We start from the raw sequence: 111,721 nt of genomic DNA, 5'->3' as shown, positions 1-111,721 counted from the left end.
TTCCTGTTCCTCGGCGTGGTGCGCACCAGCGACGCGCTGGGCGGCGAGCTCGGCATCTCGCAGATCCCCGAGACCGCGCTGGGCGACTTCTTCCCCTACTTCGTGGTGCTGTGCGCCGTGGCCGCGGCCCTGTTCTGCGCCTGGGTCAAGAAGAGCTGGCTGGGCTATGCCTTCGAGGCCGTGGCGGCCGACGAGATCGCCGCGCGTAGCCTGGGCATCGACACGCCGCGCTTCAAGCTGGCGGCCTTCGCGCTCGGCACCGCGCTGGCCGGCGTGGCCGGTTGCCTCTATGCCTACTACCTGGGCACGGTGGGCGCCGAGGCCTTCGGCTTCCCGGTGTCGGTGATGATCCTCGCGATGGTGGTGATCGGCGGCATGGGCTCGATCTGGGGTTGCGTGATCGCCGCCACCCTGCTGACGCTGATGCCCGAATGGTTCCGCTTCATCAACGACTACAAGCTGCTGGTCTTCGGCCTGCTGCTGTTCATGATGATGCGCTTCGTGCCCGGCGGCCTGTTCCCGCTGGTGCTGCGCCAGGCCGCGCGGTTGCGCGGAGGGAGGACGGCATGAGCGCAAAGCTGCAAGCCAAGGCCGGCGGCGAACTGCTGGTGATCGACGACGTGGGCGTGCGCTTCGGCGGCATCGTCGCGGTCGACGGCGTGTCCTTCGCGGTGCGCGACGGCGAACTGCTGGGCCTGCTCGGCCCCAACGGCGCGGGCAAGACCACGCTGCTGCGGCTGATCTCCGGCGTGGTCGATCCGACCGCGGGCGCGGTGCGCTTTCGCGGCGAGACGCTCAACGGCCTCAATGCCGCCAGGCGCGCGCAGCGCGGCATCGCGCTGTCGCACCAGATCGTGCGGCCCTTCCGCAGCATGACGCTGCTGGAGAACGTGGTGCTCGCGGCCGGTTCGGCCATCACCCGCACGCCCTGGCGCGCGCTGGCCACCGTGGACCGCCGCCCGCTGCGCGACGAAGCCATGCGCTGCCTGGAGATGGTGGGCATCGCCGCGCTGGCCGACAAGCTGCCCACGGCGCAGCCGCTGGGCGTGCTCAAGCGGCTCGAGGTGGCGCGCGCGCTGGCCACGCGGCCACAACTGCTGCTGCTGGACGAGCCGCTGGCCGGGCTGGGCCACGGCGAGGCGCTGCGCCTGGCCGACCTGATCCGCTCGCTCAACCAGGGCGGCGTGACCATCGTGCTGATCGAGCACAACCTGGCCGAGGTGATGCGGATCTGTCCGCGCATCGTGGTGCTGAACAACGGCCGGAAGATGGCCGACGGGCCCGCCGCCGAGGTCATGGCCGACCCGGCCGTGATCGAGGCCTACCTGGGCGAAGGAGCCGCACTTGCTGAACATTGACAACCTCTCCTGCGGCTACGGCTCGGCCGTGGTGCTGCACGGGCTGAACCTGCAGGTCAACGCGGCCGAGGTGGTCGCGCTGATCGGCCCCAACGGCGCGGGCAAGACCTCGACGCTGCAGTGCATCGCGGGCCATGTGCGCGCGCAGTCGGGCACGGTGCACTTCAACGGCAAGGACCTGGCGCCGCTGCCGCCGCAGAAGCGCGTGCTCGAAGGCATCGCGCTGTCGCCCGAGGGCCGCAAGCTGTTCGGCGACATGACGGTGCGCGAGAACCTGGTGGTGGGCGGCTACAGCCGGCCGCGCGAGGCCACGGCGCGCAACATCGAACGCGTGCTCGACCTGTTCCCCCGCCTGGCCGAGCGCTTCGACTCGCTGGGCCGCACGCTGTCGGGCGGCGAGCAGCAGATGGTGGCGATCGGCCGCGCGCTGATGGCCGAGCCCAGGCTGCTCTTGATCGACGAACTGTCGCTGGGCCTGATGCCCAAGAACGTCGACATCTGCTACCAGGCGCTGCAGAAGCTGCGCGGCGAGGGCATCGCGGTGCTGCTGGTCGAGCAGAACCTGTCGAAGGCGCTGGCCTTCTCCGACCGCGCCTATGTGCTGGATTCGGGCCGGCTGGTCTGGTCGGGCACCTCGGAGGCCGCGCGCGCGCGGCGCGACCTGGTCGAGTCCATCCTGGGCCACGCCGCCAGCGCGGACGCCGCCCCTGCATCCCACGAGGAACTGACTTCATGACGACCCACCACGCCATCGATGCGCTCTACGTGCGCTACCAGGTCCGCGACCTGGCCGTGATGGAAAGCTTCCTGCGCGACTTCGGCATGGTGCCGGCCACGGCCAGCGACGGCCATCGCCTGTTCATGCGCGGCACCGGCGAGGCGCCCTTCGTCTACGAGGCGGTGCGGGGAGACGACAACCGCTTCCTGGGCGCGGGCTTCAGCGTGGCCGATGCCGCCACGCTCGAGCGGCTCGCGGCCCTGCCGGGCTCGGGCCCGGTCGAGCCCGCGACCGGCGTGCCCGGCGGCGGCCAGCGGGTGCGCATGCGCATGCCCGACGGCTTCGAGATCGATGCGGTGCACGGCGCCGCGCCCGCCGCGCCGCTGCCGGTGCGCGACGCGATCCCGCTCAACACGGCGCAGGCCAAGCCGCGGGTCAACACCGCCGTGCGCATCGCGCGCCAGGCCTCGCCGGTCAAGCGCCTGGGGCACTTCGTGCTGCACGTGAGCGACCACCAGGCCTCGGTCGCCTGGCTGCAGCAGCGCTTCGGGCTGATCGCCTCGGACTACCTGGCGATTCCCGACGCCCCGACGCAACCCATCGGCACCTTCCTGCGCGTGGACCACGGCGACGCGCTGGTCGACCACCACTGCATGCTGGTGCTGGGCACCGACCGGCCCGGCGTGCACCACTGCTCCTTCGAAGTGAGCGACCTCGATGCGGTGATGTCCGCGCACGACTTCCTGCTGGAGCGCGGCCACACGCTGGACTGCGGCGTGGGCCGGCACCTGCTGGGCAGCCAGATCTTCGACTACTGGCGCGACCCCTTCGGTTTCCGCATCGAGCACTACACCGACGGCGACGTGGTCAACGGCACGCACGTGCCCACCATCTTCGCCGGCACCGCCGACCAGACCACGCAGTGGGGCGCCAAGCCGCCCGCCGATTTCTTCGAGTGATCCGCCCGGATCCTTTCGCAACCGAGCCACACACAACACACACATGGCCATTCAACACATCATCAGCCCCGAGGTCACGGAGCCCGCACCGGGCACCTGGTCGAACTGCCTGCGCGTGGGCGACACGGTCTACATCGCGGGCCTCACCGCGCGCGACAAGCAGCTCGCGCCCGCGGGCGGCGGCGAGTACGCGCAGGCCAGGCTGATCTTCGAACGCATCCAGCACCTGGTCACCGCCGCCGGCGGGTCCATGCAGGACGTGGTCAAGATCAACATGTACCTGACCCGCATCGAACACCGCGAAGAGGTCTGGCGCGCGCGCCGCGAGTTCTTCCAGGGCGCGTTCCCGGTCGCCACGCTGGTCGAGGTGAGTTCGCTGGCACAGCCCGAGATCCTGGTCGAGATCGAGGCGGTCGCGGTGCTCAATCAAGGCGGCCGCCCGGCCCAGCAGGTGGGAGGTGGCGCATGACCGGCTTCGTCCTGCCCGCACCCGCGGTCACCTCGGTGCCGGTGGCCGGCGGCCGCGGCGCCTTCCCGGTGCGGCGCGTCTACTGCGTCGGGCGCAACTACGCGGACCACGCGCTCGAGATGGGCGTGGACCCGCGCGCCGAGCCGCCCTTCTTCTTCTGCAAGCCGACCGACACGGTGGTGTCGAACCCCACGGGCGCGGTGCCCGTGCCGTACCCGCCCCAGACGCAGAACCTGCACCACGAGGTCGAGCTGGTGGTGGCCATCGGCAAGGGCGGCGCGAACATCGCCGTCGAGGATGCGGCCTCGCACATCTGCGGCCATGCGATCGGCATCGACATGACCCGGCGCGACCTGCAGCTGGCCATGCGCAAGAGCGGCAAGTCCTGGGAGATCGGCAAGACTTTCGAGCGCTGCGCGCCGGTCGGCCCGATCGTGCCGCTGGACCAGACCGGCGAGCTCACGCAGGGTGCGATCGCGCTCACCGTGAACGGCGCGCCGCGCCAGGCCAGCGACCTGTCGAAGCTGATCTGGTCGACGCGCGAGATCATCGCCGCGCTGTCGCGCTATTTCACGCTCGCGCCCGGCGACCTGATCTTCACCGGCACGCCCGAAGGCGTGGGTGCGGTGGTCGAGGGCGACCTGCTGGAAGCCAGCGTCGCGGGCCTGGGCACGCTGCAGGTGCGCATCACGCCGCCGTCCGAAGGGACGCAGCCATGAGCACGTCCGAGTACACCCTGAGCGCCGACACCCGGGCCAAGCTGGTGCAGGTCGGCAGCGCCAACGTGGCGAACGCTCTGCTCAAGCGGGGCTTTCGCAACGTCTACCTGCTGGGCCTGCAGCCGCTCTCGCCCGAGCAGCCGCAGCTGGTGGGCCCGGCCTACACGCTGCGCTTCATGCCGGCGCGCGAGGACATCGACACCATGGCCAACTACGGCCGCAACGACAACCTGCACCGGCGCGCGGTGGAGGAGTGCCCGGTCGACCATGTGCTGGTGATCGACACCGGCGGCTGCGTGCGCTCGGCCGCGGCCGGCGACCTGATGGCCGCGCGCATGCGCCAGCGCGGTGTGGCCGGCGTGGTCACCGACGGCGGCTACCGCGACACGCCCGCGATCCGCAAGACCGGCCTGCCGGCCTACCAACGCCAGTCGGCGCCGCCGGCCACGCCCATCGCGATGCACCCGGTCGAGCTCAACGGCCCGGTGGGCTGCGCGGGCGTGGCCATCTACCCCGGCGACGTGCTGGTGGGCGACGGCGAAGGCGTGGTGGTGATCCCGCAGCACCTGGTCGAGGAAGTCGCGGCCGAGGCGCTGGACGCGGTCGAGTACGAGGCCTTCGCCGAGCAGCAGATCGCCGGCGGCCGCTCGATCTTCGGACTGTTTCCGGCGACCCCGGAAAGCCGCAAGGAATACGACGGCTGGGTCGCGGCCGGCCGTCCCCCCCTGGAGCACACACCATGAACCCGGTCCCGAACGAAGCCCTGATGAAGACGCTGGAGGTGCTGATCCGCACGCAGGATCTGGACGCCGCGCAATGGATCGACTTCCCCGAGTACGGCTTTCGCCAGTACTTCCTGTGGAAGAACGCCGAGACCGGCGCCAGCATCGCGCTGCTCGAATACGAGAAGGGCGGGCGCATCCCGGTCAAGCACTCGCATGCTTCCAACCAGTTCATGTACTGCCTCGAAGGCCGCTACGAGTACACCGACAGCCAGCTCACGCTGACCGCGGGCTCCTTCTACATGAACCCCAAGGACCATCCCCATGGCCCGACGCTGGCGCACGAGCGCAGCGTGCTGATCGAGATCTACGACGGGCCGCACTACCACGAGAAGCCCGTGTTCCACACCGATGAAAGCATCGGCGGTTTCCTGTCCAAGTCCTGAGTCTTCGCATCCAGAGTCCTCCCATGTTCGACACCCAAGAAGTCCTTTCCGAATTTCACATCCAGCCGGTCCACGGCGGCGCCTGCACCGGCACCGGCGGCTGGAGCGCTACCGAGGGCCGCGCGGCCTTCGAGGCGGTCAACCCCGCCGACGGCACCGTCACGGCCCGCGTGGCCGGCGCCACCGCGCAGGACTACGAGGCCGTGATGGCCGCGGCCGTGGCCACGCACCAGCGCTGGCGCATGGTGCCGGCACCGCGGCGCGGCGAATTGGTCGCGCGCATCGGCGAACTCGCGGCCCAGCACCACGAGGGCCTGGCGGCGGTGGTGGCGCTCGACACCGGCAAGTCGCTGATGGAAGCCCGCAGCGAAGTGCGCGAACTGATCGACATGGCGGCGCTTGCGGCCGGCCAGTCGCGCATGCTCTACGGCTTCACGCAGCAGTCGCAGCGCGCCAAGCACCGCATGTACGACCAGTGGCTGCCGCTGGGCGTGGTGGGCGTGATCTCGGCCTACAACTTCCCGGCCGCGGTCTGGGCGCAGAACGGTTTCCTCGCGGCCATCGGCGGCAACACCGTGGTCTGGAAGCCCAGCCCCAAGGTGCCGCTGACCGCGCTGGCGCTGCAGCACCTCTCGAACCAGGCGATGCAGGAGCTGGGCTTCGAGGGCGTGTTCACGCTCTTCATCCCCGACGACAACGCCGTGGCCGAGCGCCTGGTGGCCGACCCGCGCGTGGCGCTGGTCTCCTTCACCGGCTCGAGCGGCGTGGGCCGCAAGGTGGCGAACATCGTGGGCGCGGCGCTGGGCCGGCGCTACATGCTCGAGTGCTCGGGCAACAACGGCTGCATCGTCGACGAGACAGCCGACCTCAAGCTGGCCGCGCGCAGCATCACCTTCGGCGCGGTCGGCACCACCGGCCAGCGCTGCACCAGCACGCGCCGCGTGATCGTGCAGCGCACGGTGGCCGACGCGCTGGTGCAGCTGCTCAAGCAGTCCTTCGCGCAGATCAAGGTCGGCGACCCGCGCGAGCCCGGCACCGTGATCGGCCCGCTGGTCGACGCACCGGCCATCGGCCACTACGAGGACGCCATCGCGCAGGCGGTGGCCCTGGGCGGCAAGGTGGTCTACGGCGGCAGGCGCATCGACCGGCCGGGCCACTACGTCGAGCCCACGCTGATCACGCAGACGCAGCCCGAGTGGCCCTGCGTGCAGCACGAGACCTTCGCGCCCATCGTCTACGTGATGACCTACGACACGCTCGAGGAAGCCATCGCGATCCACAACGGCGTGCCGCAGGGCCTGGCCTCGGGCATCCACAGCTCGAACCTGGGCAACATCGAGCTGTTCCTCTCCGCGCAGGGCAGCGACTGCGGCATCGCCAAGGTCAACATGGGCACCACCGGCGCCGACATCGGCGCGGCCTTCGGCGGCGAGAAGGAAACCGGCGGCGGCCGCACCGCGGGCTCCGACGCCTGGAAGGGCTACATGCGGCGCCAGAGCGTGTGCATCAACTGGGGCGGCGAATCGCCCTGGGACCAGCGCATCGCGCTGTAGCGGAAACCCACCCGGCGCGCGTCCATGCGCCGGGTGCGTCTCGCGGCATCCAAGGGTTTTCACTGAGTCTTGCCGTGTTGGACGATTGTTGACAATCGGGAATCGCCAATTGAATAATGGCGCATGGCCACACCGATTCCTCTTCGATCCCTCAACCGCCGCAGCCTGGAAGACCGCGCCGCGGACGAACTGCGGCAGGCGCTCGTCTCGCGCCAGTACCCGCCCGGCGCGCGGCTGACCGAGATGCGTCTTTCGGCCGAGATGGCGGTGTCGCGCGGCACGGTCCGCTCCGCGCTGCAGAAGCTGCTGACCGAGGGCCTGGTGGCCCAGCGCCCCTATGCCTCGTGGGAGGTGGTGGGCCTGACCGAGGAAGACGCCTGGGAGCTGTTCACGCTGCGCGCGGCGCTCGAGGGCCTGGGCGCCGAAGTCGTGACCACCGGCGTGATGGAGGGCCGCATCGACCCCGCGCCGATCCGGCAGGCCTTCTCCCTGCTCGACCAGGCCTGCGCGTCCGGCGCCGCGGACGAACAGGTCGACGCGGCCGACTTCCACTTCCACAAGGCCGTGATCGCCGCGGCCGGCCACCGTCGCCTGCTCACGCAGTACGAGCGCGTCGCTGCGCAGCTGCAGATGCTGATCGTGGCGGCCAACAACGAGCCGCGGGCCTCGACGCGCCTGGTCGAGGCGCACCGTCCCATGCTCGACGTGCTGCTCGCGGGTGAGCCCGAGCGCGCCGGCGCGCTGTTCCGCCGGCACGCGTGGGATGCCTACCTCGACGTCAAGGCGCAGGGCATCGACGGCGCCGGCGCCGCCGCCTCTCGCTGAGCGGGACCGCAGCCGGCAGAAGCACCCCTTCCACCCCCTTCATCGACATCCTTCGGGCGCGAAAGACCGCCCGCTGAAATCATGCACCCTGCGTTTTCCTCCTCTCCCCCGAAAGTCATCAGCTTCGACTGCTACGGCACCCTCGTGCAGTGGTATGAAGTGCTGAGCGCGCAGGTCGCCGACGTGCTGGCCCGCCGCGATGCGGCGCACCTCGAGCCGATGGAATTGCTGACGACCTTCTCGCGCCACTCGCGTCGGCTCGAGACGCAGAAGGACCACCTGCTCTACAAGTCGATCCTGCGCCAGGGCTTCGCCGCGGCCTTCCAGGAACATGGCGTGGCGGCCAGCGCCGACGACGTCGAGCAGGTGGCCGAGTCGATCAAGACCATGGGCCCCCATCCGGACACGGTGGCGGCGCTCACGCGGCTGAAGGCGCGCTATCGGCTCGCGATCTTCACCAACTCCGACAACGACCTGATCGCCCACAACCTGCGCCTGCTGGGCGTGCCCTTCGACCATGTGATCACGGCCGAACAGGCGCGCGCCTACAAGCCCAGCCATCGCCTGTTCGAGCACGCGTACCACGCGATGGGCGTGGACAGGAGCGAGACCGTGCACGTCGCGATGGGCATGGACCTGGACATGCAGGCCTGCCACGGCCTCGGCGTGCGCGCGGTGTGGATCAACCGGCGCGGCATGCAGGCCGTGGCCGCGTGGAAGCCCTACGAAGAGCTGCCCGACCTGCGTGCGCTGCCGGAGTTGCTGGGCGCATGAACCCGACGACGCTGCACATGCCGCCGTCGGCCTGGGCTGCCTCGGCGCCGCCTGCGCCCGTCGGCACGCCGCTGGACACGCAGGCGCAGGCCGACGTGGTGGTCGTCGGCGGCGGCTTCACCGGGCTGTCGACCGCGCTGCACGCGGCCGAGGCCGGCGCCCGCGTGGTGCTGCTGGAGGCGGCCGAGGTCGGCTGGGGCGCCTCGGGCCGCAACGGCGGCCAGGTCAACCCGGGCTTCGCCTTCGACCCGCCGCGCACGCGGCAGAAGTACCCGGCCGAGGTGGCCGATCGCATGATCCGCTTCGTCGGCAGCGCGCCCGACCTGGTGTTCGATCTGGTGCGCAAGCATGCGCTCGACTGCGAGGCCCTGCGGCCCGGCTGGCTGCAGCCCGCGCACCGCGACACCGCGCTGCCCGATCTGGAAGCCCGCTGCGACGCATGGCGCGCGCTGGGCGTGGACATGCGCATGCTCGACGGCGCGCAGACCCGCGCGCTGATCGGCTCGGCGCGCTACACCGGCGCGCTGCTCGATCCGCGCGGCGGCTCGGTGCATCCGCTGGCCTATGCGCGTGAACTGGCGCGCGTGGCCACGGCGCTGGGCGTGCGCATCCATGCGCGATCGCCCGCCACGGCGCTCGAGCGCGAAGGCGGCGGGTGGACCGTCCGCACGCCGGCGGGTGCCGTGCGTGCGCCGCGCGTCGTGATCGCCACCAACGGCTACACCGACGGGCTCATTCCGGACCTGAAGCAATCGGTGGTCGCGGCCAACAGCTTCCAGGTCGCGACCGCGCCGCTGTCGCCCGCGCTGTCGCAGCAGATCCTGCCGGGCCGGCATGCGGTGTCCGACACGCGCCGGCTGGTGCTGTATTACCGCAAGGATGCGCAGGACCGGCTGATCCTCGGCGGCCGCGGCCAGTTCGGTGAGCCCACGGCGGCGGCGGACTATGCGCACCTGCACAAGGCCGTGGCGGCGCTGTTCCCCGCGCTGGCGGCGCAGCCCATCGACTACCGCTGGAGCGGTCGCGTGGCGATGACGGTCGACCGCACGCCGCACCTGCACGAGCCCGCGTCCGGCCTGCTGGTCGCGCTGGGCTACAACGGCCGCGGCATCGCCATGGCCACCGCGATGGGGCGCGCGATCGCGGCCCACCTCGGCGGCGCGGCCGATGCCCTGCCGTTCCCCGTCACGTCCGTGAGGACGATTCCCTTTCATGGGCTGCGGCGCGCGTACGTCGGCGCAGCCACGGCCTGGTACATGCTCCGCGATGAACTCTGAAGCCCATTTCCTGCAGGTGCGGGACCCCGAAGACCGCAGCCTCATCGCCGAGCTGCCGGTGGCCGATGCCGACGCCGTCGAGCGCGCGCTGGCCGATGCGCACCGGGCCCGCGGCGATGCGCGCTCGATGACGCCGCACGCCCGGGCCGCGATCCTGCGCCGCGCGGCGCAGCTGGTGGCCGAGCGTACCGAGGCCTTCGCCCTGCGCATCGCGCGGGAAGGCATCAAGACCCTGCGCGAGGCGCGGCTGGAAGTCGCGCGCTGCGGCGCCACGCTGCTGCTGGCCGCCGAGGAGGCGCGGCGCCTGGGCATCGAGACCGTGCCGCTGGACGGCGAGGCCGGCGGTGCCGGCCGCATGGGCTGGTCGCGCCGCGTGCCGCTGGGCATCGTGGTCGCGATCACGCCCTACAACGATCCGCTGAACCTGGTGGCCCACAAGATCGCGCCCGCCATCGCGGCCGGCAACACCGTGCTGCTCAAGCCGCATCCGGCCACGCCGCTGTCGGCGCTGGCGCTGGCCGCCGTGCTCGAGGAGGCCGGCCTGCCGCCGCGGATCCTGCAGGTGCTGGTGGGCGGCACCGAGGTCGGCCGCGCGCTGGTGGCCGATGCGCGGGTGCAGATGGTGTCGCTGACCGGCGGGCGTGCCGCGGGCCAGGCGGTGGCGGCCGCGGCCGGCGTCAAGCGCCTGGCCATGGAGCTGGGCGGCAACTGCCCGACCATCGTGATGCCCGATGCCCACTTCGACGACGCCGTGCAGCGCTGCGCCTCCGGCGCGCTGTGGGCCGCGGGGCAGAACTGCCTGCACGTGCAGCGCGTGCTGGTGCACCGGGACATCTACCCGCGCTTTCGCGATGCCTTCGTGGCCGCGACCGAGTCGCTTCGACCCGGGCCGAAGCAGGACGAGGCCTCCGACTACGGCTGCATGATCCACGACGCGCATGCCGATGCGGTGATGGCGACCATCGCGCATGCCACGCGCGACGGCCGCCTGCTCGCGGGCGGGCAGCGCGACGGCCGGCAGATCCGCTCGGCCGTGTTCGAGGGCCTGGCGCCCGAGCACCCCGCGGTGGCCGAAGAGGTGTTCGGCCCCGTCAGCTTCCTGCTGCCCTTCGCCGACCTCGGCGAAGCGGTGGCCATCGCCAACGCGCAGCCCTACGGCCTGCAGGCCGCCATCTTCACGCAGGACATCGACGTCGCGCTGGACGCGGCCGATGCGCTCGAGGTGGGTGCGGTGCTGCTCAACGACGCCACCGACTGGCGCGTCGACAGCATGCCCTTCGGTGGCATCAAGGGCACCGGGATCGGCCGCGAAGGCGTGGGCGAATCCGTGCTGGCAATGACCGACATCAAGTTCACCGCCATCCGCCGCCGGGCCGTGCTGCCGGCGAGCGCCTGACCCGCATCGTTCCCACCCCGTTCCAACCTTCTTCCACAGGAGACAACCATGTTCCACGAATCGCTCAGAAAAAATGCGGCCGCGCTGGCCCTGCTCGGCCTGGCCACGCTCGCGTCGGTTCCGGCGCACGCGGGCAAGACCATCGACGCCATCAAGGCGCGCGGCCACCTCAACTGCGGCGTCGCGCCCAACGTGCCGGGCTTCGCCGCCGCCGACAGCCAGGGCGTCTGGGCCGGGATGGACGTCGACGTGTGCCGCTCGGTGGCCGCCGCGCTGCTGGGCGACGCCACCAAGGTCAAGTGGGTGCCGCTCAACGCCTCGCAGCGCTTCGCGGTGCTGCAGTCGGGCGAGATCGACGTGCTGTCGCGCAACACCACCTGGACGCTGGCGCGCGATGCCTCGCTGGGCATCACCTTCACCGGCATCACCTACTTCGACGGCCAGGGCTTCATGGTGCCGAAGAAGAGCAAGATCACCAGCGCCAAGCAGCTGAAGGGCGCCACCGTGTGCGTGCAGGGCGGCACCACCACCGAGAAGAACCTCAGCGACTACTCCAAGGCATCGGGCAGCGCGCTGAAGTCGGTGGTCTTCGACACGCGCGAGGCGGCGAACAAGGCCTATTTCTCCGGCCGATGCCAGGCCTACACGCACGAGATCTCCGGCCTGGCCGGCGTGCGCAACGGCGAGGCCAGCAACCCCGACGACCATGTGATCCTGCCGGAGCTGATCAGCAAGGAGCCGCTGGGCCCGGCCGTGCGGCGCGGCGACGAGGAGTTCGCGGCCATCGTCAAGTGGGTCGGCTTCGCGCTGATCGAAGCGGAAGAGGCGGGCATCACGCGCGCCAACGCGGCGCAGCTCAAGACCACCAGCGCCGAACCGGTGGTGCAGCGCATCCTCGGCACCTCCGAAGACACGGGCAAGCTGCTGGGCCTCGACAAGGAGTGGGCTCTTCGTGCGATCGAGGCCGTGGGCAACTACGGCGAGATGTACGAGCGCAACATGGGGCCGAACAGCGTGCTGAAGCTGCCGCGCGGCGCCAACAACCTGTGGAGCAAGGGCGGCCTGGTCTATGCGCCGCCGGTGCGCTGACTGACAGCCGATCGGGAATCGCTCCATGCGTCCACCTTCTCCTCCCTTCCGCTGGCGCTGGCGCAACCCGTCGTTCCGCGCGCTGGCCTACCAGCTGCTGACCCTGCTGGTGCTGCTCGCCGCCGGCGCCTACCTGCTGCACAACACGCTGGAGAACCTGCGCGCGCGCGGCGTGCAGAGTGGCTTCGACTTCATCCTGCAGCCGGCGGGCTTCGCGATCGGCGAAAGCATCCTGCCCTTCGACGCCGCCGACAGCTACGGCAGGGCCTACCTCGTGGGCCTGACCAATACGCTGCGCGTGGCCCTGGTCGGGATCGCCCTGGCGACCGTGATCGGCACGCTGGTCGGCATCGGGCGCCTGTCGCACAACCTGCTGGTGCGCGGCGCCTGCGCCAGCTACGTCGAGGTGATGCGCAGCGTGCCGGTGCTGCTGCAATTGTTGATGTGGTACTTCGCGCTGACCGAGTTCCTGCCCAGCATCGAGGGCGCGGTGAACCCGGTGGCCGGTTTCTTCCTGAGCAAGAACGGCCTGCAGTTCCCGCTGCCGGTGTGGCACGCCGGGCACCTGGGCACGCTGGCCGGCCTGGCGCTGGGCGCGCTCGCGGCACGGGCCTGGGCGCGCCGGGCGCGGCAACACCGCGAGGCGACCGGGCGCGCCTGGCCCGTGGCCTTGCCCTCGCTGCTGCTGATGGCCGGCCTGGCCGCGGCGGGCTGGCTGGCCGGTGGGTCGCCCGCGGGGCTCGATGTGCCCACGCGCACCGAGGTCAGCGTGATCGGCGGCGGCGCGGTGACGCCCGAGTACCTCACGATCCTGCTGGGCCTGAGCTTCTACACGGCGAGCTACATCGCGGAGATCGTGCGCGCCGGCATCCAGTCGGTGCCGCGCGGCCAGAGCGAGGCCAGCGCGGCCATCGGCCTGTCGCGCGGCAAGGCGCTGCGGCTGGTGCTGCTGCCGCAGGCCCTGCGCGTGGTCATCCCGCCGCTCACGAGCCAGTACCTGAACCTCACCAAGGCCTCCTCGCTGGGCGTCGCCGTGGGCTACCCGGACCTGGTGTCGATCAGCGCCACCTCGCTGAACCAGACCGGCCGCGCGATCGAATGCATCGCCTTGATGATGGCCTGCTTCCTCGCGATGTCGCTGCTGACCTCGGCCTTCATGAGCACCTACAACCGGCGTGCGAAGTTCAGGGGCGGCCATGACTGAGCGCGGCGTCTTCATCGCGGCGCGGCCCGCGCCGCGCTCGCAATCGGGTGCCGTGCACTGGCTGCGGCGCCACCTGTTCCGCAGCTGGCTCGGCGGCCTGATGACCCTGGCCCTGCTCGCGCTGCTGGTGCGGATCGTGCCGCCGCTCTTCGACTGGGCCGTGCTGCATGCGGTGTTCAAGGCCGACCTCGCGGCCTGCCGCGCCGCCGAGGGCGTGGGCGCGTGCTGGGGCGTGGTGGCGGAGAAGGGGCGGCTGATCCTCTTCGGCCGCTATCCCTTCGACGAGCAGTGGCGGCCGCTGGTGGCCTGCGCGCTGCTGGTGTCGCTGCTGGTGGCGAGCTGCCTGCGCGCCTGCTGGCGCCCGGCGCTGGTCGTGGTCTGGGTGCTGAGCCTGGCGGTGCTCTACGTGCTGATGCGCGGCGGCGTGCTGGGCCTGACATCGGTGGAGACCGCGCTGTGGGGCGGCCTGCCGCTCACGCTGCTGCTGTCCACCGTGAGCCTGGTGGTGGCCTTCCCGCTCGCCATCCTGCTGGCGCTGGGCCGGCAGTCGAAGCTGTCGGCCATCCGCACGCTGTGCGTGCTGTTCATCGAGATCGTGCGCGGCGTGCCGTTGATCAGCGTGCTCTTCATGGCCTCCTTCGTGCTGCCGCTGTTCATGCCGGGCGGCGGCACCATCGACGTGCTGCTGCGGGTGCTGGTGGGCATGACGCTGTTCACTGCGGCCTACCTGGCCGAAGTGATCCGCGGCGGCCTGCAGGCGCTGCCTGCCGGGCAGGTGGAGGCCGCGCATTCGCTGGGGCTGTCGTACTGGAAGACGCAACGCAAGATCGTCATGCCCCAGGCGTTGCGGCTGGTGGTGCCGGCCATCGTCAACACCTTCATCGGCGCCTTCAAGGACACCTCGCTGGTCACCATCGTGAGCCTCTACGACCTCACGGGCGCGGTGCAGCTGGCGCTGGGCGACCCGCAATGGCGCCGCTTCTTCCTCGAGGGTGAACTGTTCGTCGCGGCGATCTACCTGGTGGCCTGCCTGGCGATGTCCCACTACAGCCGTTGGATCGAACGGCACCTCAACGCCGGAGTGCAGAGAACATGAGCGAAACGAAACCCCTGATCGAGTTTGTGGCCGTCAACAAGTGGTACGGCGAATTCCATGTGCTGCGCGACATCGACCTGGCCGTGGCCAAGGGCGAGCGCATCGTGATCTGCGGGCCCTCGGGTTCCGGCAAGAGCACGCTGGTGCGCTGCATCAACAGCCTGGAGAAGCACCACCAGGGCCGGCTGGTGGTCGACGGCATCGAGCTCAGCGAGGACCTGAAGTCCATCGAGGCGGTGCGCCGCAACGTGGGCATGGTGTTCCAGCAGTTCAACCTGTTCCCGCACCTGAGCGTGCTGGAGAACCTCACGCTCGCGCCGATGTGGGTGGGCAAGGTGCCGAAGAAGGAGGCCGAGGAGCGCGCGATGCAGCAGCTGCAGCGCGTGCGCATCGCCGAGCAGGCGCACAAGTACCCGCTGCAGCTCTCGGGCGGCCAGCAGCAGCGCGTGGCCATCGCGCGCGCGCTGTGCCTGCGGCCCAAGATCATGCTGTTCGACGAGCCCACCTCGGCGCTCGACCCCGAGATGATCAACGAGGTGCTCGAGGTCATGACCGAACTCGCGGGCCAGGGCATCACCATGCTCTGCGTGACGCACGAGATGAGCTTCGCCAAGGCGGTGGCCGACCGCGTGATCTTCATGGACCAGGGGCAGATCGTCGAGATGAACACGCCGCAGGAGTTCTTCTGCCGCCCGAAGACCGACCGCGCCAAGGACTTCCTGTCGAAGATCCTGGTGCACTGACCCCTTTCATCCACTCCAGAGACGCTTCTTCATGCTTCAACGAATCAATCTCTCCGACCGCCCCGCGCCCGCCCAGTTCGCGGAGGCCACGCTCGTGCCTGCCGGTGCGGCGCTGCTCGTCACCGGCGGGCAGGTCGGCGTCGACCGCCACGGCGTGCTCGCGACGGACATCGAGACCCAGACCGCCGTCGTCTGGCAGAACATCCTGCTGCTGCTGGAGGCCGCCGGCACCACGGTCGAGCAGGTCGTGCAGGCCACGGCCTACCTGACCGACGCGGCCCACATCGCGGCCTACCGCAAGGTGCGGGCGCAACTGGTGCCGGGGCTGAGCGCGCCCTCGACGCTGCTCGTCGTGTCGGGCCTGGCCAACCCGGGCTACCTGGTCGAGGTCGAGGTCAGCGCGACGGTGCCGGCAGGCGCCTGATCCCGCCGGCGCCGGCTCAGGCCGCCGTGCGCGGCGCGCCCAGGATGGCCGAGACCTTGTCGGCGGCGCTCTTCAAGGCGTCGACCGTCGCAGGGTTGGCCTGGGCCGGCAGGAAATGGATCGAGCCCACGATGGCCAGCGCGCCGAAGAGCTCGCCGCCGCTGTGGAAGATCGGCGCCGCCAGCGCGTTCACGCCCATGAACACCTCCTCGGGTGCCTCGGCCCAGCGGCGCTTGCGCACGATGTCGATCTCGGCGCGCAGGCGGTCCGCGTCGACGATCGTGTGCGGCGTGGCGGCCGCCAGCGGATGGGTCAGCAGGCGCTCCAGCAGCGCCGGGGCGCCGAAGGCCAACACGATCTTGCCCTGCGCCACGGTGTGCAGCTTGTACTCGGTGCCCGAGCTCAGCAGGATCTCGAGCTGGCTGTGCCCGCGCACCAGGTCGAGCACGACCACGTGGTTGTCGGTGAAGGTGGTGATGACGATGGTCTGCCCCACCTGGTCGCGCAGCTCCTCCATGACCGGGCGTGCCAGGCTGACCACGTCGAACTGCCGCACCAGCTTCTGGCCCAGCAGGAACAGCCGCCAGCCCACGCTGTAGCGGCTGCTGCGGGCGTTCTGGATCACATAGCCCTCCTGGCGCAGCGAGCTCAGGTGCCGGTGCACCCGCGCCTTGGGCATGCCGAGCCGCTCGGCCAGCTGCGTCACGCCCAGTTCGGCATTGGCCTCGGCCATCACCTCGAGGATGCGCAGCGAGATGACGGAGGTCGACGAGCTGGTGTTGTCCTGCGGCCCTTCCTCCCGGGTCCCTTCGTCCGTTCCGGTGAGGGGGGCGGGGAGGGCGGCGGGCAGGGAAGAGGGGTTCGATGGCATAGGAGAGGTCAGTCGTGTCGTGGGGCGCCGGGGCGCTCGAGCCGCAGGAAGCGCTCTGCGTACACATGGTACTTCTGGGTGTTGGGCTGGACGGCGTCCTCCGGCCGCACGAAGCGGATCGAGCTGCGCCCGCGGCAGGCCTGCGGGAGGATAAAGCAGCGGATGAAGGTGGTCGCGCTGGCCCGGGTGGTGGGCGCCAGCACCGGGGCATGGCCCAGCTCGAACCAGGCGTCGCCTGGCCCGTGGACCTGCGTCGTGCCCTGGGTCTCGATGGTGATCTCGCCGTCGAGGCAGCAGCGGATGCCCGGCCCCTGGTGGACGTGGGTCAGCGCCACGCCGCCGGGCGGAAAGGCCACGCGGTCGCAGCGCATGAGCCAGTCGAAGCCGCTGTCCAGTTCGATCGCCTGCTCCAGCTTGCAGACCGAGCGCGTGGCCGGTGCGGAGCGCAGGGTGCCCGGCTGCGCCGTGTCGTGCGGCACCAGCTCCCAGCGCCAGAGCACCACCTCCGAATCGCCGGCCAGCAGCGCGAGCGCGTCGTCGCCGACCCAGGCCGTGTCGTGCACCACGTGCTGCGCGCCGGTGGCGAACTCGATGGCGAGCTGGCCCTCGACCACATAGATCGCCCGCGAGAGGGCGGGCAGGTAGACCGGGGCGTGGTGGGCGGGGATGCGGTCTTCCAGAAGGCGCAGCTTGAATCGATGCATGGGAACTCCAAGGTTTGAAGCTTGAAGTATCGATAAACGAGACACGTATGTCTATTAATGGTTAATACTGAGATGAAATCTCTTGGATCTTTCTAAGATTCGTTCTTCGATACGAATGTATCTTTCATGAAGACGCGTGGCTGCAGCGTTTGCGGCCCTCCAGGAGACTTCCCATGAGCATGGCGACCGCCGGTACCGACCCGGCAACGACGACAACCCCGAACGCGCGCTGGTACGTGGGGCGCAGCAAGGCGCAGTGGCAGACCTTCGGCTCCGCCTATGTGGGCTGGATGCTGGACATCATGGATCTGATGCTGTTCGCGATGATGATCAAGTACATCAGCGCCGACCTGGCCTTCGACAAGGGCGTGGCGGGGCTGATCGCCTCGATGACGCTGCTGGCGACCGCGGTCGGCGGCCTGGTCTTCGGCTTCCTGGCGGACCGCCTGGGCCGCACCCGCTCGATGGTGCTGAGCATCCTGTGCTATTCGCTCGGCACCGCGCTGTGCGGCTTCTCGCAGACCGTGACGCAGCTGCTGATCTTCCGTTTCATCCTCGGCCTGGGGGTGGGCGGCGAGTGGTCGGCGGGCGCGACGCTGATCACCGAGACCTGGCCGGCCGAGCACCGCGGCAAGGTGATGGCCTGGGTGCAGAGCGCGTTCGCGCTGGGCTACGCGCTGGCGGCGCTGGTCGCGGCGCTGGTGCTGCCGTACTTCGGCTGGCGCTGGGCCTTCGCGGTCGGCCTGCTGCCGGCGCTGTTCGCGTTCTGGGTGCGGCGCCACACGCCGGAATCCTCGATCTGGCTGGAGCAGAAGCGGCGCCTGTCGGTGGGCGAGACCTTCGCGGTGCTGTTCGGGAACCACCTGCGGCCCACGCTGGTGTGCCTGGCGTTCACCTCGGCGGCGATGTGCGGCTACTGGGGGCTGTTCACCTGGGTGCCGACCTACCTCGCGACGCCGGTGGCGCAGGGCGGGCCGGGCTTCGACCTGCTCAAGTCGACCACCTGGATCGTCGTGATGCAGGCCGGCGCGGCCCTGGGCTTCATCGTCTTCGGCTACTTCGCCGACGCCATCGGCCGCCGGCGCTCCTTCATCCTGTTCTTCCTGGCCTCGGCGGTGGCGGTGCCGCTCTACGTGGCGATCACCTCGCCGACGCTGCTGCTGCTGTTCGGCCCGGTCGTGGCCTTCTTCGGCACCGGCTTCTACAGCGGCTTCGCGCCGACCTTCGCCGAGCTGTTCCCGACGCAGGTCCGCGCCACGGCGCAGGGCTTCATCTACAACACCGGCCGTGCCACCAGCGCGCTGGCACCGGCCGCGGTCGGCTTCCTCTCGCAGGGCAACGGCGTGAGCAGCGCGCTGGCCGCCACCGCCGGCTTCTTCGCCCTCGCCGCGGTGATCGTGTTCTTCTTCGTGCCCGAGACGAAGAGCGAGGCGCTGCGCTGAGGCGCCGGCCCTGGACCGAAGGCCGGCGCGGTCTCAGGCCAGGGAGGCGAAGGTGGCCTCGATCGCCGTCAGCAGGCGGTCGGCATTCGCTTCGGAAAAAACCAGCGGCGGGCGGATCTTGAGCGTGTTCGCATGGAAGCCGGTGGCCGAGATCAGCACCCGGCGCTCGCGCAAGCCGTTCACCACCGCCGCCGCGGCCGCCGCATCGGGCGCCTTGGTCGCGCGGTCCTTCACCAGTTCCACGCCGATGTAGAGGCCCGCGCCGCGCACGTCGCCGATCACTTCAAAGCGCTGCGCCAGTTCGCGCAGGCCCGACTGGATCAGCTGGCCGACCTGGCGCGCGTTCTCGACCAGCCGCTCGTCGCGAATCACGTCCAGCGTCGCCTGCGCGGCGGCGATGGCCACGGTGTTGCCGCCGAAGGTGTTGAAGTAGCGCATGTCGCTGCCGAAGCCCTGCACCACCTCGGGCGCGACCGCGATGCCCGCCACCGGGAAGCCGTTGCCCATGGGCTTGCCCATGGTCACGATGTCGGGGTCGATGCCGTGGCGCTGGTAGCCCCAGAGCGAATCGCCCATGCGGCCGAAGCCCGACTGCACCTCGTCGGCGATGAACAGGCCGCCGGCCTTTCGAACCACTTCCGCGACGGGGGCCAGCAGGTCGGTCGGGTGCGCATAGATGCCGTCGGAGGAGAAGGCCGAGTCGACGATGAAGGCGGCCACGCCGTCGCCATGGCGTTCCAGGTCCTTGATCTGCAGCGCCACCTGGTCGGCGAACCAGCGGCCCATGTTCTCGTGCGGGATGCGGTAGGAGTCGGGTGCGGGCACCTGGCGCACCCACGTGCCCAGCGGCGAGTTGTCGCCCAGCGAGGGCGAGAAGCCGGCCGTGAGGTGCGAATTGCCGTGGTAGGCCTCGGCCGTGATGATGATGCCGCGCTTGCCGGTGTGGTGCTGCGCGATGCGCAGCGCGAGGTCGTTGGCCTCGGAGCCGGTGCAGGTGAACATCGCATGGCCTTCGCTGCCGAGCCGGCCGCCGAAGGTGCCGAGCAGCTGGTCGGCGTAGTCGAGGATGCCTTCCTGGATGTAGCGTGTGTGGGTGCAGAGCGTCTGCGACTGGCGATGGATGGCGTCGACCACGCGCGGGTGGCAATGGCCGACCGACACCACGTTGTTGTAGGCGTCGAGGTATTCGTTGCCGTCGCGGTCGTAGAGCAGCACGCCCTGGCCGCGCGCGATCTGCACCGGGTTGCGATAGAACAGGCGGTAGGCCGGGCCCAGCAGGCGGATCCGGCGTTCGACCAGGCCGCGCGTGGAGGCGTCGAGTTCGGCCAGGCTCGAGGGATTGAAGGCGTTGACCATCTTGCCGCCGGGCGAGGCGGTACGGGCGTTGGGTGATGTCATGGCGGGCTCTCTGGAGGGGATGGAAGGACGTTGCACGCTTCAGCGCAGCGCGGCGGGCAGCGTGTCGGAAAGGTCGGCCTCGGTGCGCGCGAGGAACCAGTCGAGCTGGGCCCAGCCGGGTTCGGTGTTGCGCAGCAGGTAGGTGGCGTTCTCGGGGAAGCGCTTGGCGCGCCACAGGCTGAGCAGGGCGCGCGCCACGGCCCGGGCCATCGTCAGGTGGGGGATGAGCGCCAGTTCCTCCGGCGTCAGGTCCGCCACGGCGAGGTAGCCGCGCAGCAGGTCGCGGCCGTCGGCGAACAGGTCGGTGTGCACGTGCACGCCCTGGCGCGGCAGCTGGTTGAGCAGGGCGGTCGACACGTCGACCGCCACCGCGGTGCGCACCGCATCGCCGAAGTCGATGATGCCGGTGACGAAGCCCGGCTGGCCCGCGTCGACCACGATGTTCGACTGGCTGAAGTCGTTGTGCAGCACCTGCGTGCGCAGGCGCGCGATGCGCGGCGCCAGGTCCGCCAGCCGCGCCAGGCCGGCCGCCACGCGGCGGTGCTGGTGCGGATCGTCGATGTCGTCGAGCAGCGGGCGCAGGCGTTGCAGGTGGCGCACGTCCCAGGCCAGCACGCGGTCCTGTGCGGGATGCGAGAAGCCGGCGGTGGCATGCCGCAACCGGCCCAGCATGCGGCCCACCTGCGCGCGGTCGGCGGCGCACGAGGCCACGCTGTCGAGCGGCGTGCCCGCCACATAGGACATCAGCCGCACCACGCGCTGCTGGCCGGCCGCGTCGACGAAGGGCGCATGGGGGCGGTGCGCGAGGTCCCGGATCACGCGCGGCACCGGGATGTGCGGATCGGCTCCTTCGATGTGTTCGAGCAGCCGGACCTGGAAGTCGATCTCCGGCACCTCCTCCAGCGGATTGGCGACCTTGAGCACGAAGCGCTCGCCGCCGGGCAGTTCGAGCCTGAAGGTGTCGTCCTTCTCGGTGGCGAAACGGGTCACCTGGCCCTCGAGGCCGTAGCGCTCGCGTGCCAGCGCGATGGCTTCGTCCTCGCGCAGGGCGGTGTAGCTGGCCGCGAGCCCCGCGTCATGGATGGCCGATGCCTCGGCGGCCGGCACGTCGTCCGGCGTGCCCTGACTGAAAGACATGAAGGGTCCTTGGAGAGTGGGAAACGCGCTCGACTATAGCTAAATGGACGATTGTCGACAATAAGGTTAATGTGAGTTTCGCGCCGACAGAAGGCGCTGGAACGCGTGTGTTTGGTGATTTATGAGAGCAGAGATCGCCGATGTGATGACTTTTCACATCCGCATCTTAGGGTTTGTACTGGCATTCAAATCCATCTATTTAGATAGATTGTCGACAATCGTCCTATCACATTCAGCCCACCCATGAGCTCAGACCCCAGACCGACCTTGCATAGAGACACCCGTATCGTTCATGACGACATCGCGGTGCCCGAGGGCTTCGCCTCGCTGTCGCGCCCCACGCACCGGGCCTCGACCATCCTGTCGCCGAACGCGGAAGCCTTCTCGCGCCGGCGCGAGGACTTCTTCCACGGCTACTGGTACGGCCTGTCGGGCACGCCCACCCACTACGCGCTGATGGGCCGGCTGGCCGAACTGGAAGGCGCTTCGCATTGCATGCTGGCGCCCTCGGGGCTGGGGGCGATCAACCTGGTCAACCAGGCCTTCCTGCGCGCCGGCGACCACGTGCTGGTCACCGACTCGGCCTACGGGCCGACGCGCAGCAACCTGGTCGCGCTGATGGGGCGCTACGGCATCGAGGCCGAGTTCTACGACCCCGGGATCGGCGCCGGCATCGCCGCGCTGCTGCGGCCCGCAACCCGGCTCGTCTGGCTGGAGTCGCCCGGCTCGCTGACGATGGAGGTGCAGGACCTGCCCGCGATCGCCGCCGCGGCCCATGCGCACGGCGCGCTGGTCGCCATCGACAACACCTGGGCCACGCCGGTGCATTGCGCGGCGCTGGCACTCGGCGCCGACTTCTCGGTGCAGGCGCTGACCAAGTACATCGGTGGCCATGCGGACCTGCTGATGGGCTCGGTCTGCGTGCGCGACGTGGCGCTCTACGAACAGCTCAAGCTCAGTGCCGACTGGCTGGGCAACAACGTCTCGCCCGACGACTGCAGCCAGGTGCTCAAGGGCCTGCTCACGCTGGGCGTCCGCCTGGAACGCCACGAACGCAACGCCCTGCGCGTCGCGCAGTGGCTGCAGCAGCAGCCGGCCGTGGCCGAGGTGCTCTACCCGGCGCTGCCGGGCAGCGCCGGGCATGCGCTCTGGCAACGCGACTTCACGGGGTCGAGCGGGCTGCTGTCGATCGTGCTCCGGACCGAATCCTGGGCGCAGACCTGCGCCTTCGTCGACCGCTTGCAGTGCTTCGCGATCGGTGCGAGCTGGGGCGGTCCGCAGAGCCTGGTCGGCGTGTACCGCAACGCGGGCGAACGCGCGGTGCCGGGCCGGCACGCGGCGCGGCCGCTGGTGCGCCTGAGCATCGGCCTCGAGTCGGCGGACGACCTGATCGACGACCTGGCGCGCGCCCTGTCGGTCCTTGCACCGTGAGCGCCTCGGGCTCGCATTCCTTCTTTTTCATCTCCTCCCCATTGGCCAGACCATGAACGCAAAGAACCTCGCCGGCACCGTGCTCCTCGCGTGCGCCGCCACGCTGCTGACGCCCGTGCAAGCCCAACCCCTGGGCGGCACGCTGAAGAAGGTCCAGGACCTCGGCACCGTCACGCTGGGCACGCGCAGCGCCTTCGTGCCCTTCAACTACCTCGACGACGACAACAAGCAGGCGGGCTATGCCTGGGAGATCTCGCTGCGCGTGGTCGAGAAGCTCAAGGAGCGGGTCGGCCGCGCCGACCTCAAGGTGCGCCCGATGGAGATGACGCCGCAGACGCGCATTCCCCTGGTCGCGAACCAGACCATCGACCTCGAGTGCAGCGCCACCACGCACAACGCGGAGCGCGAGACGCAGGTGAACTTCTCGACCACCTTCTTCGTGGTCGGCACGCGCATGCTGACGCGCGCCGACGCGGCCATCGCGGACTGGAAGGACCTGGCGAAGAAGAACGTCGCGGTGGGCGCAGGCACCACCAACGAGCGGGTGCTGCGCCAGCTCAACGAAAAGGAAAATCTCGGCATTAACATCGTGCTCGCGCCGGACGTCAACGAAGGCTCCATGAGCGTGGAATCGGGCCGGGCCGTGGCCTACGTGCTCGACGACATCGGCCTGTTCGCAAGCGCGGCGCGTGCGCGCAACCCCGCGAAGTGGAAGATCGTCGGCGAGCCGCTGGGCCGCGAGGCCTACGGCTGCATGATGCGCAAGGGCGATGCCGAGTTCAAGCAGTTCGTCGACGGCGTGATCGTCGGCATGATGAAGAACGGCGAGATGGCCGCGCTGTACGAGAAGTACTTCAACCGGCCGCTGAACGTGCGCAACGGCTTCAGCATGCAGATGCCGATGCAGCCGCTGATCCGCGACGTGTTCGAAAACCCCAGCGACAAAGCGCTCTGAGCATGTTGCAGTACCACTGGGACCTGGGGGTCCTGTTCAAGCCCGCCGTGACCGGCGAGGGCTACTACTGGCAGATGATGGTCAGCGGCCTGGGCTGGACGGTGCTGCTGTCGCTCGCCGCCTGGTCGTTCGCGCTGCTGCTGGGCGCGGCCCTGGGCGTGGCGCGCACGCTGCCCGCGCGCCCGGTGCGCTGGGCCGCCGCCACCTTCGTGCACTGCTTTCGCAACGTGCCGCTGCTGGTGCAGGTCTTCCTCTGGTTCTTCGTGGTGCCCGAGCTGCTGCCCGAGCGGCTGGGCATGGCGATCAAGCAGATCGACCCGACGCTCAACCAGTTCCTCACCCTGCTGGTCGCGCTGTCGCTGTTCACCGCAGCCAAGGCGGCCGAGCTGATCCGCGCCGGCATCGAGTCGACCGCCCGGGGGCAGCAGCAGGCTGCGTTCTCGCTGGGCTTTCCGCTGGGCCTGACCTACCGCGAGATCATCCTGCCGCAGGTGTTCCGCGTGATCCTGCCGCCCCTGACCTCGGACTTCCTCAGCGTGTTCAAGAACTCGGCCGTCGCGCTGACGATCGGGCTCATGGAACTCACCGGCCGGGCTCGGCAGGTCAGCGAGTTCAGCTCGCAGCCCTTCGAGGTCTTCATCGCCGCCACGCTGCTCTACGTGCTGATCTCGCTGGCCGTGATCGCCTTCATGCGCTGGGTCGAACGCCGCGTGCGCGTGCCCGGCTTCCTGGGGACCTGAAACCATGTCATCGATGAACTGGGGCGCGCTCGCCCACGCCTGGCCCTACCTGCTGAACGGCATGGCGACCACCCTCATGCTGACCGCCGTGACCATCGTGCTCGGCATCGCCTTCGGCGCGCTGCTGGCGGTGGCGCGCATGTTCGGCCCGCCGTGGCTGTCGGGCCTGTCGCGGCTCTACGTCGACACGCTGCGCTCGATCCCGCTGCTGCTGACCATCTTCTGGGTCTTCTTCCTGGTGCCGCCGCTGCTGCGCAGCCTCACGGGCAACGACCATCTGGACGTGGGGCCGGTGTATGCCGCCGTCACGGCCTTCGTGCTGGCCGAGGCCGCGTACTTCGCCGAGATCATCCGCGGCGGCATCCGCTCGGTGCGCACCGGCCAGATGGCCGCGGCCACGGCGCTGGGCATGCGCCAGTCGACGGCGCTGCGGCTGATCGTGCTGCCACAGGCCTTCCGCAACATGATGCCGTCGCTGGTCAACCAGTGCATCACGCTGTTCATGGACACCTCGCTGGTGTATGTGATCAGCCTCAACGACTTCCTGGGCGCGGCCTCGAAGGTGGCGCAGCGCGATGGCACGCTGACCGAGGTCTACCTCTTCGTGGCGCTGGTGTACCTCGCGATGTGCTCGCTCGGGGCGGCGCTGGTGCACCTGCTCCAGCGCCGGAACACGGGGCGCGCCTGAGCACTCTCCAAGAAAGGAATCCTTCCATGACAACATCGATGATCGACGCCAGGGCCGTCTCCAAGTGGTACGGCGAATTCCAGGTGCTGGGCGACTGCAGCCTGCAGGTGCAGCTCGGCGAGGTGGTGGTGGTCTGCGGGCCCTCGGGCTCGGGAAAGTCCACCTTGATCAAGACCTTCAACGGGCTCGAGGCCATCCAGCGCGGCCAGATCTTCGTCGGCGGCAAGCCGCTGCACGGCGCGCCGAAGAACCTCGCGGCGGTGCGGGCCGAGGTCGGCATGGTGTTCCAGCATTTCGAGCTCTTTCCCCATCTCAGCGTGCTCGAGAACCTGACCATCGCCCAGGTCAAGGTGCTGCAGCGCCAGCCGGACGACGCGGCCCGCAGCGCCCGCGGCCTGCTCGAGCGCGTGGGCATGCTGAAGTTCGCCCACAAGTATCCAGGCCAGCTCTCGGGCGGCCAGCAGCAGCGCGTGGCGATCGCGCGGGCACTGGCCATGAACCCCAAGGTCATGCTGTTCGACGAGCCCACCTCCGCGCTCGACCCCGAGATGGTCGGCGAGGTGCTCGAGGTCATGATCGACCTGGCGAAGGAAGGCATGACCATGGTCTGCGTGACGCACGAGATGGGCTTCGCGCGCAAGGTCAGCAGCCGCGTGGTCTTCATGGACCAGGGCCGGATCCTGGAAGACTGCCCGACCGACCGCTTCTTCGGCGCCCCCGAGAAGCTGGGGCCGAGAGCGCGTGATTTCCTGGCCAAGGTCCTCCCGCACTGAGCCACCGATTCCATCCACCACACAAGGACAAGCACATGAACCATCTGCAGAATTTCGGTGAACGCCCCCAGTGGCTCACCTTCGATTGCTACGGCACCCTGATCCAGTGGGACGAGGGCCTGGTCGCCGCCGTGCAGCGCATCCTCTCGACCAAGGCCGGCGGGCACGCCGTGTCGACGGCCGAGCTCATCTCGGTGTTCGACCGCCACGAGCACCGGCTGGAAGAGGAGCGCCCACACCGGTCCTTCCGCGAAGTGGCCGGCATGGCGCTGGCGCTGGCGATGGAGGAGCTGGGCCTGCCCTACAGCGCGGCCGACATCGAGGTGCTGACCCGCAGCATCTCGGCGATGCCGCCGTTTCCCGAGGTCGTGCCGGCGCTGCGGCAATTGAAGAATATGGGCTTCAAGCTGTGCATCGTCTCCAACACCGACGACGACATCATCGCGGCAACGTGGCGCAGCTGGGCGGTGCGATCGACCGCGTGATCAGCGCCGAACAGGCCCAGGCCTACAAGCCCAGCCGCCAGATCTTCGAACACGCGCATGCGCAACTGGGCATTCGCAAGGAGGAGGCGCTGCACATCTGCGCCAGCCCGCACCTCGATCTGTGCGCCGCGCGCGACATCGGTTTCAGGTGCGTGTGGATCGACCGGGACACGGCCCGCAGACCGCTCGATGACTATACTCCCGACGCCATCCTGCCCAAGCTGGACCGAGTGCCAGTGCTGTTCAAGCAGCTGGGATGGTGAGTTCCTCTTTCCTGGCTTCGAAGGCCCCATGACGCTCAGCACACTCCGGCCGGTCGCCAAACAGTCGGCCGAAAACCAGGCCACCGACAGCCTGCGCAACTACATCCTCTCGGGCGCGGTCGCACCCGGCGCGCGCCTGACGGAAATCGCGCTGGCCGAACAGATGGGTGTCGCGCGCGCCACGCTGCGCACCGGCCTGCACCGGCTCGCGAGCGAAGGCATCCTGGTGCAGATCCCCTACACCGGATGGCAGGTGGCCGAACTCACGGCGAACGACGTGTGGGAGCTCTGGACCCTGCGCGGCAGCCTCGAGAGCCTGGCCGCCAAGCTGGCCGCGGAGAGCGAGGAGCCCACCGTGCGCGACAGCATCGCGCGCGCCTACGCCCACCTGCTGGCCGCCTGCGCCGAGGGCGACATGCGCAAGATCAGCGAGCAGGACATCGCGCTGCACCGCGCGATCATCGACGGCGCGCGGCACACGCGCCTGCAGCGCCAGTACCAGCTGGTCGAGCAGCAGGTGCGCCTCTACATCATCACCTGCAACACCCAGGTGGCCGACGGCCCGCTCGACATCATCGAGCAGCACCGCCCGCTGGCCGATGCGCTGCTGGCCGGCGACGGCGAGAAGGCCGCGCGCGAGGCCTGGCGGCACAACGAGCAGGAAGGCGAGCGCTTTGCGGCCTGGCTGCGGCAGGCCGCGCCGGCCGACGGGACGGTGCCGGGCTGACCTGACCCGGTCGTTCCTGCACGGGGCGTGCCGGAGAACACCCTGGGGTGTCGCCAATTCGACGGCGCGAACGGGTGTGGGATATATGATGTTCCGTTGCCCCCCGGAGGGGGCGTGAGGTTCCATCCGTGTCCGTCCTGCCCCAGCTCTCCAGCGAAAACCTTTCCTCCCGTGTCTATGGCCGCATCCGCACCGCGCTGATGGACGGCGAGTTCTCGCCCGGCGAGCGACTGCGCATCAAGGACCTGTCGACCCAGCTCGGCACCAGCATCACGCCGGTGCGCGAGGCGATCTTCAAGCTGGTGAGCGAACGCGCGCTGGAGATGCGCGCCGCCACCGCGATCCACGTGCCCACGCTGGGCCCCGATGACCTGCGCCAGATCCAGCTGATGCGCATGGCGCTCGAAGGCGCCGCGGCGGAGCGGGCCTGCATGCTGATGACGGCCGAGGAGCTGGACCGGCTGAGCAAGATCCAGGACGCCTTCGTGGTCGCGGCCTCGACCGATGCGGCGCTGGCCTCCAAGCTCAACACCGACTTCCATTTCGGCCTGCTGCGGGCCGCGCAGATGCCGCTGGTCACCGCGACCGTCGAGAACTTCTGGGTCATGATGGGTCCGCTGCTGCGCACCTTCCACACCGAGATCCCGCGGCGCGAGATCAGCAGCCGCAACCACAAGCACTACCAGGTGCTGCGCGCGCTGCGCAAGCGCGACCCCGAGGCGGCGCGCATCGCCATCCAGGCCGACATCCGCTGGAGCGACGTGATCATCGCCTGGCTCGAAAAACAGAACGCCAGCTGAACGCGGCCGCCCGCACCCTCGTGCGGGCGTGTTTCGCCGCGACGGGCTTCCGTCGGTCGAATTGAAGATATATCATGCATCCTGAGGGCGTCGCTCGACGACGCGCCCTTGCGCGCCGTCACGTCGGCGGCCCGCCTACCCACAGGAGATAAGCATGAATACATCGCAACGCCCCGCGACCGAGGCGCCCCGGCTGGCTGTCGTGACGGGCGGCGGCACGGGCATCGGCCTGGCGTGCGCCCGCCATTTCGCCGGCATGGGATGGCGCGTGATCGCGCTGGGCATGGACCGCGAGGACACCGACGCCCCGGGCGTCGCGTTCTCGAAGCTCGACGTGACCGACGAGGCCGCCGTGAAGCAGGCGGTGCAGGGCCTGGACGGCATCGACGCGCTGGTCAACGCGGCCGGCCTGATCCGGCACGAAGGGCGTGAATGGGAGCCCGAAGGCTTCCGCCAGGTGCTGGAAGTGAACCTCGTGGGCACCCAGCTCATGACCATGGCCTGCAAGGACGCGCTGGCGAAGCGCCAGGGCGCGGTGGTGAACTTCGCCTCGATGTTCAGCTGGTTCGGCTCGCGCAACAACCCCTCGTACGCGGCCAGCAAGGGCGCGGTGGTGGCGCTCACGCGCTCGCATGCGATGGCCTTCGCCGAGCTCGGCATCCGCGTGAACGCGGTGGCGCCTGGCTGGATCGACACCCGGCTGGCCAGCGGCGCCATCCACAACCCCGACCGCGCGCCGGGCATCCTCGCACGCATCCCCGCCAAGCGCTGGGGCGCTGCCGAAGAGGTGGCCGACGTGGTGGGCTTCCTCAGCACCGCGGCGTCTCGCTATGTGACCGGCGCGCTGCTGCCGGTCGACGGCGGCTTCCACATCGGTTGACGAAAAAAAGGCCGAGGCCGGCGCGCATGCGCCGCCTCGGCCTTCTTCGGGCCTCAGACCTCGAGCAGGATCTTCCCGATGTGCTCCGAGGACTCCATCAGCGCGTGGGCCTCGGCCGCCCGGGCGATCGGGAACACGCGGTGCACCACGGGCGCGATCTGCTGGCTGCTCAGCAGGGGCCAGACCCGCTCCTGCAGCTCGTCGGCGATGCGCGCCTTGTCCGCCAGGCTGCGCGGCCGCAGCGTGGAGCCGGTGAAGTGCAGGCGCTTGACCATCAGCGGGGTCCAGTCGAGCTCGACCTTCGAAGCCTCGAGGAAGGAGATCTGGACCAGCCGGCCCTCGACCGCCAGCGCCTGGAGGTTGCGCGCGATGTAGCGGCCGCCGACCATGTCCAGCACCACGTTCACGCCCTGGCCGCCCGTGGCCTCGAGCGCGACGGCGACGAAGTCCTGCTCGCGGTAGTTGATCGCGAAGCTGGCGCCGGCGTCGCGGCAGGCCGCTGCCTTGGCCGCGCTGCCCGCGGTGCTCAGCACCGTGGCGCCGAAGGCCCTGGCCAACTGGATGGCCGTGAGCCCGATGCCCGAGGAGCCGCCGTGGACCAGCACGCTCTCGCCGGCGCGCAGGCCGGCGCGCTGGAACAGGTTGGTCCAGACGGTGAAGTAGTTCTCCGGCAGCGCCGCGGCCTGCAGCAGCGACAGGCCCTGCGGCACGGGCAGCACCTGCCCCTGCGGCGCGACCACGTACTGCGCATAGCCGCCGCCGTTGGTCAGCGCGCAGACCGCGTCGCCGACCTTCCAGCGCTCCACGCCTTCGCCCAGCGCGACCACCTCGCCCGACACCTCGAGGCCGAGGATCTGCGAAGCGCCGGGCGGCGGCGCATAGAGGCCGGCGCGCTGCAGCGCCTCGGGGCGGTTGACGCCCGCGTACGCGACGCGGATCAGCACCTCGCCCGGCGCGGGCACGGGCCGCGGGCCGCTGGCGATCTTCAGCACCTCCGGACCGCCGCCCGCGCCGTGGTCGACGTAGTCCATCAGCGACAGCGTGCTCATGCCGCGGCTCCGCTGCGCACCGAGTCGGTGGTGCCGCCGGCCAGCGCCGCGCGCGCCACGGCCTCGATGCCCGGGCCGTCGAGCCGGTAGTGCGCATAGAGGTGCGTGGGCGGCGCGATCAGGCTGTACTCGTCGTGGATGCCGTGGCGCACCAGGCGCGCGCCCGTGCCCTCGTCGGCCAGCACCTCGGCAACCGCGGCGCCGAGGCCGCCCAGCACGTTGTGCTCCTCGACGGTCACCAGCAGCTTCGAGCGGGCCGCGGCCTTCAGCACGGCCTCGCGGTCCAGCGGCTTGATCGTCGCCATGTCCAGCACGCCGACCGAATGGCCCGCGGCGCGCAGCGCCTGGGCCGCGTCGAGCGCACCCTTGACGGCCATGCCGCAGGCGATCAGTGTGAGGTCCGTGCCCTGGCCGTGCTCGATGGCCTTGCCGATGACGAAGGGCGTGCCCTTTTCGTAGACTTCGGGCTCGCGGCCGCGGCCGATGCGGAAGTAGATCGGCTCGGGCCAGTGCACCGAGGCCTTGATGGCGGCCGCGAACTGCGGGCCGTCCGCGGGCGAGATCACCGTCAGGCCCGCGATCGCGCGCGTGGTCGAGATGTCCTCGGTCGCGTGGTGCGAGGTGCCGTAGAAGCCCAGCGAGATGCCGGTGTGGTGGCCGATCAGGCGCACCGGTAGCTTGCTGTAGGCCACGTCCATGCGGATCTGCTCGCAGCACAGCAGGCCCAGGAAGGACGCGAAGGTCGCGACGAAGGGCATGTAGCCTGTGGTCGCGAGCCCGGCGGCGGCCGTCACCATGTTCTGTTCCGAGATGCCGAACTGCGTGAAGCGCTCGGGGAAGCGGGTGGCGAACTTGTTGAGGCCGTTCGAGTACTGCAGGTCGGCCGAGCCGGCCACCACCGGATGGCCTTGCTCGGCCAGTTCGATGAGCGCGTCGGAGAAGTAGTTGAGGCCCGGCGTGATGGCGTTGAGGGCGCGGTATTGCCAGGATTCGGTGCTGAGAAGCTTGCTCATTTTCAGATGTCCTTGTTCATGATCTCGGCCACGGCGGCCTCTGCGTCGGCGGGGGCGAGGTAGCCCAGGTGCCAGCCCGGCTCGGTCTCCATGTAGGAGACGCCGCGGCCCTTGATGGTCTTGGCGATCACGCAGGCGGGGCGGTCGCGCGTCGTGTCGGCGCGCAGGCGGCGCAGCAGGGCGGTGAGCGCGCCCAGGTCGTGGCCGTCGACCTCGTGCGTCTCCCAGCCGAAGGCGCGCCACTTCTCGGCCAGCGACTCGACGCCGATCACGTCGTCCACCTTGCCGTCGAGCTGGTAGCCGTTGCGGTCCACGATGCCGATCAGGCGCGACAGCTTGTGGTGCGCGGCGAACAGGGCCGCCTCCCAGACCTGGCCCTCCTGCATCTCGCCGTCGCCCACCATCGCGAACACCGCGAAGTCCTTGCCCTGCATGCGGCCGCCCAGCGCCATGCCGGCACCGGCCGACATCGCATGGCCGATCGAACCCGAGCTGAAATCGATGCCCGGCACCTTGGTCATGTCGGGGTGGTCGCCCAGCGGGCTGCCCAGGCGGGTGTAGTCGTCCAGCGAGGCCTTCGGGATGAAGCCCTTCTCCGCCAGGATCGGGAACAGGCCGACGGCCGCGTGGCCCTTGCCCATCAGGAAGCGGTCGCGGTCGGCCCATTGCGGCTCACCCTCGCGCAGCTGCATCACGTCGTAGTAGAGCGAAGAGAAGATTTCGGCGCAAGAGAACACCGAGCTGTAGTGCCCGACCTTCGCGATCTCGATCAGGCGGATGGTCTCGAGGCGCACGAAGCGGGCCTTCTCCCGCAGCAGCGCGATCTGCTCGGGGGAGGGCGTGAAGTCCGCGCTCGGCGCGGCGGTGGAGGGGGTTGGGGTCATGGGTCTTCCTTTTTTGGACTTAAATATATGATATATCTTCTTTTGGGGCAAAGGCGGGCGCCTTCTTTTCGTCCCCGCTCAGAGCCCCAGATAGCTGGCGCGCAGGTGCGGGTTGTGCAGCAGTTCCGCGCCGGTGCCGGTGAGCGCGACGGCGCCGTTCTCGAGCACGTAGCCGCGGTCCGCGATCTTCAGCACCATCTGCACGTTCTGCTCGATCACCAGCACCGCCAGGCCGCGGTCGCGGATGCGCACGATGCTGTCGAACAGCCGCTGCACCATGATCGGCGCCAGGCCCAGCGAGGGCTCGTCGAGTGCCAGCACCTTGGGCAGCGCCATCAGCGCGCGGCCCACCGCCACCATCTGCTGCTGGCCGCCCGACATGGTGCCGGCCAGCTGGCCGCGCCGCTCGGCGAGGATCGGGAACAGCTCGAACACTTCCTCCAGCGTGCGCTGGCGCACCGCCTTGGCGTGCGCGCTGCTGGCGCCCACGAGCAGGTTCTCCAGCACCGACATCTCGGTGAACAGCTGCTTGCCCTCGGGCGACTGGACGAAGCCCTGGGTCACGATGTCGTGCGGCTTGCGCCCGACCAGCGATTCGCCCGCGAGCTGGATCTCGCCGCGCGTGGCGCGCAGCAGCCCCGACACGGTGCGCAGGAAGGTGGTCTTGCCGGCCCCGTTGGCGCCGATCAGCGCGGTGATGCTGCCGGGCGCGAGTTCCAGGTCGACGCCGCGCAGCACCTGCTGCTCGCCGTAGCCGGACCAGACGTTCCGGGCGCTAAATATCGTTGCCGGCATAGCCTTCTCCAAAGTAAGCGGTGAGCACGCGCGGATCGTTGACCACGTCGGCGGGCTTGCCGTCCGCGATCAGCGTGCCCTGGTCCATCACGATCACGCGGTCGGACAGACCCATGATCACCTTCATCACGTGTTCGACGATCAGCACCGAGATGCCCTGGTCGCGCACCTTGTGAACCAGCCGCACCATCTCGCCGGCCTCGCTCGGCGTGGCGCCAGCCACGACCTCGTCCATCAGCAGCAGGCGCGGCCCGGTGGCCAGCGCGCGGCCCAGTTCGAGCTTGCGCTTGTCGAAGGCCGTGAGGTCGCCCGCGTCGTGGTCGGCCCGGGCGGACATGCCGAGGAAATCGAGCATGCGCTCGGCCTCGGCGCGCGCCTTCGAGCGCGTGGGGTGGCGCGCGAAGGCTCCCACCATCACGTTCTCCAGCGCCGTCAGGCCGCCGAAGGGCCGCGAGATCTGGAAGGTGCGGGCGATGCCCGCATGGCAGATCTGGTTGGGGTTCATGCCGGCGATGTTGCGGCCCTCGAAGCGCACCTGGCCTTCGTCCAGCGGGTGGAAACCCGCGATCAGGTTGAAGGCCGTGGTCTTGCCGGCGCCGTTGGGGCCCAGCAGGCCGAGGATCTCGCCCTGCCGCAGGCTGAACGAGACGTCGCGCACCGCGTGCACCCCGCCGAAGCGCTTCTGCAGGCCCTGGACCTCGAGCATGGCGTTGCCGATGGCGCTCATGGGCGCACCTCCTGGACGTCGATGGCGGGGGCCGGATCGGGCTTGCGCAGGCCGCGGCGCGTGAGCCATTGCTGCAGCGGCGCGATCACGCCCTTGGGGAAATAGAGCACCGCCACCATCAGGATGGCGCCGTAGATCACCAGGTGCAGGCCGGGAAAGCGGCCGCCGAACCAGGCGCGGGTGATCTCCGCGATCGGATGCAGCAGCAGCGCGCCCAGCACCGGCCCGAGCACGGTGCCCTGGCCGCCGACGATGGCCATCAGCGCGGTGTCGATCGAGAACTCCATGCCCAGGTTGCGCTCGGGATTGATGTAGCGGAAGAACTGCGCGTAGAACGCGCCGCCCAGGCCGGTCATGAAGGCGCTGATCGCCAGCGCGGTCAGCGAGCAGCGGGTGCCGTTGACGCCCAGCGCGGCCGCGCCGTTGGGATCGCCGCGCACCGCCTTGAGGTAGTAGCCCAGGCGCGAGCGCTCGAGCACGATGGTGGCCAGCAGCATGACCACCAGCATCGCCAGCGCGATGTAGTAGTAGGGCACCTTGCCCTCGAACTGGAACACCTGCCAGCCGAGGTCGCTGGGTGGCACCACCAGGCCCTGCGCGCCCTTGAGCGGGATGCCCATGAACTCGTCGGTGTTCTCCAGCCAGATGCGCACGATCTCCGCGAAGGCGATGGTGGTGAGCGTGAAGTAGGGGCCGCGCAGCTTGAAGTTCGGGTAGCCGAGGATCACGGCCAGGATGGCCGCGAGCAGCCCTCCGGCCAGCATGCCGAACCAGGGCGACCAGCCGAGCTGGGTGTAGAGCAGCACGGTTGCGTAGCCGGCCAGGCCGGCGAAGACGGCATGGCCCAGCGAGAGCTGGCCGACGTAACCGCAGACGAAGTTCCAGGCCGACGCCATGTAGGCGAAGTACAGGATCATGGTCAGCGAGTGCAGCAGGTAGGCCTCCTGCACGAAGAAGGGCAGCACCAGCGCGATCGCCAGCAGGGGCAGGCCCAGGACCGCATTGATGGAGCGGCGGGAAGTAGACATGGGATTCCTTCAGATCTTGCGGCCGAGCAGGCCGTTGGGCCTGAACAGCAGCACGGCGATGAACAGGCCGAACGAGAAGATGGCGGCCGAGGTCGCGGTCACGTATTGCGAGGCCACCGACTCGAACACGCCGAGCAGCAGTCCGCCGAGGATCGAGCCCGGGATCGAGCCGATGCCGCCCAGCACCACGACCAGGAAGGACTTGACGCCGAACATCTGGCCGACGGTGGGCGTGATCGACAGGAAGGGCGTGAGCAGTGCGCCGAACAGTCCCAGGATCGCGGCGCCGATGCCGAAGGTGTGGTTGTAGACGCGCTGGATGTCGACGCCGCTCAGCGCGGCCGCCTCGCGGTTCTGCGCGGTGGCGCGGATCGCGCGGCCGCTGTCGGTGTGGCGCAAGGCCCACCACAGCGCCGCCGCCACCAGCACGCCGGCAGCGCAGCCGATCAGCCGCGGGATGTTGACCGGCAGGCCGGCGACCAGCAGCGAACCGCTGGCGAACTCGACGTTGGCCGAGCGCACGTCCGGGCCGAAGCCCATCAGCACCAGGTTGTCGAGCACCAGGTAGAGGCCGGTGGTCAGCAGCAGCGCGCCGAGCGGCTCGACCACCAGCGTGGACTCGCGCCGGATCAGCGGGGCGATCACCACGGACTGCGTGAAGTAGCCCAGCAGGTAGAGGAAGGGCACGGTGACCACGACCGAGGCATAGGGATGCCAGCCGAACGCGGCCCAGAGGCCCCAGCTCGCGTACATGGCGACCATGAGGAAGGAGCCGTGCGCGAAGTTGATCACGCGCAGCACGCCGAAGATCAGGCTGAGCCCGAGCGCGATGCCACCGTAGATGCCGCCCAGCAGCAGGCCGTTGACGACGGCGTAGAGAAGAATCAGGGGATCCATAAAGGCTTTCGAAGCCCGCCGGGCCGTGGCCCGGAGAGCGAGGGGGTGCGAAACGCGAAGCCGCCCGGCACCGGGCCGAGCGGACGAACAGGCGCGTCGGTTCGCGCGGGACTCAGCGACGTTCGGGCAGCGGCCAGACCGGGGTCACGCCGGCCAGCCGGTTCGCGGCGGGCCAGACGGTGCGGCGCTCGCCGCCATGGTTCTGCGAGATCACGCCGTGGGCGAAGGTGTTCTGGCCGTTCTCGTCGAACTTGATGCGCTCGTAGCCGGTGATCAGCGCCGGGCCGCTGGTGATGTCGGTCGCGGCCAGCGCGGCACGCAGCTTCTCGCGGTCCGCGGTGCCGGCGCGCTCGAGCGCGTCCTTGACGATGTAGACGTTCGACACGCCCTGGCCGCCATAGGCGTTGATGCTGTAGCCGATCGCGGCCGTGAAGCGCTTGTCGGCGTCGATCGACGCGGCGTCCTTGGTGGCCCGCATGATGTCGATCTGGAAGTCCTCCTGCACGAACATGTTCTCCACCGTCTTGGGCGACACGGCCTTGTAGAAGTTCGGGTCCTCCGAACCGCCGCCGACCGAATGCACGCCGTAGGGCACGTAGACGCCGGCCTCGTTGAACTGGCGCGTGAACAGGATGTGGTCGGGCGTGTAGGCCACCACGATCAGCGCCTCGGGCTTGGTGGCGCGGATCTTCAGCAGCTGGGCCGAGAAGTCCGACTGGTTGGGCGGATAGGACTCGTCGAGCGAGATCTGGTAGCCGCGTTCCTTGGCCAGCTTCTTGACGTTGGCCGAATGCGAGCGGCCCCAGTCGGTGCCCTCGTAGAACAGGCCGATGGTCTTCGGTCCCTTGCCGGTTTCCTTCTTGAGCATGTCGATGGCGTCGAGCTGCTCGCGGGCGTCGTAGGTGGCCTTGTTGTTCGGCCGGAACACGTACTTGAAGTTGCGCTCGGTGATCTCGTCCTTGACCGCGCCCGTGACCAGCCAGGGCGTCTTGTAGCGCTCGGCGAGCTCGGTCGCGGGGAAGGTCACGCCGCTGTTGTAGGCACCCACCACCATCGCGACGTTCTCGCGCGTGATCAGGCGCTCGGTCTCGGCCACCCCGACGTCGGGCTTGGACTGGCTGTCGGCGAAGAGGGGCACCAGCTTCGCGCCGCCCATGGACTTGATGCCGCCGGCCGCGTTGATCTGCGCGACCGCGACTTCGGCGCCGACCTTGGTCTGGTTGCCGATGGTGGCCGCGCCGCCGGACAGCGGCAGCACGAAGCCGATCTTCACGTCCTTGGCCTGGGCCGAGGCGAGGGCGCAGAGGCCGCCCAGGGCCATGGCGGTCGCCGCCATGGCCAGTGCGCGGAACGCGCCCGGTTTCGTAGATTGCATGGAGTGTCTCCTGGTGGATGGGGGAATGGGGTGGAAGCGAACGGGACTCAGCCCCGCGGCCCGAGGACGAACTCGGCCAGCAGCTGGACCTGGGTCTGGACCATGTGGACGCCGCGGTGCACGCGCAGTCCCAGGTCCGATGCGCGCTGCAGCAGCGCGGTGGTGTCGGGTTGCATCACGACCTCGGCGACCACGGTCGCCGGGCCGAGCGTGGCCGGGTCGAAGGGCAGGGCGTCGCCCGGGTGCAGGCCCAGGGCGGTGCCGTTGATTGCGAGGTCGAGCGCCGAGGGGTCGGCGAGCGTGGCGTGCACCGTGACCTCCGGATAGAGCGCCGCCAGCTCGCGCGCCAGCGCCTCGGCCTTCGCGGGGGTCCGGTTGATCAGGTGCAGGTGGGCCAGGCCCTGGTGGCACAGCGCGTGCGCGATCGCGGTGCCGGCCCCGCCGGCGCCGAACAGGGCCGCGCGCCGTCCGCGGATGTCGATGCCCTGCGAGACGAGGCCGGCGACGAAGCCGATGCCGTCGTACATGCGGCCGACGAAGCGACCGTCGGCGCCACGCCGCGCGACGTTGCACACGCCCATGTGGAGCGCCGCGCCTTCCAGCGAATCCACCAGCGTGGCAACCGGCGCCTTGTGCGGGATGGTGACCACCACACCGGCGAGGTTCTCGATGTGCCGAAGGCTCTGCCAGGTCGACTGCAGGTGCGCGGGCGGTACCTTGAGCGCGAACATCACCGCGTTGAGGCCGCGGGCCGCGCAGTAGCTGTTGAACAGCGCCGGCGTGCGCACATGCTCCGAGGGATAGGCCAGCAGCGGCACCAGGCGGGTGTGGCCATCGATGGTCGGATGGGCAGCGGAGGAAAGAGGGACGGGGGCTTGCACGGATGTCTTTCGAGTGTTGAGATGTATGATATATCCTGCGTCATGCGCCATATCTGGGGTTTACCCAGGCCCTCGTTACTTCAGGAGACAACTCGATGACCCCATCCCCCGCCGCCGCTTCTGCCGGTGCTCCGCGTCCGCGCGTGTTCGGTGCGCCACTGCGCTACATCCAGGGACCCGGCGCGCTCGACGCCGTGGGCGCGCAGGCCGCGCTGACCGGAACGATCGCCCTGCTGGTGGCGGATCGCGTGGTGCTGCAACTGGTGGAACCCAAGGTGCGCGCCGCCTGCGCGGCCGCCGGCGTGCGGCTGGAGGTCGCGCTGTTCTCGGGCGAGGTGACGCCGCCGGAAATCGAACGGCTGTGCGCCCAGGTCCGCGCGCTCGCGCCCACCGCCGTCATCGCCGCGGGCGGCGGCAAGGGCATCGACATCGGCAAGGCCGTGGCCCACGCGCTGGGCGCCGAAGTGATCAGCGTGCCGACGGTGGCCTCCAACGATGCGCCGACCAGCAAGATCTACGTGGTCTACGACGAATCGCACCGCCTGCTCGCGGTCGAGCACATGGACCGCAACCCCAGTGCCGTGATCGTCGACACCGAACTGATCGCACGCGCGCCGGCGCGCCTGCTGCTGGCCGGCATCGGCGACGCGATCTCGAAGACCTTCGAGGTGGCCCAATGCCAGCGCGCGGGCGGCGCCAACATCTACGGCGGCGCCGGCACGCTGGCCGCGATCGCGCTGGCGGCGTTGTGCTACGACATGCTGCGTGCGCACGCACCCGCTGCGCTGCGTGCGGTCGAGCGCCAGCAGCCCAATGCCGCGCTGGAGAACTGCGTGGAGGCGGCGGTGCTGCTGTCGGGCATGTGCTTCGAGAACGGCGGCCTGTCGATCGCCCATGCGATGACGCGCGGCCTGACCGCCGTGCGCGGCGCGCGCGATGCGCTGCACGGTCTGCAGGTGGCTTACGGCCTGTTGGTCCAGCTGGTGCTGGAGGAGCGCGACACGGCCTTCGTGCAGGAACTGGTGGACTTCTACCGCGGCATCGGGCTGCCGACGTCGCTGGGCGACCTCGGCGTGAGCGCGCCGACCGCGGCCGAGATCCAGCAGATCGCCGAACTCACCATGACCGCGCCGCATGTGCGCAATTTCCAGCGTCCGCTCGACGCGGCGCAGATCGCCGCCGCAATCCACGGCATCGAGGCGGAGCGGGCGGTGGCGGCCTGAGGCGCGCGCGGGCGGGCGGCCGTTCACCCTGGTGCTTCGGTGCGGCCGTCGGCGGTGATGCGCTGCCGCACCGCGTCGGGCCAGGGCACCGGGCGGTGCGTGCGGTCGTCGCACAGCACCGTCGTCACGCGGGCCTCGAACAGCGCCTGCGCCGGGCCCTCTAGCCGGCAGAGCACCTCGGCGCTGGTGCGGCCCAGGCGCAGCACCCGCATGCACATCTGCAGTTCGGCGTCGCGCGGCGCCGGCCGAAGGTAGTGCACGTCGAGGCGCAGGATCACCTGCGAGCAGGCGCCGGTGCCCGGCGCGGGCAACCCGACGGCCACCGCATGCTCGTTGCGCACGTCCTCGCACCAGCGCAGGTAGGCCAGGTGGTGCACGTGGCCCAGCGCGTCGAGGTCGCTCCAGCGCACCTGCACGCGCAGGTGCCAGTCCCAGGGGGGCGGAGCATCCTCAGGCGACGCCCATGCAGACATACTTGAGTTCCATGTAGTCGTCGATGCCGTGGCGCGAGCCTTCGCGCCCCAGGCCCGACTGCTTGATGCCGCCGAAGGGCGCCTCGGCGGTCGAGATCAGGCCGGTGTTCACGCCCACCATGCCGAACTCCAGTCGTTCGGCGATGCGCCAGCTCCGGCGCAGGCTGCGCGTGTAGATGTACGAGGCCAGCCCGAACTCGGTGTCGTTCGCGATCCGGACCGCCTCGTCCTCGTCGGCGAAGCGGATCAGCGGCGCGAGCGGGCCGAAGGTCTCCTCGCGCGCCACGAGCATTGCGGAGGTGACGCCGGTCATCACGGCCGGCTCGAAGAAGTTGCCCTCCAGCCGCCGCCCGCCGACCGCCAGGGTCGCACCGCCGGCCAGCGCATCGGCGATGTGCTCCTCGACCTTCTGCACCGCCTTGGCGTCGATCAGCGGCCCGACCTGCACGCCGGCCGCGACGCCGTTGCCGACCCGCAGCGCCGCGACCCGCGCCACCAGCCTGGCGGCGAAGGCCTCGTAGACCGCGTCGTGCACGAGGATGCGGTTCGCGCACACGCAGGTCTGGCCGTTGTTGCGGAACTTGGCGACCATTGCGCCCTCGACGGCCGCGTCCAGGTCGGCGTCGTCGAAGACGATGAATGGCGCGTTGCCGCCGAGTTCCAGCGACAGCTTCTTGATGGTGGGCGCGCTCTGCTGCATCAGCTGGCGGCCGACTTCGGTCGAACCGGTGAAGCTGATCTTGCGCACCCGCGGGTTGGCCGTGAGTTCGCCCGCGATCTCGCTTGCGCTGCCGGTCACGATGTTGATCACGCCCGGCGGAATGCCCGCCTGCTCGGCCAGCACCGCCATGGCGAGCGCGGAGAAGGGCGTCTGCGAAGCGGGCTTGACCACCATGGTGCAGCCGGCGGCCAGCGCCGGGCCCAGCTTGCGCGCCAGCATGGCGTTGGGAAAGTTCCAGGGCGTGATGGCGGCGCAGACGCCGATGGGCTGGCGCAGCGCGACCAGGCGGGTGTCGGCGTTGGCGGAAGGAATCACCTCGCCGTAGGTTCGGCGTGCTTCCTCGGCGAACCACTCGATGAAGCTCGCGCCGTAGGCGACCTCGCCGCGCGCCTCCGCCAGCGGCTTACCCTGCTCGGTGGTCAGGATCAGCGCCAGGTCGTCCTGCGCGGCCATCAGGCGTTCGAACCAGTTTCGCAGCAGCACCGAGCGCTGCTTGGCGGTCAGCGCGGCCCAGGCCGGCAGCGCGGCTTCGGCGGCCTCGATGGCCTGCCGCGTGGCGGCACCGGACATGCGCGGCACCTGGCCGATGGTCTCCCCGGTGGCGGGGTTGCGCACCGTGAGGGTCTCCGGGGCGTCGAGCCAGGCGCCGCCGATCAGTGCCTGTTGACGGAACAGCGTGGGGTCCTTGAGGCCTTGCATGATGGAAATGTCTCCTTTGAATGAATGATGATGCATGATATATCTTTTGACTCCAAAGTCGTCCCATGAAGCTGTTTCACTCCCCCGCATCACCCTTCGTGCGCAAGGTCACGGTGACCGCGATCGAGCTCGGACTGGCGGCCAGCATCGAGCCGCTGCCGGCCGCCGCGAGCCCTGTCCGGCCCGACCTCGCGGTGGCCGCGCACAACCCGAGCGGCCGCGTGCCGACCCTGCTCACCGACGAGGGCATTGCGCTCTACGACTCGGCCGTGATCTGCGAGTACCTCGATGCGCTCGACGGCCGGCAGCGCGTCTTTCCCGCGTCGGGTCCGCTGCGCTGGCGGGCGCTGCAGGCGCAGGCGCTGGGAGACGGCCTGCTCGAGGCCGCCCTGCTCGCACGCTATGAAGGCACGCTGCGGCCCGAGTCCTGCCGCTGGCCCGCGTGGACCGAAGGCCAGCTGCGCAAGGTGAGCGCCTCGCTGGACGCGGCGTCAGCCCATGTCGCGGACGCCGACGATGCCTTCGACATCGGCCACATCACGATCGCCTGCGCGCTGGGCTACCTGGACTTCCGCTTCCCGGACCTGGCCTGGCGCGAAGGCCGCTCGGAGGTGGCGGCCTGGTTCGAGGCGGTGCGGCAGCGTCCTTCGATGGTGGCGACGCAGCCCGCCTGAGGCGGCATCAAAGACTGGCCAGCAACACCGCGCGGCTCACATCCAGCGTGACGTCCTGCCGCTCGCCCAGTTGCGTCATGCCGTGCGCCGCCAGCTGGGCAACGACTTTCTCGATCTCCTCGGCACCGAGGCCGTAGGCCGACAGGCGCGTCGGGATGCCCAGTTGTTCGAAGAAGGCGCGCGTATGGGCGATGGCCTGGTCGATGCGTTGATCCTCGGTGCCGCCGGCCAGGCCCCAGACGCGTTCGGCGTACTGCAGCAGCTTGGCGCGCTTGGCCTCGCGGCGCACCTGCAGCATCGAGGGCAGGACGATCGCCAGCGTGCGGGCGTGGTCGATGCCATGCAGCGCGGTCAGCTCGTGGCCCACGACGTGCGTGGCCCAGTCCTGCGGCACACCTGCGCCGATCAGGCCGTTGAGGGCCAACGTGGCCGACCACATGAGGTTGGCGCGCAGCGTCTCGTTCTCGGGCTCGGCCAGCGTGCGCGGGCCGATCTCGATCAGGAGCTGCAGCAGGCCCTCGGCCAGGCGGTCCTGCACCAGGCCGCCCGCGGGATGGGTCAGGTACTGCTCCATCACGTGCGTGAACGCATCGGCCACGCCGTTCGCCACCTGCCGTGCCGGCAGCGTGAAGGTCTTGGTCGGGTCCAGGATCGAGAAGGCCGGAAACACGTGCGGGCTCATGAAGACCAGCTTGGTCTGCGTGGCCTGGCGCGTCACCACCGCCGCGTTGTTCATCTCCGAGCCGGTCGCGGGCAACGTCAGCACGCAGCCCAGCGGCAGGGCACGGTGCACGCTGCGGCCTTCGCTCTCGAGGATCTGCCAGGGGTCGCCCTCGAAGTCCGCGGCCGCGGCCACGAACTTGCTGCCGTCGATGATCGATCCGCCGCCGACCGCGAGCAGGAAGTCGCGCCGCTCCGCGCGCACCAGCGCGACGGCGCGCATCAGGGTCTCGTAGGTGGGGTTGGGCTCGATGCCGCCGAACTCCTGCACGTCGCGTTGGCCGAGGGCGCGCCGGACCTCGTCCAGCGTGCCGTTCGTCTGCGCGCTCGCGCCGCCGTAGAGCAGCAGCACCCGTGCGTTGGCGGGGACCCGCCGGTCCAGCTGCGCGATGGTGCCGGGGCCGAAGACGATGCGTGTGGGGTTGTGGAAATCGAAGTTCATCATGGTGATTTCTGTCCTGGTGAAGGCGGTCTTCAGCGGGTCGATGCCTTGCGGGCGCCGAGCGGCAGCCGCCACAGCTCGTAGCGTTCTGCGCCGCTCTTGACGGCGCCCGCGAAATGGTCGTTCAGCGCGCTGGAGGTGAAGACCAGGTCGCCGCCCGGCAAGAGGGCCGGCGTGTCCGGCCAGTGCACGCCGTCGTCGGAAGCGATCAGCGCCATGGTGTTCGTGCGCGGGTCGTACTTCACGATGCCGTTGCGCGTGACGTCGGTGATGTAGAGCGCACCCTTCGCGTCGGTGACGATGCCGTCGGTGTTGCCGCCCACCGGGCCCAGGTCGCGGACGGCCGCATCGACCTGCGCCGCGCTCGCATCGGCCTGGCGCAGGATCGCGGTCGGGATTGCATGGGCGCGGGTGCCCGTGGTCACGGTCCAGTACAGCGTGCGGCCGTCGGGCGACAGCGCGATGCCGTTGATGCCGATCAGCAGCGGGTTGCCGGCCCAGACCTCGGCGCCGTGCGAGACCACCTTCACCTCGCGCTCGATCTGCAGCGCCGGATGCCGGTCCAGCACGCGCCGGGCCTGGCCCGAGGCGAAGTCCAGCACGATCACGCCGACCATGTTGTCCGGTGCGCTGCGCATGCCGCTGTCGGAGATGTAGGCCACGCGGCGGCGCTCGTCGACCGCGATGTCGTTGAGGAAGCTGCCCTTGCGGTCGGCCACGCCGTCGAGGGGGATGCGCTTGACCGTGCGGCCCGTCTTGAGGTCGAGCACCAGCACCTTCTGGGCGCCGGCCGGGGCCTCGGATTCACCGGCGATGAAGCCCATGTCGAGCGCCCAGAGCCAGCCGTTGCGGCGGTCGACGTGGAAGCCGAGCACGTTGCGCAGGGTCTGCTCCGGTGCCGCGGTCGTGGCGTTGCCCGTGAGCGAAGGGAAGGCGCTGAGCCGCGCCGGGCCGCTGCGAACGCTCAGGTCCAGCCGGCTGAGCGTGGCCGGTGCGGCGGTCGAGATCAGGCGTGGCGTGCTCACATAGGCCTGGCCCTGGGCGTCGAAGTGGATGCCGGCGATCGGCGCGCCGACCGAGCCCGCGAAGGGGGCCGGATCCGCGCCGCCTTGCGCGGGCTCCCAGCTGACGCCGGCATAGCTGCGCCAGCGTTCGAGCGGCAGGCCTTCGGCCGCGTGGGCGGCGTGCGTGCCGGTGACGAGGGCCGCCAGTGCGAAGGCGGCGATGCGGAAGGAGCGAGTGAACATGGTGTGCTCTGTGGGGAGGGAAAAGGAAGGAGAAGAGACGGTGCCCTCAGGCGACCTGCTTCAGGTGCAGCAGCTCGAAGGCGCCGATCAGCGGGCCGGCGGTGGCGCGGAAGTCGTCCATGTGCGGGCCGCGCATGTGGCGTTCCCAGGACGCGCGGTCGCGCCAGCGTTCGAAGAACACGACCCGGCCGGGCTGCGCCAGGGATTCGTGCAGTTCGTAGCTGATGCAGCCGACCTGCGCGCGTGCCAGCGGCGCGAGCGCGGCCTGCGCCTTCACGAGGCTGGCTTCATGGCCTGGTTTGGCCTGGACCAGGGCGACGATGACGAGGTCGGACATGGGGTGCCCCGCTCAGAGGATCGAGCGGAAGGTGCCGCCCTCGACGCGCACGGCCGCGCCGTTGGAGGCCGCGCCCTTCGGGCTGGCCAGCAGCGCCACCATGGCCGCGACCTCGTCGGCTTCGATCATCCGGGCGATCAGCGAGCTGGGGCGGTGGGTCTTGAAGAAGTGGGCCTCGATCTCCGCGTCGCTCATGCCGGCGCGCGGCGCGGTCTGGCGCAGGTAGTCGACGATGCCCTCGGAGCGGGTGGCGGCCGGCAGCACGCTGTTGACCGTCACGCCCGTGCCTTGGGTCAGCTCGGCCAGCCCGCGCGAGACCGCGAGCTGGGCCGACTTGCTCACGCCGTAGTGCACCATGTCCGGCGGCGTGAACGCACCGACCTCGCTCGAGATGAAGATCACCCGGCCCCAGTTCTTCCGCAGCATGCGCGGGAAGTAGTGGCGCGACAGCCGCACGCCCGACATCACGTTGACCTCGAGCATGCGCAGCCAGTCTTCGTCGCTGATCTCGGCGAAGGGCTTGGCTTCGTAGTAGCCCAGGTTGTTGACGAGGATGTCGGTGTCGGGTTGCGCCGCGATCAGCGCGGCGGCGCCGTCGGCGGTGCTCTGGTCGGACACGATGGCCGTGAGCCTCGCGCCCGGCGCGGCCGCGGCGATCTGGGCCACGGCGGCGTCGAGCTTGTCGCGGCTGCGCCCGGTGAGCGTGACCGCCACGCCTTCGGCGGCCAGCGTGCGGGCGATGGCCAGTCCGATGCCGGCGGTGGCGCCGGTGACGATGGCGGTCTTGTCCTGGAGTTGCAGGTCCATGGTGGATTCCTTGGGGGCTTATTTCAGTCGTTGGAGCATTTCGTGGGCGACACCGAGCGCCGACGCGGGGTTCTGGCCGGTGATCAGCTCGCGGTCCGTCACCACGTTCACGGTGAAGGGCACCTGATTGCTGCGGTAGCTGCCGCCGGCCTGCTGCAGCGCGGTCTGCGGGTAGAACTTCATGACGCCGCCCTGGAGCAGAGCCTTGGCCAGCGCTTCCTCCTGGTTGCTGATCACGGTCATGCGGTAGCCGGCGTAGAGCCAGTCCGGCCGCGGCGCGACCGTGCCCTTCGCCGCCAGCTGGCGCGTGAAGGCCGGGGCATCGGGCAAGGTCGACAGCAGCGCGATCGGTCCGTGGCACACCAGGGCCGTGGTCTTGCCGCGTGCGTGGAAGTCCGCCAGCAGGCGGCCGAGCGCGGGGCTGGTCAGCAGGTCCTGCATGGGCGCGTGGCCGCCGGGCACGTAGACCGCGTCGAAGTGCGCGTAGCCGATCTGCTCCACGCGCGAGAGGCTGATCACCGGCGAGTCCGTGCGCGAGGTGAGCTTGAGCTGGTCCAGCAGCGCCTGGTGTTCACGCAGCGCGGCTTCGTCGCCGTCGAAGTGCGCCTTGTCGGCCGAGGACGCGTCCAGCGTGGGCGCATCGCCCCTGGGCGTGGCGAAGGTCAGCTGGTGGCCGGCCTCGCGCAGCAGCTTCACCGGTTGCATCAGTTCGTTGAGGTAGAAGCCGGTGGAGAAGACCTTGCCGTCTTTGAGGTCCAGGCGGTCGGCATCCGACAGCACGACCAGCACGTTGGCGGCCTGGGCGCCGAGGGCGGACAGGCCGAGCAGGGCCGCGGCGGCGAGTCGGCGAAGGGGGATGTGTTTCATGGGGGCTCCGATGGCGTGGTGTTCAGTCCTGGCGCAGCAGCAGCTCGCGCATCGCCGCGCCCACGCCCGCGGCCGACTGCGGGTTCTGGCCGGTGACGAGCCGGCCGTCGACCACGACCTTGGCGCTCCAGTCGGGTGCCGGATGGTGGTGCGCGCCGCGCTGCGTGAGCGTGGAGGCGAGCAGGAAGGGCACGACCTGATCGAGCTTCACCGCGCGCTCCTCGTCGTCGGTGAAGGCGCTGAGGTTCTTGCCCGCCACCAGGTAGGCGCCGTTGCCCAGCGTCACGTCGACCAGCGCCGCGGGGCCGTGGCACACCGCGCCGACCACGCCGCCGGCTTCGTAGATCTCGCGCGTCACGCGGGCCACGTCGGGGTTGCCGGGGAAGTCCCACATCGCGCCGTGGCCGCCGGCGAAGAAGATCGCGGCGTAGCGCGAGGCGTCGACCGCGCCCAGGCGCTGCGTCCGGCGCAGCGCGGCGCGGAAGGCGCCGTCGTTCCAGTAGCGCGCGTTGACCGCGTCGCCCAGGTCCAGGCCGTCGACCGGCGGTTCGCCGCCCTGGATCGAGGCGAGTTCGTACCCGATGCCCGCGGCCTCGAGCTCGGCCAGCGGATGGGTCAGCTCGCCGAGGTAGAAGCCGGTGGCCTCGCCGGTCGCGCCCTTGGTGCCATGGCTGGTGAGCACCATCAGCACGGGACGCGCGGGGGTGCGGGGGGTGGTGGAGGACGTCATCGTTTGCTGCGCCAGACAAAAAGAGGAAGACAGGGGCCGGAACCCGATGCCATGACTCTATTGAGAGCGATGGCGGCGATAAACTGCCGCCCAGGGAAAGCATCTGTTCTTCAGGAGTCAAGATGAGTCGACGCTTCGATCACCTCGGGGATGTGGAGACCTTCGTCACGGTGGTCGACAAGGGTTCGATGACGGCCGCCGCGGTGGCGCTGGCGACCACGCCCTCGGTGCTGAGCCGCGCGATCACGCGGCTGGAGGCGCGGCTGGGCGTGCAGCTGCTGCGGCGCACCACCCGGCGCCTCAGCCTCACGGAGCCGGGGCAGCGCTACCTCGAGCAGGCGCGCGCGGCCTTCACGCTGATCGACGACGCGGAGCGGTCAGTGCAGGGCGCGGGCGACGGCGAGCTCAGCGGCCGGGTGCGGCTCAGCGTGCCCACCACCTATGGCCACCACCGGTTGCCCGCCGCGCTGCAGCGCTTCAGGCAGCAGTACCCGAAGGTGCGCATCGAGCTGGGCATCACCAACCGCAACGTGGACCTGGTGGCCGAGGGCTACGACCTCGCGATCCGCCTCGGGCCGCTGCCCGACAGCGGGCTGGTCGCGCGCCAGCTCGAGGACGCGCCGCTGTGCCTGGTCGCGGCACCGGACTACCTCGCGCGCGCGGGCACGCCGCAGACGATCGGCGCGCTGGCCCGGCACGCGTGCATTCCCTTCGTCATGCCCAGCACCGGGCGCGTCGCGCCCTGGGTCTTCATGGAGGACGGGCGCGAAGTGGACTGGACCCCGCCCGCCGACCTGCAGGTGGCGGAAGACGTGCTGGGCGTGGTGTCGCTGGCCGCGCACGGCATGGGCATCTGTCAGACCTACGACTTCATCGCGCAGGATCTGCTGCGACAGGGCCGCCTGGTCGAGGTGCTGGCGCACGCGCGCGGGCGCTCGCGGCCCTTCTCGCTGATCTTCGCGCCGCACCGCAGCCTGTCGGCCGCGTCGCGGGCGCTGATCGACTTCCTGGCCTGAGGCTTCAAGAAAAGAAGCCCGGGCTCAACCTTCCTCTTCGTACCAGCGGTCCTTGCCCAGCATCACGCGGTGGTGGCCCTGGCCGGCCGGCATCATCGGAAAGCAGTTCTCCTGCGCCGCCACCTGCACGTCGAGGAAGAAGGGGCCGTCGTGGGCCATGCATTCGGCCAGCGCCGCCTCGAGCTCGGCCGGGTCGGCGACCCGCCGCGCGCCCCAGCCGAAGGCGCGCGCCAGCGCCACGAAATCGGGCAGCGCCTCGTTCCAGCTGTGGCTCAGCCGGTTGCCGTGGTTGAGCTCCTGCCACTGGCGCACCATGCCCATGTAGCCGTTGTTCGACAGCACCAGCTTGACCGGCGCGCGGTGCTGCATCGCGGTCGACAGCTCCTGGATGTTCATCAGCACCGAGGCGTCGCCGCTCACGCAGACCGCGAGCGCCGCGGGGTGCGCGACCTGCGCGCCGATGATCGCCGGCAGGCCGTAGCCCATGGTGCCGGCGCCGCCCGAGGTGAGCCAGCGGCGTGGGCGGTCGAAGCGCAGGTACTGCGCGGCCCACATCTGGTGCTGGCCCACGTCGGTCGAGACGATCGCGTCGCGCCCGCCCACGGCCTGCTGCAGCGAACGCATGAGCTGCTGCGGCAGGATCACGTCGGTGCGCGGCGCGAAGTCCAGGCAGCGCTTCGCGCGCCAGCGCTCGACGCGCTGCCACCACGGCGCGAGCCGCTCGGCCGGCAGCCCCTGCAGCGCGGGCAGGACCCGCAGCGCCTCGAGCACCGCGGCGCAGTCGCCCACCATCGCCACGTCGACCTTCACCACCTTGTTGATGCTGGCCGGGTCGATGTCGATGTGGATCTTGCGTGCGTGCGGGCAGAACTCGTCGAGCTTGCCGGTCACGCGGTCGTCGAAGCGCGCGCCCACGCAGACCACGAGGTCGGCGTCGTGCATGGTCAGGTTGGCTTCCAGCGTGCCATGCATGCCCAGCATGCCGACGAAGCGCGGGTCGGACGCGGGAAAGGCGCCCAGGCCCATCAGCGTCAGCGTGCAGGGCGCATTGAGCTGTCGCACCAGCCGGGTGAAGGCCTCGCAGGCCGCGGGCCCGGAGTTGATGAGCCCGCCGCCGCCGTAGAACACCGGCCGGCGCGCGCCGGCCAGCAGCTCGGCCGCGCGCTGCAGGCTGCCGGGTGGCGGTGTCGAAGGGGCCGCACGCGACAGGCGGCGCGGGATGGCTTCGGGCTCGCCGCCGCGCAGGCGCGCGGACTGCACGTCCTTGGGCACGTCGAGCAGCACCGGGCCGGGCCGGCCGCCGGTCGCGACTGCGAAGGCGCGCCGCACCGCTGCAGGGATGGCGTCGGCCGAGCGCGGCTGGAAGTTCCACTTGGTCACGGGCCGGGTCATGCCCAGCGCATCGCTTTCCTGGAAGGCGTCGGTGCCGATCGACGCGGTCGCGACCTGGCCGCTGATGCACAGCACCGGCACCGAATCGCTCATCGCATCGAGCAGGCCGCTGATGGTGTTGGCCACGCCCGGGCCCGAGGTGACCAGCACCACGCCCACGCGGCCGGTGGTGCGGGCATAGCCCTCGGCCGCATGCACCGCCGCCTGCTCGTGGCGCACCAGCACATGGCGCAGCCGCGGCTCGCCGTGCAGCGCGTCGTAGAGCGGCAGCGCGGCGCCGCCGGGGTAGCCGAAGATCGTGTCCACACCGCATTCGATCAGCGTGGCCAGCAGGGCCTGCGCGCCGTTGCGCACGATGGCCTGCGCTTCGGCGGCAACTGCGTCAGCGGCGGGCTGCGGGGGCAGGGTGGCGGGATCGCGTTCGAGGGCTGTGGTGTTCATGCCTCGATTCTTCGGCCAATAGCGCAGAATGTGCTTCTTGTTTTCGCCTTTTAAGGTGGCCAACTTGAAGAATCAACGCTCAAAAGAGAAATCTGCCGAAGGATCTTTCGACAAGATCGACATGGCGATCCTGCGCATCCTGCTGCAGGACTCGCGCCGCACCTTGCAGGAGATCGGCACCGAGGTCGGGTTGTCGGCCACCAGCTGCTGGAGCCGGATCAAGCGGCTGGAGAGCGAGGGCGTGATCAAGCGCTACACCATCGACGTCGACCCGGGCAGCCTGGGCTACCACGACTCGGTGATCGTGCAGGTCACGCTCGAGAGCCACACCGACGAGATGCTCTACGAGTTCGGCCGGGTGCTGGCCACCATCCCCGAGATCCAGGAGGCCTACCTGGTCTCGGGCGACTACGACTACTACGTGCGCATCGCGGTGCGCGACACGCGCGACTACGAGCGGCTGCTGCGCGAGAAGCTCTACAAGATCCCCGGCATCCGCCACAGCAAGTCGAGCTTCGTGCTGCGCGTGCTCAAGGAGGCGACGGTGCCGCTGGCGGGGTTGTGATCAGGGGCCCTTGGCCGCGATGCACTCGACCTCGATGCGCGCGTTGAACGCGAGCGCCGTGGCGCCGAAGGCACTGCGTGCCGGGTAGCGGCCGGCGGAGAAGTAGGTCTGGTAGACCGCGTTGAAGGCCGACCATTCCGACATGTCGGCCAGCATGGCGGTGCACTTGACGACGTCGGCCAGCGCGTAGCCGTGGGCCTCGAGCGAGGTCTTGATGTTGTCCATGACCTGCTTCGACTCCGGTGTGATGCCACCCGGTGCGAGCTTGAGCCCGCCGGGGAGGTTGCCGATCTGGCCCGACAGGTAGAGCGTGGGGCCGACCTTCACGGCCTCGGAGAAGGGCAGGGTCGAGGGCAGGACCTTGCCCGAGTTCAGGTAGGTGGGGGCGGTGGTGCAGGCGGCGGTCGACAGGGCCAGGCAGGCGGTGGCGACGAGGCAGAGGGTGCGGTGGCGCATGGGGGGGCCTTGGATGAGGGAAGGGGCTGGCTCAGGGCGTGCCGATGGCGGCCAGGAATTTCTCGATGTCGCCGAGGTCGTTGAAGACCGAGGGCGAGATGCGCGCGTGGTTGGCGCGCAGGGTGATCTCGATCCTGGCCGGTGCCAGGCGCGCGGACAGCTGCGCCGCGTTCGCATAGGCGAAGGTGACGATCGGCGCGCGGGTCTCGGGCGGCGTCACGACCTGGAAGCCCTTGCCGCGCAGGCCGGCCTGCAGCGCATCGAGCATCGGCTGCTTGTACTGCTGGATCGCCTCCACGCCGACGCTGCGGAGCCAGTCGATCGACGCGGCGCAGGCCACCTCCACCGCCGTCGCCGGGAAGGAGCCGGCGAAGTAGCCCGAGACCGAATCGATCTGCACGCTCTCGTAGGGCACGCTGCCCGGCGGGTCGAGCGGGTAGACGTGCAGGATCGGCGCCGCGAAGTTGCGCGTCTGCCGATAGCCGTACCAGGGGCGCTGCAGCTGCGGCAGCAGGGCCTTGCGCACATAGAGGAAGGCGAAGCCGAAGTCGCCCATGAGCCATTTGTAGGTGCCGCAGGCCGCGAAGTCCACGCCCATCGCCTTGACGTCGACCGGTATCGCGCCCGCCGACTGGATCAGGTCCACATAGACCAGCGCGCCGCGCGCATGCGCGAGGTCGCAGACGGCCTTCACGTCGTGCGTGAAGCCGTTGTAGAGCGAGACATGCGAGATCGCCACCAGCCTGGTGCCGGGGACGATCGCGCGGTCCAGGTCGGCCAGCGAGATGCGGTAGCCCGCATCCATGGCGACCGTCACCACGTCGACGCCGCGGGCCCTGTATTGCTCGTACATGTAGAACGAACCCGTGAAATGCAGCGCGTCCGTCACCACCCGCCCGCCGCTTTCGGGCAGGCCCAGCGCCTGCGTGACCAGGTATTCGCCCATCGAGGTGCTGGGCACGTAGGCGATCTCGTCGGCATCGGCGTTGATCAGCGCGGCGAACTTGGCGCTGGCCGTGGCGTTGGTGCCGTTGAGTCCGAGCTTGCCCTTGGCGTAGGCCGTCGAGGCATCGGCGGCGAGCTGGCTCCAGGGGTGGTCGGCGGCCGAGTTGAGGAAGATCCGGTCGGCCACGCCCGGGAACAGCGCCTTGGCGGGCAGCGCGCCGGTGACGGGCGCCGGGTCGGTGGTGGCGGCCGAGGCCGTCGGCAGGAAGGAGCCGCCGGAGCCGCCACCGCAGCCGGCGAGCTGCGCGCCGAAGGCCGTGGCGACCGAGGCGCCGCCCAGTGATTTGAGCCAGTGCCGGCGCGAACTGGGACGCGCTGCGATGTCGGTCATGGGTGTCATGGTCAATCCTGTTGAAGGTTCTACGAAATGTTGAAGAATGGTGCGGCATCCCGCCCTGGTGCACCGGCCTGCGCCGGTGCGGTGCGGCGGATGCAGCGCTGCCCCGCTGCGCGTTGCCGCCTCGGCCCGGTCGCAAGTCCCGTGCCGATTTCAACAACATATCAAGTATTCAACAAAATGTTGAATTCGATCTCAGGGTTTGTGCGATAACTGCAGCCCTATGTGCGCCAAGAAAACCTCCGCTCCCCCTGCTGCAACTGCCGCGTCCGCCCGTCCCCGCGCGGCGCGTGCATCCGCCCGCAAGCCGGCACCGGCGCCCCCGGTCAAGGCGCAGCTCGCGGCCGAGCGCCGGCAGGTGCTGGAGGTGCTCAAGCCCATCGTCGCGATGATGGAAAGCATCCTCGGGCCCAACGTCGAGCTGGCGCTGCACGACCTGACGCAGCCCGAGCGTTCGGTGCTCGCGATCGCCAACGGCCATGTCTCGGGCCGCCAGGTGGGCAGTTCGATCCTGAGCGGGCCCAAGGAGGACCGGGCCTTCGCCGCGGCCTGGAACGCCACGCTGGACCAGAGCCAGCGCGGCCATTCGGTGGTGGCCGACTACCCGACCGCCTCGCCGGGTGGCACGCCCTTGAAGTCGGCCACCGTGGTCTACCGCGACGCCGAGGGCACGCCCTTCGCGGCGCTGTGCATGAACGCCGACCTTTCGATGCTCCAGCTCGCCCATGCCTGGCTCGAGCAGGCGCTGGCCGGCAAGCCGCGCGCGGCCGAGCCCGCCGCCCCCCCGGCCGAGGCGCCGGAGATGGATGTGCTGATGGACGACATCATCGCCTCGGCCATCCGCACGCTCGGCAAGCCCGTGCGGCTGATGAACAAGCAGGAGAAGGTCGCGGCCGTCGAGCAGATGCTGCGCCGCGGGCTGTTCATCGTGAAGGGCAGCGTGGGCAGCGCGGCCACGGCGCTGGGCGTGTCGCGCTTCTCGATCTACAACTACCTCGACGAGATCCGCAGCCGCGACGCGCTGGCGCAGGGCTGAGCGCCAGCCGGCCGGGCCCTCGGTTCACAGGCCTTGCGGCCGCCCCATGTCCGGCTGCGCGTAGTCGCACACGCCCTGCGGGAAGATGCGCGCCAGCCATGCCTTTTCTTCGGCGCTGAAGGGATCGGCCGCGCCGCCCGTGCCGCGGGCGTAGGTGCCGTCGGCCAGCGCGGCGGCGATCGGCTTGGGCCGGCACTTGAACATGTCGCCGCGGTACGAGTCGCCGGCCACCATGCGCGGGCTGGTGTTGACCTTGAAGCTCTGGGTGCAGGCGCCGGGGCGCGCCGAGTCCAGGATGCCGCTCCAGACCTGCGCGCCGGCCGCGATGGTCTGGCCGCTCGCGTTGAAGCACTGGTCGACGAAGCGCGAGGGCCGGGTGCCGCCCGTGAGGTAGTCGTCGAGCACCTTGAGCGCGTCGGTCGCGCGCGTCGCCACGCCGGCGGTGCTGGTCTCGCCGGTGAACCAGATCACCTGGTTGGCGGCGTTGCCGCCGCCGGCCTGCAGGCGCGCGCGGGCCGAGAAGGACTGGCGCGAGTTGTGCATGTCCAGCACGTCTTCCTTCCAGGGCCGCAGGTCGATCAGCGGAATCGCCAGCGACTTGCCGGTGAACACCTGGCCCGCCGAGTAGGCCAGGTTCATCGCGCGCAGGTCGCCGCTGCGACGCGGCGCGGGCGTGCCGGCGGCGGTGCGGCAGTCGGCGCTGCGTTTCATGTTGCGGCTGTCGAAGGGGTCGGCCGGCGGCATCAGCCAGGTGACGAACTCGTCCTGCTCCTTCCAGCTGCCCACGCAGGCGTTGATGCGCAGGAACTCCTGCGTGTCGATGTCGCCGGTCTTCAACGCCTGCAGACCGTACTGCACGCCCACGTTGTCGATCGGGATCGGCGCGAAGCCGCGTTCGTCGGTGCCGTAGATGTTGGCCAGGTCGTTCCAGTGCGTCCACTTCACGTTGGCGAAGGCGTCGGGCCAGCCCACGGCCGCGGCCGTGCTGAGGTAGGCCGGGTCGGTGAAGACCGGGTTGAACACGCCAGGCCCGGCCTTGCCCCAGCCCTCGATGCATTCGGAAGAGCCGGTGCCGCCGGTGAAGCTGTTGCGCCGTGTGTCGCTGGTGGCCAGGCCCTCGATCAGCGTGCGGTCGCTCCACTTGGCCCAGCGCGAGCCGGGGTCGAGCGTGAGCTCGTCCTTGAAGTACTGCTCGAGCAGCGAGCAGTCGGACACGTAGGGCACCTGCGTCACCATGTCGGGATAGGACTGGATCGGCACGCCCGCGTCGAACAGGCCCTGCGGCCGGTTCTGCGCGAACATGTACTGCTGCACCGCGCCGCCCGAGATGCCCATCGCGACGGTGTACCGGGGCTTGCCGTAGGTCTGGACGAAATGCTCCTTGACCATGACCGCGGTCTCCTCGGCCAGCCGCAGGTTGTAGTGCACGCCGGTCTCGTTGCCCGACGAGGAGACGATCGCATAGCCCTGCTCCAGCAGGCGCGGCATCACCGGCCGCTCCTCGCCCCAGAGGCCGCCGAACCACATGGCCTTGCCCTGCTGGTGGCCCACGCCCACGCCGCCGCGCATCCAGTAGACGAGCTTCTGGTTCCAGGCCGTGTTGTTCAGTTCCTCCGGCCGCGCGCTGCTCTCCGCGAAGGGCGCGAGCATGGCCGTGCTGTAGGCGAAGCGGTTGATGGTGCCGGCCTCGACGCGCACCACGAAGGGCAGGTCGGCGCCGTTGAGGCGCACGCGCTGCAGGTTGGCCGGCGGATTGGCGAACTGCGTGGCCGGGTCGAAGGGCGCGAAGTCGCTGCCCGTGTAGTAGAAGTAGCGCAGCTGCGTCTTCACGCCGCATTGCCTGCTGTAGCCCAGCAGCGGGCTGCTGGTGTTGCCCGGGACCTGGTAGACCGGCTGGCCGATGCCCTCGTGGTTGTCGACCTCGGGCGCGCCCAGGTTCGAGAGCTGCGTGAGGCACAGGAAGGCGGGCTGCTGCGGCCCGCTGAAGGCGGTCTCGCCCGAAGGGCCGATGTCGCCGACCCAGAACTTCAGGCCGGCCAGCGAGACCTCGGGCTTGGGCGTGCCCGGGTCCACCGGCGTGCCGCCGTCGCCACTGCCGCCGCCCGCGGTGGGCGGGGTGGTGGTCGGTGGCGTGGTCGTGCCCTGCGTGCTGTTGCCGCTCCCGCCGCCGCATGCGGCCAGCAGGGCCGTCGCCAGCGCCATGCCGATCCAGGCCGAGGCCTTCTTGTGTCTCTCGTTCATGTGTGTCTCCTGCTCGCGGATGTGCGCCGGTGGCGCGCCGCCTGTTGATGCGCGTGCCGCACGACGGTCGCGCGCGCGGGTCGTGGGCGTCAGGATGGTAGGAAGACCGGACGGCGCCGAACAGTCAGATCACCGGGCGACGGCTGTCAGATAAACGGGCCTCGAAGGCGGCGGAATGCACGTCGGTCGCATGGGTGACAGCGCCGCGCTTTTCTAGCGTAAACCACTATCCACCGCGTTTCTTTCCGGCAAGACAACTGTCTACACTTTCATCGACAGGCCGGGAGTGCACTCTGAAGAGGCTTCCCGGCCTGTCGGTGTCGAACACGCCCGGCGCGATCAGCGGCCTTGTGCAAGGCCGGTCGAAACCATCCGAAGAGGCGTGCGCATCGCAGTTCCCATCTATTCACAGAAGGAGCGAGACAAGATGTTTTTCCACTTCGGTCAGGAAGCGGGCGGCGTCCCGGTGCGCAGCCGGCGCAAGGTGCTCGGCGGCTCGGCGCTGGTGCTGGCGGCGGGCCTGCTGGCCGGCGCACCGGCGCAGGCCCAGGACAAGCCCGTGAAGATCGGCGTGACCACGCCCATCCAGCTGCAGGTGGGCCGCGACACGCAGGAGGCGATCAAGATCGCGATGGACGAGATCAACGCCAAGGGGGGCGTGCGCGGGCGCAAGCTCGAGATGACGGTGGCCGACGAGACCGAGAACCCCGAGGCCGGCATCAACGCGATCAAGAAGCTCACGGCCGACGAGAAGGTCGACGTGCTGATCGGCGGCTACACCAGCGGCGTCACGCTGGCCCAGCTGCCGCACATCTCGGCCGCCAAGACCATCTACCTGGGCGTGGGCGCGGCCTCGCCGGCCATCACGGCCGCGGTCAAGAAGGACTACGAGCGCAACAAGTACATCTTCCGCACCGGCCCGATCAACGCCGCGCACCAGGCGCGCGGGCTGGTCGACTTCATCTCGGGCCTGGTGATCGGCGAGCTCGGCCTGAAGAAGATCGCGATCGTGGGCGAGAACGCCAAGTGGGTGCAGGACCTGGTGCCCATCCTCAAGAAGGGCGCGGGCGACGTGGGCGCCGACGTGCGCATCACCGAGCTGTTCGATGCCAGCACCTCCGACTTCTCGCCGCTGCTGTCGAAGGTCAAGAGCAGCGAGGCGCAGTACATGATCGTGATCCTCTCGCACGGCTCGAGCGACACCTTCGCCAAGCAGTGGCACGACGCGCGCTTCCCCATTCCCTACGGCGGCATCGACGTCAAGAGCATGGACGGCGACTTCTTCGACCGCGTGGGCGGCAAGTCGATCAGCCAGATCGCGGCCAACTTCGCGGTGCGCGCGCCGCTCACGCCCAAGACCATCCCCTTCTTCGACGAGTTCAAGAAGCGAACCGGCCGCGTGCCGGTCTATACGGCCTACGGCGCCTACGACTCGGTCTATGCCTACGCGGCGGCGGTGGAGCGCGCCAACGGCTTCGACACCGACGCGGTCATCAAGGGCCTGGAGAAGACCTCGATGCCCGGCATCGCGGGCAAGCTGGAGTTCGACGATTCGCACGACGTCAAGGCCGGCGGCGAGTTCAACAACCTGCTGTTCGCCCAGTGGCAGGAGAAGGGCAACCGCGCCGTGGTGTGGCCCAAGGCGCTGCGCACCGGGCCGGTGATCTCGCCGCCCTGGCTGGCCGGCAAGTAGGCCGCGCCCGCACCGGGTGCCCCGCGCCGCGGGGCGCCTCCCTTCCCAGTTCCGATCACCCCGTCGCGCCCCACCGTGGGCGCAGCCCTGGAGACGCACGTGGCAGAGATCCTCATCTTCGGCACCATCACCGGCTCGATCTACGCGATGCTGGCGGTGGGCTTCACGCTGATCTTCGGCGTGGCGCGCATCCTGAACCTGGCGCACGGTTCCTTCTATGCGCTGGGGGCCTATGGCGCCTACACGCTGACCTCGGTGGTGGGCCTGCCGCTGTGGCTGGCCGCGATCCTGTCGGTGCTGTTCGTGGCGGCCTTCGGCATGCTGGTGGAGCGGGTGCTGATCCGGCCTATGCGCGCCTCGCAGATCGCGGTGCTGATGATGTCGCTGGCCATCGCACTGGTGGTCGAGCAGGCGCTGTTCCTGATCTTCGGCTCGGAGTACCGCAACGTGCCGGCCTTCTCCGATGCCAAGTTCACCATCGCCGGCGCCGACGTGGCGGGCCAGCGGCTGCTGGCGCTGGCGGTCGGCGTGGTGGCGATCGTCGCGGTCTACGTGTTCATCCGCACCACGCGGCTGGGCAGCGCGATTCTCGCGATCTCGCAGGACCCCGAGGCCGCGCAGTACATGGGCATCCCCAGCGACCGCATCTTCTCGGTCGTGATGGGCATCTCGGCCGCGCTCGCGGGGCTGGCCGGCGTGATGGCCGGGCCCTTCCTGTCGGTCAACCCCTCGATGCACCTGCTGCCGCTGGTCAAGGCCTTCGCGATCGTGGTGCTGGGCGGGCTGGGCTCGATCCCCGGCAGCATCGTCGCGGCCTTCATGCTGGGCTATGCCGAGACCATCGTGAGCTACACGGTCTCGACCGCCTGGACCGAGATCCTCTCGGTGCTGGTCACGCTGGTGGTGCTGGTGGTCCGGCCGGCCGGCCTGTTCGGCCGCCGCGCGGCCTTCTGATCGGAGCCGCACGATGATCCAACGCTTCAAGAAGATCGACCTGGTGGCTGCCGTGGGCGTGCTCGCGGTGTTCGTCGGCCTGCCGATGGTGGTCAGCAGCAGCTACCTGATCGGCGTGCTCACCGTGGCCGCCATCTACGGCCTCTGGGCCGTGAGCTGGGACTTCATGTCGGGCCTGACCGGGCGCGAGAACTTCGGCCACTCGCTGTTCATCGGCGTGGGCGCCTACGCGGCCGGCTTCCTCAACACCCACCTGGGCCTCGGGCCCTGGTGGGGCCTGCCCGCGGGCATGGCGGTGGCGGTGGTGTTCTCGCTGATCATGGGCTTCCCGACCCTGCGGCTCAAGGGCCCGTATTTCGCGCTCGCGATGCTGTCGGGCGCGGTGATCATGCAGCGGCTGATGCTGATCTTCTGGGAACACACGGGCGGCGAGGAGGGCATCCAGGGCATCGCTCCGCTGATGGACAACCCGCTGCACTTCTACTGGTTCGTGGTCGCGGTGCTGGCCGCCACGACCGCGCTGCTGACCTGGGTCGCGCATTCGAACTGGGGCCTGATCCTGCGCGCGATCCGCGGCGACGAGGCGACCTGCATGGCCGCCGGCATCAACGTCACCTTCTACAAGATCGCCTCGCTGGCCATCAGCGCGGCCTTCGCCGGGCTGGGCGGCGCGCTGTACGCGCACTACCAGCTGCAGGTCAGCCCGCAGCTGTTCGCGGTCGTGACCTCGGTCACCATCATCACCATGGTCTACGTGGGCGGCATGACCACCATCTACGGCGCGGTCGGCGGCGCGCTGCTGCTCACGCTCATGACCGAGCTGTTGCGTGACTTCGGCGAGTGGCGGCTGATGGTCTACAGCGTGGTGCTGATCCTGATCCTGTTCTTCCTGCCCAAGGGCCTGGTGGCGCCGGCCTGGCAGTGGCTGCGGGCCCGCCTCTCGGGCGGGCGCACCGACACACCGCCGCCCGATGCGGCCGCGGCGGACAAGCTGAAAGGACGGGTGTCGGCATGAGCTTGCTCAGCGTACGCAACCTCGACAAGCGCTTCGGCGGCCTGCATGCGGTCAAGGGCGTGACCCTGGACATCGCCAAGGGCGAGATCGTCGGCATCCTCGGCCCCAACGGCGCGGGCAAGACCACGCTCTACAACCTGCTGACCGGCTTCATCCCGGCCGACGGCGGCGAGATCGTGTTCCAGGGCCGGTCGATCCGCGGCATGAAGCCCTACCGCATCGTCGGCCTGGGCATCGCGCGCACCTTCCAGCTGTGCCGACCCTTCGTCGGCATGTCGGTGCTCGAGAACGTGCTGGTCGGCAGCCTGGGGCCGCGCGTGCCGGCCGGCGACCGCGAGGCGCGCGCGCGCCGGCTGCTGGCCGACGCGGGGCTGGCGGCCAAGGCCGACTACCCCTCGGAGCAGCTCTCGTACGGCGACCTGCGCCGGCTCGAGATCGCCCGCGCGCTCGCCACCGAGCCCGACCTGCTGCTGCTCGACGAACCCTTCGCCGGCCTGGGCTCGGGCGAGATCGAGGAGGTGTCGGTGCTGATCCGGCAGCTGCACCGCGAGAAGGGCCTGACCATCATCCTGATCGAGCACAAGCTGCGCGAGTTCATGAAGCTGGTCTCGCGCGTGGTGGCGATCGACTTCGGCGAGGTCATCGGCATCGGCTCGCCCGAGGAGATCGTCCAGAACCCCCGCGTGATCGAGGCCTACATCGGCCGCCAGGAGGCCACCCATGCTGCTTGAGATCGACCACCTGCAGGCCTTCTACGGCAAGGCGATGGCGCTGGAGGACATCAGCCTGGGCGTCGGGCGCGGCGAGCTGGTGGCGGTGCTGGGGCCCAACGGCGCGGGCAAGACCACGCTGCTCAAGGCCATCTCGCGCACGGTGACATCGCGCGGCATGCTGAACTTCGACGGCGCGTCGCTGCACGACCTGCCCGCGCACGCGGTGGTGGGCCGCGGCGTCTGTCACTGCCCCGAAGGGCGGCGCCTGTTCGCCGAACTCACGGTGCGTAAGAACCTGATGCTGGGCGCCTACCTGCGCAAGGACCGCGAGGCGATCGAGCGCGACTACCAGTGGGTGCTCAAGCTGTTCCCGGTGCTGCACGAGCGTGGCAGCCAGATCGTGAGCACGCTGTCGGGTGGCCAGCAGCAGATGGTCGCGATCGGCCGCGCGCTGATGGGCGCGCCCCAGCTGCTGCTGCTCGACGAGCCCTCGGTGGGCATCGCGCACAAGCTCAAGATCGAGATCTTCGACGCCATCTGTGCGATCCGCGACCGCGGCGTAGCAATCCTCATGGCCGAGCAGGACGCGCTGTCGGCGCTGCGCGTGGCCGACCGCGTCTATGTGCTGGAGCACGGCAAGGTGGCGCAGAGCGGCAGCTCGGCGGAGCTGGCGGCCGACAACCGCATCCAGCAGATCTACCTGGGCGTGGAGTAGGGGCCCGGGCGCGGCGGCCTTCGCGGGCCGCCGCGCCGCGCTCGCTCACTGCAGCTTGAGCCCGATCTTCGCGATCAGCTTCTTGTAGAAGTCGCTGTCGCTGACCATCTGCGCCTTGAAGGCCGTGTTGTCGGCGTAGGAGTAGCCGAGGTTGAGCTTCTGCAGGCTCTCGATGAAGGCCGGGTCCTTGGCGGTCTTCTCGGCCGCGACCTTGAGGATCTCGATCACCTCGGGTGGCGTGCCCTTGGGCGCGGCCAGCCCGCGCCAGGCGCCCAGCGACACGTCGATGCCGCGCTCCTTGAGCGTGGGCGTGCTCTCGAAGCCCTTGAGGCGCTGGTCCGACATCACGGCCAGCATCTTGAGCTTGCCCGCGGCCAGGTGCACGCCGACCTCGGCCGGGCTCACGGCCACCGCGTCGATGTGGCCGCCCAGCAGCGCGAGCACCGCGGGTGCCGCGCCCTGGTAGGGCACCTGGTTGAACTTGACCTGCGCTTGGTCCTCCAGCGCCGAGGCCGTGAGGTTCCAGATCGAGCCGTTGCCCGCGTTGCCCATGCGCATCTCGCCGGGCGTCTTCTTCGAGGCCGCGAGGAATTCCTCGATGGTGTTCCAGGGCGCGTCGGCGCGCACTGTGATCGCCGACGGGTCGAAGTTCAGCCGCGCGATGGGCGTCAGCGCATCGTGGGTGAACTTCACCAGGCCCAGGCTGTTCAGGAAGGTGAGTTCCACCGTCACCAGCGCGAGCTTGTAGCCGTCGGGCTTGCTGTTGATCACGTCGGTCCAGCCGATCGATCCGCTGGCGCCGGGCTTGTTGTTCACCACGATGCTCTGCCTGAGGTACTTGCGCGAGACCTCGGCGAAGGCGCGGGCCAGCGCGTCGGTGCCGCCGCCGGCCGCATAGGGCACGACCAGCTCGATGCTGCGGTCGGGGTAGGCGGCGGCCGGCTGGGCTTGCGCCAGTCCGGTCAGGCCGATGCCGGCCAGCGCCATCAGCGCCATGCGCCGGGTGTTCTTCGAAACCATCGTCGTCTCCTCGGGTTGTTGTCGGTTCAGCGGGAAAAGGGAGCGCTCAGGCGGCGCGCTGCAGCGGGATCACGCGGCGCTCGAGCGCGGCCAGCAGCTCCTGCTCGCGCGCCTGCACCGCGACCAGGCTCTTGGCGCGTACATGGCCGTAGCCGCGGATGTCCTCGGGCAGCGAGGCCAGCGCCACGGCGGCGGCATGGTGGGCCGGGTCCGAGGACGACTGCAGCGTGCCGAGCACGCGCTCGAGAGTCTGCTCGTAGCGCGCGAGCACGGCGCGCTCGCCGCGGCGTTCCTCGCTGCGGCCGAACAGGTCGAAGCGCGTGCCGCGCAGCGTGCGCAGCTTGGCGAGCACCCGGAACAGCGGCAGCACCCAGGCGCCGAACTCGCGCTTGCGCAGTTCGCCGGTGGCCGGGTCGCGGCGCGACAGCAGCGGCGGCGCGAGGTTGAACACCAGCCGGTAGTCGCCCTCGAACTGCTGCCCGAGCTTGGCCAGGAAGCCGCTGTGCGCATGCAGGCGCGCGACCTCGTACTCGTCCTTGATCGCCATCAGCTTGAAGTGGTAGCGGGCCACGGCCTCGGTCAGCGCGCTGCTCTGGCCGAAGCGGCCGGCCTCGGCCGCGCGCACGCGCTCGACCAGCGCGGTGTAGCGCGCCGCGTAGGCCGCGTCCTGGTAGTCGGTGAGGAAGCGGGTGCGCAGCGCGATGGTCTCGTCGAGGTTCTTCGCGCGCGGTGGCGACACGGCCGCGCCTTCACTGCCGCGCTTGAGCGCCAGCAGGCGCTCGACCGCCTGCGGGTCGACCGCGGTGCGGCGGCCCCAGAGGAAGGCGTCGGCGTTCATGCGCTGGCCGGTGCCGTTGAGGTCGATCGCGGCCTCGATGGCCGCGGCGCCGATCGGGATCAGTCCTCGCTGGTAGGCGAAGCCCAGCATGAACATGTTGGCCGCGATGCTGTCGCCGAGCAGCGCGGTCGCGATGCGGCCCGCGTCGACGAACTCGGCCGCATCCTCGCCCACCGCGTCGATCACGTTGCCGCGCAGGCCGTCGCGCGGGAACTGCATGTCGGCGTTGCGCGAGAACTCGCCCGGCATGAACTCCTTGGTGTTCACCAGCACCCGCGTGCGGCCGCGCCGGGTCGCGGCCAGGGTCTTGGAGTTGCCGGCCACGATCACGTCGCAGCCCAGCACCAGGTCGGCGCCGCCGGCGGCGATGCGGATGGTCTTGATGGCCTCGGGCGAGGCGCCGAAGCGCAGGTGGCTCCAGACCGAGCCGCCTTTCTGCGCCAGGCCCGCCATGTCGAGCAGGCCGCAGCCCCGGCCTTCGAGGTGCGCCGCCATGCCCAGGATGGCGCCGATGGTGACCACGCCCGTGCCGCCCATGCCGGTCACGAGGATGCTGTAGACGCGCCCGTCGAGCGAGGGCAGCACCGGCTCGGGCAGCACCGGGAACAGCGTGGTCTCGGCCATCGGCTCAGGCTTGCGCAGCGCGCCGCCCAGCACCGTGACGAAGCTGGGGCAGAAGCCCTTGACGCAGGAGTAATCCTTGTTGCACGAGGACTGGTCGATCTGCCGCTTGCGGCCGAACTCGGTCTCCAGCGGCTGCACCGAGACGCAGTTGGATTTCACGCCGCAGTCGCCGCAGCCCTCGCACACCAGGTCGTTGATCACCAGCCGCTTGGCCGGGTCGGGGAAGGTGCCGCGCTTGCGCCGGCGCCGCTTCTCGGCCGCGCAGGTCTGGTCGTAGATCAGGGCCGTGGTGCCGGGGATCTCGCGCAGCTCGCGCTGCACCGCGTCGATGTCGTCGCGGTGGTGCACCGTCACGCCCTCGGGCCAGCGCACGTCGGCCGCGTACTTGTCGGGCTCGTCGCTCACGATCACGATGCGGCCCACGCCCTCGGCGCGCACCTGGTGCGCGATCATCGGCACGTCGAGCGGGCCGTCGTGGCGCTGGCCGCCGGTCATGGCGACCGCGTCGTTGAACAGGATCTTGTAGGTGATGTTGGTGCGCGCGGCCACCGCGGCGCGGATCGCGAGCAGGCCCGAATGGAAGTAGGTGCCGTCGCCGATGTTCTGGAACATGTGGGCGCGCCTGGAGAAGGGCGCCTCGCCGACCCACGACATGCCCTCGGCGCCCATCTGCGTGTAGCCCAGGGTCGAGCGGTCCATGCTCTGCGCCATCCAGCTGCAGCCGATGCCCGCGTAACCCTTGCTGCCGGCGGGCAGCACGGTCGAGGAGCTGTGCGGGCAGCCGCTGCAGAAGTAGAAGCTGCGCGACAGGATGTCGACCACGCCGCGCGGCGCGCGCCAGGCCTTGATCTCCTCCACTCGGCGGCGCAGGGCCGGGTCGTCTTCCAGTTCGAGCAGCCGCTCGCCGATGGCGATCGCGATCTGGTTCGAGTCCAGCGCCATCTCCGACTGGAACATCACCGCGCCCTGCTCGTCGCGCTTGCCGACGATGGCCGGCGTGTGGGCGCGGCCGTAGAGCTGCTCCTTGAGCTGGAACTCGATCAGGCTGCGCTTCTCCTCGACCACCAGGATCTTCTGCAGCCCGTCGGCGAAGGCCACCGCGCCCTGGGGCTCGAGCGGCCAGGGCATGCCCACCTTGTAGAGCCGCAGGCCCTTGGCCACGGCCGCTGCCTCCGACAGGTCCAGGTCGTCGAGCGCCTGCAGCACGTCGAGGTAGCTCTTGCCGTGCGAGACCACGCCCAGCCGCGCCGCGGCGCTGTCGAGCACCATGCGGTCGATGCCGTTGGCGCGCGCGAAGGCGGTCACGGCGCCGAGCTTGTGGCGGTGCAGCCGCGCTTCCTGTGCATGCGGCGTGTCGGGCTGGCGGATGTTCACGCCGTCGGCGGGCAGGTCCACGCCCTGTGGCGCGACGATCTTCACGCGCTCGATGTCGACGTCGATCGACGCGGTGGCCTCGACCGTGTCCTTGACGCACTTGATGCCGACCCAGCAGCCGCTGTAGCGCGACATGGCCCAGCCGATCACGCCGTAGTCGAGGATCTCCTGCACGCCGGCCGGGCTCAGCACCGGGATCATCGCGTCGACCATCGCGAACTCGCTCTGGTGGCAGGTGGTCGACGATTCGCAGGTGTGGTCGTCGCCCATCAGCACCAGCACGCCGCCGTGGCGGGACGAGCCCGCGAGGTTGCCGTGGCGGAAGGCGTCGCCGGTGCGGTCCACGCCCGGGCCCTTGCCGTACCACATGGCGAACACGCCGTCGTGCTTGCCCTCGCCGCCGATCTCGGCCTGCTGCGAGCCCCAGACGGCGGTGGCCGCGAGGTCTTCGTTCACGCCCGGCACGAACACCACGTTGCGCGCGCCCAGGTGCTTGCTGGCCTTGGCGATCTGTTCGTCGAGCCCGCCCAGCGGCGAGCCGCGGTAGCCGCTGATGTAGCCCGCGGTGTCGAGGCCCGCGCGGCGGTCGCGCTCGTGCTGGGTGAGCGGCAGCCGCACCAGCGCCTGGGTGCCGGTGATGAAGATGCGGCCGCTGGTCAGCGTGTACTTGTCGTCGAGCGTGACGGCTTTCAAGGTCATGGCGTGCCTCGGGCGTGGGGTGTCTGTGGGGTTGGCGCGCGGGTTGCGCCTGCGGTCCGGCATCCTCGGAAGGTGCCGCTGCAAGTGTCGACACTTTTGGCCGCGGCCCTTACTAGGGAAACTCCGCGATCGGACCGGCCCCGGCATTGCTCGCTACACTGAGGCGTGGCCTGTCGCCTGAGCGACTGCGACCTTCGGCCCCCAGGCGCCATCGCCACGATCCCTTTCCAACTCGCCGCATGCCCCGAACGCCTCGCCGAACCAGCCCCCGACCGCCGCGCGAGGCCCGCGAGGAGAGCAGCGTGGAGCGGCTCTACCTGGAGCTGCGCGAGCGCTGCATGCGCTACGACTTCAAGCCCGGCGCGCGCATCAACGAACAGGCGCTGGGGCGCGAGCTCGGCGTGAGCCGCGCGCCGCTGCGCGAGGCGCTGAACCGGCTGGCCGCCGAGGGCCTGCTCGACTTCGTGATGAACAAGGGCTTCCTGCGCAAGGCGATCAGCGTCGACGAGGTGTTCGATCTCTACCAGGTGCGCATCGCGCTGGAGCGCCGGGCGGTGCTGCTCGCGGTGCAGCGGGCCGGCGACGAGGAGATCGCGGTGCTGGGCAGCTATTGGCAGCTGGTGATGGCCGCCTCCGACGACCTGGCGACCGCCGACATGGTGCTGGCCGACGAGGAGTTCCATCGCCGGCTGGTGGCGCTGTCGCACAACAAGGAGCTGGCGGCCTTCATGGACGTGGTCACGCGCCGCATCCACGTCGCGCGGCACGTCGACATCGAGCAGTCGGACTGGAACGACCGCGCCTTCAACGCCCACGCCGAGATCGTGGCGCTGATCGCGCGGCGCGACACGCCGCGCGCGCTGGACGTGCTCACCGCCCACATCGACATGAGCCTGCACCGCGCGGTGCAGATCACGCGCGAGATGGTGGCGCGCTTCTCGCTGGGCGAGGCCGGGATGCCACGCCGGTGAGACCGTCGGGGCCGCGGTCGCGGCGGAACGTTAGAGTTCAGCCCTTTCCTTTTCGCGCGCGACCACCCCGTCATGCACACGCCCTCTCTCTCCGAACCTGAACACGCAAGACAGGACCTTCGATTGCAAAGCTATCGCATCGCCGTCGGCACCAGCCTGCTGGTCATCCTGCTGCTGGTGGTGTGGCACGGGCTGGGCATGCTGCACCTGCAGCCCCTGCTGCTGATCCTGGGCGTCATCCTCGGCTGGGTGGGGGTCTTCTACCTGGCCTTCCGCAGCGCATGGAACCGCACGCTCGTCGATCCGAGCATGACCGTGGCGCAGATGAGCGCCGCGGCCCTCACGCTGCTGGGCGGTGCCTTTGCGGCGGACGGTGGCCGCGCGATGTTCCTGGTGCTGCTGGCGATGGTCAGCCTGTTCGGCGCGCTGCGCCTGCGCACGCCCGCGCTCATGACCTATGCCCTGGGCAGCGTCGTCGGCTATGCGGCGGTGCTGGGGCTGCTGAAGCTGTTCAAGCCGCAGGCCCTCGACATGCAGCTCGAGTGGCTGCAGCTGCTGGTGTTCGCGGTCGTCATGCCCTGGTTCGCGATGATGGGCGGCCACATCAGCGCGCTGCGCGAGCAGCTCAAGGCGGCCTTCCGCGCCGTCTCGGAAAGTGAGCGCATGCTGGCCGAGGCGCAGCGCCTGGCCCACTTCGGCAGCTGGAGCTTCGACCCCGTGACCCGCGAGGCCGCCTGGTCGAAGGAGACCTTCCGCATCTTCGGGCTCGACCCCCTCGACCGCGGCATGGCCGGCGCGGACTTCCGCTCGCTGGTGCACGAGGAAGACCGCGAGCGCTACATGCGCCTGATCGACCGCGCGCTGGGCGAGGGCAAGGAATTCGATACCGAGTACCGCATCTCGCTCCCCTCGGGCGCGGTGCGCTGGGTGCACGCACTGGCGCAGCCGGCCGCCCATGCGGAAGGCGGCGGCCAGCTGCTGCGCGGCACGGTGATGGACATCACGCAGCGCAAGGCCTCCGAGGACCAGATCCGGCAGCTGGCGCACTTCGATGTGCTGACCGGCCTGCCCAACCGCAACCTGCTGATGCAGCTGCTGCGCCATGCGGTCGGCAAGGCGCAGCGCGGGTCGCCGCTGGCGCTGTTGTTCATCGACCTCGACGGTTTCAAGGCGGTCAACGATTCGCTGGGCCACGAGGTGGGCGACGCGCTGCTGGCGGCCTTCGCGCAGCGGCTGGGCCGCAGCCTGCGCATGTCCGACACGGCCGCGCGCCTGGGCGGCGACGAGTTCGTGGTGATCGTCGACGACTTCGCCGGCCGGGGCGACATCGAGACCGTCGCGCAGCGCATCCTGCTGGCCGCCGCAACGCCCTTCAAGGTGCTCGAGCACGACTGCGCGATCTCGGCCAGCATCGGCATCGCGATGTACGGACCGGACTGCGCGGACGTGAACGCGCTGATCAAGAACGCCGACCTGACGATGTACGCGGCCAAGCGCGCGGGCCGCAACGTCTACCGCTTCTGGTCGGACGAGACGGCGGCGGTCGACTGAGCCCCGGCCCGCCGGCGGCTCAGTTGATGTTGCTGCCGCTGATGGCGAAGGGTCGGCCGGGCAGGGTGTAGCCGCCGTCGTACTCGAAGGGCTGCCCCTGCTGCAGCGCGCAGCCCAAGGGTCGCGGACAGGCCGCGGTGGCCGGATCGTAGGTCCACATCACGACCGGCCCGTAGGCGTAGTTGCGCACCGTGCGGCCGCTGTAGTCGGCGACCGTGAGCAGGTAGCTCTCGGTGCCGTGGTTGTCCACGTCCTCGATCGCGATCGCGTCGCCCATGCGGCTGTCCTGCAGCGTGAGCAAGGGCCGGGCGGTGGTCCGGGCGGCGTCGAACTGCAGCAGCGTGGCCTTGCGTTCGGCGCGCGACAGCACCCACAGATGGTCCTCGGGCTGGCGGTCGCCGTAGAGCGCGCTGCGCCCGTGCGTGGCCTTCTCCTTCAGGTAGGCGATGCTGGTCGGGTTGGCGCCGACCGCGACGCTGAAGCGCTCGCGGATGTCCTCGGGTGCGCCCCGTGCGCTGCCGCGCGGGTCGAGATAGCGGTCGCCCAGCGTGAACACGCGCAGCAGGCCTTCCTCTGTCGCGATGTAGGCGCGATGCGGCGCCTGCAGCGAGAGCTTGACGGCGGTTGGCGGCTGCGGCAGGTCGACCACCTTCACCACCACCGGCCGCTGCGCGGGCGCCTGCGCGAAGACTGGCGGGAACTGGGCCGGGCCGTCGCCGCGTTGGCGCAGCAGCGCGTCGAAGTCGGCCTGGGTCCCGGCGAAGTACTGCTGGCGGTAGAAGCGCAGCAGCGGGCCGAGGTCGATGAAGGCGGCCTTGCGTTCCGATCTGGAGATCACCACCGCCATGCCGGTGCGCGCGATGGCGTCGGCCAAGTCGCCGTCGAGGTAGCGCCGGCGTTGCGCCGCGGTCTGGATGTGCTCGGTGAAGAAGTTGCGCACGCGCTGGTAGTCGGCGTCGGGCTTGCCGGTGCTCGCGCTGATCTCGGTCGGCGCCTTCATGCCCGCGGGCAGGTCGACGAAGCCCAGCAGCTTGGCCCCCAGGTAGTTGCCCAGGCCGGGCAGGCCCGGGTAGCGGTCGCGGTGGCTGCCCCAGTTCGCTTCCCACTGCGCGGCCGGCAGGGTTTCGCAGCCCTGGCATCCGTCGGTCAGCGCGATCACCGCGACCTGGCCCTTGAGCGCGGCCGTGTCCCAGACGGCCACCAGCGCGAACTCGCCGCTGTTGGTGATCGCCAGCGCGGTCGGCGTCTTGCCGGCCGGCAGCTTGAGCTTGACGAAGTTGTGCGAGGTGTTCGAGCCGGCGCTGAGGATCCAGCCGTTGGCGAAGACGGTGAGCGTGTTGTTCACCCAGCCGCCGCGGCCGTAGCCGCGCGCCGCCGCGACCGGGCGCTGGTCCATCGGCACGGTGCCGATCGGCGAGCCGCGCTGGTCGCCGGAGAAGCGCTTGGTGTTCTCGTCGTTCCAGCCGCTGTCGGCGCCGGTGTAGGTGGTCCAGCTGACCTCGGGCTTCCAGCTGACCACGTTGTGCGCGATGCCGTTGACCTGCAGGCTGGCGAGGCCGTAGGCCTTCTGCCGGCCCGCGGGCGCGGGGTCGGGCAGGTAGGCGACGTTGGCGATGCTGGAGGCGTAGTCGCCCGCTGCCCCGGTCAGCCGCTTGCCGATCTGGTACTCGCCGCACCAGCCCTCGGCGCCGCAGCCGCGGTCGCCCTTCAGGCCGTCGACCTGGACTTCAGCGCGCTGGATCGACAGCGTGCGGTAGCTCCTGCTGGGCCGCGGACCGGGGTGGGTGGTGCCAGTGACCGGCGCGGTCGAAGGCAGGCCGTAGCGGAAGACGATGCCGTCGTCGGTGCCCATGCGGGCCGCCATCGCGCGGTAGGCGGCCGGGTCGGCCAGTGCGTCCGCGGGCGCCGCCGGCGCGGCCTGCACTCCCCAGGCCAGCAGAAGCGGGAGGGCGCGTGAGGCCGAACGCAAAAGCGTGTGCATTGCACAGTTTCCCGGGTTTGTTCTGTGAAACAAAGGTACTAGTGTTAATACAATAGCTTACATGAATACCGAGCGTGACAACTTCTACGACTGGGCCAAGGAAAAGCCCGACACCCGCTTTGCCAGCCTGAGCCCGTCGACCCCCATCCAGCGCGCGCGCCCGAGCGGTTCGCCGTGGGTGCGCCTGGCGGTGTTCGCCGCCGTGGTCATCGGCCTCAGCGCCGCCTATCACTTCTTCCTGAGCTAGCGCGCGCTCACTGTCACTTGCGAGAGAACTGCTGTCGCGCCGCGCGCGTGATGGCCGCCACGCAGGGGTGCGTGATCCGGCGCTCGACCGAGATGCCGAAGAACTCTTCGACCAGTTCCGAGGCCCGCCCCAGCACCTTCACCCCGTATTGCGCACAGGTCTCGTCCTCGAGCACCGTGGGTGACATGAACACGCCGCGCCCTTCGCCGCCGAAGGCCTTGAGCAGCGCGGCATCGTCGAACTCCCCGATCAGCCGCGGCCGCAGCGCATGCTCGGCCAGCCAGAGGTCGAGCCGCTGGCGCATGGCCGAGGCCGAGCCCGGAATCAGCATCGGCGCGCCGTCCAGGCACTGCGGAAAACCGCCTTCCAGCGCAGCGTGCAGGGCCGGCGTGGCGAAGAAGGTCATGGCCGTGGTGCCCAGCGTGTGGTTGAAGGCCTTGACGCTGGTCTGCTTGCCCATCGCCTCGTTCGCGATCACCAGGTCGAGCCGCTGCACCGACAGCTGGCCCAGCAGGTCGCGGAAATGCCCCTCGTGGCAGATCAGCCGCACCTGTTCCGGGATCGCCAGGGCCGGCTCGAGCAGCCGGTAGGCGATGGCCTTGGGCACCGCGTCCGCAATGCCGACGCGGAAATTGAGCGTGCGCACCCCCGATCGCCGGTTGCCCACGGCCGCCTCGAGTTCTGCGCCCAACGAGAAGATTTGGTCGGCATAACTGAGCGCCGTGCGTCCTTCTGGCGTTAATTCGACGCCGCGGCCACTTTTCTGGAACAAATGGCAGCCCAGCGACTCTTCCAGTAACTTGATCTGCGTGGACAGGGTTTGCGGCGTGATGTGCAGCTGCTCCCCGGCCCGCACGATGCCGCCGGCCTTGGCGGCCGCCCAGAAGTAATAGAGGTGCTTGAAATTCATGGCGTCGCTTCCATAGTAAACAAATAACGAAGGGACGATGCCGAAAATACGACTTTTCTCGAAGGCTTGAAGGCCCTAGAGTGCAAAGCGACGCTTCCCCCTTTTTCGCCCGCGTGCTTTCAACCAGGACATCCACATGAACGAGACGATCTCCCGCTACGGCGCTTACGGCGCGCCGACCACCTCCGCGCAGCGCAACCAGGTGCTGCGCAACACCTACTGGCTGCTGGCCCTGTCGATGGTGCCCACGGTGCTGGGCGCCTGGCTGGGCGTGGCCACCGGCATCACGCGCGCCATGTCCCCGGGCATCGGCATGATCGTGTTCCTGGGCGGCGCCTTCGGCTTCATGTTCGCGATCGAGAAGACCAAGAACTCGGCCGCCGGCGTGCCGGTGCTGCTGGCCTTCACCTTCTTCATGGGCCTGATGCTCTCGCGCCTGGTCGGCACGGTGCTGGGCCTGTCCAACGGCGCCAGCCTGGTGATGACGGCCTTCGCCGGCACCGGCGCGGTCTTCCTGGGCATGGCGACGCTGTCGTCGGTGATCCAGCGCGACCTGTCGGCCATGGGCAAGTGGCTCTTCATCGGCGTGATCCTGCTGCTGGTGGCCGGCATCGCCAATTTCTTCATCCAGTCGAGCGCGCTGATGATCACGCTGTCGGTGCTGGCCATCGGCATCTTCTCGGCCTTCATCCTGCACGACCTCAAGCGCGTGAAGGACGGCTACGAGACCAACTACATCTCGGCCACGCTGGGCGTCTACCTCAGCATCTACAACGTCTTCCAGTCGCTGCTGGCCCTGCTCGGCCTGGCCGGCGGCCGCGACGAGTGAACGTTCCAGCCATTCGAGTTCATTGAGCAGAACCACGACAACTAAACCTAGGAGAACACCATGCGCCTCAGCACCAAAGGACGTCTCGCCGTCGTCGCCATGATCGACGTGGCACTGCACCGCAAGGTCGGCCCCATCTCGCTGGCCGTGCTCAGCCGCCGGCAGCGCATTTCGCTGTCCTACCTCGAGCAGATGTTCGCCGACCTGCGCCGGCACGGCCTGGTGGCTTCCACCCGCGGGCCGGGCGGCGGCTACGGCCTGGGCCGCGAGGCGGCGTCGATCACCGTGGCCGACATCCTGTTCGCGGTCGACGGCCCGTCGGTCGAGAGCCGCGCGGCCGCCGCGCCGGGCGAGGACGTGCAGCGCTGCGCCACGCCGGAGCTGTGGGATTCGCTGAGCCGCAAGGTGGTGGAGTTCCTCGACTCGGTGCATCTGCAGAAGCTGGTCGACGACCAGATCGCGCTGGGCGTGCAGCTGCACACCGAGCCGCTCAAGCGGCCCGAGCCGGTACGTGCGGTGGTCAAGCCCTCGCGCCCCAACGCGCCCAACTCGGTGTTCGAGCTGGCGCGCTTCGGCATCGCCAGCTGACGGTGTCCGCGGGGCCGAGGCCCCGCGCCTTCTTCTCTTTTTCCTAGAACTCGTAGGTCGCCGACACCCACAGCCGGCGGCCTTCGTCGTTGTTGACGTAGGGGATGCCATAGGTCGGCGCGGCCTGACCCGGCACCGCGTAGGCGCGGTAGTCGATGAAGTTCTTGTTCAGCAGGTTGTAGACCGCCGCGCTGATCGTCCACTGCTTGTTGACCTGGTAGGCGCCGCCGAGGTGCAGCAGGCCATAGCCCTTGTAGTCGCCCAGCGCGTTCTTCGCCGCGATGGTGGCGGCCGTGGTGCCCGGGTCGCGGAAGCGGTCGCTGCGCACCTCGGCCCGCACCCAGCCCGACAAGGCGCCGCCCGGCTGCCAGTGCAGGCTGGCGTTGAAGGCGTGCTTGGGCGTGTCGGTCAGGGGCTTGCCAAGGTTCGGGCCGCTTTTCTGCTTGCTGTGGGTGTAGGTGTAGTTCAGCCGCGTCGACCAGGCCGCGTCGAGCGGGATCCGGGTGGCGAATTCCAGGCCCTGTGTCACGGCCTCGTCCACGTTGATGCTCTGGCCGAAGGTGTCGACTGCCGGCCAGTTGCCGAAGCTCACGCAGCCGGGACGGTTGGGCGACGGCCGGTAGCCGCAGTTCGGCAGGCCCGGGCCGCTGGTGATCTTGTCCTTGAACTGGTTGTGGAACAGCGCGGCGCTGGCGGTGAAGCCGGCCAGGTTGTCGTAGTAGGTGCCGATCTCGGTCGTGGTGCTGGTCTCGGGCTTGAGGTTGGGCGAGCCGATCAGCGGCGTGCGGCCCTGGTTGCCGAAGCCGTTGATGCCGGGCGCGAGCTGTTCCACGCGCGGTGTCTTGTAGCCGTTGCTCACGCCGCCCTTCAGGGTCCAGTTGGGCGTGGCGTTCCACACGCCGTAGATGCGCGGGCTGAGCTTGCCGCCGAACAGGCTGTGCTCGTCGTAGCGCGCGCCGAAGGTCAGGCCGAAGCTGTCGACGATGCGCCATTCGTCCTCGAGGAACAGCGCCTTCTGCGTGAAGCTGAAGCTCTGCGGCGCGACGCCGTCCTTCATCTCGGCTTCCCACCACTGGCCGCCCACGGTGACCAGATGTCGACCCAGCGCGGTGACCAGCTTGCTGTCGAGCACGCGGCTCTCGACCTCCAGCGTGCGCGGCGAACCGGCGACGGCGCCCGGCGTGCCGGGCGGGATCGTGCGGCCGACGGTCTCGGTGCGGTTGACCATGTAGCTGGTGTCCCAGCGGCCGAAGCTGTAGCGGCCGGTGTGGGCCAGCGTGAGCTGGTCGCGGTCGTACTTCTGCTCGGGCGCATAGCCGCCGGTGCCCAGCGTGCCGAGCTGGCCGCGCGCGTTGTCGTAGGTCTGGCGGCCGGCGTCGAGGTCCAGGCTCAGGTCGTGGTCGCGCGTGGGCGTGAGCGTCAGGCGCGCGCCGAAGTTGGCGATGTCCGACTTGACCGGGTTGGCGCCCATCACCGGTGCGACCTCGGCACCCAGCTGGTTGAGGTAACTGATGTCCGAAGCCTGGCGCTTGAACTTGGCGCCGCGTACTGCGAGGCCCAGCAGGTCCTGCTGGATCGGGCCGCTCAGGTAGAACTTGCCCGAACGGGTGTCGCCGAAGTCCGAGCTTTCCTGCAGCGTGTAGTCGGCCGAGACCGAGCCGCCCCATTCCTTGCCGACCTTGCGCGTGATGATGTTGATCACGCCACCCATCGCGTCGGAACCGTAGAGCGTGGACATCGGACCGCGGATGACCTCGATGCGCTCGATCGCCGACACCGGCGGCATGAAGCTGGTCTGGGTCTCGGTGAAGCCATTGGGTGTGACGTTGCCCGCGGCGTTCTGGCGCCGGCCGTCGATCAGCACCAGCGTGTAGTCGCTGGGCATGCCGCGGATGCTGATGTTGAGGCCGCCGGTCTTGCCGGCCGCCGCGCCCACGTCCACGCCCTCGACGTCCTGCAGCGCCTCGGCCAGGCTGTTGAAGCGCTTCTGCTGCAGCTCGGCGCGGTTGATCACGGTGATGGAGGCGGGCGCGTCCTTGATGTCCTGCTCCGAACCGGAGGCGGTGACCACGACCTCACGGAGATCGGCGGTGCCCGATTGGGCGAAGGCGGGGGAGGCGAAGAGGCTGGCGGCGCACAGGGCGACGGCGGACAGGCGCGGCAAGGCTGCGCCGGGATGGACTTGAGGCATCCGGGGAAACTCCAGAAAAACGACGGGAAAAACCGGGAACGTCGCTTCTGGAGAATGTTTTTGTGCTGCGCGCTGACCGAACTTGCAACAAGTGTATTGCAAATGCGAACCAGTTTTGTTTGCGTTGTGACGGCGCGTGTGACACTGTTGCTGCCAGGCCGCACTGAACTTCCGGCCGGCGCAGGCCTCAGACTCGGCCGTCGCTCTTCACGCTGGACCTTTCCCTTGGCTGTTCTTCCCTTCCCCGCGCGCGGCCTCCTGGCCGCCGCCGTGCTGCTCGGCGCCAGCGTTGTCGCGTCGGCCCAGTCCCTGCCCGAGGGCGTGCGCCTGGGCATGTCTGCCGATGCGCTGCGCGATGCCGTGCCCGATGCACAACGTGTCGCGCGCCCCCAGCGTTTGCCGGGCGGCCTGGCCGGCCTCTGGCGCGGCGCGCCCCGCCTGATCGAGGGCCTGGCCTTCGACCCGACCTTCTTCTTTGCCGCGGGGGCGCTGCAGCGCGTCGAATGGCTGGCCGCAGCCGACAGCCTGCCCGACCGGGGCGATGCCGCCTTCGGCGCCCTGCTGGACTGGGGTCGGGCCCGCTTCGGCGCCGAGACCGCGGCGCGCGACCCCGGCAGCCGCTACGCGAGCTGGGCGACCGAGGACGCCGACGTCTACCTGCAGCGCGTCGACGGGGTCGGGCACGCCACCGTGCGGCTGGTCTACAAGACGCGCGTGCTCAAGGACGCGAGCGAACTCTGAGGCGGCGCCTCAGCCCTCGTTCAGCATGCCGCGTTCCTCGATGAACGCCACCACCTCGGCCACGCCGGTGTGCGTCTTGAGGTTGGTCATCACATAGGGCCGCTGCTTGCGCATGCGCTGCGTGTCGGCCTCCATCACGCCCAGGTCGGCGCCCACGTAGGGCGCGAGGTCGGTCTTGTTGATCACGAACAGGTCGCTCTTCGTGATGCCCGGCCCGCCCTTGCGCGGAATCTTCTCGCCGGCCGCGACGTCGATCACGTAGATCGTGAGGTCGCTGAGCTCGGGGCTGAAGGTCGCGGCCAGGTTGTCGCCGCCGCTCTCGACGAAGACCACGTCGGCATCGGGAAAGTCGGCCAGCATGCGGTCGATGGCCTCGAGGTTGATCGAGGCGTCCTCGCGGATCGCGGTGTGCGGGCAGCCGCCGGTCTCCACGCCCATGATGCGTTCGGCCGGCAGCGCGCCCGACACCGTCAGCAGGCGCTGGTCTTCCTTGGTGTAGATGTCGTTGGTGATCGCGATCAGGTCGTACTTGTCGCGCATCGCCTTGCAGAGCATCTCGAGCAGCGTGGTCTTGCCGGAGCCGACCGGGCCGCCGATGCCCACGCGCAGCGGCGGCAGTTTCTTGGTGCGGTGGGCGATGTGATGGAGGGCGGAGGACATGGCGGGTCTCGTGGTCTGGAAGTCAGCTTCTGAAAAGGCGGGAGTATTGGTTTTCGTGGCGGGCGGAATAGACCGCCAGCATCGGCGAAAAAGCCTGGCGCGCGTCGTCGTCGAGCGCGATGGCATGGTCGACGGCAGTGGGAATCTCCTGTGCCAGCCGCCCCAGCATGCGCTGGCCCGCGCTCTGGCCCAGCGGCACCGACTTCACGGCGGCGCCGATCATGTTCTCGGCCCAGCCGAAGGCGAAGGCCAGGCAGCCGTCGCGCAGGCTGGCCTGCGTGCGCGCCGCCGCGAAGGCAAAGGCGACGGGGTAGGTGATCGCCAGGCCCTCGAAACGCGCCGCCACGTCGCCGTGGTGCAGCTTGAGCCACTCGACGAAGGAGCGGCCCATCTGCTCGGTCTGCAGCAGGAACTCGGTCGACTCGCGCGTCTGCAGCACCCAGGCGTTGAGCGCCGCGATGCGCGCCGCGTCGGCGCCGCGCCAGGCTGCGATCGATTGCGCCACCACCGGCAGGTCGCCGCGCGCGAGGCCCAGGTGCAGCTGGTCGACGATCCAGTCGGAGGCGCGCGCCTCGCTGTCCAGCCCGGCCCATTCCACGCCGGCCTCCAGCCCCTCGGAATAGGAGAAGCCGCCGATCGGCAGGGCCGGCGAGGCCAGCCAGATCAGCTGCAGGAGGCTGGCGGCGGGCATCGCGCCCGCGGCGTCGGTCATCAGTGCGTGTGGTCGTGGTCGTGGCCGTGCGAATGGCCATGGTCGTGCTCGTGCCCGCCCGCATAGGCGTCCGGATGCAGCACCGGCCCCACGGGCGCCTTGCCGTGGGCATGCGCGTGGCCGTGGTCGTGGCTGCCGCCATGCGCGCCGCCGTGGGCGCCATAGGCGCCGCCCTCGGGCTCGAAGGCCTGCTCGGCCTCGCGCACGATCAGGTGCATCGAGCGCAGCATCGCGGCCAGCACATGGTCGGGCTCGATTTTCAGGTGGTCGGGCCGCAGCTCGATCGGCACATGCCGGTTGCCCAGGTGGTAGGCCGCGCGCGTCAGGTCGAAGGGGGTGCCGTGCTGCGTGCAGTGCGTGATGACCAGCACCGCCTGCGGCGCGGCGATCACCTTGATCAGCGAACCGTCTTCCGCCACCAGCACGTCGCCCCCGCGCACGGCCGTGCCGCGCGGCAGGAACACGCCGATGCGGCGGCCCTGCGAATCGACGGTGTCGAAGCGGCTCTTCTGGCGCACGTCCCAGTCGAGTTCGATGGTGGCGGCGCGCTTGAGCAGCACGGCGGCGAGGCCGCCGCCCTGGGGCATGAGTTTGTTGGCGTTGAGCATGGCTGGCTGACGCGGAGCGCGTCCGTGAAAAGAAAGGAGTTCTTGAAGAATACCCAGCCTGTCAAGCCCGCGTGCGTTGTGCGCTCAGAACAGGAAATACCGCTGCGTCATCGGCAGCGAAGTCGCCGGCTCGCACACCAGCAGCTGGCCGTCGGCGCGCACCGCGTAGGTCTGCGCATCGATCTCCATCTTGGGCGTGTAGCCGTTGTGCACCATGTGCTGCTTGCGCACGCCGCGCACGTTCTTCACCGCGCAGAGCGTCTTCTGCAGGCCGAAGCGCTCGCCGATGCCGGCCGCGAGCCCGGCCTGCGAGACGAAGGTGAGCGAGCTCTGGTGCAGCGAGCGGCCGTAGGCGCCGAACATCGGGCGGTAGTGCACCGGCTGCGGCGTCGGGATCGAGGCGCTGGGGTCGCCCATCGCGGCCATGGCGATGCTGCCGCCCTTGATGAGGGTGAAGGGCTTGACGCCGAAGAAGGCAGGCTTCCACACCACCAGGTCGGCCCACTTGCCGACCTCGATGCTGCCGACCTCGTGCGCGATGCCGTGCGCGAGCGCCGGGTTGATCGTGTACTTGGCGATGTAGCGGCGGGCGCGGAAGTTGTCGTTGCGTGCGTTGTCCTCGGGCAGCGAGCCACGCTGCTGCTTCATCTTGTGCGCCGTCTGCCAGGTGCGGATGATCACCTCGCCCACCCGGCCCATGGCCTGGCTGTCGGAGCTGAACATGCTGATCGCGCCCAGGTCGTGCAGGATGTCCTCGGCCGCGATGGTCTCCTTGCGGATGCGCGACTCGGCAAAGGCCAGGTCCTCGGCGATGCCCGCATCGAGGTGGTGGCACACCATGAGCATGTCGACGTGCTCGTCGAGCGTGTTCACCGTGTAGGGCATGGTCGGGTTGGTGGAGGAGGGCAGGAAGTTGTCCTCGCCCACCACGCGCAGGATGTCGGGCGCATGGCCGCCGCCTGCGCCTTCGGTGTGGAAGGCGCAGATGCCGCGGCCCTTCACGGCCGCGATGGTGTTCTCGACGAAGCCCGATTCGTTCAGCGTGTCGGAGTGGATCGCCACCTGCGTGTCGGTGGCGTCGGCCACGTCCAGGCAGTTGCTGATGGCCGCGGGCGTGGTGCCCCAGTCCTCGTGCAGCTTGAGGCCGATCACGCCGGCGTCGATCTGCTCGTGCAGCGCGGCCGGCAGGCTGGCGTTGCCCTTGCCCAGGAAGCCCAGGTTCATCGGGAAGGCATCGGCCGCCTGCAGCATGCGCTCGATGTGCCAGGGACCGGGCGTGGAGGTGGTGGCGAAGGTGCCGGTGGCCGGGCCGGTGCCGCCGCCGAGCATGGTGGTCACGCCGGAGCTCAGCGCTTCCTCGATCTGCTGCGGGCAGATGAAGTGGATGTGGCTGTCGATGCCGCCCGCGGTGACGATGTTGCCTTCGCAGCTGATCACCTCGGTGCCCGGGCCGATCACGATGTCGACGCCCGGCTGCACGTCGGGGTTGCCGGCCTTGCCGATCGCCACGATGCGCCCGCCCTTCAGGCCGATGTCGGCCTTCACGATGCCCCAATGGTCGAGGATCAGCGCGTTGGTCATCACCGTGTCGACGGCGCCTTCGGCGCGCATCCGCTGCGACTGCGCCATGCCGTCGCGGATCGTCTTGCCGCCGCCGAACTTCACCTCCTCGCCGTAGCCGCCGGCGCGCAGCGTGTAGTCGGCCTCGACCTCGATCACGAGGTCGGTGTCGGCCAGCCGCACGCGGTCGCCCACGGTGGGGCCGAAGATTTCCGCGTAAGCACGCCTTCCTATGGTCGCCATTTCAGCGTTCCTTTTTTCGTGAGATGCCGCGGAACCGGCTTTGCCGGGCCGCTGGCATCGCCCCCTGGAAGGGGGGTGGCGAAGCGACACGAAGTGCGCGAAGACTGGGGGTCATGCCAATTTCCCTTGCACCAGGCCGCGAAAGCCGTAGACGATGCGGTCGCCCGCGAGATCGCAAAGCTCGACCGTGCGTTGCTGGCCGGGCTCGAAGCGCACGGCCGTGCCCGAGGCGATGTTCAGCCGCATGCCGCGCGCGGCCGTGCGGTCGAAGCCCAGCGCGCCGTTGACCTCGGCGAAGTGGTAGTGCGAGCCGACCTGGATCGGCCGGTCGGCGGTGTTCTGCACCACCATCGTGAGCGTGCGCCGGCCGGGGTTGAGCACATGCTCGCCCTCGTCGGTGAAGAGTTCGCCGGGGATCACGGGCCGGGCCTCAGGCGAGCTGCGCCAGCAGCGCGGCACCGAACAGCGCGACGGCCGCGCCGGCCACGCGGGGCAGCCAGGCGCCGCGCTGGCGCAGGGTCCAGCCGATGGCGATGCCGGCCGTGTGCAGCAGCGCGGTGGCCAGCACCATGCCGGCGATCGCGAAGCCGGCACCGTGGTCGCCCGCCAGTTCGTAGCCGTGGGCCACGCCATGGAACACCGCGAACACGCCGACCACCGCCGCGGCTACTGGCCCGGGCAGGCGCAGCCGCGTGGCCACCAGCAGGCCGATCACCAGCAGCGAGGCCGCGATCATCGGCTCGACCGCCGGCACCTGCACGCCCGCAAGGCCGAGCAGCGCACCGGCCAGCAGCATGCCGGCGAAGCCCAGCGGGGCCCAGAGCAGGTCGCGTCCCGTGCGGGCGATCAGCGCGCTCCAGAGGCCGACCGCGACCATCGCCGCCAGGTGGTCCAGGCCGGTGAAGGGGTGCACGAAGCCCTGCACGAAACCGATGTCGTGGTGGGCCGCGCCGTCGACGCCGACGTGGGCCGAGGCCAGCAGCGGCAGCAGGCCGAGCGCGGCGGCGGCCAGGGAAGGGACACAGGAAGAACGCGTCAGGCGCATGGGAGGTCTCCGCTCGGGAATGGGAAAGAGAGAAAGGAGGAAAAGGGGGGAGGTCAGACGATCGGCTGGTGGACGGTGACCAGCTTGGTGCCGTCGGGGAAGGTGGCCTCGACCTGGATGTCCGGGATCATCTCGGCCACGCCGTCCATCACGTCGGCGCGGGTGAGCACGCTGCGGCCTTCGCTCATCAAGGCGGCCACGCTCTTGCCGTCGCGCGCGCCTTCCATGACCGCGGCCGAGATCAGCGCGACGGCCTCGGGATAGTTGAGCTTGAGCCCGCGGGCCTGGCGGCGCTCGGCGAGCAGTGCGGCCGTGAAGATCAGCAGCTTGTCTTTTTCGCGTGGCGTGAGTTCCATGGGACAGAAAAGGATGCGTGGAGGCCCGGGGGCCTGAAGAGGGGAATATGCAACAGTCGTGCCGTGGCACGGAAGATGCACCGAAAAGGGGTGATCGACGCCACCCCGCCACCGACGCCTCCCTCGCCCGACGACGCGCCGCAGCGCATCGTCAAGGTCCGGCGCGACTACAACAGCTGGGTGGCCAGTGAAACGCTCGAGGACTATGCGCTGCGCTACACGCCGCAGCGCTTTCGCAAGATGTCCGAATGGCGGGTGGCGAACACCGCCTTCGGCGGCGCCGCTTCGTTCCTGATCCTGGAAGCGGTCGGCGCCACGCTGCTGGTGCAGTACGGCTTTCTCAACGCCTTCTGGGCGGTGCTGGCGACCGGGCTGATCATCTTCCTGGCCGGCCTGCCGATCAGTGTGTACGCCGCGCGCTACGGCGTCGACATGGACCTGCTCACGCGCGGCGCGGGCTTCGGCTACATCGGCTCGACGCTCACCTCGCTGATCTACGCCTCCTTCACCTTCATCTTCTTCGCGCTCGAGGCGGCCGTGATGGCCTACGCGCTCGAGCTGGCGCTGGGCATCCCGCCGGCCTGGGGCTACCTGGTCTGCGCGCTGGTCGTGATCCCGCTGGTGACACACGGCGTGTCGGCCATCAGCCGGCTCCAGGTCTGGACGCAGCCGCTGTGGCTGCTGATGCTGGTGGTGCCCTTCGCCTATGTGATCGTGCGCGACCCTGGTGCGTTTTCGGGTCTGATGCACTACAACGGCGCCTCTGGCCGCGCGGGCGGCTTCAACCTGCACCTCTTCGGTGCCGCGCTCACGGTGGGCATCGCGCTGATCACGCAACTGGGCGAGCAGGCCGACTACCTGCGCTTCATGCCCGTGCGCACGGCGGCCAACCGGGCCCGCTGGTGGGGCGGCGTGCTGATGGGCGGGCCGGGCTGGGTGGTGATGGGCGTGCTCAAGATGCTGGGCGGGATGATGCTGGCGTATCTCGCCATCGGCCACATGGTGCCGCCCGAGCGCGCGGTCGATCCCAACCAGATGTACCTCGCGGCCTTCGAGTACGTGTTGCCGAACTACGGCTGGGCCGTGGCGGCGACCGCGCTGTTCGTGGTGGTGTCGCAGCTCAAGATCAACGTCACCAACGCCTATGCGGGCTCGCTGGCCTGGAGCAACTTCTTCTCGCGCGTCACGCACAGCCATCCGGGCCGGGTGGTGTGGGTGGTGTTCAACGCGCTGATCGCCTTCATGCTGATGGAGATGAACGTGTTCGAGGCGCTGGGCGACGTGCTGGGCCTCTACGCCAACATCGCCATCGCCTGGATGATGGCGGTGGTGGCCGACCTGGTGATCAACAAGCCGCTGGGCCTGTCGCCGCCGGGCATCGAGTTCAAGCGCGCCCACCTCTGGGACATCAACCCGGTGGGCGTGGGCGCGATGGCGCTGGCCTCGGCGCTGTCCATCGCCGCGCACCTGGGCGCCTTCGGCCCGCTGGCGCAGGCCTTCTCGGCCGTGATCGCGATGGGCACGGCACTGGTCACGGCACCGCTGATCGCCTGGGCCACGCAGGGCCGCTACTACCTGGCGCGCGGGCCGGCCTTCGACGCCCGCACGCAGGTGCGCTGGGCCCGCGTCGAGACCTCGCCCGCCGCCGCGGCCGACAACGCCTACCAGCGGCTGCGCACCCAGCGCTGCGTGATCTGCGAGCGCGAATACGAGGCGCCCGACATGGCGCACTGCCCGGCCTACCAGGGCGCGATCTGCTCGCTGTGCTGCACCCTCGACGCGCGCTGCGGCGACCTCTGCAAGCCGCGGGCGAGCCTGTCGACGCAGTGGTCGGGGGCGCTGCGCTGGCTGCTGCCGCGGCGCGTCTGGCCCTACCTCGACACCGGCCTGGGCCATTTCCTGCTGCTCACGCTGATCATCGTGCCGCTGCTGGCCACGGTCTTTGGCGTGCTCTACCAGCAGGAGCTGCGCGCGCTGGGCGAGAGCGCGCTGGGCATGCTGCCGCCGGGCGAGGCGGCCAGCGCCATCCTCAAGGCGCAGCAGGCCTCGCTGCGCTCGGGCTTCCTCAAGAGCTACATGGCGCTGCTGCTGATCGCCGGCATCGTGGCCTGGTGGCTGGTGCTGGCGCACCAGAGCCGCAAGGTGGCGCAGGAGGAATCCAACCGCCAGACTCACCTGCTGATGCACGAGATCGAGCGGCACAAGGAGACCGACCGCGCGCTGCAGGCCGCCAAGCAGAGCGCCGACGATGCGCGCGAGCAGGCCGACCACGCCAACCAGGCCAAGAGCCGCTACATCAGCGCCATCAGCCACGAACTGCGCACCCCGCTCAATTCCATCCTCGGCTATGCCCAGCTGATGGGCGAGGACGCCACCGTGCCGCCGCACCGGCAGCAGGCCGTGGCCGTGATCCAGCGCGGCGGCGAGCACCTGCTGTCGCTGATCGAGGGCACGCTGGACATCGCCCACATCGAGGCCGGCAAGCTCACGCTGCAGGCCCGGCCCATGCCCTTCGCCGCCGCCATGCGCGAGCTGGCCGACATGTTCGAGCTGCAGGCCTCGGAGAAGGGCCTGGCCTTCCGCTTCGAGCCAGCGGGCGACGTGCCCGAGGTGGTGCGCGCCGACGAGCGCCGGGTGCGCCAGATCCTGATCAACCTGCTGGGCAACGCGATCAAGTTCACCGCCCGCGGCGAGGTCGTGCTGCGGCTGCGCTATGCGCGCGAGTTCGCGGCGCTGGAGATCGAGGACACCGGGCCCGGCATGTCGGCCGCCGAGATCGAGCGCATCTTCGAGCCCTTCGCGCGCGGCGATGCGGGCGGCACGGCCACGCGCACCGGCGCGCCCGGCGCGGGCCTGGGCCTGACCATCGCCAAGATGCTGACCGACCTGATGGGCGGCGAGATGTCGGTGCAGAGCACGCCCGGCCAGGGCTCGGTGTTCCGCGTGCGGCTGTTCCTGCCGCGCGTGCATGCGGCGCCGGTCGCCGCGGGGCGCATGGCCGCGCCCTTGCCCGGCCCGGCGCGGCCGCGGCGCGGCTACCTCGGCGCGCGCCGGCGCGTGCTGGTGGTCGACAACGAGGAGGCCGACCGCGAACTGCTGGTACAGGTCCTGGGGCCGCTGGGCTTCGAGCTGCGCACCGCGGCCAGCGGCCACGACGCGCTCGACCTGGTGGCGGCCGGCTTCCGGCCCGACGCGATGTTCGTCGACCTCGCGATGCCCGGCATCGACGGCTGGGAAACCATCCGCCGCAGCCGCCAGTTCGAAGCGCCGCTGGCGCCGCGCTGCGTGGCCATCGTCTCGGCCAACGCCTTCGACAAGCGGCTGGACAACGACGTGGGCATCGTGCCCGAGGACTTCTTCGTCAAGCCGGTGCGCCACAGCGAGCTGCTCGACTGGCTCGAGCGCAAGCTGGGGCTCGAGTGGACGGCGGTGGCCGCGGCGCGCGAGGCGCCGGTCGCCGCCGCCCCGGCGCAGGTGCGGCCCGCGGCCGAACGGCTGCACGCACTTCAGGATGCCATCGGACTGGGTTATTTTCGGGGGATCATGAACCAGCTCGACGAGATCGACGCCGCGCAGCCCGAGTGCGCCGCCTGGACCGCGGCCCAGCGGGCCCTGGCGCGCCAGTTCCGCTTCGACGCGATGGACGGCGGCGCGCCGCCGCAGCCGGAGGGCGCGCGATGAACGACCCCAAGGCGCGCGACTTCGCCGGCAACAGCGACCTGGTGCTGATCGTCGACGACGTGCCCGACAACCTCGCCGTGCTGCACGACGCGCTCGACGAATCGGGATACACCGTGCTGGTCGCGACCAGCGGCGAGCAGGCGCTGCAGCGCGCGGCGCAGGCCCGCCCCGACATCGTGCTGCTCGACGCGATGATGCCGGGCATGGACGGCTTCGAGGTCGCGCGCCGGCTCAAGGCCGATGCGGCCACGGCCCACATCCCGATCGTCTTCATGACCGGGCTCACCGAGACCGAGCACCTGGTGGCGGCGCTCGAGGCCGGCGGCGTCGACTACGTGACCAAGCCGATCAAGCCCAAGGAAGTGCTGGCGCGCATGAACGTGCACCTGCAGGGCGCGCGCCGCGCGCGGCAGGAGGCGCAGCAGGCCGGCCAGGCGCGCAACGCGCTCGACGCCTTCGGCTACGCCAGCCTCACGGTGCGGCTGCCCGAGGGCCGCGTGATCTGGCAGACCGCGCTGGCGCGCGACCTGCTGCTGCGCTACTGCGGCACCAGCGCGCCGCAGGCACCGCCGGCCGTGCTCGACTGGCTGGCGCGCCACCTGCCCGATGCGCAGCAGCGGCAGATCGAGCCGCCCGCGCTGTCGATCGCGCTCGGTCCCTCGGCGCTGAGCCTGCGGCTGCACCAGCAGACCGGCCACGACGACGACGGCGACGACTGGCTGATCATCATGCGCGAGCTGTCCGACACCACGGTGATCGAGGCCATGAGCCTGAGCCTCAAGCTCACGGCGCGCGAGGCCGAGGTGCTGTACTGGGTGGTCAAGGGCAAGACCAACCGCGACATCGGCGAGATCGTGGGCAGCAGCCCGGCCACAGTGAAGAAGCACCTGGAGCGGGTCTACGTGAAGCTGGGCGTGGAAACGCGCACGGCGGCCGCGGGCGTGGCGATCAAGCGGCTGCGCGAATTGCAGCCGCAATTCGAGATCTGAATCCGTGCGCGCGCTGCGCTGGGCCTCGGTGCTGGGCCTGTTCGCCTCCGGCGGCGCCTGGGCCGGCGGTCATTTCGACGTGGACGATGCCGGCACGCTGGCGCCGGGCCGATGCCAGTACGAGGCCTGGCTGAGCCGCAGCCCGGGCGATGCCTCGGCCGCCGACAACAACCTGCATCTGGGGCCGGCATGCCGGGTCGGCCCGGTGGAGCTGGGCTTCAACATCGACCGCTTCGCGCTGCGCGGCGAGCGGGCCGCGCTGCTGCTCGGGCCGCAACTCAAGTGGACTTTCCTCGGCGACGACCCGCAGGCCCGCTGGAGCGCGGCGCTGTCGGTGACGCTCGGCGTCGATGCGGTGCATGGCGGCCGGGCCGGCGGCCAGTTCGTGCTGCCCGTGACCTGGGCGCTCAGCCAGCGCCTGCAGGTCCATGCCAACCTGGGCGCGGACTGGGGCACGGGCGACGGCGAGCGCACGGTGCGCAAGGGCCTGGCCCTGGAATGGGCGCTGGGCGATGCGCTGTCGCTGATCGCGGAGCGCAACCGGGCCAGCGGCCTGTGGGCCTCGCGCCTGGGCGCGCGCATCAACCTCACGCCGACGACCAGCGTCGACCTGGGCTTCATGCGCCTGGGGCCCGAGCGGCTACGCACGCTCACGCTGGGACTGAACCAGGAGTTCAGCCGCCACTGACCGACGCGCGGCGTGCGCGTCGAGCAGGAAGGATCAGGACGTGACGGGCGAAGCAGCCACCAGGTGCTCGGTCAGGAACCAGACCTGCAGCTCGTTGGTGCGCAGCACGTTGCTCACGAACACGTCGTTGCTGCCGTCGTCGCCGGCCTCGTCGACCTTCTTGGCCGCCTTGCGGGCCTCGACGATGATCAGCTCGTGCGCTTCGGCCAGCCGGCGGATCTGCACCGCGGCGGGCTCGCGGCCGCGCGGCGGGCGCGGGATCTTGGTGGTCTCGGCGATGTCCGGTGCCATGGCCAGCGCGATGCCGCCCAGCAGCTGGATGCGCTCGGCCAGGATGTCGACCAGCAGCACCTGGGCCTCGAAATGCTGGTCGTACATCAGGTGCAGCTGGTTGAAGGTCGGGCCGACGACCTGCCAGTGGTGCTTCTTGTACATGTCGCGCAGCGTGATCGTGTCCGCCAGGCACTGGTTGAGCAGCGCCACGCTCTCCTTGCAGACCTTTTCCGAAAGGCCGTTGGGCAGCTTGACGATCTCGCCGAACTTCTGCGTCTCGTGGCTCTGCTGGTCGAGGTCGGGTTGCACCGCCTTCTGCTTGGCGGTCATGGGGGCGGTCTTGTCGTTGTCTTGGGTGGCCATCACTGAACTCCGTGATTGAAAGAAAGAGGAGGGAGGGGAAAGCCTCTTTCTATCGATCGCGGAGGTCCGGCCGCGTAGGCCGGCGTGCCATTTCCGTGCAGAAGATCGGCCGGCATCCTGCCGGCCCCGGGCGCTCACTCGATCTTCACGCCCGCGTCGTTGACCACCTTGGTCCACTTGGGGATTTCCTTCTGCAGCAGCTGGCCGAAGGCCTCCGGGGTGCTGGCCACCACCTCCACGCCCTGGTCGCGGAACTGCTTGACCACCTCGGGGTCCTTGAGGATCGCGACGATGTCCTTGTTGGCCCGGTCGACCATGGCCTTGGGCACGCCGGCCGGCATCTGCATGCCGAACCAGACGATCACCTCGTAGCCCGGCACGCCGGCGGCCTGCACCGTGGGCGTGTCGGGCAGCAGCGCGGCGCGCTCGGTGCCGGTCACCGCGATCGGCTTGAGCTTGCCGGCCTTGATCTGCTGCATCAGGTTGGGCACGTTGTCGAACAGCACGTCGATCTCGCCGCCCAGCATGGCCATCACCGCGGGCGCGCTACCCTTGTAGGGCACGTGGGTCATCTTGGTGCCGGTCATGCTCATGAACAGCTCCATCGACAGGTGGTTCGACGAGCCCGAACCGGTCGAGCCGTAGTTGAGCTTGCCCGGGTTCTTCTTCGCGAAGTCGATCAGTTCCTTGAGGTTGCTCACGCCCGGCAGGTCGGGGCGGATCACCAGCGCGTTCTGCGTGTAGCCGGCCCACACCAGCGGCTGGAAGTCGGCCGTCGCGTTGTAGGGCAGCTTGGCGCCGTAGAGCGCGGGCAGGGCCGAGAAGGGCAGCGGCGTGATCAGCATGGTGTAGCCGTCGGCCGGTGCCTTGGCCGCCAGGTTGTTGCCCAGCACCGTGTTGCCGCCGGGGCGGTTGTCCACCACCACCGACTGCTTCCACACCTTCGACAGGCGGTCGCCGACGGTGCGCGCCAGCGTGTCGTTGAAGCCGCCGGGCGTGTAGGGGACGATGATGCGCGCGGGCTTGCTCGGGTAGTCGTCGGCGCTTGCGATGCCGCCGAGCGTGAGGCCCGTCAGGCCCAGGCACAGCGGTGCCAGCAGGCGCAGCAGGGTTCGTTTCGCGATGGTCATGGCTTGTCTCCGTTTTCTTTTCTATGGGTGGGGCCGTCTCAGAACTTCACGACGTAGCCGGGTCCGTCGACCATCGGGTACTTGTCGAAGAGGCTCTCGTCCACTTCGATGCCCAGGCCATGGCCCTTGGGCGGCTCGACGCAGCCGTCGGCACCGATCGCGAAGGTGCTGCCGAACATGTCGCGGAAGGGGTTGAACTTCGACACGCAGGCCTCGAAGTAGCCCGCGTTCTCGGTCGCCGCGAGGAAGTGCAGCGTGGCCGCGTGGTTGAGGCCGGTGGCCGAGCTGTGGGCATGCACCGGGATGCGGAAGGCCGAGGCCATGGCCGCGATGCGCACACCCTCGGTGATGCCGCCGCTCTTGGACAGGTCGGGCTGCCAGACCTGCACCGCGCCCGCGTCCAGCATCTGGCCGAACTCGAAGCGGGTGAAGTGGTTCTCGCCGGCCGCGATCGGCACCAGCGGCGTGATCTTCGCGGCCTCGCGGTAGGACGCGAAGTCGTTGCAGGCGAAGGGCTCCTCGAGCCAGCCGGCCTGGATGTCGGCCAGCGCCGGCAGCACGCGGCGCACGTCGGCGATGGTGTAGGCGGTGTTGGCGTCGGTCAGGATGTCGATGTCCTCGCCCAGCACCTCGCGCACCTTGCGCACGCGGGCGATGTCGTTCTTCACCGTGTCGCCGATGCGCAGCTTGACGGCCTTGTAGCCCTGCTCGACGTACGACTGCGCCTCCTCGGCCATGGCCTCGGCCGGCTGGTAGCCCAGCGCGATGCCGCCCGCATAGGCCGGGATGCGACGGTGCGAGCCGCCCAGCAGTTCGTACAGCGGCATCTTGGCGGCCTTGCCGCGGATGTCCCACAGCGCCATGTCGATGCCCGACAGCGCCAGGCAGGTGCCCGCGCCCAGGCCGTGGCTCGACAGCTGCATGCGGTGCACGCGCTGCCAGGCGCCCACCACGTCGGTCGCGTTCATGCCGACCAAGAGCGGCTGCAGCGTGTTGTGGACCAGCGCCACGATCGCGCCGGGGCTGCGGCCCGGGTGCGCCTCGCCGTAGCCGGTGATGCCTTCGGAGGTCTCGACGCGGATGATGATGCAGTCGCGCTTGAGCGTGCTGCCGATGCCCATGGTCACGGTCTTGCCTTCGGGCAGGCGGTAGGACAGCGGCACGGCGGTGATGCGGGTGATCTTCAAGGGAGGTCTCCTGGGGTGCGTGGAAGGGTGGGGAAGGATGCGGTCAGGCGCCGGCTGTGGACGGCCGGGCGAAGACCTCGGGATTGACGATGTGGGGCGGCTGCTCGCCGCGCAGCAGCACGGCCGCCAGCGTGTCGACGGCCATCAGGCCCATCGCGCGCTCGGCCTCCTGCGTGAGGCCCGCGAGGTGCGGCGTGAGCAGCACGCCCGGGTGGCGGCGCAGCGCGCTGTCGGCGGGCAGCGGCTGGGTCTGGAACACGTCGAGCACCGCGCCCGCGAGCCTGCCTTCGGCCAGCGCCGCGGCCAGGTCGTCCTCGCGCAGCACCGGCCCGCGGCCCACGTTGACCAGTACCGCGCCGGGCTTCGCATGGGCCAGCACCGCCGCGTTGACCAGGCCGCGCGTTTGCGGCGTGAGCGGGCAGGCGATCACCACCACGTCGCTGGCCGCGAACAGGGCCTCGATCGTGAGCGTGGCGATACCGGCCGGCACCTTCGACGGCGTGCCGGTGCAGACCGCGAGCGCCATGCCGAAGCCCTGCATGGCGATGGCGCCGATGCGCTGGCCGATCGCGCCGTAGCCGATCAGCCCCAGCGTGCGGCCCCGCAGTTCATAGGTGCGCGCGCCGGCCTGCGCGCGGGCCGCCCAGTCGCCGGCCCGCACGCTGGCGTCGAAGGCCGCGAGCTGCCGGCTGTGCGCCAGCAGCGCCGCGAACACGTACTCGGCCACCGCGTTGGCATTGACGGCCGGCGTGTTGCCCACCGGGATGCCCTTCGCCGTGGCGCGCTCGACCGGGATGAAGTCCAGCCCCACGCCCTGGCGCATCACGCAGCGCAGCGCGTTCGGGCCGTCGAACAGGTCGGTGGGCAGCAGGCGGCGCACCACCAGGCCTTCGGCCTGCCGCACCGCTTCGCGCAATGCCGCATCGCTCTGTGCGCGCGAGAGGCCGTCGGGCAGTTGCGCGATCTCGGCCCAGGTGGCCAGGCGTGCCCGCGCATCGGGATGCAGCGGATCGGTCAGCAGAACGCGGGGAAGGGTCATGGCGCGGCGATCGTTGACGGTCGAAACCTCGACGCGAGCACCCGCCCCGGCCGCAGCGTGCCGGTGCCTGTCTCAGTCGTTCAAGGTACGTTGCCGTTGAAGTTGTGTGATGAATCTATCACACAACTTTGCGCCGGAGGACCGGGTTTCTGCGGAGAGTCTCTGCGGAGGTTCAGCGCGGGAGCGAACCGCCGCGCGGGCCCTCGCCCAGCTTGACGCGCGCCACGCGCTGGGCGGCGGCACGGCTGTCGCCGGTCCAGAAATCCTTGCCGGCCTGCTCGATGCGCTCGCCGGTGTTGCGCATGTGCAGGAAGGCCGCGGTGCGCGCCGCCGCCGGGTCGCGTGCCTTGATCGCAGCGCAGATCGCCTCGTGTTCGGCCAGCACCTGGGCCGCGAGTTCGGGCCGCCGCGCCTCGTTGGTGCGGGTCAGGCGAATGGCGTCGTGCAGCGCGCGTGTGAGCATGCCCAGCAGCTCGGTGTAGTGCGGGTTGTGCGCGGCGTGCGAGATCGCGATGTGGAAGGCCAGGTCTTCCGCCACGCCGTCGCCGCCGTCCTTGACCGCGCGGGCGATGGCACGCAGCGCCTGCTGGATCAGCGTCATCTCGGCGCCGCTGCGGCGCTCGGCCGCCAGCGCCGCCATCTCGGCCTCGATGCCGCGGCGCAGCTCGAGGATGCGCAGCACGCCCTCGGCCGGGTTCTCGCTGGGCTGGCCCAGGCGGAAGGCGTCCGACACCTTGGGATCGCGCACCACCGTGCCGCTGCCCTGGCGCGTCTCGACCAGGCCTTCGGACTTGAGGCGCGAGATCGCCTCGCGCACCACGGTGCGGCTCACACCGTACTGCTCGGTCATCGACAGCTCGGTCGGCAGCCGGGTGTTGACCGGGTACACGCGGGCGCGGATGTCGGCGGCGATGAGCCCCGTGACGCGGTCGGCCAGCGTGCCCTCCGCTGCGGGGCGTGCGCTCGGATCGTCGGTTTGGGAGAAGGCCATGTGTGCTTGGAATATGGGCGTTTCTGAAGCTGCGAAGAATATCACTTCAGTCTCTTCTCTTGACAAAGTGATATGACGTATTTGTAATACGACTGGAGACAACACGCTGCATCGCAACGATGCATGAAAACCCTGAGAGCCCATGACCCCTGCCGACCGTCCCCGTGCCTTCCTCTGCCGCCGCTTCACACCCGCCGTCGAGACCGCGCTGCACGCGCGCTTCGCACTGCAGCTGAACGAGGACGACAGCATCCTTGCCTCCGCCGAGATCGCGCGCCGCGCGCACGGCAGCGAAGTGCTGTTCGTCAGCGCCACCGAAGCGGTCGACGCGGCCACCATCGCGCAGTTGGCGCCCACGCTGCGCACCATCGCCACGCTCTCGGTCGGCCACGACCACATCGACCTGGCGGCCGCGCGCGCGGCCGGCGTGCGGGTGCTGCACACGCCCGACGTGCTCAGCGACGCCTGCGCCGAGATCGCGCTGATGCTGCTGCTCAACGCCTGCCGTCGCGGCTTCGAGGCCGACCGCCTGGTGCGCAGCGGCGCCTGGGCCGGCTGGGCGCCCACCCAGCTGCTGGGCATGGGCCTGGTCGGGCGCCGGCTGGGCATCTTTGGCATGGGCCGCATCGGCCGCGCGATCGCGGTGCGCGCGCGCGCCTTCGGCCTGCAGATCCACTACCACAACCGCAGCCGGCTCGACGCCGCGCAGGAAGAGGGCGCGACCTATCACGCCACGCTCGACTGCCTGCTCGCGGCCAGCGACATCCTGATGGTCGCGGCACCCGGTGCGCCGTCCCTGCGCGGCACCTTCGATGCGCAACGGCTGGCCCTGCTGCCCGAGGGCGCGGTGGTGGTCAACATCTCGCGCGGCGACCTGATCGACGACGCGGCCCTGATCGCCGCGCTGCAGAGCGGCCGTGTGCGCGGCGCCGGCCTCGACGTGTTCGCCAACGAGCCGAACGTGCATCCGGGCTACCGCGCGTTGGACAACGTGTTCCTCTCGCCACACATTGGCAGCGCCACGCACGAGACGCGCGACGCCATGGGTTGGCTCTTGATCCGCGGCATCGAAGCCCTGGCGCGCGGCGAGACCCCCGACAACCTGCTTTCCTGACCCCCACCCTCACACCCATCACCATGAAACTCCAGCACCCCGAACTGTTCCGCCAGCAATGCCACATCGGCGGCCGCTGGGTCGATGCCGCAGACGGCGCCACCCTGCAGGTCACCAACCCGGCCGACGACAGCGTGCTCGGCAGCGTGCCGCGCCTGACCGCGGCCGACGTGCGCGGCGCCATCGATGCGGCCAACGCCGCGCTGCCCGGCTGGCGCGAGACCAGCGCCAAGGAGCGCTCGCGGCTCATGCGCCGCTGGTTCGACCTGTGCATGGCGCACCAGGACGACCTCGCGATGCTGCTTACGCTCGAGCAGGGCAAGCCGCTGGCCGAGGCCAAGGGCGAGATCGCCTACGGCTCGAGCTTCATCGAGTGGTTCGCCGAAGAGGCCAAGCGGGTCTACGGCGACATCATCCCGGCCGCTTCGCTCGACCGCCGCATCGTGGTGCTCAAGCAGCCCGTGGGCGTGGTGGCGGCCATCACGCCCTGGAATTTCCCCAACGCGATGATCACCCGCAAGGCCGGCGCCGCGCTCGCGGCCGGCTGCACCATCGTGATCAAGCCGGCCTCGGCCACGCCGTACTCGGCGCTGGCGCTGGCGCAACTGGCGGCCGAGGCGGGCATCCCGGCCGGCGTGCTCAATGTGGTGACCGGCTCGGCCGCCACCGTGGGCGGTGAGCTCACCGGCTCTTCGGTGGTGCGCAAGCTCTCGTTCACCGGCTCGACCGAGGTCGGCAAGCAGCTGATGGCGCAGTGCGCGGCCACGGTCAAGAAGGTGTCGATGGAACTCGGCGGCAACGCGCCCTTCATCGTGTTCGACGACGCCGACCTCGACGCGGCCGTGGCCGGCGTGATGGCCTCGAAGTTCCGCAACGCGGGCCAGACCTGCGTGTGCGCCAACCGCATCTTCGTGCAGGCCGGCATCTACGACCGTTTCACCGAGAAGCTGCGCCAGACGGTCGAGGCCCAGGTGGTCGGCAACGGCCTCCAGCCCGGCGTGAACCTCGGCCCGCTGATCGACGACGCGGCCGTGGCCAAGGTGCGCGAGCACATCGCCGACGCGGTGGCGCTGGGCGCGCGCATCGTCACCGGCGGCCAGGCGCACGCGCTGGGCGGCCGCTTCTTCACGCCGACCATCCTGTCGGACGTGTCGCCCAAATCGAAGCTGATGCAGGAAGAGACCTTCGGCCCGGTGGCGCCGCTGATCCGCTTCGAGACCGACGACCAGGCCGTGGCCATGGCCAACGACACGCCCTTCGGCCTGGCCGCGTATTTCTACACCCAGGACTATGCGCGCGCCTGGCAGGTGGCCGAGGCGCTGGAGGTTGGTATCGTCGGGCTCAACGAAGGGCTGATCTCGACCGAGCTCGCGCCCTTCGGCGGCATCAAGGAATCGGGCGTCGGGCGCGAAGGCTCCAAGTACGGCGTCGACGACTATGTCGAAATCAAGTACGTGTGCGCGGGCGGCCTCGGCCGGCCGGCGCGCGCCAAGGCATGAACACAGCACTGAATTTTTCGCAGGAGAAGATGCAATGAGCAACAACAAGAAGATCGGCCTGATCGGCGTCGGCATGATGGGCCACGGGATCGCCAGCAACATCGTCAAGCACGGCCATGCGCTGGCGGTGCTCGAGCACGCGGGCAACCAGCCGCTCGACACCCTCAAGGCCGCGGGCGTCACCACCTTCCAGACCGCGCGCGAACTGGCCGCGGCGGTCGACGTGCTGCTGCTGTGTGTCACCGGCTCGCCCCAGGTCGAGGCGGTGCTGCTGGGCGAGGGCGGCGTGCTCCAGGGCCTGCGCAAGGGCACGGTGATCATCGACTGCTCGACCGCCATCCCGGCCTCGACCGAGCGGCTGGCCCAGGTGGTGGCCGAAGCCGGCGGCCGCTTCATGGATTCGGCCATGACGCGCACGCCCAAGGAAGCCGCCGAAGGCCGGCTCAACCTGCTGGTGGGCGCCGACGACGCGCTGTTTGCCGAATGCCGGCCGCTGCTGGCCTGCTTCGCCGAGAACATCACGCACGCGGGCGGCGTCGGTGCCGGCCACCGCATGAAGCTGCTGCACAACTACGTGTCGCTGGGCTCGGTCGCGCTGATCGCCGAGGCCGCGGCCTGCGCTGAACGCGCGGGCGTGGCGCCCGAGGTCTTCGTCGACGTGCTGAGCAAGGGCGGCGGCGGCGGCACCGCGCTGGAGCGCCTCAAGCCCTTCCTGCTGGCCAAGGACCCCAACGGCCTGCGCTTCGCGATGTCGAACGCGCTCAAGGACCTGGGCTACTACACCACCATGGCCAGCGACAGCCACTCGGCCCGCGCGATTGCCGAAGGCGTGCGCCAGACCTTCGAGGGCGCGGTGAACGGCAGCGATCCGCAGACGCTGGTGCCCGAACTGGTGGCACTGCTTGCCAAGCGCGGCGACGGCAGCTGATTCAGTCCTCACCCCCCAAAGCAGAAAGCCGCCCCGAGGGGCGGCTTTCTTGTTGGTGAGGCACCGCAGGCGCCTCGGAGGTGGTCCTAGTCCTCGACGAAAGCTTCCTCGCGCTTGGCCTTCACGGCCGGCAGCAACACCACCACCAGCAGCAGCAGCGCGGCCGCCAGCAGACCCGCGGAGATCGGCCGCATCACGAACACGCTCCAGTCGCCGCGCGACAGCAGCAGCGCGCGGCGCAGGTTCTCTTCCATCATCGGGCCCAGGATGAAGCCCAGCAGCAGCGGCGCGGGTTCGCACTTCAGCTTGAGGAAGGCGTAGCCCACGATGCCGAAGATCGCGACCATCCAGACGTCGAAGGTGTTGTTGTTCTCCGAGTACACGCCCACCGCGCAGAACAGCACGATCGCCGGGAACAGCCACTTGTAGGGAATGGTCAGCAGCTTGATCCAGATGCCGATCATCGGCAGGTTCAGCACGATCAGCATCAGGTTGCCGATCCACATCGAGGCGATCAGGCCCCAGAACAGTTCGGGGTTGCTGGTCATGACCTGCGGGCCCGGCTGGATGTTGTGGATGGTCATGGCACCGACCATCAGCGCCATCACGGCATTGGGCGGGATGCCCAGGGTCAGCAGCGGGATGAAGGAGGTCTGCGCGCCAGCGTTGTTGGCCGACTCGGGGCCCGCCACGCCGCGGATGTTGCCCTTGCCGAAGGGCACTTCGCCCGCCTTGAGCTTCATCTTCTTCTCGATGGTGTAGGCCGCGAAGGCCGACAGCAGGGCGCCGCCGCCCGGCAGGATGCCCAGGGCAGAACCCAGCGCCGTGCCGCGCAGCACCGCGGGCGTCATGTCCTTGAAGTCCTGCTTGGTGGGCCACAGGCCCTTGACCTTGGCGGTGAACACTTCGCGCTCGTGCTCGGGCACGGCCAGGTTGGCGATGATTTCGCCGTAGCCGAACACGCCCATGGCGATGGCGATGAAGCCGATGCCGTCGGTCAGTTCGGGGATGTCGAAGCTGTAGCGCGCCACGCCCGAGTTCACGTCGGTGCCGACCAGGCCCAGCGCCAGGCCGAACAGGATCATCGTGATGGCCTTGAGCAGCGAGCCCGACGCCAGCACCACGGCGCCGATCAGGCCCAGGATCATCAGCGAGAAGTACTCGGCCGGGCCGAACTTGAAGGCCAGCTCGGTCAGCGGCGGCGCGAAGGCGGCCAGGATCAGGGTGCCCACGCAACCGGCGAAGAAGGAGCCCAGGCCGGCCGCAGCGAGCGCGGGCCCGGCCCTGCCTTTTCTGGCCATCTGGTAGCCGTCGATCACGGTCACCACCGAGGAGGATTCGCCCGGCAGGTTGACCAGGATGGCGGTGGTCGAGCCACCGTATTGGGCGCCGTAGTAGATGCCGGCCAGCATGATCAGCGCGGCCACCGGAGGCAGCGCGTAGGTGGCGGGCAGCAGCATCGCGATGGTCGCGACCGGGCCGATGCCGGGGAGCACGCCGATCAGCGTGCCCAGCAGGCAGCCGACGAAGGCGTAGACGAGGTTCTGCGCCGTGAAGGCGACGCCGAAACCAATCGAGAGATTCGTGATCAGGTCCATGAGTGCTTGTGTCTCGTTGTGGTGTGCGTGCTCAGCCGATGAACGTGGGCCAGACCGGGAACTGCAGCTTCAGCGCGACCACGAAGGCGAGGTAGCTGCCGAGCGCGAGGATGGTCGCCAGCACGGCGACACCCTTGAAGCTGAACTGGTCGCCGGCGAGGCTGGCGATGAAGGTCAGCGCGTAGATCGCGACGATCAGGCCCATCGGCGGCAGGCCGATGCTCGGCAGGCCGCCCAGCAGGACGCCGAAGATCAGGTTGGCGCCGATCACGAAGCCCAGCGGGCGCCAGGCGATGCTGCCGATCGGTTCACCGTCCTCGGTCTCGAGGATCAGCGCCTTGAGCGCGATCAGCGAACCCATGATGGCCATGAGGATGCCGACGATCAGCGGGAAGTAGCCCGGGCCCATGCGGGCGCCGCTGCCCACGTTGTACGTGGTGGCGCCCCAGGCGAAAGCCACGCCGAAGGCGCTGAAAAGCACGCCCGAGTAGAAGTCTCTCTGACTTTTGATTTTCAACCTTTGTCTCCTGTAGATGCAATGAATCGCGACGGCGCGCGCGAGCGCCGCGACGGGCACGGGAAGTGCGCAGGCGATGGTAGGAAGACAGAGGCCGCGCGTGCATGACGAACACATTGCCGTTTGGCAATGTGGGCGGTCGGCGGGGGCGCCCAAAAAAAAAGACCGGCACGGCGGAGGCCGTGCCGGTCGCGCGGAAGGCGCCGGTGCTTATTCGCTCAGCGAGGTGCTGCGCAGTGCCGCGTCGCCCGCGATCTCGGCTTCGGAGAAGGGCACCTTGAGCCACTGGCCCGCGCTGTAGGCCCGGGTGTAGTCGCCGTTGTGCGCCGAGGCCGGGTCGTCCGACAGCGAGAAGGTCAGGAAGGTGCGGGCGTCCACACCGCCTTCGGGGAAGCGCACCACCTGCATGTAGCTGTTGCCGTTGGGGTTGGCGTCCATGCTGTAGCCGCCCTTGTCGAGCCGGTTCTCCGAGCAGGCGATGGTGAAGTAGCCCGGGCCGCCGCAGCCGCCGTACAGCGGGATCTTCTGGCCGCCGCGGGTGGCGAACAGCACCTCGCCGCGGGGCGCGTCCAGGGCGTAGCCGCTGGCCTCGATGCGCGCGATGGCGGCGCCGAAGGCCTGCTGCAGGCCGGCTGCGGCCGTGGCCTTGAGATCGCGCGGCGTGTTGACCGCATCCTTGGCATCGAAGGGCACGTTGTAGAGCGTGGCGGCCGGCATCAGCGCGGCGCGATTCCAGAACTCGTCCCACACATGGGCGCCGCGCGAAGCGACGGTGCCGGTGTTGTCCCAGTTGCGCAGCGCGGCGCAGGCCGGGCCGGTGTCGACGTCGCGGCCGATGGCCTCCTTGGTCTGCGGGTCCGTCGCGACCGTGATCTTCGGCGTGGCGCACACCAGGTCCAGCGCGTCGTTCTTGAACAGCTCGGCCGTCAGCACGCGGCTGTTGAGCACCATGCGCTGCACGATGTCGCTGGTGGCCCGGTTGCCGCCGTAGCGGTCGGTGCCCGCCAGGCGCTCCTGCGCCAGCCGGTTGCCCATGCGGGTGCGGAAGCTCACGGCCTCGGTGCCGGCCGGGCCCATGATGTCGGGGTAGTCGGTCAGCGGGGCCTTGGGCTGCGTCAGCCAGTAGCTGTCGTTCATGTTCGCCACATAGTCCTCGCGCTGCAGGCTGGGCATGCGCGAGGCGCCGATCGCGCCCTTCTGCGCCGAGTCGGCGTCGGTCTGCCAGTCGCAGTAGCCGCGCGAGCCGTCGAAGATCGGCACCCGCGGCAGGCTGGCGCGCAGCGACAGGCCGGTGGGCGTGGTGCAGCTCGTGGTCTGGGCCGGCGACACGTTGGGCACCGCGCCGATGTCGGCGTACCAGGCCTTGGCCGTGCCCCGGCCCACGGCCACGGTGTTGACCCAGGGAATGGCCGCTTCCTCGCGCTGGATGGCGATGAACTCGTCGAGCGACTTCGCCTGGTTCCAGCGCAGCCAGTTGCGGAAGGTGCGGTAGTTCTCGCCGTTGATGTCGCGCATCGCGAAGGCCGTAGTCTGGTTCCAGGCCAGCGCCGGGTTCAGCAGGCCGAGGTTGACCATCGGGCCGTACTCCGACTTGTAGAGCGTGCGCGTCACGGGCGACACGCCGCCGTCGCTCTGCTTCACCTTCACGGTGATGGCGGTGGCCTGCATCTTCACGGTCACGCCGTCACGCAGGTAGCTGGTCGGGTTGCCGGACGCCAGCTTCAGTTCGAAGAAGCCGAAGCGGCGCGCGGTCGACACCGTGTGGCTCCAGGCCACGTTGTCGTTGAAGCCGATCAGCATCACCGGGATGCCGAGGAAGGAGGTGCCGCTCACGTTGAGCTGGCCCGGGATGGTGAGCTGCGCCTGGTAGAAGCGGTCGGGCCCGCGCCAGTACCAGTGCGGGTTGCCGAACAGCAGCGGGCTGCCGTCGCCGGTGGCGGCGGTGCCGAAGCCGATCATGTTGCTGCCCACGCCCTCGTGGCCGCCCACCTGCAGTTCGGGCAGCTGCATCGTCGCGGACGCGAACTGCGCTGCCGCCTTGCGCGCGCTCAGCTGGGTGGGGCCGCTTGCCGCGGGCGCGAGCGCGCCGGCGATGTGGGGCAGGAAGTTGCTGTAGCCGCCCGCGAGGTTGGCCGCGTACATGCGGCGGTAGATGTCGTCGGTGCTCACCGGCCGCACCCAGGCCTCGCTGGCGCAGGCCGCGTTGGCGCCGGCCTTGGCCTTGACGTCGCGCACATAGCGGTTGTAGCCGGCGGCGAAGCCGGTCACCAGCTGCTTGAGGTTGTCGGGCTGGGCTGCGATCATCTTCTGCACCACGTCGTCGGAGATCACGTGGCGATGGAAGAAATCGGACTCGATGTTCTTCGGCCGGCCGATGGTGCTGCTGGCCAGCAATTGCGCATCGGCGCCGAGGAACTGCGAGCGCTCGCCGCGGTAGGTGAGGAAGGAATCGGCCATGGTGCAGAGGTTGTCCTCGGCCTGTGCATAACCGTAGCCGTAGCCCGCGCCGGCCCAGGTGTCGGCCTTGATGTGCGGCACGCCCATGGCGGTGCGGCGGATCTCGGCCTTGTAGGTGGCGGTGGGCGGCGTTCCGGGGTCGGGCGGCGGCGAGATGTCGCCGCCGCTGCCGCCGCCGCAGGCGCTGAGCAATGCGGCTGCCGCGAGCGCGACGATGGAAAGCGGCAGGGCGCCGCGCGAGGCTTGGACTCGTCTCATGATCTTGTGTCTCCGGTGATGGCCCTGTCGTCAGGGCCATGCGCAGCTTAGGGAGACAAGGCGGCGCCGACTTGTACGGAGCCGCTGATGTGCGGGTCCGTGCCTCGACTAGGCGCAGGCGGCGGTGCGCCCCCAGGCGTGCGAGGCATGGGCGTCGGCCGTCACCTGCACCTGGTTGGCGAGGAAGGAGGGCGCGAGGCCGAAGTAGCGCTGGAAGGTGCGGCTCATGTGGGCCGCGTCGGTGAAGCCGCTGTTGAGCGCCACGTCGGTGAGCTTGCGCGGGCGGGTGAACTGCTGCACCGTGAGGCGAACCTTGGTCCACAGCGCATAGCGCTTGATCGACACGCCCACCTGCGCCGCGAACAGGTGCGTGAGCCGGTCGGGCGACAGGCAGGCCAGGGCCGACAGCTCGCGCAGTTGGATCTGGCCCGCGTGGCTGCGGATGGCTTCGATCACGCGCGTCACGCGCGGGTCGATGTGCGCGGCGAGCAGCGGGCTTTCGGTGATCGACGCGATCATGCCGTTGCTCAGCGCCTGCACCCGCTCATCGGGCAGGGCGCCGTACTGCACCGGTTCGAAGTCGTCGCGCAGGCGGCCGAAGCGGCGCGCATCCAGCGGCTGGATGCCCTGGCCGCCCATGCGCGTGGCGAGCATGCGGTAGGCGTTGCCGGCCGGGTCGAGGTTGAGCGACAGCAGGCCGCAGCCTTCGACGTCGAGCCGGCGCGAGACGTGCGGCGCGATCAGCGCGGCGGTGCAGCGCACGCGCGTGCCGTCGATGCCTTCCAGCGTGAAGGGGTGTCCGCTCACCGAGGCCAGCAGGGTGGCCGACGAGCGCGCCGTCAGGCCCGAATGGATGGCCGGCGTGACGTAGAGAAAGCTGTCGTCCCACAGGTGCAGGAAGTTCGGGGGTGTGCCCATCCTCGTGACTCTTGTCTTGTTGTGTTGTCTCCAGCGGCGATCGTAGGGCAAGGCTGCCCGGTCGCTCAGAGGGATTCCACGCAGGCCGCCAGCGCTGCGGCTACTCGATGTGCGCGGGCAGCTCGACCGTGGCGCGCAGCCCCGGCGCGGCGTCGGCCAGGTCGAGCCGGCCGCCGTGCAGCGCGATCACGGCCTGCACGCTGGCCAGGCCCAGGCCGTGGCCGGGCAGCCGGCGGTCCAGCCGATGGAAGCGCTGGCCGATGCGCGGCAGCTCGGCCGCGGGGATGCCGGGGCCGTCGTCCTGCACCGTGAGCAGCGCCAGGCCGTGCGCGGTGCGGGTGCCGATGCGCACGGTGGCGCCGGTGCCTGCGTACTTGAGCGCGTTGTCCATCAGATTCGCGACCGCGCCGGCCAGCAGGTCGCGGTCGCCCAGCACCGTGGCCGGGTCGGCGGGCTCGCGCTGCAGCGTCGCGCCCTGCGCCTCGGCCACCGCGTCGTAGAGCTCCATCACGTCGTCGGCGATGCGCTGCAGGTCGACCGGGCCGAAGTGCTGGCGCCGCGCGCCGGCCTCGGCCTCGGCGATCTGCAGCAGCTTCTCGAACACCAGCGTGAGCTCTTCCACCTCCTGCATCGCCGCGGCGATGGCCAGCGAGCGCTCCTGCGGCGAGGCCTGGTCGCGCTGGGCCGCATGCAGCCGCGCGAGGATGCGCATCAGCGGAGTGCGCAGGTTGTGCGCGATGGTGTTCGACACATGGCGCACGCCGTCCATCAGCGACTGGATGCGGTCGAGCATGGCGTTGATGTCGCGGCTCAGCAGCGCGAACTCGTCGTCCTCGGGGCCGATCGCCACGCGCTCCTCCAGTTCGCCCGCGGCGATGCGCGCGGCCGTGCGGCGCACGTTGCCCACGCTGCGCTCGAGCTCCTGGCGGAACACGAAGGTGCCGCCGATCAGCAGCAGCACCGCCACGATGCCGGCCGCCGCGCTGGCGCTGGCGATCAGCGATTCGATGGCTTCCTGGTCGCGCAGGTCGTGGCCCACCACCAGCATGCCGCCGTCGGGCAGCTCGCGGGCCAGCAGGTAGCCGGTCACCAGCCGGTCCGCGCGCCGCACGCGCCGCTGCGAGGGGCCGCCGACGAAGGGCGCACCCTCGGGCGCGGCATCGAGGTTGCCGGCCATCACGCGGCCTTCGGGGTCGGCCAGCAGGTAGATCTCGTTGTCCGAATCGCGGCCGTCGCCCAGCGAGCGGGAAATCTCCGCGGCCACGGCCGCGTAGCCGCCATCGGCGAAGCGGGCTTCGAGTTGCTGCGTGGCGCCCGTGACCTGGCGCGCCATGCGCTGGTGCAGCACGCCCACGGTCTGCAGGTAGACGATGGCCAGCGCGGCCAGCATGGTGATGGCCACCAGCAGGCCGTAGTAGAAGGCCAGACGGAAGCCGACCGAACGCCACAGCCGCTGCAGGCCCACGGTCATGCGCCGGCGGTGTCGGACGGTGCGGCGTCCAGGCCCATGCGGTAGCCGATGCCGCGCACGGTGTGGATCAGCGCGGCCGCGCCTGGCGTGTCGAGCTTGCCGCGCAGCCGGCTGACCTGCACGTCGATCACGTTGGTCTGGGGGTCGAACTGGTAGTCCCACACCGCCTCGAGCAGCATGGTGCGCGTGAGCACCTGGCCCGGATGCATCATCAGGAAGGCCAGCAGGCGGAACTCGCGCGGCTGCAGCGCGATGGGCCGGCCCGCGCGCTCGACGTGGCGGGTGGTGAAGTCCAGCTTCACGTCGGCCAGCTGCAGCGTGCGGATCTCGGGCGCGGTGCGCGAGCGCCGCACCAGCGCCTCGGCGCGCGCCGAGAGTTCGGAAAAGGCGAAGGGCTTGGCCAGGTAGTCGTCGCTGCCGGCCTTGAGGCCGCGCACCCGTTCGTCGAGCGCGCTCAGCGCACTCAACACCAGCACCGGCGTCTTCTTGCCCAGGCCGCGCAAGGTGGCCAGGATCGACAGGCCGTCGACCTCGTTGGGCAGCATGCGGTCGAGGATCACCAGGTCCCAGCTCTCGCCGGTGACGCGCATCAGGGCCTCGCCGCCGTCGCGCGCGATCACCGCCACATGGCCCAGCGCGCGGAAGCCGTCGGCGATGTAGCGGGCGTTGTCGGCGTCATCCTCGACGATGAGGCAGCGCCACATGGGCGTGGCGGTGCTCATCGAACGCGCTCCGTGCGAACCGCCTCGCTCATGCCGTCTCGGCCCCTTCGATCAGGAAGCGCACGCGGCGCACGCCCTGCCATTCGTCGGCGTCGAGCCGGAAGGCCAGCAGCACCCTGGGCGGCAGCGGCTCGGTGTGGCCGAACCAGATGCCGTCGATCGGCTTGCCCTGGTGCTTGAGCCGCACCGCCAGGTGCTTCTCGGCCACCAGGCGCTGCGAGATCACCTCGACCTCCTCGCTGAAGGTCGGCGGCGCGAAGCCCTGGCCCCAGACCTCGCGGTGCAGCGTGTCGACCAGGTCGACGCGCATGTACTCGGCCGCGATCGGGCCGTCGGTGTCGAGCCGGCGCGTAAGCGAGGCCGCATCGAGCCATTCGAGCGCGACCTGGGCCAGCGCGCGCTCGAACACCGCGAACTGCGTGCGCTCGACCGTGCAGCCCGCGGCCATCGCATGGCCGCCGAAGCGCAGCAGCACGCCCGGGTGCCGCTTGGCCACCAGGTCGAGCGCGTCGCGCAGATGGAAGCCGGGGATCGAGCGGCCCGAGCCCTTGAGCTCATGTTCCTTGCCCGGCGCGCCGCTGGCCGCGAACACGAAGGTGGGCCGGTGGAAGCGGTCCTTGATGCGCGAGGCCACGATGCCGACCACGCCTTCGTGGAACTCGGCGTCGAACACGCTGATGGCGGCCGGCATGGCCTCCTGGCCTTCGGCGTCGGTGTCGAACAGCGACTCTGCCAAGAGCAGCGCCTGGTCGCGCATGCCGCCCTCGATGTCGCGCCGCTCGCGGTTGATGCCGTCGAGCATGCGCGCGAGTTCGTCGGCGCGGCCCGCGTCATCGGTCAGCAGGCACTCGATGCCCAGCGTCATGTCGGCCAGCCGGCCCGCGGCATTGATGCGCGGGCCGAGCGCGAAGCCGAAGTCGAAGGTGGTCGCGACCGGCGCCTTGCGGCCGGCGGCGGTGAACAGCGCGGCGATGCCCGCGGGCAAGGCGCCCGCGCGGATGCGGCGCAGGCCCTGCGCCACCAGCCGGCGGTTGTTGGCGTCGAGCTTCACCACGTCGGCCACGGTGCCCAGCGCGACCAAGGGAAGCAAGACATCGAGCTTCGGCTGGCTGGCCGCATCGAAGACACCGCGGTTGCGCAGCTCGGAGCGCAGCGCCATCAGCACATAGAACATCACGCCGACCCCGGCGATGCTCTTGCTCTCGAAGTCGCAGCCGGGCTGGTTCGGGTTGACCAGCACGTCGGCCTCGGGCAGCACCGGGCCGGGCAGGTGGTGGTCGGTCACCAGCACGGCCAGGCCGCGCGCCTTGGCGGTGGCCACGCCCTCGACGCTGGCGATGCCGTTGTCGACGGTGATCAGCATGTCGGCGCCGCTGGCGGCCACGCGCTCGGCGATCGGCGGCGTCAGGCCGTAGCCGTCGACCACGCGGTCGGGCACCAGGTAGCTCACCTGCTTCGCGCCCAGCAGCCGGAGGCCGCGCACGGCCACGGCGCAGGCGGTGGCGCCGTCGCAGTCGTAGTCGGCCACGATGCACAGGCGCTTGTCGTCGCGGATGGCGTCGGCCAGCAGCACGGCCGCTTCGTGCGTGCCCTTGAGCGTGGCCGGCGGCAGCAGCCGCGCCAGGCCGTCGTCGAGCTCTTCCTTGCCGAGCACGCCGCGGGCCGCGTAGAGGCGGGCCAGCAGCGGGTGCACGCCGGCCTGCTCGAGCGCCCAGACGCTGCGTGGCGGGATGTCGCGCGCGATGATCTTCATCACAGCGAGGCGAGCACGGTGGTGGCCTGGGTGCGGTTGAGCAGGTTCTTGACCCAGCCCAGCGGGCCGCGGGGCTGCACGCCGAACTGCCGCGCGCTGCGGTCGCCGCACAGCGTGAGCTGCACCGCCGTGCCCTGGCGGTAGGCGGCCAGCAGCTCGGCGACGGGGCCGGCGTCGAGCGCCTGCCAGGCCGCGGTCCAGGCCAGCGCGTCGTCGCGCAGCGCCGGGGTGCGCAGGGAGGTGTCGACCGTCGGCCCTTCGGCGGCCGAAGGGGCCGTGCCCAGCACGCCGGTGCCGCTGAGCCAGAAGGAGTTGATCGGCGGCACGCCGCGCGCGATGCGCTCGTCGTTCACGCGCTGGGTGTAGAGCAGCATCTGCATCTCGTTCTGCAGCTTGCGCAGTGGCTTGAGCGCATCGGTCAGCGGCGCCCATTCCGAGATCGGCCGGCCGGCCGCGCGGTCCACCGAGGCGCTGGGCAGGCTGCGGAACATCTCGCCGCGGGCCAGCCAGCGGCCGGGCGCCCCCGAGCGGCGCAGCACGATGCCGTCTTCCTGGAAGAAGGGCCGGGCCGCTTCGAGCAGCGCCTGCGATTCGGCCTCGTCGATCGCCATGTCGGCCGGGTCGTCGAGCACCACCTCGTCGATCGCGACCTCCCAGTGGCACAGCGTGAACACGCCCCAGGGCTCGTTCGAGCCGGCGCGCGACAGGCCGGTCCGCTGCGCCTCGCGCGCGGCCCAGGGGATCAGGCCGTCCGCCCCCTCGAGGCCGAACGCGCGCGCCAGCGCCCGTTCGTGCGGCGGCGAGAGCGTGGTGTCGGGCTGGGTGTCGTCGTGCAGCACCGCGAGCCGGGTCAGCAGCGCGTCGAGGTTGGGCAGCTGCAGACGGGAGAGCACCGCCTGGCAGGCCGGGGTGCGGCGGCCGGCGAAGGGGATCAGCAGATGCATCGGGGAAGAGGGGTGGGCCATGGGGGCATATTGTCGCGGTGCGGCCGCCAGGTCGGGACGGGATGCCACAATTCCGCCATGTCGCACCCCCTCGCCCCGCACGCCGTGCCGACGCCGCTCCTCACGGCAGCCCGGCCCCACGCCTGATATGCCCCTTCCCTACGAACTGCAACTCGGCTGGCGCTACACCCGCGCCGGCCGCGCGACCCGGCGCAACGGCTTCATCTCCTTCATCTCCGGTGTCTCGATGCTCGGCATCGGCCTGGGCGTGGCGGCGCTGATCATCGTGCTGTCGGTGATGAACGGCTTCCAGAAGGAGGTGCGCGACCGCATGCTGGGCGTGGTCTCGCACATCGAGATCTTCTCGCGCGACGGCCAGGCGCTGCAGGACATCGGGCCGATCATGGCCGAGGCGCGCAAGAACCCGCAGGTGATCGGCGTGGCGCCCTTCATCGCGACCCAGGCGCTGATCGCGCGCGGCGAGGACATGAAGGGCGCGCTGGTGCGCGGCATCGAACCCAAGCTCGAGCCCGAGGTGACCGACATCGCGACCACCGCCCAGAAGGGCGCGCTCGAGAAGCTGGTGCCGGGCGAGTTCGGCATCGTGCTGGGCGGCGAGCTGGCGCGCTCGCTGTTCGTGCACCCGGGCGACCAGGTCACGCTGGTGGCGCCGGGCGGCCAGGTCACGCCGGCCGGCGTGGTGCCGCGGCTCAAGCAGTTCACCGTGGTCGGCACCTTCGATTCGGGCCACTACGAATACGACTCGGCGCTGGCCATGATCCACGAGCAGGACGCGGCGCGCGTGTTCCGGCTCGAAGGCCCGAGCGGCGTGCGCCTGAAGCTCAAGGACCTGAACCAGGCGCGCGAGGTGGCCGACCAGCTGGCCGCGACCTTGCCCGGCAGCTTCCTGATCCGCGACTGGACGCGCCAGAACAAGACCTGGTTCGCCGCGGTGCAGGTCGAGAAACGCATGATGTTCATCATCCTCACGCTGATCGTGGCGGTGGCCGCGTTCAACCTGGTGTCGACGCTGGTCATGACCGTGACCGACAAGCGCGCCGACATCGCGATCCTGCGCACGCTGGGCGCGAGCCCGAAAAGCATCATGGGCATCTTCGTGGTGCAGGGCGCGATGGTGGGCGTGATGGGCACGCTCGGCGGCCTGCTGCTGGGCCTGGGCATCGCCTACAACATCGACGTCATCGTGCCGGCGCTGGAGCGGCTGTTCCACGCCAGCTTCCTGCCCAAGGACATCTACCTGATCAGCCGCATGCCCAGCGACCCGCAGCAGTCGGACATCCTGCCGATCACGCTGATCTCCCTCGCGCTCGCCTTCGTGGCGACGCTGTACCCGAGCTGGCGCGCCAGCCGGGTGAACCCGGCCGAAGCCTTGCGCTATGAATAAGACCCCCACGCTCGACACTGCCGTGTCATCGCTGCCCCCCGAGGGGGCGCGTTCCGCCTTGGGGCGGCCCGGCGGCGGAACCATGACCACGCCCCTCGACGGCCTGTCCCCGCAGAGCCGCACCGCCGCCAAGGTCGTGCTCAAGGTGCGCGGCCTGACCAAGCGCTTCCAGGAAGGCCGGATCGACCTCACGGTGCTGCACGGCGTCGACCTCGACGTGCATGCGGGCGAGACGCTGGCCATCGTCGGCGCCTCGGGCTCGGGCAAGAGCACGATGCTGCACCTGATGGGCGGCCTCGATGCGCCGAGCGCGGGCAGCGTCGAGCTGCACGGCCAGAACATCGCGCATGCCGACGCGGCCGCGCAGGGCCGGCTGCGCAACAAGCACCTGGGCTTCGTCTACCAGTTCCACCACCTGCTGCCGGAATTCAGCGCGCTCGACAACGTCGGCATGCCGCTGCGCATCCGCCGCGCGCCGCCGGCCGAGACGGTCGAGACCGCGACCCGCATGCTGAGCGCCGTCGGCCTGGGCGAACGGCTGCACCACCGGCCGGCCGAGCTGTCGGGCGGCGAACGCCAGCGCGTGGCGATCGCGCGCGCGCTGGTCACCCAGCCCGACTGCGTGCTGGCCGACGAACCCACCGGCAACCTCGACCGCGCCACCGCCGACGGCGTGTTCGCGCTGATGATCGAGCTGGCCCGCAAGAACGGCACCGCCTTCGTGATGGTCACGCACGACGAGGCCCTGGCCCGGCGCTGCGACCGCGTGCTGCGGCTGGTGGCGGGTCGGCTGGCCTGAGCCGGCGACCCGGGCCCGGTCAGGCCTTGGGCTTGTAGGCCACCACGTCGATCTCGACCTTGGCGTCGACCATCAGGCGCGCCTCGGTGGTCGAGCGCGCCGGGCGGTCGGCACCGAAGTAGCACATGTAGACGCGGTTGAACGCACCGAAGTCGCGCGCGTCGTGCAGCCAGCAGGTGGTCTTGCAGACGTCGTCGAGCGTCGCGCCGGCCAGCGCGAGCACGGTCTTGAGGTTCTCCATCACCTGGCGGGTCTGCGCCTCGATGCCGCCGGCCACGATCTCGCCCTCGGCATTGACCGGCACCTGGCCCGACACATAGATGAAGTCGCCCGCGCGCACGGCCGGGGAAAAGGGGCGGATCTGGCGGTCCGAGGCGTTGGGCGGACCGCCCAGAAATTCGAGAGGCATGGAGGCTCCTGGTGGGTTGTGATTGAAATTCTATTTCAATGAATCGCGCGGCATATGGGGTAAATACGCGTGATTTGGCATGAAGAATGCTTCAAAGTGGCTTCGATCTGAAAGTGTTTTTCAAAACCATCGCCCACGAAGGAGTCTCTCCATGCTCGCTGTCACTTCCAGGCGCGCCCTGTTCGGCGCCTCCCTGCTTGCCGCGCTCTGCCTCGCCGCACCGGCCCAGGCCCAGGCCCCGCGCAACCACGCCACGCTGGCGATGGTGGCCGAGCCGCAGACGCTCGACCCGATGGCGTCGACCGCCGACCTGGTCGGAACCATCATGCAGCACGTCTACGAGACGCTCTACACCTTCGACGCCAAGTGGAACGTGGTGCCGATGCTGGCCGAGTCGATGCCCAAGGTCTCGGCCGACGGCAAGACCTATGCGATCGCCCTGCGCCGCGGCGTGATGCTGCACAGCGGGCGCGAGCTCACGGCCGACGACGTGGTGGCCAGCCTGCAGCGCTGGATGGCGCAGTCGCCGCGCGGCAAGGCGCTGGGCAACGTGGTCGACAGCCTGGTGGCCAAGGGGCCGCAGGCGATCGAGATCGTGCTGAAGGAGCCCTATGCGCCGCTGCTGTCGCAGCTCGCGCTGCCCAGCGGCATGGCGGCGATCATGGCCAAGGAGTCGATCGCCTCCCCGCTCAAGGACTTCGTCGGCACCGGCCCCTACAAGTTCAAGGAGCGCAAGCCCGACCAGTACGTGCTGCTCACGCGCTTCGAGCAGTACAGCGCGCGCAAGGAGCCGGCGAACGGCTACGGCGGCAAGCGCGAGGCGCTGATCGAGGAACTGCGCTTCGTGCCCGTGCCCAACGCCAGCACCCGCGTCGAGGGTTCGCTGGCCGGCCAGTACGACTTCGCCGACCTGCTGCCCACCGAGGCCCTGCCGCGGCTGGAGAAGGCCGCGGGCAAGACGGTGCCGGTCATGACGCCGGCCTTCGGTTTCCCCTACCTGGTGTTCAACACCAAGGAAGGCGTGGCCGCCAGCCAGCCCGTTCGCCAGGCGATCCAGATCGCGCTGGGCGAGGGCGAGATGCTGGCCGCGGGCTTCGGCGACACGCGCTTCTTCGTGGCCGAGGGCAACCACTTCCCCAAGGGCTCGCCTTTCTATGCGACCGGCGGCACCGAGCAGTACAACCAGCGCAATGCGCCCAAGGCCAAGGAAGCCGCCGCCAAGGCCGGCTACAAGGGCGAGCCGATCCGGGTGCTGACCAGCCGCCAGTACGACTTCCACTACAACATGGCGCTGCTGATGGCCGAGCAGCTCAAGCGCGCCGGCTTCAAGGTCGAGCTCAACGTGGTCGACTGGGCCACGCTGGTGCAGCGCCGCAACGACGCCAAGCTGTGGGACATCTACGTCACGCATTCGGGCCAGTTCCCCGAGCCGATGCTCTCGCCGCCGCAGCTGGGCGACGGCGCGCCGGGCTGGTGGGACACGCCGGCCAAGAAGGCCGCGCTGCAGGCCTTCAACACCGCCAGCGACCCCGCCAGGCGCGGCGCGCTGTGGGGCAAGGTGCAGGAGGTCGTCTACACCGAGGTGCCTTACGTGAACGTGGGCAAGTTCAACGGGCTGTCGGCGAAGAGCCCGGCGCTCGACAACTACCAGCCGGCCACCTGGCCCTACTTCTGGAACGCGAAGATCAAGTAGGCGGTACCAGCCATGTTGCGTTTTCTGGCGACCCGCTTCGCGGGCATGCTGGTGGTGCTGGCCATCGTCGCGGTGCTGGTCTTCGTGCTCACGCGCGCGGCGTCCGGCGACCCGGTGTCGGTGCTGCTGGGCGACCAGGCGACCGCGGCCGACATCGCCCGCGTGCAGAAGGAGTACGGCCTCGACAAGCCGCTGCCGGTGCAGTTCGGCTACTGGCTGCGCGAGGTGCTGCAGGGCAACCTGGGCCAGTCGATCTTCCTGCAGCGGCCGGTGGCGCAGGCGCTGCTCGAGCGGGCCGAGCCGACCACGCTGCTGTCGCTGATGGCGGTGGCCATCGCGGCGCTGATCGGGCTGCCCTGCGGCATCGTCTCGGCGGTGCTGCGCGGCAGCTGGATCGACCAGCTCTTCACCGGCGTCGCGATGCTGGGCGCCAGCATCCCGAGCTTCTGGTTCGGCATCGTGCTGATCCAGCTCTTCGCAGTGTCGCTGGGCTGGTTCCCGGTCTCGGGCTACGGCGCGCCGGACGCGGCCTTCGGCGAGCGCCTGCATGCGCTGATGCTGCCGGCCACCGTGCTGGGCATCCTGAACTCCGCGCTGATCATCCGCTTCACCCGCGCCTCGATGCTCGACGTGCTGGGTGAAGACTACGTGCGCACCGCGCGCTCCAAGGGCCTGTCGGAGACCGTGGTGGTGCTCAAGCATGCGCTGCGCAATGCACTGGTGCCGATCGTCACGGTGCTGGGCCTCACGGCGGCGCTGATGATCGGCGGCGCGGTGGTGACCGAGACGGTGTTCGGCCTGCCGGGCGTGGGCAGCCTGGTGGTGAACGCGGTGCTGCGGCGCGACTACCCTGTGATCCAGGGCGCGCTGCTGGTGATCGCCGGCATCTACGTGCTCATCAACTTTTCGATCGACCTGCTGTACGCGGTGGTCGACCCGCGGGTGAAGGTATGACGACGATCCGTCTTCCCCGGATGCTGCGGCAGCTGATGCACCGCCGCATCGTGATGGTCTCGGCGCTGGTGCTGCTGGTGATCGCGGTGCTGGCCATCGGCGCGCCGCTGTTCGCCGGCGCCGATCCCAACGACACCGCCGTGCTCGAGCGCCTGAAGCCGCCCAGCGCCCAGCACCTGCTGGGCACCGACGAGCTGGGCCGCGACATGTACGCGCGCATCGTGCACGGCGCGCGCTATTCGCTGTCGATCGCGGCGCTCACCGCGCTGGGCTCGGTGCTGTTCGGCACGCTGATCGGGCTGGTGGCCGGCTTCTTCCGCCGGCTCGACGCGCCGCTGATGCGCGTGGTCGACGCCATGATGTCCTTCCCGGACATCCTGCTGGCCATCGCGCTGGTGGCGATCCTCGGCGCCTCGCTGGCCAACGTGGTGCTGGCGCTGGTGCTGGTCTACACGCCGCGCGTGGCGCGGGTGGTGCGGGCCTCGACGCTGGTGGTGCGCGAGCTGCTGTTCATCGAGGCGGTGCGCGCGCTGGGCGTGCGCACCTCGCGCATCCTGTGGCGGCACGTGCTGCCCAACCTGCTGTCGCCGATCCTGGTGCAGGTGTCCTTCATCTTCGCCTACGCGATCCTGGCGGAAGCGGGCCTGTCCTTCCTGGGCGTCGGCATGCCGCCCGAGATCCCGACCTGGGGCACGATGGTCGCGGGCAGCCAGCAGTACGCCGACCGCGCCTTCTGGGTCGTGCTGTTCCCGGGGCTGGCGATCATCCTCACGGCGCTCTCGCTGCAGGTGCTGGGCGACGGCGTGCGCGACCTGCTCGACCCCAAACTCAAGAAGGCGGCATGAGCATGACGATCACCCCCCGCCTCACGGTCAAGCACCTGAGCACCAGCTTCCCCACCGAAGACGGACTGGTCCGCTCGGTGGCCGACGTGAGCTTCTCGATCCTGCCCGGCCAGACCACGGCGCTGGCCGGCGAGTCGGGCTCGGGCAAGTCGGTCACCAGCCTCACGCTGATGCGCCTGCTGCCCAAGACCGCCAACGCGCAGGTCGATGGCCAGACCGCCTTCGTCACGCGCGAAGGCAGGACCGTCGACCTGCTGGCGCTCGGCGAACGCGAGATGCGCTCGCTGCGCGGCAACCAGCTGTCGATGATCTTCCAGGAGCCGATGACCAGCCTGAACCCGGTGTTCCGCATCGGCGAGCAGATCGCCGAGAGCGTGCGGCTGCACAAGGGCCTGGACCGCAAGGCCGCGCTGGCCCATGCCCTGCGCATGCTCGACCTGGTCGAGATCCCGGCCGCGGCGCAGCGCCTGCACGAGTACCCGCACCAGCTCTCGGGCGGCATGCGGCAGCGCGTGATGATCGCGCTGGCCATGGCCTGCGACCCGACGCTGCTGATCGCGGACGAGCCCACCACCGCGCTCGACGTGACCATCCAGGCGCAGATCCTCGCGCTGATGCGCCGGCTGCAGGCCGAGACCGGCATGAGCATCCTGTTCATCACGCACAACCTCGGCGTGGTCGCGCACCATGCCGACGACGTGGTCGTGATGTACGCGGGCCGGGTGGTCGAGCATGCGCCCGTGCGGCCGCTGTTCGCGCAGCCCGCGCACCCCTACACCCAGGGCCTGCTGGCCTGCCTGCCCGGCAAGGCCGCGGCGGCCGGGCAGCCGCGGCCCAAGCGGCTGTTCGCGATCCGCGGCCAGGTCTCGAGCCCGCTGGCGCCGCCGCCGGGCTGCGCCTTCGAACCGCGCTGCGACCAGGCGATTCCCGCCTGCAGCGCCGCGATGCCGCCGCTGCGCGAGACACAGCAGGACCGCGAGGCCCGCTGCATCCGCGTGCAGCCGGTGCCAACCTTGGTGAGGGCCGCATGAGCCGCGCGCTGCCGTTCGCTTCGGCGCGCAAGGCGGCCTGACTTTTTTCTTTCTCCCTCCCCTCCCGGGGGAGGGTTGGGGTG

The 111,721-nt window shown here is 69.9% G+C and carries 106 protein-coding genes and 1 pseudogene (1 of these 107 cut by a window edge); 56 read left to right on the top strand and 51 right to left on the bottom strand.

What is annotated here, in order from left to right:
* The 18 genes from A9977_RS13715 to A9977_RS13630 all read left to right on the top strand — a co-directional run.
* Positions 1–570, top strand: the 3' portion of a protein-coding gene (locus A9977_RS13715) for a branched-chain amino acid ABC transporter permease (RefSeq protein ID WP_310936131.1). Its footprint begins 285 nt before the window's first position; only the last 570 of its 855 coding nucleotides appear in the window; its start codon lies off the left edge, out of view; the stop codon is at positions 568–570.
* Positions 567–1,358, top strand: coding sequence for an ABC transporter ATP-binding protein (locus tag A9977_RS13710; RefSeq protein WP_183025398.1), 792 nt, complete (start codon positions 567–569; stop codon positions 1,356–1,358). Before A9977_RS13715 ends, A9977_RS13710 begins: the two co-directional genes overlap by 4 nt.
* Entirely contained in the window at positions 1,345–2,094 is a 750-nt protein-coding gene (locus A9977_RS13705) for an ABC transporter ATP-binding protein (RefSeq protein WP_183025397.1), read from the top strand. Before A9977_RS13710 ends, A9977_RS13705 begins: the two co-directional genes overlap by 14 nt.
* Entirely contained in the window at positions 2,091–3,035 is a 945-nt protein-coding gene (locus tag A9977_RS13700; protein WP_220811765.1) for a VOC family protein, read from the top strand. Before A9977_RS13705 ends, A9977_RS13700 begins: the two co-directional genes overlap by 4 nt.
* A 43-nt stretch (positions 3,036–3,078) precedes the next feature.
* Positions 3,079–3,504 carry a RidA family protein gene (locus A9977_RS13695; protein ID WP_183025396.1) on the top strand — a complete coding sequence of 142 codons (426 nt, stop codon included), beginning with the start codon at positions 3,079–3,081 and terminating at the stop codon, positions 3,502–3,504.
* Positions 3,501–4,223: a fumarylacetoacetate hydrolase family protein gene (locus A9977_RS13690; protein WP_183025395.1), complete on the top strand. Its 723-nt coding sequence runs from the start codon at positions 3,501–3,503 to the stop codon at positions 4,221–4,223. The genes A9977_RS13695 and A9977_RS13690 overlap by 4 nt, the downstream gene beginning before the upstream one ends.
* Positions 4,220–4,966, top strand: coding sequence for a ribonuclease activity regulator RraA (locus A9977_RS13685; RefSeq protein WP_183025394.1), 747 nt, complete (start codon positions 4,220–4,222; stop codon positions 4,964–4,966). Before A9977_RS13690 ends, A9977_RS13685 begins: the two co-directional genes overlap by 4 nt.
* Positions 4,963–5,391 (top strand): cupin domain-containing protein, encoded by a 429-nt coding sequence (locus tag A9977_RS13680; protein ID WP_220811763.1) that lies wholly within the window; start codon positions 4,963–4,965, stop codon positions 5,389–5,391. The genes A9977_RS13685 and A9977_RS13680 overlap by 4 nt, the downstream gene beginning before the upstream one ends.
* Positions 5,392–5,414: 23 nt before the next feature.
* Positions 5,415–6,944, top strand: coding sequence for an aldehyde dehydrogenase family protein (locus A9977_RS13675; RefSeq protein WP_183025393.1), 1,530 nt, complete (start codon positions 5,415–5,417; stop codon positions 6,942–6,944).
* 123 nt (positions 6,945–7,067) lie between these two features.
* On the top strand, positions 7,068–7,769 hold the full coding sequence (locus A9977_RS13670; RefSeq protein WP_183025392.1) for a GntR family transcriptional regulator: 702 nt from the start codon (positions 7,068–7,070) through the stop codon (positions 7,767–7,769).
* An 81-nt stretch (positions 7,770–7,850) separates the two neighbouring features.
* Positions 7,851–8,543, top strand: coding sequence for a haloacid dehalogenase type II (locus A9977_RS13665; RefSeq protein ID WP_183025391.1), 693 nt, complete (start codon positions 7,851–7,853; stop codon positions 8,541–8,543).
* Complete coding sequence (locus A9977_RS13660; protein ID WP_183025390.1) at positions 8,540–9,820, top strand: FAD-binding oxidoreductase; 1,281 nt, start codon at positions 8,540–8,542, stop codon at positions 9,818–9,820. The genes A9977_RS13665 and A9977_RS13660 overlap by 4 nt, the downstream gene beginning before the upstream one ends.
* Complete coding sequence (locus A9977_RS13655; RefSeq protein ID WP_183025389.1) at positions 9,810–11,216, top strand: aldehyde dehydrogenase family protein; 1,407 nt, start codon at positions 9,810–9,812, stop codon at positions 11,214–11,216. Before A9977_RS13660 ends, A9977_RS13655 begins: the two co-directional genes overlap by 11 nt.
* 48 nt (positions 11,217–11,264) lie before the next feature.
* The gene (locus A9977_RS13650) at positions 11,265–12,305 is read left to right on the top strand and encodes an amino acid ABC transporter substrate-binding protein (protein ID WP_183025388.1); all 1,041 of its coding nucleotides are present in this window, start codon (positions 11,265–11,267) and stop codon (positions 12,303–12,305) included.
* A gap of 25 nt (positions 12,306–12,330) precedes the next feature.
* Positions 12,331–13,509, top strand: a complete 1,179-nt coding sequence (locus A9977_RS13645) for an amino acid ABC transporter permease (RefSeq protein WP_183025387.1) — start codon at positions 12,331–12,333, stop codon at positions 13,507–13,509.
* Positions 13,502–14,605: an amino acid ABC transporter permease gene (locus A9977_RS13640; RefSeq protein WP_183025386.1), complete on the top strand. Its 1,104-nt coding sequence runs from the start codon at positions 13,502–13,504 to the stop codon at positions 14,603–14,605. Before A9977_RS13645 ends, A9977_RS13640 begins: the two co-directional genes overlap by 8 nt.
* Positions 14,602–15,348 (top strand): amino acid ABC transporter ATP-binding protein, encoded by a 747-nt coding sequence (locus tag A9977_RS13635; protein ID WP_183025385.1) that lies wholly within the window; start codon positions 14,602–14,604, stop codon positions 15,346–15,348. The genes A9977_RS13640 and A9977_RS13635 overlap by 4 nt, the downstream gene beginning before the upstream one ends.
* A gap of 31 nt (positions 15,349–15,379) precedes the next feature.
* Positions 15,380–15,772, top strand: coding sequence for a RidA family protein (locus A9977_RS13630; protein ID WP_183025384.1), 393 nt, complete (start codon positions 15,380–15,382; stop codon positions 15,770–15,772).
* 16 nt (positions 15,773–15,788) lie between these two features.
* On the opposite strand, the gene A9977_RS13625 is transcribed toward A9977_RS13630, so the two are convergent.
* Positions 15,789–16,643, bottom strand: coding sequence for an IclR family transcriptional regulator (locus tag A9977_RS13625; RefSeq protein WP_183025383.1), 855 nt, complete (start codon positions 16,641–16,643; stop codon positions 15,789–15,791).
* A gap of 8 nt (positions 16,644–16,651) precedes the next feature.
* Complete coding sequence (locus A9977_RS13620) at positions 16,652–17,347, bottom strand: cupin domain-containing protein (protein ID WP_183025382.1); 696 nt, start codon at positions 17,345–17,347, stop codon at positions 16,652–16,654.
* 173 nt (positions 17,348–17,520) lie between these two features.
* Between A9977_RS13620 and A9977_RS13615 the strand changes: the two genes are divergently transcribed.
* The gene (locus A9977_RS13615; RefSeq protein ID WP_259651961.1) at positions 17,521–18,789 is read left to right on the top strand and encodes an MFS transporter; all 1,269 of its coding nucleotides are present in this window, start codon (positions 17,521–17,523) and stop codon (positions 18,787–18,789) included.
* A 33-nt stretch (positions 18,790–18,822) separates the two neighbouring features.
* Here A9977_RS13615 and A9977_RS13610 read toward each other — a convergent pair whose 3' ends face one another.
* The gene (locus tag A9977_RS13610) at positions 18,823–20,145 is read right to left on the bottom strand and encodes an aspartate aminotransferase family protein (RefSeq protein WP_183025514.1); all 1,323 of its coding nucleotides are present in this window, start codon (positions 20,143–20,145) and stop codon (positions 18,823–18,825) included.
* 81 nt (positions 20,146–20,226) lie between these two features.
* On the bottom strand, positions 20,227–21,324 hold the full coding sequence (locus A9977_RS13605; protein WP_183025381.1) for a phosphotransferase: 1,098 nt from the start codon (positions 21,322–21,324) through the stop codon (positions 20,227–20,229).
* A 267-nt stretch (positions 21,325–21,591) separates the two neighbouring features.
* On the opposite strand from A9977_RS13605, the gene metC reads away from it, so the two are divergent.
* The 9 genes and pseudogenes from metC to A9977_RS13560 all read left to right on the top strand — a co-directional run bounded on the left by metC (position 21,592) and on the right by A9977_RS13560 (position 29,066).
* The gene (metC, locus tag A9977_RS13600) at positions 21,592–22,755 is read left to right on the top strand and encodes a cystathionine beta-lyase (protein WP_259651960.1); all 1,164 of its coding nucleotides are present in this window, start codon (positions 21,592–21,594) and stop codon (positions 22,753–22,755) included.
* A gap of 52 nt (positions 22,756–22,807) precedes the next feature.
* Positions 22,808–23,710: a transporter substrate-binding domain-containing protein gene (locus A9977_RS13595; protein WP_183025379.1), complete on the top strand. Its 903-nt coding sequence runs from the start codon at positions 22,808–22,810 to the stop codon at positions 23,708–23,710.
* Positions 23,711–23,712: 2 nt separating this feature from the next.
* Positions 23,713–24,450 (top strand): amino acid ABC transporter permease, encoded by a 738-nt coding sequence (locus A9977_RS13590; protein WP_259651959.1) that lies wholly within the window; start codon positions 23,713–23,715, stop codon positions 24,448–24,450.
* A 4-nt stretch (positions 24,451–24,454) separates the two neighbouring features.
* A complete protein-coding gene (locus A9977_RS13585) occupies positions 24,455–25,138 on the top strand; it encodes an amino acid ABC transporter permease (RefSeq protein ID WP_183025378.1) in 684 nt (227 codons plus the stop codon).
* A 38-nt stretch (positions 25,139–25,176) separates the two neighbouring features.
* Positions 25,177–25,911, top strand: coding sequence for an amino acid ABC transporter ATP-binding protein (locus tag A9977_RS13580; RefSeq protein ID WP_183025512.1), 735 nt, complete (start codon positions 25,177–25,179; stop codon positions 25,909–25,911).
* A gap of 35 nt (positions 25,912–25,946) precedes the next feature.
* A pseudogene (locus A9977_RS13575) lies at positions 25,947–26,659 on the top strand (haloacid dehalogenase type II).
* Positions 26,660–26,687: 28 nt separating this feature from the next.
* Entirely contained in the window at positions 26,688–27,386 is a 699-nt protein-coding gene (locus tag A9977_RS13570) for a GntR family transcriptional regulator (RefSeq protein ID WP_183025377.1), read from the top strand.
* 128 nt (positions 27,387–27,514) lie between these two features.
* Positions 27,515–28,186, top strand: coding sequence for a GntR family transcriptional regulator (locus A9977_RS13565; protein WP_183025376.1), 672 nt, complete (start codon positions 27,515–27,517; stop codon positions 28,184–28,186).
* Between the two features lie 154 nt (positions 28,187–28,340).
* Positions 28,341–29,066 carry an SDR family NAD(P)-dependent oxidoreductase gene (locus tag A9977_RS13560; protein ID WP_183025375.1) on the top strand — a complete coding sequence of 242 codons (726 nt, stop codon included), beginning with the start codon at positions 28,341–28,343 and terminating at the stop codon, positions 29,064–29,066.
* A 53-nt stretch (positions 29,067–29,119) separates the two neighbouring features.
* On the opposite strand, the gene A9977_RS13555 is transcribed toward A9977_RS13560, so the two are convergent.
* The 9 genes from A9977_RS13555 to A9977_RS13515 form a co-directional block, all read right to left on the bottom strand.
* On the bottom strand, positions 29,120–30,097 hold the full coding sequence (locus A9977_RS13555) for an NAD(P)H-quinone oxidoreductase (protein WP_405054688.1): 978 nt from the start codon (positions 30,095–30,097) through the stop codon (positions 29,120–29,122).
* 14 nt (positions 30,098–30,111) lie between these two features.
* Positions 30,112–31,128 carry a transketolase C-terminal domain-containing protein gene (locus A9977_RS13550; protein WP_183025373.1) on the bottom strand — a complete coding sequence of 339 codons (1,017 nt, stop codon included), beginning with the start codon at positions 31,126–31,128 and terminating at the stop codon, positions 30,112–30,114.
* Positions 31,129–31,130: 2 nt separating this feature from the next.
* Positions 31,131–31,946, bottom strand: a complete 816-nt coding sequence (locus A9977_RS13545) for a transketolase (protein WP_405054687.1) — start codon at positions 31,944–31,946, stop codon at positions 31,131–31,133.
* Positions 31,947–32,090: 144 nt separating this feature from the next.
* Positions 32,091–32,807 carry an ABC transporter ATP-binding protein gene (locus A9977_RS13540; RefSeq protein WP_183025371.1) on the bottom strand — a complete coding sequence of 239 codons (717 nt, stop codon included), beginning with the start codon at positions 32,805–32,807 and terminating at the stop codon, positions 32,091–32,093.
* Entirely contained in the window at positions 32,788–33,534 is a 747-nt protein-coding gene (locus tag A9977_RS13535; protein WP_183025370.1) for an ABC transporter ATP-binding protein, read from the bottom strand. The genes A9977_RS13540 and A9977_RS13535 overlap by 20 nt, the downstream gene beginning before the upstream one ends.
* A complete protein-coding gene (locus tag A9977_RS13530; protein WP_183025369.1) occupies positions 33,531–34,562 on the bottom strand; it encodes a branched-chain amino acid ABC transporter permease in 1,032 nt (343 codons plus the stop codon). The genes A9977_RS13535 and A9977_RS13530 overlap by 4 nt, the downstream gene beginning before the upstream one ends.
* A gap of 9 nt (positions 34,563–34,571) precedes the next feature.
* Positions 34,572–35,459, bottom strand: a complete 888-nt coding sequence (locus A9977_RS13525) for a branched-chain amino acid ABC transporter permease (RefSeq protein ID WP_183025368.1) — start codon at positions 35,457–35,459, stop codon at positions 34,572–34,574.
* Positions 35,460–35,571: 112 nt separating this feature from the next.
* Positions 35,572–36,834, bottom strand: a complete 1,263-nt coding sequence (locus A9977_RS13520) for an ABC transporter substrate-binding protein (protein ID WP_259651958.1) — start codon at positions 36,832–36,834, stop codon at positions 35,572–35,574.
* 47 nt (positions 36,835–36,881) lie between these two features.
* On the bottom strand, positions 36,882–37,715 hold the full coding sequence (locus A9977_RS13515; RefSeq protein WP_310936130.1) for a shikimate dehydrogenase: 834 nt from the start codon (positions 37,713–37,715) through the stop codon (positions 36,882–36,884).
* Between the two features lie 95 nt (positions 37,716–37,810).
* On the opposite strand from A9977_RS13515, the gene A9977_RS13510 reads away from it, so the two are divergent.
* Positions 37,811–38,938 carry a glycerol dehydrogenase gene (locus A9977_RS13510; RefSeq protein ID WP_183025366.1) on the top strand — a complete coding sequence of 376 codons (1,128 nt, stop codon included), beginning with the start codon at positions 37,811–37,813 and terminating at the stop codon, positions 38,936–38,938.
* 23 nt (positions 38,939–38,961) lie between these two features.
* Here A9977_RS13510 and A9977_RS13505 read toward each other — a convergent pair whose 3' ends face one another.
* Positions 38,962–39,411 (bottom strand): thioesterase family protein, encoded by a 450-nt coding sequence (locus A9977_RS13505; RefSeq protein ID WP_183025365.1) that lies wholly within the window; start codon positions 39,409–39,411, stop codon positions 38,962–38,964.
* Positions 39,389–40,831, bottom strand: a complete 1,443-nt coding sequence (locus A9977_RS13500) for an NAD-dependent succinate-semialdehyde dehydrogenase (protein ID WP_183025364.1) — start codon at positions 40,829–40,831, stop codon at positions 39,389–39,391. Before A9977_RS13500 ends, A9977_RS13505 begins: the two co-directional genes overlap by 23 nt.
* Positions 40,832–40,896: 65 nt before the next feature.
* On the opposite strand from A9977_RS13500, the gene A9977_RS13495 reads away from it, so the two are divergent.
* Positions 40,897–41,505, top strand: a complete 609-nt coding sequence (locus A9977_RS13495) for a glutathione S-transferase (RefSeq protein ID WP_183025363.1) — start codon at positions 40,897–40,899, stop codon at positions 41,503–41,505.
* Positions 41,506–41,512: 7 nt separating this feature from the next.
* On the opposite strand, the gene A9977_RS13490 is transcribed toward A9977_RS13495, so the two are convergent.
* The 6 genes from A9977_RS13490 to A9977_RS13465 are packed head-to-tail and all read right to left on the bottom strand — an operon-like array spanning position 41,513 to position 46,655.
* Positions 41,513–42,670: an iron-containing alcohol dehydrogenase gene (locus tag A9977_RS13490; RefSeq protein ID WP_183025362.1), complete on the bottom strand. Its 1,158-nt coding sequence runs from the start codon at positions 42,668–42,670 to the stop codon at positions 41,513–41,515.
* Positions 42,671–42,699: 29 nt separating this feature from the next.
* A complete protein-coding gene (locus A9977_RS13485) occupies positions 42,700–43,914 on the bottom strand; it encodes an L-dopachrome tautomerase-related protein (RefSeq protein WP_183025361.1) in 1,215 nt (404 codons plus the stop codon).
* A gap of 46 nt (positions 43,915–43,960) precedes the next feature.
* Positions 43,961–44,251, bottom strand: coding sequence for a putative quinol monooxygenase (locus A9977_RS13480; protein WP_183025360.1), 291 nt, complete (start codon positions 44,249–44,251; stop codon positions 43,961–43,963).
* Positions 44,252–44,263: 12 nt separating this feature from the next.
* Positions 44,264–45,058 carry an SDR family NAD(P)-dependent oxidoreductase gene (locus tag A9977_RS13475; RefSeq protein ID WP_183025359.1) on the bottom strand — a complete coding sequence of 265 codons (795 nt, stop codon included), beginning with the start codon at positions 45,056–45,058 and terminating at the stop codon, positions 44,264–44,266.
* Between the two features lie 18 nt (positions 45,059–45,076).
* Complete coding sequence (locus A9977_RS13470; RefSeq protein WP_183025358.1) at positions 45,077–45,925, bottom strand: type 1 glutamine amidotransferase domain-containing protein; 849 nt, start codon at positions 45,923–45,925, stop codon at positions 45,077–45,079.
* 22 nt (positions 45,926–45,947) lie between these two features.
* Entirely contained in the window at positions 45,948–46,655 is a 708-nt protein-coding gene (locus A9977_RS13465) for a type 1 glutamine amidotransferase domain-containing protein (RefSeq protein WP_183025357.1), read from the bottom strand.
* Positions 46,656–46,777: 122 nt separating this feature from the next.
* On the opposite strand from A9977_RS13465, the gene A9977_RS13460 reads away from it, so the two are divergent.
* Positions 46,778–47,671 (top strand): LysR family transcriptional regulator, encoded by an 894-nt coding sequence (locus A9977_RS13460; protein ID WP_183025356.1) that lies wholly within the window; start codon positions 46,778–46,780, stop codon positions 47,669–47,671.
* 24 nt (positions 47,672–47,695) lie between these two features.
* On the opposite strand, the gene ilvB is transcribed toward A9977_RS13460, so the two are convergent.
* Positions 47,696–49,504, bottom strand: a complete 1,809-nt coding sequence (ilvB, locus tag A9977_RS13455; protein ID WP_183025355.1) for a biosynthetic-type acetolactate synthase large subunit — start codon at positions 49,502–49,504, stop codon at positions 47,696–47,698.
* Positions 49,505–49,625: 121 nt separating this feature from the next.
* Here ilvB and A9977_RS13450 point away from each other — a divergent pair, with 121 nt between their 5' ends.
* The gene (locus A9977_RS13450; protein ID WP_183025354.1) at positions 49,626–50,069 is read left to right on the top strand and encodes an Lrp/AsnC family transcriptional regulator; all 444 of its coding nucleotides are present in this window, start codon (positions 49,626–49,628) and stop codon (positions 50,067–50,069) included.
* Here A9977_RS13450 and A9977_RS13445 read toward each other — a convergent pair whose 3' ends face one another.
* Both A9977_RS13445 and A9977_RS13440 read right to left on the bottom strand, forming a co-directional pair.
* Positions 50,070–50,525 (bottom strand): RidA family protein, encoded by a 456-nt coding sequence (locus A9977_RS13445; protein ID WP_183025353.1) that lies wholly within the window; start codon positions 50,523–50,525, stop codon positions 50,070–50,072.
* 31 nt (positions 50,526–50,556) lie between these two features.
* Positions 50,557–51,870 (bottom strand): aminotransferase class V-fold PLP-dependent enzyme, encoded by a 1,314-nt coding sequence (locus tag A9977_RS13440; protein WP_183025352.1) that lies wholly within the window; start codon positions 51,868–51,870, stop codon positions 50,557–50,559.
* A gap of 220 nt (positions 51,871–52,090) precedes the next feature.
* On the opposite strand from A9977_RS13440, the gene A9977_RS13435 reads away from it, so the two are divergent.
* The gene (locus A9977_RS13435; protein ID WP_183025351.1) at positions 52,091–52,903 is read left to right on the top strand and encodes a transcriptional regulator; all 813 of its coding nucleotides are present in this window, start codon (positions 52,091–52,093) and stop codon (positions 52,901–52,903) included.
* 24 nt (positions 52,904–52,927) lie between these two features.
* Here A9977_RS13435 and A9977_RS13430 read toward each other — a convergent pair whose 3' ends face one another.
* A complete protein-coding gene (locus tag A9977_RS13430) occupies positions 52,928–55,144 on the bottom strand; it encodes a DUF6351 family protein (protein WP_183025350.1) in 2,217 nt (738 codons plus the stop codon).
* 427 nt (positions 55,145–55,571) lie between these two features.
* Here A9977_RS13430 and A9977_RS13425 point away from each other — a divergent pair, with 427 nt between their 5' ends.
* The 5 genes from A9977_RS13425 to A9977_RS13405 all read left to right on the top strand — a co-directional run bounded on the left by A9977_RS13425 (position 55,572) and on the right by A9977_RS13405 (position 60,234).
* Positions 55,572–56,837, top strand: a complete 1,266-nt coding sequence (locus A9977_RS13425; RefSeq protein WP_220811759.1) for an ABC transporter substrate-binding protein — start codon at positions 55,572–55,574, stop codon at positions 56,835–56,837.
* A 99-nt stretch (positions 56,838–56,936) separates the two neighbouring features.
* On the top strand, positions 56,937–57,791 hold the full coding sequence (locus A9977_RS13420) for a branched-chain amino acid ABC transporter permease (RefSeq protein ID WP_183025349.1): 855 nt from the start codon (positions 56,937–56,939) through the stop codon (positions 57,789–57,791).
* Positions 57,792–57,804: 13 nt separating this feature from the next.
* Positions 57,805–58,806 (top strand): branched-chain amino acid ABC transporter permease, encoded by a 1,002-nt coding sequence (locus A9977_RS13415; protein WP_220811757.1) that lies wholly within the window; start codon positions 57,805–57,807, stop codon positions 58,804–58,806.
* Positions 58,803–59,537, top strand: a complete 735-nt coding sequence (locus tag A9977_RS13410; RefSeq protein ID WP_183025348.1) for an ABC transporter ATP-binding protein — start codon at positions 58,803–58,805, stop codon at positions 59,535–59,537. Before A9977_RS13415 ends, A9977_RS13410 begins: the two co-directional genes overlap by 4 nt.
* Positions 59,527–60,234: an ABC transporter ATP-binding protein gene (locus tag A9977_RS13405; RefSeq protein ID WP_183025347.1), complete on the top strand. Its 708-nt coding sequence runs from the start codon at positions 59,527–59,529 to the stop codon at positions 60,232–60,234. Before A9977_RS13410 ends, A9977_RS13405 begins: the two co-directional genes overlap by 11 nt.
* A 45-nt stretch (positions 60,235–60,279) precedes the next feature.
* Here A9977_RS13405 and A9977_RS13400 read toward each other — a convergent pair whose 3' ends face one another.
* Together A9977_RS13400 and A9977_RS13395 are read right to left on the bottom strand one after the other, a co-directional pair.
* Positions 60,280–61,254, bottom strand: coding sequence for a tripartite tricarboxylate transporter substrate binding protein (locus A9977_RS13400; protein ID WP_183025346.1), 975 nt, complete (start codon positions 61,252–61,254; stop codon positions 60,280–60,282).
* 46 nt (positions 61,255–61,300) lie between these two features.
* Complete coding sequence (locus A9977_RS13395; protein ID WP_183025345.1) at positions 61,301–64,789, bottom strand: indolepyruvate ferredoxin oxidoreductase family protein; 3,489 nt, start codon at positions 64,787–64,789, stop codon at positions 61,301–61,303.
* Between the two features lie 239 nt (positions 64,790–65,028).
* Between A9977_RS13395 and A9977_RS13390 the strand changes: the two genes are divergently transcribed.
* Entirely contained in the window at positions 65,029–65,760 is a 732-nt protein-coding gene (locus A9977_RS13390; RefSeq protein WP_183025344.1) for a GntR family transcriptional regulator, read from the top strand.
* A 123-nt stretch (positions 65,761–65,883) separates the two neighbouring features.
* A complete protein-coding gene (locus A9977_RS13385; RefSeq protein ID WP_183025343.1) occupies positions 65,884–67,311 on the top strand; it encodes a diguanylate cyclase domain-containing protein in 1,428 nt (475 codons plus the stop codon).
* A 19-nt stretch (positions 67,312–67,330) separates the two neighbouring features.
* On the opposite strand, the gene A9977_RS13380 is transcribed toward A9977_RS13385, so the two are convergent.
* Positions 67,331–69,292, bottom strand: a complete 1,962-nt coding sequence (locus A9977_RS13380) for a hypothetical protein (RefSeq protein ID WP_183025342.1) — start codon at positions 69,290–69,292, stop codon at positions 67,331–67,333.
* 61 nt (positions 69,293–69,353) lie between these two features.
* Between A9977_RS13380 and A9977_RS13375 the strand changes: the two genes are divergently transcribed.
* Positions 69,354–69,539, top strand: coding sequence for a hypothetical protein (locus tag A9977_RS13375; protein ID WP_183025341.1), 186 nt, complete (start codon positions 69,354–69,356; stop codon positions 69,537–69,539).
* Positions 69,540–69,552: 13 nt separating this feature from the next.
* Here A9977_RS13375 and nhaR read toward each other — a convergent pair whose 3' ends face one another.
* Positions 69,553–70,449, bottom strand: coding sequence for a transcriptional activator NhaR (nhaR, locus tag A9977_RS13370; protein ID WP_183025340.1), 897 nt, complete (start codon positions 70,447–70,449; stop codon positions 69,553–69,555).
* Between the two features lie 136 nt (positions 70,450–70,585).
* Between nhaR and A9977_RS13365 the strand changes: the two genes are divergently transcribed.
* Together A9977_RS13365 and A9977_RS13360 are read left to right on the top strand one after the other, a co-directional pair.
* A complete protein-coding gene (locus A9977_RS13365) occupies positions 70,586–71,278 on the top strand; it encodes a Bax inhibitor-1 family protein (RefSeq protein WP_183025339.1) in 693 nt (230 codons plus the stop codon).
* A 60-nt stretch (positions 71,279–71,338) separates the two neighbouring features.
* The gene (locus tag A9977_RS13360) at positions 71,339–71,866 is read left to right on the top strand and encodes an Rrf2 family transcriptional regulator (protein WP_183025338.1); all 528 of its coding nucleotides are present in this window, start codon (positions 71,339–71,341) and stop codon (positions 71,864–71,866) included.
* A gap of 43 nt (positions 71,867–71,909) precedes the next feature.
* On the opposite strand, the gene A9977_RS13355 is transcribed toward A9977_RS13360, so the two are convergent.
* A complete protein-coding gene (locus A9977_RS13355) occupies positions 71,910–74,057 on the bottom strand; it encodes a TonB-dependent receptor domain-containing protein (RefSeq protein ID WP_183025337.1) in 2,148 nt (715 codons plus the stop codon).
* A 225-nt stretch (positions 74,058–74,282) separates the two neighbouring features.
* Here A9977_RS13355 and A9977_RS13350 point away from each other — a divergent pair, with 225 nt between their 5' ends.
* The gene (locus A9977_RS13350; protein WP_183025336.1) at positions 74,283–74,798 is read left to right on the top strand and encodes a hypothetical protein; all 516 of its coding nucleotides are present in this window, start codon (positions 74,283–74,285) and stop codon (positions 74,796–74,798) included.
* A gap of 9 nt (positions 74,799–74,807) precedes the next feature.
* Here A9977_RS13350 and ureG read toward each other — a convergent pair whose 3' ends face one another.
* From ureG to A9977_RS13315, 7 genes are all read right to left on the bottom strand, one after another.
* Positions 74,808–75,458: an urease accessory protein UreG gene (gene ureG, locus A9977_RS13345; protein ID WP_183025335.1), complete on the bottom strand. Its 651-nt coding sequence runs from the start codon at positions 75,456–75,458 to the stop codon at positions 74,808–74,810.
* 22 nt (positions 75,459–75,480) lie between these two features.
* Positions 75,481–76,170: an urease accessory protein UreF gene (locus A9977_RS13340; RefSeq protein WP_259651957.1), complete on the bottom strand. Its 690-nt coding sequence runs from the start codon at positions 76,168–76,170 to the stop codon at positions 75,481–75,483.
* Positions 76,170–76,778 carry an urease accessory protein UreE gene (gene ureE, locus A9977_RS13335; protein WP_183025334.1) on the bottom strand — a complete coding sequence of 203 codons (609 nt, stop codon included), beginning with the start codon at positions 76,776–76,778 and terminating at the stop codon, positions 76,170–76,172. The genes A9977_RS13340 and ureE overlap by 1 nt, the downstream gene beginning before the upstream one ends.
* Positions 76,779–76,862: 84 nt before the next feature.
* Positions 76,863–78,581, bottom strand: coding sequence for an urease subunit alpha (gene ureC / locus A9977_RS13330; RefSeq protein ID WP_183025333.1), 1,719 nt, complete (start codon positions 78,579–78,581; stop codon positions 76,863–76,865).
* 111 nt (positions 78,582–78,692) lie between these two features.
* A complete protein-coding gene (locus tag A9977_RS13325) occupies positions 78,693–79,001 on the bottom strand; it encodes an urease subunit beta (protein WP_183025332.1) in 309 nt (102 codons plus the stop codon).
* 10 nt (positions 79,002–79,011) lie between these two features.
* Positions 79,012–79,626: a HupE/UreJ family protein gene (locus A9977_RS13320; protein ID WP_183025331.1), complete on the bottom strand. Its 615-nt coding sequence runs from the start codon at positions 79,624–79,626 to the stop codon at positions 79,012–79,014.
* A gap of 53 nt (positions 79,627–79,679) precedes the next feature.
* Positions 79,680–79,982, bottom strand: coding sequence for an urease subunit gamma (locus tag A9977_RS13315; protein ID WP_183025330.1), 303 nt, complete (start codon positions 79,980–79,982; stop codon positions 79,680–79,682).
* Positions 79,983–80,057: 75 nt separating this feature from the next.
* Between A9977_RS13315 and A9977_RS13310 the strand changes: the two genes are divergently transcribed.
* From A9977_RS13310 to A9977_RS13300, 3 genes are read left to right on the top strand one after another with little or no spacing between them, the layout of a single operon-like run.
* On the top strand, positions 80,058–83,663 hold the full coding sequence (locus A9977_RS13310) for an ATP-binding protein (RefSeq protein ID WP_183025329.1): 3,606 nt from the start codon (positions 80,058–80,060) through the stop codon (positions 83,661–83,663).
* Entirely contained in the window at positions 83,660–84,652 is a 993-nt protein-coding gene (locus tag A9977_RS13305; protein ID WP_183025328.1) for a response regulator transcription factor, read from the top strand. The genes A9977_RS13310 and A9977_RS13305 overlap by 4 nt, the downstream gene beginning before the upstream one ends.
* Before the next feature lie 4 nt (positions 84,653–84,656).
* On the top strand, positions 84,657–85,340 hold the full coding sequence (locus tag A9977_RS13300) for a hypothetical protein (protein WP_310936129.1): 684 nt from the start codon (positions 84,657–84,659) through the stop codon (positions 85,338–85,340).
* A 33-nt stretch (positions 85,341–85,373) separates the two neighbouring features.
* On the opposite strand, the gene A9977_RS13295 is transcribed toward A9977_RS13300, so the two are convergent.
* From A9977_RS13295 to A9977_RS13275, 5 genes are all read right to left on the bottom strand, one after another.
* Entirely contained in the window at positions 85,374–85,976 is a 603-nt protein-coding gene (locus A9977_RS13295; RefSeq protein WP_220811755.1) for a Dps family protein, read from the bottom strand.
* 134 nt (positions 85,977–86,110) lie between these two features.
* Positions 86,111–87,106: a tripartite tricarboxylate transporter substrate binding protein gene (locus A9977_RS13290; RefSeq protein WP_183025327.1), complete on the bottom strand. Its 996-nt coding sequence runs from the start codon at positions 87,104–87,106 to the stop codon at positions 86,111–86,113.
* Between the two features lie 38 nt (positions 87,107–87,144).
* A complete protein-coding gene (locus A9977_RS13285; RefSeq protein WP_183025326.1) occupies positions 87,145–88,293 on the bottom strand; it encodes a mandelate racemase/muconate lactonizing enzyme family protein in 1,149 nt (382 codons plus the stop codon).
* A gap of 43 nt (positions 88,294–88,336) precedes the next feature.
* Positions 88,337–89,332, bottom strand: coding sequence for an NAD(P)-dependent oxidoreductase (locus A9977_RS13280; RefSeq protein ID WP_183025325.1), 996 nt, complete (start codon positions 89,330–89,332; stop codon positions 88,337–88,339).
* A gap of 172 nt (positions 89,333–89,504) precedes the next feature.
* Entirely contained in the window at positions 89,505–90,323 is an 819-nt protein-coding gene (locus A9977_RS13275; RefSeq protein ID WP_183025324.1) for a FadR/GntR family transcriptional regulator, read from the bottom strand.
* 142 nt (positions 90,324–90,465) lie between these two features.
* On the opposite strand from A9977_RS13275, the gene A9977_RS13270 reads away from it, so the two are divergent.
* From A9977_RS13270 to A9977_RS13260, 3 genes are read left to right on the top strand one after another with little or no spacing between them, the layout of a single operon-like run.
* Positions 90,466–91,437 (top strand): D-glycerate dehydrogenase, encoded by a 972-nt coding sequence (locus A9977_RS13270; RefSeq protein WP_183025323.1) that lies wholly within the window; start codon positions 90,466–90,468, stop codon positions 91,435–91,437.
* Between the two features lie 23 nt (positions 91,438–91,460).
* Complete coding sequence (locus tag A9977_RS13265; RefSeq protein WP_183025322.1) at positions 91,461–92,936, top strand: NAD-dependent succinate-semialdehyde dehydrogenase; 1,476 nt, start codon at positions 91,461–91,463, stop codon at positions 92,934–92,936.
* A gap of 34 nt (positions 92,937–92,970) precedes the next feature.
* Positions 92,971–93,864: an NAD(P)-dependent oxidoreductase gene (locus A9977_RS13260; RefSeq protein ID WP_183025321.1), complete on the top strand. Its 894-nt coding sequence runs from the start codon at positions 92,971–92,973 to the stop codon at positions 93,862–93,864.
* Positions 93,865–93,950: 86 nt separating this feature from the next.
* Here the strand turns inward: A9977_RS13260 and A9977_RS13255 are convergent, their stop codons facing one another.
* The 8 genes from A9977_RS13255 to A9977_RS13220 all read right to left on the bottom strand — a co-directional run bounded on the left by A9977_RS13255 (position 93,951) and on the right by A9977_RS13220 (position 104,502).
* The gene (locus A9977_RS13255; protein ID WP_183025320.1) at positions 93,951–95,462 is read right to left on the bottom strand and encodes a tripartite tricarboxylate transporter permease; all 1,512 of its coding nucleotides are present in this window, start codon (positions 95,460–95,462) and stop codon (positions 93,951–93,953) included.
* A 31-nt stretch (positions 95,463–95,493) separates the two neighbouring features.
* Entirely contained in the window at positions 95,494–95,979 is a 486-nt protein-coding gene (locus tag A9977_RS13250) for a tripartite tricarboxylate transporter TctB family protein (protein ID WP_183025319.1), read from the bottom strand.
* 210 nt (positions 95,980–96,189) lie between these two features.
* Positions 96,190–98,694 carry a penicillin acylase family protein gene (locus tag A9977_RS13245; RefSeq protein ID WP_183025318.1) on the bottom strand — a complete coding sequence of 835 codons (2,505 nt, stop codon included), beginning with the start codon at positions 98,692–98,694 and terminating at the stop codon, positions 96,190–96,192.
* Between the two features lie 108 nt (positions 98,695–98,802).
* Complete coding sequence (locus A9977_RS13240) at positions 98,803–99,612, bottom strand: helix-turn-helix domain-containing protein (protein WP_183025317.1); 810 nt, start codon at positions 99,610–99,612, stop codon at positions 98,803–98,805.
* A gap of 100 nt (positions 99,613–99,712) precedes the next feature.
* Positions 99,713–101,083: a HAMP domain-containing sensor histidine kinase gene (locus A9977_RS13235; protein ID WP_183025316.1), complete on the bottom strand. Its 1,371-nt coding sequence runs from the start codon at positions 101,081–101,083 to the stop codon at positions 99,713–99,715.
* Entirely contained in the window at positions 101,080–101,787 is a 708-nt protein-coding gene (locus tag A9977_RS13230) for a response regulator transcription factor (RefSeq protein ID WP_183025505.1), read from the bottom strand. Before A9977_RS13230 ends, A9977_RS13235 begins: the two co-directional genes overlap by 4 nt.
* Before the next feature lie 46 nt (positions 101,788–101,833).
* On the bottom strand, positions 101,834–103,558 hold the full coding sequence (gene recJ, locus A9977_RS13225; RefSeq protein WP_183025315.1) for a single-stranded-DNA-specific exonuclease RecJ: 1,725 nt from the start codon (positions 103,556–103,558) through the stop codon (positions 101,834–101,836).
* Positions 103,558–104,502, bottom strand: coding sequence for a hypothetical protein (locus A9977_RS13220; protein ID WP_259651956.1), 945 nt, complete (start codon positions 104,500–104,502; stop codon positions 103,558–103,560). Before A9977_RS13220 ends, recJ begins: the two co-directional genes overlap by 1 nt.
* 148 nt (positions 104,503–104,650) lie before the next feature.
* On the opposite strand from A9977_RS13220, the gene A9977_RS13215 reads away from it, so the two are divergent.
* Both A9977_RS13215 and lolD read left to right on the top strand, forming a co-directional pair.
* A complete protein-coding gene (locus A9977_RS13215; RefSeq protein WP_183025313.1) occupies positions 104,651–105,907 on the top strand; it encodes a lipoprotein-releasing ABC transporter permease subunit in 1,257 nt (418 codons plus the stop codon).
* Positions 105,908–105,989: 82 nt separating this feature from the next.
* Positions 105,990–106,706 carry a lipoprotein-releasing ABC transporter ATP-binding protein LolD gene (gene lolD, locus A9977_RS13210; protein ID WP_259651955.1) on the top strand — a complete coding sequence of 239 codons (717 nt, stop codon included), beginning with the start codon at positions 105,990–105,992 and terminating at the stop codon, positions 106,704–106,706.
* Between the two features lie 19 nt (positions 106,707–106,725).
* On the opposite strand, the gene A9977_RS13205 is transcribed toward lolD, so the two are convergent.
* Entirely contained in the window at positions 106,726–107,115 is a 390-nt protein-coding gene (locus A9977_RS13205; RefSeq protein ID WP_183025311.1) for a RidA family protein, read from the bottom strand.
* Positions 107,116–107,266: 151 nt separating this feature from the next.
* Here A9977_RS13205 and A9977_RS13200 point away from each other — a divergent pair, with 151 nt between their 5' ends.
* The 4 genes from A9977_RS13200 to A9977_RS13185 are packed head-to-tail and all read left to right on the top strand — an operon-like array spanning position 107,267 to position 111,638.
* On the top strand, positions 107,267–108,808 hold the full coding sequence (locus A9977_RS13200; protein ID WP_183025310.1) for an ABC transporter substrate-binding protein: 1,542 nt from the start codon (positions 107,267–107,269) through the stop codon (positions 108,806–108,808).
* A 12-nt stretch (positions 108,809–108,820) separates the two neighbouring features.
* On the top strand, positions 108,821–109,762 hold the full coding sequence (locus A9977_RS13195; RefSeq protein WP_183025309.1) for an ABC transporter permease: 942 nt from the start codon (positions 108,821–108,823) through the stop codon (positions 109,760–109,762).
* 5 nt (positions 109,763–109,767) lie between these two features.
* Positions 109,768–110,607, top strand: a complete 840-nt coding sequence (locus A9977_RS13190) for an ABC transporter permease (RefSeq protein WP_183025504.1) — start codon at positions 109,768–109,770, stop codon at positions 110,605–110,607.
* Between the two features lie 2 nt (positions 110,608–110,609).
* Positions 110,610–111,638 (top strand): ABC transporter ATP-binding protein, encoded by a 1,029-nt coding sequence (locus A9977_RS13185; protein WP_259651954.1) that lies wholly within the window; start codon positions 110,610–110,612, stop codon positions 111,636–111,638.
* Positions 111,639–111,721 lie beyond the last annotated feature (83 nt).

Origin of the sequence: Variovorax sp. UMC13 (assembly GCF_014170375.1) — a bacterium.
GTDB lineage: Bacteria > Pseudomonadota > Gammaproteobacteria > Burkholderiales > Burkholderiaceae_C > Variovorax.
This window is presented reverse-complemented; position numbering and strand designations above follow the sequence as displayed.

Coding starts and splice junctions, on each gene's coding strand:
- A9977_RS13535 (WP_183025370.1), bottom strand. CDS start 33,534: ATGAGCGCCATCGGCAACGCCATGCTCGAGGTCCAGGGCCTGCAGAAG.
- A9977_RS13450 (WP_183025354.1), top strand. CDS start 49,626: ATGGCGATCCTGCGCATCCTGCTGCAGGACTCGCGCCGCACCTTGCAG.
- A9977_RS13320 (WP_183025331.1), bottom strand. CDS start 79,626: ATGCGCCTGACGCGTTCTTCCTGTGTCCCTTCCCTGGCCGCCGCCGCG.
- A9977_RS13200 (WP_183025310.1), top strand. CDS start 107,267: ATGCTCGCTGTCACTTCCAGGCGCGCCCTGTTCGGCGCCTCCCTGCTT.
- A9977_RS13700 (WP_220811765.1), top strand. CDS start 2,091: ATGACGACCCACCACGCCATCGATGCGCTCTACGTGCGCTACCAGGTC.
- A9977_RS13625 (WP_183025383.1), bottom strand. CDS start 16,643: ATGCCATCGAACCCCTCTTCCCTGCCCGCCGCCCTCCCCGCCCCCCTC.
- A9977_RS13470 (WP_183025358.1), bottom strand. CDS start 45,925: ATGAAACACATCCCCCTTCGCCGACTCGCCGCCGCGGCCCTGCTCGGC.
- A9977_RS13525 (WP_183025368.1), bottom strand. CDS start 35,459: ATGGATCCCCTGATTCTTCTCTACGCCGTCGTCAACGGCCTGCTGCTG.
- A9977_RS13405 (WP_183025347.1), top strand. CDS start 59,527: ATGCTGCTTGAGATCGACCACCTGCAGGCCTTCTACGGCAAGGCGATG.
- A9977_RS13215 (WP_183025313.1), top strand. CDS start 104,651: ATGCCCCTTCCCTACGAACTGCAACTCGGCTGGCGCTACACCCGCGCC.
- ilvB (WP_183025355.1), bottom strand. CDS start 49,504: ATGAACACCACAGCCCTCGAACGCGATCCCGCCACCCTGCCCCCGCAG.
- A9977_RS13590 (WP_259651959.1), top strand. CDS start 23,713: ATGTTGCAGTACCACTGGGACCTGGGGGTCCTGTTCAAGCCCGCCGTG.
- A9977_RS13640 (WP_183025386.1), top strand. CDS start 13,502: ATGACTGAGCGCGGCGTCTTCATCGCGGCGCGGCCCGCGCCGCGCTCG.
- A9977_RS13295 (WP_220811755.1), bottom strand. CDS start 85,976: ATGGCCACCCAAGACAACGACAAGACCGCCCCCATGACCGCCAAGCAG.
- A9977_RS13660 (WP_183025390.1), top strand. CDS start 8,540: ATGAACCCGACGACGCTGCACATGCCGCCGTCGGCCTGGGCTGCCTCG.
- A9977_RS13510 (WP_183025366.1), top strand. CDS start 37,811: ATGACCCCATCCCCCGCCGCCGCTTCTGCCGGTGCTCCGCGTCCGCGC.
- A9977_RS13580 (WP_183025512.1), top strand. CDS start 25,177: ATGATCGACGCCAGGGCCGTCTCCAAGTGGTACGGCGAATTCCAGGTG.
- A9977_RS13220 (WP_259651956.1), bottom strand. CDS start 104,502: ATGCATCTGCTGATCCCCTTCGCCGGCCGCCGCACCCCGGCCTGCCAG.
- A9977_RS13260 (WP_183025321.1), top strand. CDS start 92,971: ATGAGCAACAACAAGAAGATCGGCCTGATCGGCGTCGGCATGATGGGC.
- ureG (WP_183025335.1), bottom strand. CDS start 75,458: ATGTCCTCCGCCCTCCATCACATCGCCCACCGCACCAAGAAACTGCCG.
- A9977_RS13630 (WP_183025384.1), top strand. CDS start 15,380: ATGCTTCAACGAATCAATCTCTCCGACCGCCCCGCGCCCGCCCAGTTC.
- ureC (WP_183025333.1), bottom strand. CDS start 78,581: ATGGCGACCATAGGAAGGCGTGCTTACGCGGAAATCTTCGGCCCCACC.
- A9977_RS13445 (WP_183025353.1), bottom strand. CDS start 50,525: ATGCGCCACCGCACCCTCTGCCTCGTCGCCACCGCCTGCCTGGCCCTG.
- A9977_RS13605 (WP_183025381.1), bottom strand. CDS start 21,324: ATGTCTTTCAGTCAGGGCACGCCGGACGACGTGCCGGCCGCCGAGGCA.
- A9977_RS13265 (WP_183025322.1), top strand. CDS start 91,461: ATGAAACTCCAGCACCCCGAACTGTTCCGCCAGCAATGCCACATCGGC.
- A9977_RS13305 (WP_183025328.1), top strand. CDS start 83,660: ATGAACGACCCCAAGGCGCGCGACTTCGCCGGCAACAGCGACCTGGTG.
- A9977_RS13185 (WP_259651954.1), top strand. CDS start 110,610: ATGACGATCACCCCCCGCCTCACGGTCAAGCACCTGAGCACCAGCTTC.
- nhaR (WP_183025340.1), bottom strand. CDS start 70,449: ATGAATTTCAAGCACCTCTATTACTTCTGGGCGGCCGCCAAGGCCGGC.
- A9977_RS13585 (WP_183025378.1), top strand. CDS start 24,455: ATGTCATCGATGAACTGGGGCGCGCTCGCCCACGCCTGGCCCTACCTG.
- A9977_RS13270 (WP_183025323.1), top strand. CDS start 90,466: ATGACCCCTGCCGACCGTCCCCGTGCCTTCCTCTGCCGCCGCTTCACA.
- A9977_RS13430 (WP_183025350.1), bottom strand. CDS start 55,144: ATGAACGAGAGACACAAGAAGGCCTCGGCCTGGATCGGCATGGCGCTG.
- A9977_RS13475 (WP_183025359.1), bottom strand. CDS start 45,058: ATGGACCTGCAACTCCAGGACAAGACCGCCATCGTCACCGGCGCCACC.
- A9977_RS13615 (WP_259651961.1), top strand. CDS start 17,521: ATGAGCATGGCGACCGCCGGTACCGACCCGGCAACGACGACAACCCCG.
- A9977_RS13635 (WP_183025385.1), top strand. CDS start 14,602: ATGAGCGAAACGAAACCCCTGATCGAGTTTGTGGCCGTCAACAAGTGG.
- A9977_RS13275 (WP_183025324.1), bottom strand. CDS start 90,323: ATGGCCTTCTCCCAAACCGACGATCCGAGCGCACGCCCCGCAGCGGAG.
- A9977_RS13375 (WP_183025341.1), top strand. CDS start 69,354: ATGAATACCGAGCGTGACAACTTCTACGACTGGGCCAAGGAAAAGCCC.
- A9977_RS13290 (WP_183025327.1), bottom strand. CDS start 87,106: ATGACCATCGCGAAACGAACCCTGCTGCGCCTGCTGGCACCGCTGTGC.
- A9977_RS13680 (WP_220811763.1), top strand. CDS start 4,963: ATGAACCCGGTCCCGAACGAAGCCCTGATGAAGACGCTGGAGGTGCTG.
- A9977_RS13490 (WP_183025362.1), bottom strand. CDS start 42,670: ATGATGAACTTCGATTTCCACAACCCCACACGCATCGTCTTCGGCCCC.
- A9977_RS13650 (WP_183025388.1), top strand. CDS start 11,265: ATGTTCCACGAATCGCTCAGAAAAAATGCGGCCGCGCTGGCCCTGCTC.
- A9977_RS13240 (WP_183025317.1), bottom strand. CDS start 99,612: ATGGGCACACCCCCGAACTTCCTGCACCTGTGGGACGACAGCTTTCTC.
- A9977_RS13560 (WP_183025375.1), top strand. CDS start 28,341: ATGAATACATCGCAACGCCCCGCGACCGAGGCGCCCCGGCTGGCTGTC.
- A9977_RS13610 (WP_183025514.1), bottom strand. CDS start 20,145: ATGGTCAACGCCTTCAATCCCTCGAGCCTGGCCGAACTCGACGCCTCC.
- A9977_RS13365 (WP_183025339.1), top strand. CDS start 70,586: ATGAACGAGACGATCTCCCGCTACGGCGCTTACGGCGCGCCGACCACC.
- A9977_RS13570 (WP_183025377.1), top strand. CDS start 26,688: ATGACGCTCAGCACACTCCGGCCGGTCGCCAAACAGTCGGCCGAAAAC.
- A9977_RS13485 (WP_183025361.1), bottom strand. CDS start 43,914: ATGTTCACTCGCTCCTTCCGCATCGCCGCCTTCGCACTGGCGGCCCTC.
- A9977_RS13500 (WP_183025364.1), bottom strand. CDS start 40,831: ATGCAAGGCCTCAAGGACCCCACGCTGTTCCGTCAACAGGCACTGATC.
- A9977_RS13435 (WP_183025351.1), top strand. CDS start 52,091: ATGTGCGCCAAGAAAACCTCCGCTCCCCCTGCTGCAACTGCCGCGTCC.
- A9977_RS13380 (WP_183025342.1), bottom strand. CDS start 69,292: ATGCACACGCTTTTGCGTTCGGCCTCACGCGCCCTCCCGCTTCTGCTG.
- lolD (WP_259651955.1), top strand. CDS start 105,990: ATGACCACGCCCCTCGACGGCCTGTCCCCGCAGAGCCGCACCGCCGCC.
- A9977_RS13520 (WP_259651958.1), bottom strand. CDS start 36,834: ATGCAATCTACGAAACCGGGCGCGTTCCGCGCACTGGCCATGGCGGCG.
- A9977_RS13355 (WP_183025337.1), bottom strand. CDS start 74,057: ATGCCTCAAGTCCATCCCGGCGCAGCCTTGCCGCGCCTGTCCGCCGTC.
- A9977_RS13710 (WP_183025398.1), top strand. CDS start 567: ATGAGCGCAAAGCTGCAAGCCAAGGCCGGCGGCGAACTGCTGGTGATC.
- A9977_RS13415 (WP_220811757.1), top strand. CDS start 57,805: ATGATCCAACGCTTCAAGAAGATCGACCTGGTGGCTGCCGTGGGCGTG.
- A9977_RS13255 (WP_183025320.1), bottom strand. CDS start 95,462: ATGGACCTGATCACGAATCTCTCGATTGGTTTCGGCGTCGCCTTCACG.
- A9977_RS13480 (WP_183025360.1), bottom strand. CDS start 44,251: ATGTCCGACCTCGTCATCGTCGCCCTGGTCCAGGCCAAACCAGGCCAT.
- A9977_RS13540 (WP_183025371.1), bottom strand. CDS start 32,807: ATGCCGGCAACGATATTTAGCGCCCGGAACGTCTGGTCCGGCTACGGC.
- A9977_RS13205 (WP_183025311.1), bottom strand. CDS start 107,115: ATGCCTCTCGAATTTCTGGGCGGTCCGCCCAACGCCTCGGACCGCCAG.
- A9977_RS13620 (WP_183025382.1), bottom strand. CDS start 17,347: ATGCATCGATTCAAGCTGCGCCTTCTGGAAGACCGCATCCCCGCCCAC.
- A9977_RS13595 (WP_183025379.1), top strand. CDS start 22,808: ATGAACGCAAAGAACCTCGCCGGCACCGTGCTCCTCGCGTGCGCCGCC.
- A9977_RS13505 (WP_183025365.1), bottom strand. CDS start 39,411: ATGTCTGCATGGGCGTCGCCTGAGGATGCTCCGCCCCCCTGGGACTGG.
- A9977_RS13465 (WP_183025357.1), bottom strand. CDS start 46,655: ATGACGTCCTCCACCACCCCCCGCACCCCCGCGCGTCCCGTGCTGATG.
- A9977_RS13690 (WP_183025395.1), top strand. CDS start 3,501: ATGACCGGCTTCGTCCTGCCCGCACCCGCGGTCACCTCGGTGCCGGTG.
- A9977_RS13395 (WP_183025345.1), bottom strand. CDS start 64,789: ATGACCTTGAAAGCCGTCACGCTCGACGACAAGTACACGCTGACCAGC.
- A9977_RS13665 (WP_183025391.1), top strand. CDS start 7,851: ATGCACCCTGCGTTTTCCTCCTCTCCCCCGAAAGTCATCAGCTTCGAC.
- A9977_RS13645 (WP_183025387.1), top strand. CDS start 12,331: ATGCGTCCACCTTCTCCTCCCTTCCGCTGGCGCTGGCGCAACCCGTCG.
- A9977_RS13245 (WP_183025318.1), bottom strand. CDS start 98,694: ATGAGACGAGTCCAAGCCTCGCGCGGCGCCCTGCCGCTTTCCATCGTC.
- A9977_RS13670 (WP_183025392.1), top strand. CDS start 7,068: ATGGCCACACCGATTCCTCTTCGATCCCTCAACCGCCGCAGCCTGGAA.
- A9977_RS13310 (WP_183025329.1), top strand. CDS start 80,058: ATGCACCGAAAAGGGGTGATCGACGCCACCCCGCCACCGACGCCTCCC.
- A9977_RS13280 (WP_183025325.1), bottom strand. CDS start 89,332: ATGACCCTTCCCCGCGTTCTGCTGACCGATCCGCTGCATCCCGATGCG.
- A9977_RS13695 (WP_183025396.1), top strand. CDS start 3,079: ATGGCCATTCAACACATCATCAGCCCCGAGGTCACGGAGCCCGCACCG.
- A9977_RS13195 (WP_183025309.1), top strand. CDS start 108,821: ATGTTGCGTTTTCTGGCGACCCGCTTCGCGGGCATGCTGGTGGTGCTG.
- A9977_RS13530 (WP_183025369.1), bottom strand. CDS start 34,562: ATGTCTACTTCCCGCCGCTCCATCAATGCGGTCCTGGGCCTGCCCCTG.
- A9977_RS13235 (WP_183025316.1), bottom strand. CDS start 101,083: ATGACCGTGGGCCTGCAGCGGCTGTGGCGTTCGGTCGGCTTCCGTCTG.
- A9977_RS13315 (WP_183025330.1), bottom strand. CDS start 79,982: ATGGAACTCACGCCACGCGAAAAAGACAAGCTGCTGATCTTCACGGCC.
- A9977_RS13410 (WP_183025348.1), top strand. CDS start 58,803: ATGAGCTTGCTCAGCGTACGCAACCTCGACAAGCGCTTCGGCGGCCTG.
- A9977_RS13440 (WP_183025352.1), bottom strand. CDS start 51,870: ATGACACCCATGACCGACATCGCAGCGCGTCCCAGTTCGCGCCGGCAC.
- A9977_RS13360 (WP_183025338.1), top strand. CDS start 71,339: ATGCGCCTCAGCACCAAAGGACGTCTCGCCGTCGTCGCCATGATCGAC.
- A9977_RS13550 (WP_183025373.1), bottom strand. CDS start 31,128: ATGAGCAAGCTTCTCAGCACCGAATCCTGGCAATACCGCGCCCTCAAC.
- A9977_RS13655 (WP_183025389.1), top strand. CDS start 9,810: ATGAACTCTGAAGCCCATTTCCTGCAGGTGCGGGACCCCGAAGACCGC.
- A9977_RS13400 (WP_183025346.1), bottom strand. CDS start 61,254: ATGGTTTCGAAGAACACCCGGCGCATGGCGCTGATGGCGCTGGCCGGC.
- A9977_RS13555 (WP_405054688.1), bottom strand. CDS start 30,097: ATGGACTACGTCGACCACGGCGCGGGCGGCGGTCCGGAGGTGCTGAAG.
- A9977_RS13230 (WP_183025505.1), bottom strand. CDS start 101,787: ATGTGGCGCTGCCTCATCGTCGAGGATGACGCCGACAACGCCCGCTAC.
- A9977_RS13390 (WP_183025344.1), top strand. CDS start 65,029: ATGCCCCGAACGCCTCGCCGAACCAGCCCCCGACCGCCGCGCGAGGCC.
- A9977_RS13675 (WP_183025393.1), top strand. CDS start 5,415: ATGTTCGACACCCAAGAAGTCCTTTCCGAATTTCACATCCAGCCGGTC.
- A9977_RS13685 (WP_183025394.1), top strand. CDS start 4,220: ATGAGCACGTCCGAGTACACCCTGAGCGCCGACACCCGGGCCAAGCTG.
- A9977_RS13340 (WP_259651957.1), bottom strand. CDS start 76,170: ATGACCGACGCCGCGGGCGCGATGCCCGCCGCCAGCCTCCTGCAGCTG.
- A9977_RS13460 (WP_183025356.1), top strand. CDS start 46,778: ATGAGTCGACGCTTCGATCACCTCGGGGATGTGGAGACCTTCGTCACG.
- recJ (WP_183025315.1), bottom strand. CDS start 103,558: ATGAAGATCATCGCGCGCGACATCCCGCCACGCAGCGTCTGGGCGCTC.
- A9977_RS13425 (WP_220811759.1), top strand. CDS start 55,572: ATGTTTTTCCACTTCGGTCAGGAAGCGGGCGGCGTCCCGGTGCGCAGC.
- ureE (WP_183025334.1), bottom strand. CDS start 76,778: ATGCTCAACGCCAACAAACTCATGCCCCAGGGCGGCGGCCTCGCCGCC.
- A9977_RS13495 (WP_183025363.1), top strand. CDS start 40,897: ATGAAGCTGTTTCACTCCCCCGCATCACCCTTCGTGCGCAAGGTCACG.